General features: G+C 33.6%; 86 protein-coding genes and 1 pseudogene (2 of these 87 running past the window's edge). 54 read left to right on the forward strand and 33 right to left on the reverse strand.

The genetic code is table 11. The annotated features are described in order from the left end of the window. On the forward strand, positions 1–68 hold the final stretch of the coding sequence (locus tag NNL09_RS08640; protein WP_196910932.1) for a hypothetical protein. It extends 595 nt beyond the left edge of the window; only the last 68 of its 663 coding nucleotides appear in the window; its start codon lies beyond the left edge, outside the window; its stop codon occupies positions 66–68. Positions 69–203: 135 nt separating this feature from the next. Here the strand turns inward: NNL09_RS08640 and NNL09_RS08645 are convergent, their stop codons facing one another. Then, positions 204–575 carry a hypothetical protein gene (locus NNL09_RS08645; protein WP_196910931.1) on the reverse strand — a complete coding sequence of 124 codons (372 nt, stop codon included), beginning with the start codon at positions 573–575 and terminating at the stop codon, positions 204–206. Between the two features lie 15 nt (positions 576–590). Further along, positions 591–1,559 carry a tryptophan--tRNA ligase gene (gene trpS / locus NNL09_RS08650; RefSeq protein WP_025665270.1) on the reverse strand — a complete coding sequence of 323 codons (969 nt, stop codon included), beginning with the start codon at positions 1,557–1,559 and terminating at the stop codon, positions 591–593. Between the two features lie 213 nt (positions 1,560–1,772). Here trpS and NNL09_RS08655 point away from each other — a divergent pair, with 213 nt between their 5' ends. From NNL09_RS08655 to NNL09_RS08665, 3 genes are read left to right on the forward strand one after another with little or no spacing between them, the layout of a single operon-like run. Beyond that, positions 1,773–2,525, forward strand: a complete 753-nt coding sequence (locus NNL09_RS08655; RefSeq protein ID WP_196910930.1) for a 1-acyl-sn-glycerol-3-phosphate acyltransferase — start codon at positions 1,773–1,775, stop codon at positions 2,523–2,525. Between the two features lie 30 nt (positions 2,526–2,555). Continuing rightward, a complete protein-coding gene (locus tag NNL09_RS08660) occupies positions 2,556–3,368 on the forward strand; it encodes a helix-turn-helix domain-containing protein (protein ID WP_196910929.1) in 813 nt (270 codons plus the stop codon). Positions 3,369–3,419: 51 nt separating this feature from the next. Continuing rightward, positions 3,420–3,899, forward strand: coding sequence for a DUF6265 family protein (locus NNL09_RS08665; protein ID WP_196910928.1), 480 nt, complete (start codon positions 3,420–3,422; stop codon positions 3,897–3,899). A gap of 156 nt (positions 3,900–4,055) precedes the next feature. On the opposite strand, the gene NNL09_RS08670 is transcribed toward NNL09_RS08665, so the two are convergent. The 5 genes from NNL09_RS08670 to NNL09_RS08690 form a co-directional block, all read right to left on the reverse strand. After that, positions 4,056–5,660, reverse strand: coding sequence for an outer membrane beta-barrel protein (locus NNL09_RS08670; RefSeq protein ID WP_196910927.1), 1,605 nt, complete (start codon positions 5,658–5,660; stop codon positions 4,056–4,058). Continuing rightward, positions 5,657–6,208: an RNA polymerase sigma factor gene (locus tag NNL09_RS08675; protein WP_196910926.1), complete on the reverse strand. Its 552-nt coding sequence runs from the start codon at positions 6,206–6,208 to the stop codon at positions 5,657–5,659. Before NNL09_RS08675 ends, NNL09_RS08670 begins: the two co-directional genes overlap by 4 nt. A gap of 52 nt (positions 6,209–6,260) precedes the next feature. Continuing rightward, positions 6,261–6,677: a lipoprotein gene (locus NNL09_RS08680; RefSeq protein WP_196910925.1), complete on the reverse strand. Its 417-nt coding sequence runs from the start codon at positions 6,675–6,677 to the stop codon at positions 6,261–6,263. 127 nt (positions 6,678–6,804) lie between these two features. Beyond that, on the reverse strand, positions 6,805–7,812 hold the full coding sequence (gene recA, locus NNL09_RS08685) for a recombinase RecA (RefSeq protein WP_025665263.1): 1,008 nt from the start codon (positions 7,810–7,812) through the stop codon (positions 6,805–6,807). A gap of 449 nt (positions 7,813–8,261) precedes the next feature. Continuing rightward, a complete protein-coding gene (locus tag NNL09_RS08690; protein WP_160170081.1) occupies positions 8,262–8,426 on the reverse strand; it encodes a hypothetical protein in 165 nt (54 codons plus the stop codon). Positions 8,427–8,711: 285 nt separating this feature from the next. Here NNL09_RS08690 and NNL09_RS08695 point away from each other — a divergent pair, with 285 nt between their 5' ends. The 8 genes from NNL09_RS08695 to NNL09_RS08730 all read left to right on the forward strand — a co-directional run bounded on the left by NNL09_RS08695 (position 8,712) and on the right by NNL09_RS08730 (position 16,788). Continuing rightward, the gene (locus NNL09_RS08695; RefSeq protein WP_025665262.1) at positions 8,712–9,743 is read left to right on the forward strand and encodes a rhodanese-related sulfurtransferase; all 1,032 of its coding nucleotides are present in this window, start codon (positions 8,712–8,714) and stop codon (positions 9,741–9,743) included. Between the two features lie 161 nt (positions 9,744–9,904). Next, positions 9,905–11,173, forward strand: coding sequence for a regulatory iron-sulfur-containing complex subunit RicT (locus tag NNL09_RS08700; RefSeq protein ID WP_196910924.1), 1,269 nt, complete (start codon positions 9,905–9,907; stop codon positions 11,171–11,173). Next, positions 11,160–11,651: a gliding motility lipoprotein GldH gene (locus NNL09_RS08705; protein WP_025665260.1), complete on the forward strand. Its 492-nt coding sequence runs from the start codon at positions 11,160–11,162 to the stop codon at positions 11,649–11,651. The genes NNL09_RS08700 and NNL09_RS08705 overlap by 14 nt, the downstream gene beginning before the upstream one ends. Positions 11,652–11,805: 154 nt before the next feature. After that, complete coding sequence (locus NNL09_RS08710; RefSeq protein ID WP_025665259.1) at positions 11,806–14,136, forward strand: penicillin-binding protein 1A; 2,331 nt, start codon at positions 11,806–11,808, stop codon at positions 14,134–14,136. Positions 14,137–14,238: 102 nt separating this feature from the next. After that, positions 14,239–14,946 carry a CoA transferase subunit A gene (locus NNL09_RS08715; RefSeq protein WP_025665258.1) on the forward strand — a complete coding sequence of 236 codons (708 nt, stop codon included), beginning with the start codon at positions 14,239–14,241 and terminating at the stop codon, positions 14,944–14,946. Positions 14,947–15,049: 103 nt separating this feature from the next. Continuing rightward, positions 15,050–15,691: a peroxiredoxin gene (locus NNL09_RS08720; protein WP_025665257.1), complete on the forward strand. Its 642-nt coding sequence runs from the start codon at positions 15,050–15,052 to the stop codon at positions 15,689–15,691. Positions 15,692–15,790: 99 nt separating this feature from the next. Then, positions 15,791–16,129 carry a hypothetical protein gene (locus NNL09_RS08725; RefSeq protein ID WP_025665256.1) on the forward strand — a complete coding sequence of 113 codons (339 nt, stop codon included), beginning with the start codon at positions 15,791–15,793 and terminating at the stop codon, positions 16,127–16,129. 2 nt (positions 16,130–16,131) lie between these two features. Next, entirely contained in the window at positions 16,132–16,788 is a 657-nt protein-coding gene (locus NNL09_RS08730) for a CoA transferase subunit B (RefSeq protein ID WP_025665255.1), read from the forward strand. 585 nt (positions 16,789–17,373) lie between these two features. Here the strand turns inward: NNL09_RS08730 and NNL09_RS08735 are convergent. Further along, positions 17,374–19,065, reverse strand: a complete 1,692-nt coding sequence (locus NNL09_RS08735; protein WP_196910923.1) for an ABC transporter ATP-binding protein — start codon at positions 19,063–19,065, stop codon at positions 17,374–17,376. A 103-nt stretch (positions 19,066–19,168) separates the two neighbouring features. Between NNL09_RS08735 and NNL09_RS08740 the strand changes: the two genes are divergently transcribed. Then, a complete protein-coding gene (locus NNL09_RS08740) occupies positions 19,169–20,626 on the forward strand; it encodes an ATP-binding protein (protein WP_025665253.1) in 1,458 nt (485 codons plus the stop codon). Positions 20,627–20,766: 140 nt separating this feature from the next. Further along, positions 20,767–21,546, forward strand: a complete 780-nt coding sequence (locus tag NNL09_RS08745; protein WP_196910922.1) for an enoyl-CoA hydratase/isomerase family protein — start codon at positions 20,767–20,769, stop codon at positions 21,544–21,546. Between the two features lie 78 nt (positions 21,547–21,624). On the opposite strand, the gene nadD is transcribed toward NNL09_RS08745, so the two are convergent. From nadD to NNL09_RS08760, 3 genes are read right to left on the reverse strand one after another with little or no spacing between them, the layout of a single operon-like run. Beyond that, positions 21,625–22,206: a nicotinate (nicotinamide) nucleotide adenylyltransferase gene (nadD, locus tag NNL09_RS08750; protein ID WP_196910921.1), complete on the reverse strand. Its 582-nt coding sequence runs from the start codon at positions 22,204–22,206 to the stop codon at positions 21,625–21,627. Positions 22,207–22,260: 54 nt separating this feature from the next. Continuing rightward, complete coding sequence (gene gmk, locus NNL09_RS08755; protein WP_196910920.1) at positions 22,261–22,833, reverse strand: guanylate kinase; 573 nt, start codon at positions 22,831–22,833, stop codon at positions 22,261–22,263. Beyond that, the gene (locus NNL09_RS08760) at positions 22,834–23,691 is read right to left on the reverse strand and encodes a YicC/YloC family endoribonuclease (protein WP_196910919.1); all 858 of its coding nucleotides are present in this window, start codon (positions 23,689–23,691) and stop codon (positions 22,834–22,836) included. 229 nt (positions 23,692–23,920) lie between these two features. Between NNL09_RS08760 and NNL09_RS08765 the strand changes: the two genes are divergently transcribed. Beyond that, on the forward strand, positions 23,921–24,709 hold the full coding sequence (locus tag NNL09_RS08765) for a hypothetical protein (RefSeq protein WP_196910918.1): 789 nt from the start codon (positions 23,921–23,923) through the stop codon (positions 24,707–24,709). Positions 24,710–24,805: 96 nt separating this feature from the next. Here NNL09_RS08765 and NNL09_RS08770 read toward each other — a convergent pair whose 3' ends face one another. The 3 genes from NNL09_RS08770 to NNL09_RS08780 are packed head-to-tail and all read right to left on the reverse strand — an operon-like array spanning position 24,806 to position 29,023. Continuing rightward, the gene (locus tag NNL09_RS08770) at positions 24,806–25,351 is read right to left on the reverse strand and encodes a GNAT family N-acetyltransferase (protein ID WP_196910917.1); all 546 of its coding nucleotides are present in this window, start codon (positions 25,349–25,351) and stop codon (positions 24,806–24,808) included. Between the two features lie 6 nt (positions 25,352–25,357). Continuing rightward, on the reverse strand, positions 25,358–25,909 hold the full coding sequence (locus NNL09_RS08775) for a CopD family protein (RefSeq protein WP_196910916.1): 552 nt from the start codon (positions 25,907–25,909) through the stop codon (positions 25,358–25,360). Next, a complete protein-coding gene (locus NNL09_RS08780) occupies positions 25,910–29,023 on the reverse strand; it encodes a glycosyl hydrolase (protein ID WP_196910915.1) in 3,114 nt (1,037 codons plus the stop codon). Between the two features lie 156 nt (positions 29,024–29,179). On the opposite strand from NNL09_RS08780, the gene NNL09_RS08785 reads away from it, so the two are divergent. The 3 genes from NNL09_RS08785 (at position 29,180) to NNL09_RS08795 (ending at position 31,891) form a co-directional block, all read left to right on the forward strand. Further along, the gene (locus tag NNL09_RS08785; RefSeq protein ID WP_196910914.1) at positions 29,180–30,193 is read left to right on the forward strand and encodes an AraC family transcriptional regulator; all 1,014 of its coding nucleotides are present in this window, start codon (positions 29,180–29,182) and stop codon (positions 30,191–30,193) included. Positions 30,194–30,282: 89 nt separating this feature from the next. After that, positions 30,283–31,443 carry a PQQ-dependent sugar dehydrogenase gene (locus NNL09_RS08790; protein ID WP_196910913.1) on the forward strand — a complete coding sequence of 387 codons (1,161 nt, stop codon included), beginning with the start codon at positions 30,283–30,285 and terminating at the stop codon, positions 31,441–31,443. Between the two features lie 25 nt (positions 31,444–31,468). Then, a complete protein-coding gene (locus tag NNL09_RS08795; RefSeq protein ID WP_025665242.1) occupies positions 31,469–31,891 on the forward strand; it encodes a nuclear transport factor 2 family protein in 423 nt (140 codons plus the stop codon). A gap of 6 nt (positions 31,892–31,897) precedes the next feature. On the opposite strand, the gene NNL09_RS08800 is transcribed toward NNL09_RS08795, so the two are convergent. Both NNL09_RS08800 and hemH read right to left on the reverse strand, forming a co-directional pair. Further along, on the reverse strand, positions 31,898–33,286 hold the full coding sequence (locus NNL09_RS08800; protein ID WP_025665241.1) for an MATE family efflux transporter: 1,389 nt from the start codon (positions 33,284–33,286) through the stop codon (positions 31,898–31,900). Next, positions 33,286–34,323, reverse strand: a complete 1,038-nt coding sequence (hemH, locus tag NNL09_RS08805) for a ferrochelatase (RefSeq protein WP_196910912.1) — start codon at positions 34,321–34,323, stop codon at positions 33,286–33,288. The genes NNL09_RS08800 and hemH overlap by 1 nt, the downstream gene beginning before the upstream one ends. Positions 34,324–34,524: 201 nt before the next feature. Between hemH and NNL09_RS08810 the strand changes: the two genes are divergently transcribed. Continuing rightward, complete coding sequence (locus tag NNL09_RS08810; protein ID WP_025665239.1) at positions 34,525–34,704, forward strand: hypothetical protein; 180 nt, start codon at positions 34,525–34,527, stop codon at positions 34,702–34,704. A 7-nt stretch (positions 34,705–34,711) separates the two neighbouring features. Here NNL09_RS08810 and NNL09_RS08815 read toward each other — a convergent pair whose 3' ends face one another. Beyond that, positions 34,712–35,602, reverse strand: coding sequence for an AraC family transcriptional regulator (locus NNL09_RS08815; protein ID WP_025665238.1), 891 nt, complete (start codon positions 35,600–35,602; stop codon positions 34,712–34,714). Positions 35,603–35,810: 208 nt separating this feature from the next. Here NNL09_RS08815 and hemA point away from each other — a divergent pair, with 208 nt between their 5' ends. From hemA to NNL09_RS08860, 9 genes are all read left to right on the forward strand, one after another. Continuing rightward, positions 35,811–37,061, forward strand: a complete 1,251-nt coding sequence (gene hemA / locus NNL09_RS08820; RefSeq protein ID WP_025665237.1) for a glutamyl-tRNA reductase — start codon at positions 35,811–35,813, stop codon at positions 37,059–37,061. A gap of 2 nt (positions 37,062–37,063) precedes the next feature. Beyond that, a complete protein-coding gene (gene hemC / locus NNL09_RS08825) occupies positions 37,064–37,975 on the forward strand; it encodes a hydroxymethylbilane synthase (RefSeq protein WP_196910911.1) in 912 nt (303 codons plus the stop codon). 1 nt (position 37,976) lies between these two features. Next, entirely contained in the window at positions 37,977–38,636 is a 660-nt protein-coding gene (locus NNL09_RS08830; protein WP_196910910.1) for a uroporphyrinogen-III synthase, read from the forward strand. Between the two features lie 42 nt (positions 38,637–38,678). Beyond that, entirely contained in the window at positions 38,679–39,710 is a 1,032-nt protein-coding gene (gene hemE / locus NNL09_RS08835; protein WP_196910909.1) for a uroporphyrinogen decarboxylase, read from the forward strand. A 2-nt stretch (positions 39,711–39,712) separates the two neighbouring features. After that, positions 39,713–40,210 (forward strand): hypothetical protein, encoded by a 498-nt coding sequence (locus NNL09_RS08840; protein ID WP_196910908.1) that lies wholly within the window; start codon positions 39,713–39,715, stop codon positions 40,208–40,210. A gap of 85 nt (positions 40,211–40,295) precedes the next feature. Further along, entirely contained in the window at positions 40,296–41,084 is a 789-nt protein-coding gene (locus tag NNL09_RS08845) for an EI24 domain-containing protein (RefSeq protein WP_025665232.1), read from the forward strand. Positions 41,085–41,141: 57 nt separating this feature from the next. Beyond that, a complete protein-coding gene (gene hemF, locus NNL09_RS08850; RefSeq protein WP_196910907.1) occupies positions 41,142–42,044 on the forward strand; it encodes an oxygen-dependent coproporphyrinogen oxidase in 903 nt (300 codons plus the stop codon). Positions 42,045–42,351: 307 nt separating this feature from the next. Continuing rightward, complete coding sequence (locus NNL09_RS08855; RefSeq protein ID WP_025665230.1) at positions 42,352–42,954, forward strand: hypothetical protein; 603 nt, start codon at positions 42,352–42,354, stop codon at positions 42,952–42,954. A gap of 46 nt (positions 42,955–43,000) precedes the next feature. After that, on the forward strand, positions 43,001–43,408 hold the full coding sequence (locus NNL09_RS08860; protein ID WP_025665229.1) for a hypothetical protein: 408 nt from the start codon (positions 43,001–43,003) through the stop codon (positions 43,406–43,408). A 6-nt stretch (positions 43,409–43,414) separates the two neighbouring features. Here NNL09_RS08860 and NNL09_RS08865 read toward each other — a convergent pair whose 3' ends face one another. Together NNL09_RS08865 and NNL09_RS08870 are read right to left on the reverse strand one after the other, a co-directional pair. Next, a complete protein-coding gene (locus NNL09_RS08865; RefSeq protein WP_025665228.1) occupies positions 43,415–44,767 on the reverse strand; it encodes a PAS domain-containing sensor histidine kinase in 1,353 nt (450 codons plus the stop codon). Beyond that, a complete protein-coding gene (locus tag NNL09_RS08870; protein ID WP_025665227.1) occupies positions 44,767–46,131 on the reverse strand; it encodes a sigma-54 dependent transcriptional regulator in 1,365 nt (454 codons plus the stop codon). Before NNL09_RS08870 ends, NNL09_RS08865 begins: the two co-directional genes overlap by 1 nt. Positions 46,132–46,404: 273 nt before the next feature. On the opposite strand from NNL09_RS08870, the gene NNL09_RS08875 reads away from it, so the two are divergent. The 16 genes from NNL09_RS08875 (at position 46,405) to NNL09_RS08950 (ending at position 78,413) form a co-directional block, all read left to right on the forward strand. Further along, positions 46,405–47,709, forward strand: coding sequence for a TolC family protein (locus tag NNL09_RS08875; RefSeq protein ID WP_231389208.1), 1,305 nt, complete (start codon positions 46,405–46,407; stop codon positions 47,707–47,709). A gap of 1 nt (position 47,710) precedes the next feature. After that, complete coding sequence (locus NNL09_RS08880; RefSeq protein ID WP_025665225.1) at positions 47,711–48,961, forward strand: efflux RND transporter periplasmic adaptor subunit; 1,251 nt, start codon at positions 47,711–47,713, stop codon at positions 48,959–48,961. Between the two features lie 31 nt (positions 48,962–48,992). Continuing rightward, positions 48,993–49,688 carry an ABC transporter ATP-binding protein gene (locus NNL09_RS08885; protein ID WP_025665224.1) on the forward strand — a complete coding sequence of 232 codons (696 nt, stop codon included), beginning with the start codon at positions 48,993–48,995 and terminating at the stop codon, positions 49,686–49,688. Positions 49,689–49,718: 30 nt separating this feature from the next. Next, a complete protein-coding gene (locus tag NNL09_RS08890; RefSeq protein ID WP_035095984.1) occupies positions 49,719–50,468 on the forward strand; it encodes a head GIN domain-containing protein in 750 nt (249 codons plus the stop codon). A 41-nt stretch (positions 50,469–50,509) separates the two neighbouring features. Beyond that, positions 50,510–52,894 carry an ABC transporter permease gene (locus tag NNL09_RS08895; RefSeq protein WP_196910905.1) on the forward strand — a complete coding sequence of 795 codons (2,385 nt, stop codon included), beginning with the start codon at positions 50,510–50,512 and terminating at the stop codon, positions 52,892–52,894. A 60-nt stretch (positions 52,895–52,954) separates the two neighbouring features. Further along, a complete protein-coding gene (locus tag NNL09_RS08900; protein ID WP_196910904.1) occupies positions 52,955–55,357 on the forward strand; it encodes an ABC transporter permease in 2,403 nt (800 codons plus the stop codon). A gap of 23 nt (positions 55,358–55,380) precedes the next feature. Then, on the forward strand, positions 55,381–57,816 hold the full coding sequence (locus NNL09_RS08905; protein WP_196910903.1) for an ABC transporter permease: 2,436 nt from the start codon (positions 55,381–55,383) through the stop codon (positions 57,814–57,816). A 23-nt stretch (positions 57,817–57,839) separates the two neighbouring features. Then, the gene (locus NNL09_RS08910) at positions 57,840–60,269 is read left to right on the forward strand and encodes an ABC transporter permease (protein WP_196910902.1); all 2,430 of its coding nucleotides are present in this window, start codon (positions 57,840–57,842) and stop codon (positions 60,267–60,269) included. Between the two features lie 49 nt (positions 60,270–60,318). Further along, a complete protein-coding gene (locus tag NNL09_RS08915) occupies positions 60,319–62,697 on the forward strand; it encodes an ABC transporter permease (protein ID WP_196910901.1) in 2,379 nt (792 codons plus the stop codon). A 23-nt stretch (positions 62,698–62,720) separates the two neighbouring features. Further along, entirely contained in the window at positions 62,721–65,150 is a 2,430-nt protein-coding gene (locus NNL09_RS08920; RefSeq protein WP_196910900.1) for an ABC transporter permease, read from the forward strand. A gap of 60 nt (positions 65,151–65,210) precedes the next feature. Further along, on the forward strand, positions 65,211–67,631 hold the full coding sequence (locus NNL09_RS08925; RefSeq protein ID WP_196910899.1) for an ABC transporter permease: 2,421 nt from the start codon (positions 65,211–65,213) through the stop codon (positions 67,629–67,631). A gap of 34 nt (positions 67,632–67,665) precedes the next feature. Beyond that, positions 67,666–70,092 carry an ABC transporter permease gene (locus NNL09_RS08930; protein WP_196910898.1) on the forward strand — a complete coding sequence of 809 codons (2,427 nt, stop codon included), beginning with the start codon at positions 67,666–67,668 and terminating at the stop codon, positions 70,090–70,092. A gap of 55 nt (positions 70,093–70,147) precedes the next feature. Next, positions 70,148–72,553, forward strand: coding sequence for an ABC transporter permease (locus tag NNL09_RS08935; RefSeq protein WP_196910897.1), 2,406 nt, complete (start codon positions 70,148–70,150; stop codon positions 72,551–72,553). 73 nt (positions 72,554–72,626) lie between these two features. Continuing rightward, positions 72,627–74,951 carry an ABC transporter permease gene (locus tag NNL09_RS08940; protein ID WP_196910896.1) on the forward strand — a complete coding sequence of 775 codons (2,325 nt, stop codon included), beginning with the start codon at positions 72,627–72,629 and terminating at the stop codon, positions 74,949–74,951. Positions 74,952–74,982: 31 nt separating this feature from the next. Further along, on the forward strand, positions 74,983–77,490 hold the full coding sequence (locus NNL09_RS08945; RefSeq protein WP_196910895.1) for an ABC transporter permease: 2,508 nt from the start codon (positions 74,983–74,985) through the stop codon (positions 77,488–77,490). Between the two features lie 260 nt (positions 77,491–77,750). After that, the gene (locus NNL09_RS08950) at positions 77,751–78,413 is read left to right on the forward strand and encodes an ABC transporter ATP-binding protein (protein WP_196910894.1); all 663 of its coding nucleotides are present in this window, start codon (positions 77,751–77,753) and stop codon (positions 78,411–78,413) included. 107 nt (positions 78,414–78,520) lie between these two features. Here the strand turns inward: NNL09_RS08950 and NNL09_RS08955 are convergent, their stop codons facing one another. From NNL09_RS08955 to NNL09_RS08965, 3 genes are all read right to left on the reverse strand, one after another. Continuing rightward, the gene (locus NNL09_RS08955) at positions 78,521–80,050 is read right to left on the reverse strand and encodes a carboxypeptidase-like regulatory domain-containing protein (RefSeq protein WP_025665210.1); all 1,530 of its coding nucleotides are present in this window, start codon (positions 80,048–80,050) and stop codon (positions 78,521–78,523) included. Between the two features lie 504 nt (positions 80,051–80,554). Next, entirely contained in the window at positions 80,555–84,157 is a 3,603-nt protein-coding gene (locus tag NNL09_RS08960) for a M1 family aminopeptidase (protein WP_025665209.1), read from the reverse strand. Next, positions 84,154–85,038: an ABC transporter ATP-binding protein gene (locus tag NNL09_RS08965; RefSeq protein WP_196910893.1), complete on the reverse strand. Its 885-nt coding sequence runs from the start codon at positions 85,036–85,038 to the stop codon at positions 84,154–84,156. Before NNL09_RS08965 ends, NNL09_RS08960 begins: the two co-directional genes overlap by 4 nt. Positions 85,039–85,340: 302 nt before the next feature. On the opposite strand from NNL09_RS08965, the gene hemB reads away from it, so the two are divergent. From hemB to NNL09_RS09005, 8 genes are all read left to right on the forward strand, one after another. Then, the gene (hemB, locus tag NNL09_RS08970) at positions 85,341–86,315 is read left to right on the forward strand and encodes a porphobilinogen synthase (protein WP_025665207.1); all 975 of its coding nucleotides are present in this window, start codon (positions 85,341–85,343) and stop codon (positions 86,313–86,315) included. 140 nt (positions 86,316–86,455) lie between these two features. Continuing rightward, on the forward strand, positions 86,456–86,842 hold the full coding sequence (locus NNL09_RS08975) for a TerB family tellurite resistance protein (protein WP_025665206.1): 387 nt from the start codon (positions 86,456–86,458) through the stop codon (positions 86,840–86,842). A gap of 75 nt (positions 86,843–86,917) precedes the next feature. After that, positions 86,918–87,319, forward strand: coding sequence for a c-type cytochrome (locus tag NNL09_RS08980; protein ID WP_196910892.1), 402 nt, complete (start codon positions 86,918–86,920; stop codon positions 87,317–87,319). Next, entirely contained in the window at positions 87,316–87,834 is a 519-nt protein-coding gene (locus NNL09_RS08985) for a DinB family protein (protein ID WP_231389207.1), read from the forward strand. Before NNL09_RS08980 ends, NNL09_RS08985 begins: the two co-directional genes overlap by 4 nt. A gap of 155 nt (positions 87,835–87,989) precedes the next feature. Beyond that, the gene (locus tag NNL09_RS08990) at positions 87,990–89,075 is read left to right on the forward strand and encodes a CNNM domain-containing protein (protein ID WP_025665203.1); all 1,086 of its coding nucleotides are present in this window, start codon (positions 87,990–87,992) and stop codon (positions 89,073–89,075) included. Beyond that, positions 89,075–89,551: a methylated-DNA--[protein]-cysteine S-methyltransferase gene (locus NNL09_RS08995; protein WP_025665202.1), complete on the forward strand. Its 477-nt coding sequence runs from the start codon at positions 89,075–89,077 to the stop codon at positions 89,549–89,551. Before NNL09_RS08990 ends, NNL09_RS08995 begins: the two co-directional genes overlap by 1 nt. Positions 89,552–89,768: 217 nt before the next feature. Next, positions 89,769–90,935: a serine hydrolase gene (locus tag NNL09_RS09000; RefSeq protein ID WP_196910891.1), complete on the forward strand. Its 1,167-nt coding sequence runs from the start codon at positions 89,769–89,771 to the stop codon at positions 90,933–90,935. After that, positions 90,925–91,638: a 3'-5' exonuclease gene (locus tag NNL09_RS09005; protein WP_196910890.1), complete on the forward strand. Its 714-nt coding sequence runs from the start codon at positions 90,925–90,927 to the stop codon at positions 91,636–91,638. Before NNL09_RS09000 ends, NNL09_RS09005 begins: the two co-directional genes overlap by 11 nt. 440 nt (positions 91,639–92,078) lie before the next feature. On the opposite strand, the gene NNL09_RS09010 is transcribed toward NNL09_RS09005, so the two are convergent. The 8 genes and pseudogenes from NNL09_RS09010 to NNL09_RS09045 all read right to left on the reverse strand — a co-directional run bounded on the left by NNL09_RS09010 (position 92,079) and on the right by NNL09_RS09045 (position 109,479). After that, on the reverse strand, positions 92,079–95,285 hold the full coding sequence (locus tag NNL09_RS09010; protein ID WP_254514227.1) for a M14 family zinc carboxypeptidase: 3,207 nt from the start codon (positions 95,283–95,285) through the stop codon (positions 92,079–92,081). A 113-nt stretch (positions 95,286–95,398) separates the two neighbouring features. Next, positions 95,399–95,629 (reverse strand): hypothetical protein, encoded by a 231-nt coding sequence (locus NNL09_RS09015; RefSeq protein WP_196912065.1) that lies wholly within the window; start codon positions 95,627–95,629, stop codon positions 95,399–95,401. A 366-nt stretch (positions 95,630–95,995) separates the two neighbouring features. Beyond that, on the reverse strand, positions 95,996–97,255 hold the full coding sequence (locus NNL09_RS09020) for a GEVED domain-containing protein (protein WP_231389300.1): 1,260 nt from the start codon (positions 97,253–97,255) through the stop codon (positions 95,996–95,998). After that, positions 97,250–98,890: pseudogene (locus NNL09_RS09025) on the reverse strand (M4 family metallopeptidase); the annotation flags it as partial. The gene NNL09_RS09020 and the pseudogene NNL09_RS09025, both read right to left, overlap by 6 nt. Before the next feature lie 703 nt (positions 98,891–99,593). After that, positions 99,594–102,896 (reverse strand): GEVED domain-containing protein, encoded by a 3,303-nt coding sequence (locus NNL09_RS09030; RefSeq protein ID WP_254514228.1) that lies wholly within the window; start codon positions 102,894–102,896, stop codon positions 99,594–99,596. A 456-nt stretch (positions 102,897–103,352) separates the two neighbouring features. Then, on the reverse strand, positions 103,353–107,078 hold the full coding sequence (locus tag NNL09_RS09035; RefSeq protein WP_254514229.1) for a GEVED domain-containing protein: 3,726 nt from the start codon (positions 107,076–107,078) through the stop codon (positions 103,353–103,355). A 434-nt stretch (positions 107,079–107,512) separates the two neighbouring features. Continuing rightward, on the reverse strand, positions 107,513–108,478 hold the full coding sequence (locus NNL09_RS09040; RefSeq protein ID WP_025665907.1) for a YheT family hydrolase: 966 nt from the start codon (positions 108,476–108,478) through the stop codon (positions 107,513–107,515). Then, a complete protein-coding gene (locus NNL09_RS09045; protein WP_025665906.1) occupies positions 108,478–109,479 on the reverse strand; it encodes a bestrophin family protein in 1,002 nt (333 codons plus the stop codon). The genes NNL09_RS09040 and NNL09_RS09045 overlap by 1 nt, the downstream gene beginning before the upstream one ends. 187 nt (positions 109,480–109,666) lie before the next feature. On the opposite strand from NNL09_RS09045, the gene NNL09_RS09050 reads away from it, so the two are divergent. Further along, positions 109,667–110,149: a thioesterase family protein gene (locus NNL09_RS09050; RefSeq protein ID WP_025665905.1), complete on the forward strand. Its 483-nt coding sequence runs from the start codon at positions 109,667–109,669 to the stop codon at positions 110,147–110,149. A 117-nt stretch (positions 110,150–110,266) separates the two neighbouring features. Here the strand turns inward: NNL09_RS09050 and NNL09_RS09055 are convergent, their stop codons facing one another. From NNL09_RS09055 to NNL09_RS09065, 3 genes are all read right to left on the reverse strand, one after another. Then, positions 110,267–113,323 carry a S8 family serine peptidase gene (locus tag NNL09_RS09055; RefSeq protein ID WP_196911513.1) on the reverse strand — a complete coding sequence of 1,019 codons (3,057 nt, stop codon included), beginning with the start codon at positions 113,321–113,323 and terminating at the stop codon, positions 110,267–110,269. Between the two features lie 150 nt (positions 113,324–113,473). Continuing rightward, positions 113,474–114,370, reverse strand: a complete 897-nt coding sequence (locus NNL09_RS09060; protein ID WP_196911514.1) for a DMT family transporter — start codon at positions 114,368–114,370, stop codon at positions 113,474–113,476. Further along, positions 114,363–114,716 carry an arsenate reductase family protein gene (locus NNL09_RS09065; RefSeq protein ID WP_196911515.1) on the reverse strand — a complete coding sequence of 118 codons (354 nt, stop codon included), beginning with the start codon at positions 114,714–114,716 and terminating at the stop codon, positions 114,363–114,365. Before NNL09_RS09065 ends, NNL09_RS09060 begins: the two co-directional genes overlap by 8 nt. 203 nt (positions 114,717–114,919) lie before the next feature. Here NNL09_RS09065 and NNL09_RS09070 point away from each other — a divergent pair, with 203 nt between their 5' ends. Then, positions 114,920–115,343 carry the 5' portion of a DinB family protein gene (locus NNL09_RS09070; protein WP_025665901.1) on the forward strand. The gene runs 32 nt beyond the window's last position, so only the first 424 of its 456 coding nucleotides appear in the window; it begins with the start codon at positions 114,920–114,922; its stop codon lies off the right edge, out of view.

Genomic DNA, 115,343 nt, shown 5'->3' on the forward strand with positions numbered 1-115,343 from the left:
AAGGAAAATACCCTGTTATTTTTAATAAAAAGAATAAGACATATAATGTAATCCTAAAGGTAAAATGATCAACTTATTTTAACAGATCATATAATCTCCATTATATGATTGTCAAGTCAGGTTTGTCGAAGTTAGTACTCCCAACGCTTCTTTGATGGGCCTGAATTGATTTTTTATCATATGAAATAATAAGGTAAAAGTGATTATCTTTTTTTGAAATATGCCTTTCTAATGAGTAAACCGTAGATTAACAATGGAATTAATAAACAAATCACAACAGAAGAAGTCTTGTAATTACTACCGATATTATTGAAAAGATTTAAAAAATCAACAGAACTATTAAATGACCAATTGGCAAAATTCTCAAAATCAGGAATCGTTATTAGTATAATGAGAACAATTGCGAAAAATCCAATTTTGAAATAGTTTTTTTCTGTGATCTTATCTAATAAAAACATCCAGGTAAAAGGAATTAAGAAAAACCAAATAATGATATTGATCTCCTTGTAAGAAAAACCAGTAAGCTTTTCAAGAAATTTTAAAAAGTCATACGTAATTTCGAATAGAAATTCCATGATAACTTCTTACATCTAGTATCCAACCTTTTCTCTAACTCTTGCTAGTACAGTATCGGCAATAGCAGTAGCTTTTTGAGCTCCAATTGCAAGGGCTTCGTCTATTTCATTAAGATTATCCATATAATAGGCATAGCGCTCACGTTCAGAAGCAAATTTTTCAATCAATAATTCATAAAAAGCTTGCTTTGCATGTCCATATCCGTAGTTTCCTCCCTGATAATTCTTACGCATTTCTTCTTGTTGTTCTACAGTAGCGATAAGCTTATATAGAGCAAATAAATTACAGGTATCAGGATCTTTTGGTTCTTCTAGCGGAGTACTATCGGTCTCGATAGACATAATCTGTTTACGTAGTTTCTTATCTGGTAAAAACAGGTTAATGATATTTCCTTTTGATTTACTCATCTTGCTACCATCTGTTCCTGGCACATACATAGTTTCTTTTTGTACCTGGGCTTCGGGTATTACAAACATTTCACCCATTTGGTTGTGCATTCGCGAAGCTACATCACGAGTCATTTCAAGATGTTGTAGTTGATCTTTTCCTACAGGTATAATTTCTGCATCATAGAGTAGGATATCCGCAGCCATTAGCATAGGGTATGTAAACAATCCAGCATTTACATCCTCTAGACGATCCGCTTTATCCTTAAATGAATGTGCAAGTGTTAGTCGCTGATAAGGAAAAAAGCAGCTTAGATACCAAGATAATTCTGTCACCTGTGGGATATCACTCTGCCGATAAAAAACAGTTTTTTCTATATCCAGGCCACAAGCCAACCAGGCAGCAGCAGTAGAGTAGGTGTTCTCTCGTAATGTCTTGGCATCCTTGATTTGTGTAAGCGAGTGCATATTGGCAATAAATAAAAACGAATCGTTTTCTGGCTCATTGGCCATTTGGATTGCCGGAATGATAGCTCCTAAGAGGTTTCCTAAATGCGGAGTGCCTGTACTCTGTATTCCTGTTAGAATTCTGGACATGGTGATATATTATCTTTTATTACGGTTTTAAGTTTTAAACCCTGGTTAAGTACCTTATTAATTTCTAAAATTTAATGAAGTATTTAGTTTACAGATTTTAGTGTCATAAACGAGATTCTGCCTACTTATACTTCGAGTATATAACTATACTATTTTCGGCAAAGGTAATTTTTTTGTTCACATAGCTCAAACCAATTGTGTATTTTTGGGGAGATGCATATACTAAGAAACATACTTATCCTGCTATGGCGTATCTGGTTTTATATCGTTATGGGTATTCCTATACTTATTATGTTTCCTGTGTTATTAGTGCTTTCGTCGAGAGAAGAATGGTATTCGCAATTTTTTGTAGTTGCTAGGTTATGGGCAAAAATTGTGTTGTACGGATCAGGTTTTTTACCCAAAGTTGTCAAAGAAGCAGAACCAGATCGTAAAAAAAGTTACATGTTTGTTGCTAATCATACTTCGATGACCGACATTATGTTAATGCTATATGCTATAAAAAATCCTTTTGTATTTGTAGGGAAAAAAGAACTGGCAAAAATCCCGATCTTTGGATTTTTCTATAAACGCACCTGTATATTAGTAGATCGAAATAGCCAACGAAGCAGGAAAGAAGTATTTGATCGTGCACAGGCAAGGTTACATGATGGTACAAGTATTTGTATTTTTCCAGAAGGAGGGGTTCCCGATGATGAATCTGTGATTTTGGATGAATTTAAAGATGGAGCCTTCAGATTAGCAATAGATCACCAAATTCCTATAGTACCATTAGCGTTTCTAGATAATAAAAAGCGATTTTCATATACTTTTTTTAGCGGAAGCCCCGGAATTATGAGAGCTCGTGTTCTTAAAGAGGTTCCTACCCAAGGATTAACACAAGATCATAAAAAAGAGTTGAAAGAAAACACAAGAGATCTTATTTTAAAGACATTAGAAGTCGACCTTGAAAATAAAACCTCCTAGTCGAAGCTATCTAATTGTTTAGTAGCAATTATGGATAAAATCTACACCCTAAAGAAAGCATCGCCAAAACTATTAAGGATTATAAAAAGTTTTTGGCTTGTTGATTATCAGGAAGATATAGCTTTGAAGAAAGAAAAGATAATTCCTGACGGCTACCCTGAACTTATTTTTCATCTGGGGGATCCTTATAAAATAAATATAAACGGAGTATGGCAGCAACAAAGCCAATATTTAATTGCAGGCCAAATCAAAAATTGTTTTTTTCTTGAAAATACAGGAAAATCAAAAATGTTTGCGATCAAGTTTCAACCTTGGGCGCTCACTGAATTATTTGATATCAAAATGAAAACGCTAACAGATAAGGTAATTGAGATTCCTCAAAAACTTTTAGTAACACTACAACCGATTAAAGAAGTAGCTATGAGTTCTCTTTCTTTTGATGAAAAAATAAAACACATCGAAAATTGGTTCCTAAAGTTTATTTCTAGACAAAATATAAAACGGTTTAATGGTAGAAATGCTGTAGAACTGATTATTAAAAACAAAGGAAGACTTAGTCTAAAAGAGATTCAAAATAAAGTTGGGATTAGTGAAAGAAGTTTAGAACGTTATTTTGAGATGTATATAGGTTTATCTCCAAAGTTTTATATCAGGATTATCAGGTTTTCATATATTTTTCAATTGACTCAGAAAGGTTGTATAGATTGGGCAGAAGTAGCTTTCCTATCTGGGTTTTATGATCAATCTCATTTTATTAAAAATTTTAAAGAGTTTACAGGAGAAGAACCAAATAAATACAAGTTTTCTGAAAAAAATATGGCAAATTTATTTTTGAAAAAATAAAATGTCGGTTTTTTACAATCGTTATGAATTTTTAGAAACTACTTTTAAAAAATGGAAAACATAAAATTAAAAGTAATGAGGGTGGTAAAGCTAAGTGTCGTTTTGATGATATTGATCTTTCATAATGCTCATGGCCAAAAAGTTAATTTACATAAAGTTGATTTCTTAATAGGAACCTGGAAAATGGAAGGAAAAGAAAACTATGAAATTTGGAAAAAAACTGACAATCAATTAGTAGGAGAAGCATTTAAAATCTCAAACAAACAAAAACATATTTCTGAAAAATTAGAAATAAAACTGGTGGATGCTCATATAGTTTACATTGCAACTGTTTTGAATCAAAATGAAGGAAAAGGGATTTCTTTTACATTAAAACAACCAGAAGAGAACTTATTTTCTTTCGAGAATATGAAGCATGATTTTCCGAAAAAAATTAGATATAAAACCCTTAATAAAAATGAACTATTCGTATCAGTTTTAGGAAATGATGACAAGGGGTTTTCTTATAAATTAATTAGGCAGGTTGATTAATATTAAAGTAAGCAAAAAACGTTTTATGAGATAAATCCATTGAATTAAATGATGCATTATTAAAAAATAGAAAGCCGTTTCTCCCCAGAAACGGCTTTGTTCATCATTGCTTTTAAAGCAATAACTACCTAACCAACTAAAAAATCTTTATAGTTCTTAAAATTTGATACTTACTCCAGTGTATACCCCAAAATAGTATGGTTTAAAATTATTGGCATTATCATTAAAGGCATTAAACTGATATTTAAAAATAGGCTCAAGATTAATCTCAAATTGATCTGATATTTTATAATCGACACCCACCCCTATATTACCACTAAAACTTACATCGTTAAGATTGTTGGCCTCTCCTATAGGAGTTTCAAAATCACCAGCCTCTATAGAAATTTCGTTGTCCTGTAAGAATAATGTACTTATACCTCCAATCATATTTACTCCAATTTTTTTATCAACCAAAGCATATTTCATTTCAACAGGGACTTCTAGATAGGCAATACTTTGGTTAAGTAATCCTACATTTTGTTTTTGTTCTATCGCATTTCTATTAAGATCCGAAAATTCAGATCCGAGATCTGTGTTTCTTACGTTTCCGATGTCAGAAATCAAAATTGCTCCAGCGGTAGAATTATAGCTTACATTTTCTAGGTTTTGCCCAACTGCCGATGGAGAAAAACCAACACCTTCGGTATTATAACTAAGATCTACTTTGTTTACTCCAGAACGCACACTAAATCTTTTGTTTATGGCATAAGAAACATGCACACCATAACTCATATTTACTTGTCCGTTTTTATTATTATCTGCAAATTGAGCATCGATCGAAGATCCGCTTCCGATAGAACTATAATATACAGGCGCAACATTAGGCGCAACATTCCATTTTTTGGTAGATGTGGATTCTTCAGCTATTTCTTCTTCCTCGTCTTTATTTATAACATCAAAGATAGATTTCTTACCATTGTCATTTGTGTTCTCAACATCTTCTTCGGGAGTTTTGTTTTTTATATCATTATCAACGCTCTTTTCTGCCAAACTTTGAGTGTTTGTGTTACTTTTCTCATTAGGTGCTGTAAAAAGAGGATGTTCTTTTTCTGAAATAGACTTTTTATCCTGTTGATTAGCAATAGTAGTTTTTTCGATTGTGTTCTCTTGTGTAACAATAGGGTCTTCTTTTTGCTTAGAAGAGATTTGTGCTGTATTGTTATTATTTGTTGCAGGATGACTCACTATTGGATTCTTAGTGGCAGAATGGAAGGTAGGGTCCAATTCATCACCATTTTTGGGTTGAGAAGGTACTTGCTCCAGAGTTTTAGCAACCGCATTTTCTTTTGTAGCAGATGGCTCAAAATAATTATGTTGACCAGCATCATTGTCTTGATCAAGATTAGTATTTTCTGTTTTTTGATTAGCGGGATTGGTTTCTTTTTCTTCTGAAGTGACTATAACATCTTCTATAAGAGGTTTGACCTGCTTGTTAGGTGTCGTTTTTGTATGTTCAATTATGTTTTGAGTATCAGAATCGGTGATGGTATCATTTTGTTGTAGATCATTAGTATTAAACGGTAGGGAGCTTATGCCAAATATAAGTGCAATTAATGCTGCAACACCCGCAACTCTATACCAAAATGGTATCAGAAAAATTCTTTTTTTGTTTTTATTTTGGCGTGCCTTTATTTTTTCCCAAACTATTTCATCGGGAATGACTTCAAAATCCTTGAATTTTTCCTGAAATAAACGATCTATATTTTTTTTATCACTCATCTTCGTTCTTCAATTGGTCGAACATAAAGCTCTTGGTTGGTTTGTAATTTTTCTTTTAAAATATTTCTTGCTCTCGCCAGATTAGATTTAGAAGTTCCTACAGATATCTCTAACATCTCTGCAACTTCTTTGTGAGAATAACCGTCTAACACATAAAGATTAAATACTAATCGATATCGATCGGGTAGTTGCTGTATAATCTTTAAAAGATAATCCAGCGAGATCTCTTCTTCATCTACTTCAACTTCAACTTCTTCAATCTGTTCTTCATTAATGATATCAAAAACTTTTTGTTTTCGATATTTCTGTAATGCTGTATTAATAGTTACTCGTTTTATCCACCCTTCAAAAGAGCCTTGGTTTTTATATTGACCGATTTTATCAAAAATGGTTATAAAAGCATCTTGCAGGGTGTCTTCTGCACTCGAAGCATCACTAGAATATTTTAAGCAAATCGAAAACAATTTACTGCTGTATAATCTATACAATTGTTCTTGCGCCTGAGCATTTTTTTTCTTACATCTTTTTATGAGTTGGTCTAAACCCACTAACAACTATTTTTAGTTTACCCATTTTTATGCATTAGAAAATGGGTATAATTTATAATACAGGTACTTCTACAGTTAAAAATTGATTATCTCCATTTTCGTCTCTTCCTTGCCAGAATCTAAAGATGTAAGAATCTTCATTTCCTACCAAAAAATCAAAAGACACTTCGACTAGATCTGTTGTTTCTAAATCGTTACAATTACCTCTATTAACTACCAAATTAACTACAGATACCGTTCGTTCATTTCCTAGTCTGTCATAATCAAATCCTGCAAAAGAATGACAATCAGTTGGTCTGTAGTAAGATACAGTAATTGTGTATATTTCTTCTCGATTAAACTGATCGGGCAGTGAAACTTCCTGTACAGTAGCTAATTCATAAAAGAAACTTGTTCCATTGTCGTCATCAGAACATCCAGTTAAGATAACTACAAGAAAAAATGTTAAAACTATTTTTATCCTTCTCATTTTCTTGGGGTTTTGAGAGATCGTATAACCTATCCATTAGGTAGATGCTCTAATGTAGATAAGGTTGCTTTTAAGGTATAAAAAAATCCCGAAGCTTCGGGATTTTAGTATTTTTATTAAGAAAGTTTTATTCTTTTGCAATTTTTATGGCTTCCTTGATTTTTTGTTCAAGTTCTTCCATAAGCTCTGGATTATCATTAAGTAAAGATTTCACTGCATCTCGTCCTTGTCCTAATTTGGTGTCTTGATAGCTAAACCAGGAACCACTTTTCTTGATAATCTCGTAGTCTACACCAATATCAATAATTTCTCCATTTTTAGAAATACCCTCTCCATACATGATATCAAATTCTGCAGTTCTAAAAGGCGGTGCTACTTTGTTTTTTACTACTTTAACCCGTGTTTTGTTTCCTTGTACTTCACTATTACTATTTTTGATTTGTGTAGAACGACGAATATCTAAACGTACCGAAGCATAAAATTTTAGAGCGTTACCACCAGTCGTCGTTTCAGGATTTCCAAACATTACTCCGATTTTTTCACGAAGCTGATTAATAAAAATTACGGTACAATTGGTTTTGCTAATTGAACTGGTTAATTTTCGAAGTGCCTGAGACATTAATCGTGCATGAAGTCCCATTTTAGAATCTCCCATTTCACCTTCAATTTCACTTTTAGGAGTAAGTGCTGCCACAGAATCAATAACGATAATATCGATAGCTCCAGACCTGATCAGGTTATCAGCAATTTCTAAAGCCTGTTCCCCATGATCTGGTTGAGAAATAATTAAATTATCTATATCAACACCTAATTTTTCTGCATAAAAACGATCAAAAGCATGCTCTGCATCAATAAATGCTGCAATACCTCCAGCCTTTTGTGCCTGTGCAATGGCATGTAAAGTAAGTGTTGTTTTACCAGAAGATTCTGGTCCGTAGATTTCAACGACTCTTCCTCTAGGATACCCACCAACACCTAATGCAAGGTCTAAACCAAGAGAGCCTGTAGGGATTACGTCTACTTCTTGTACAGAACTGTCACTCATCTTCATTACAGTTCCTTTTCCGTAGGCTTTATCTAATTTATCAAGGGTAAGTTTTAATGCTTTTAATTTTGCGTCTTTCTCTGTACTCATTTGTTGTTCAAATATATCGGGATTTGACATTGGTAATAAACTTTTTGCTAAAGTACTATTTCTTTTTGTAGTTGGGATATGGATTCTAAAATCGTTATTAACAACAATTACCTGTATTTTATCTTAAGATTTGGAGTTTTTAAACCTGTACTAGACATCGATTACATTTTTTTTCAAGAGTATAGCGCAACCCTTTTGTTTTTATAGCATCTACATAAAAAGCAAACATGAACAAAAGCAGAAGGAAAGAGAGAGATGAAATTTCTTAAAAAGGTCGTAAGACATAATCTTGATGGCTGCACAATTACTAAAATCAGTAATTGTATAGTAGAAGGTGGCTAGCTTCGTTATTATATTTTTTAATCGTTAAATTATTTAATAACGAATTAGCCCAAAAAAAATGCCTTGGAATAAGTTTCAAGGCATTTTTTATATTCAGAAATTAGAATTTATTGATTTGCATTATCTGAATTATCTGTGTCTCTAGGTTTGCATAATGGAATTGCAGAATAATCGTCACAATTACCGCTTCCCGTAATATACCCACCACTAATGATTTGTTGTTGTCTTTTGTTAAGCACTTTTGCGCCCATTAGGTTTTTTAAGCTTTTCATTATAATTTCTTTTAAAGAATTTATGTTCCCTGAACATTTAATGACACTCAAGGTTTGTGTCAATCTTTCGCGAAAAGATGAATTACTTCAGATAAAAGTATAGGTTGCGAGTTCCATTTTTCAGGACTGAGATTTTTTTAACAAAAAAATAAGATTAGAGTTTAACCATTCATAAACTCAAATAAGCAGTTTTTGGATATTACTTTATGATTTGTATTTTTGCCAAAAAATTTCTTTTACCCCATATATATATTGTTTGGGGCTAACTTAAAACGTAAGTATAGCATGCAACTGTACAACAAATTAAGTGCAAAAGAAAGAGCAGCTCTTATCGATGAAGCCGGTACAGACCGACTTACGCTATCTTTCTACGCATATGCACATATTGGTAATCCACAAATTTTTAGAAATCATCTTTTTATTCATTGGAACGAACTCGAGGTTTTGGGTCGTATTTATGTGGCCAAAGAAGGTATAAATGGGCAATTATCTGTCCCGGCACCTAATTTTGAGGCTTTTAAAAAACACCTGGATAGTATTTCTTTTCTAGAAAATGTACGCCTCAATATCGCAAGAGAGCAAGACGCAAAATCCTTTTTGAAGCTAAAAGTAAAAGTTCGTAAAAAGATTGTAGCCGATGGATTAAATGATAACACATTTGATGTTACCAACAAAGGAGTACATGTTGATGCTTCTGCATTTAATGAACTTATCGAAGATCCTGATACGGTACTGGTCGATATGCGTAATCATTACGAAAGTGAAATAGGCCATTTTAAAGGAGCTGTTACACCAGATGTAGATACGTTTAGAGACTCTTTGGATATCATCGAAGAAGATCTTAAAGATCATAAAGAAGATAAAAAACTTGTAATGTATTGCACCGGAGGTATACGCTGTGAGAAAGCCAGTGCATATTATAAGCATAAAGGATTTAAAAATGTATTTCAATTAGAAGGAGGTATTATAGAATATGCAAGACAAGTCGAAGCTCAGGGTTTAGAAAATAAATTTTTGGGTAAAAACTTTGTATTTGATCATAGAAGAGCAGAGCGTATTTCTGAAGATGTAATAGCTAGTTGTCATCAATGTGGTGCCCCGTGTGATACCCATGTGAATTGCGAAAATGAAGCATGTCATCTATTGTTTATACAATGTGAAAATTGCGCGGCAGAGCTAGAAAACTGTTGTTCGAAAGAATGTATGGAAGTTAATAGACTATCATTTGAAGAACAAAAAGCACTGCGAAAAGGAAAAGGAAATAGTAATAAAATCTTTAAAAAAGGTCGTTCTGAAGCATTAAAATATAAAAAGTAACACCTAAAAAGGTGAAGATACTATAGCAGATAGTTTTTTTTATCCTCATTTCATAGTATCTTTAACGATTGATACGTTAGAAATGATATATTTCTAACTTTAGTAAGAACCATATTTGTTGCGATTATGATCGCAGACAAATTTCAATATAGATAAAAAATATGGGGTGTAACAGTTGTTCCTCCGCAAAAGACGGGCAACCCAAGGGTTGTAAGAATAATGGTACCTGTGGTACAGATGGTTGCAATAAATTAACAGTTTTCGATTGGTTATCCAATATGTCACTTCCTAGTGGATCTTCACCTTTTTCTTATGTTGAAATACGATTTAAGAATGGTAGAAAAAACTTCTTTAAAAATACAGAAAATCTTTCTTTAAGCATTGGGGATATTGTTGCAACAGAGTCCTCTCCTGGTCATGATGTAGGAATTGTTACTCTTACTGGAGAGTTAGTTCGTATCCAGATGAAAAAAAAGAAAGTAGAACTTGATAGTGAAGACATAAAAAAAGTATATCGAAAAGCATCTCAAAAAGATATTGATATATGGCAGAAAGCTCGCGACAGAGAAGAAGCTATGAAGGTTCGTGCTCGTGAAATCGCAATTAGATTAGAGCTGCAAATGAAAATTTCTGATATCGAATTTCAGGGAGATGGATCTAAAGCTACTTTTTATTACACAGCAGAAGAGCGAGTGGATTTTAGGCAATTAATAAAAGAATTTGCACACGAGTTTAATACTCGTATAGAAATGCGACAAGTAGGTTTTAGGCAAGAAGCCGCACGACTAGGAGGTATTGGGTCCTGTGGGCGGGAACTATGTTGTTCTACCTGGCTTACCGATTTTAGATCGGTAAATACTAGTGCAGCTAGGTATCAACAATTATCTTTAAATCCGCAAAAACTAGCTGGTCAATGCGGAAAACTAAAATGTTGTCTTAATTATGAATTAGATGCATATATTGATGCACTTAATAATTTTCCTAAAACAGATATAAAGCTTCGAACAGATAAAGGGACTGCTGTGTGTCAAAAAATAGATATTTTTAAAGGATTATTGTGGTATGCCTATGAAGGCGAATGGATGAATTGGCACAGAATATCTACCGAAGATGTTAATGAAATTATTGCGGCAAATAAGAACAATGAAAAAGTAGCAAGCTTAGAAGATTTTGCTTCAGAATTAATAGAAGATACTAAAACAGATTTTGAGAACGTTGTAGGACAAGATAGCTTAACGCGATTTGATCAGCCCAAACGTAGTAAAAGAAGAAATCGTAACAAAAGAAAAAATAAAAACAAGAGATCTTCAGAGAAACAAGTGGCAGTTTCAAACAAATCAAAAGAAGGGAATTCTGATAAAACAAATAAATCAAATAATCGAGGTAATAAAAAACGTAGGTCTCGTAATAGGAATAATGATAAAACTTAGGTTTTTTTTAATAGTATGTATTGTAATTGGTATGATCTCCTGCGATGATAAACAGGTTTTCGATACTTATCATACAGTAGCTAATGCATGGGAAATGGATGAGAAAGTGAGTTTTACACTTCCAGAACTCGACACAACACAATCCTATAATTTATTTATAAATATTCGTAACAATAATGAATATAAATACAGCAATTTGTTTTTAATTAGTGAAATGAAATTTCCAAATGGTAAAATACTCACCGATACATTAGAGTATCGTCTTGCAGCTCCTGATGGGAAATGGCTAGGAACAGGTTTTTCTGATCTTAAAGAAAATAAATTGTGGTATAAAGAAAATGTAAGTTTTAAAGAAAAAGGAAATTATAAGATAACTATAGAGCATGCCATGAGAAAGAATGGTGATGTAAATGGGATATCGTCATTAGAAGGAATTACAGATATAGGATTTAGAATAGAAAATGCTCAAAATCCTTAATAAATTATAAAAGATAGAATCTATCTTCTATCATAGATAGACAAAAAAATATCGTTAAAATACTTTTAGAGAAAGACCAGATAAGGAGGACATCAACAAAAAAGGGAAAAAACCTCTTCTGATCTTTTAAAAAATAGATTTAAATAGCTGAGATATGGCAAAGGCAAAACCCAAATCAACAAAAAAAAGAGCAAAAACTCCTGCGAGTAATACCATAAAATACATAAAAGCATTTTGGATACTATTTGGATCAGGATTGTTTTTAATAGCCTTACTCTTTCTCCTGGCTAGTTGGGGAGTTTATGGAGAAATGCCTAAATTTGAAGAATTAGAAAACCCACAGAATGACTTGGCAACCCAGATTATCTCTTCAGATGGGGTGCAAATAGGAACCTTTTTTAAAGAAAACCGTACTCCTGTAAATTACGAAGATCTACCACAACATTTGGTTGATGCCTTGGTGGCAACAGAAGATGCAAGATATTATGATCACTCCGGAATAGATGCCAGAGGAACATTAAGAGCATTTGTTTTTTTAGGAACCAAGGGTGGAGCAAGTACAATATCACAACAGCTGGCAAAGCAATTATTTACTGGAGGATCAAAGAATAAGATCGAGCGATATTTGCAAAAAATACAGGAATGGGTAATTGCAACTCGTTTAGAAAGACAATATACCAAGAAAGAAATTGTAACGATGTATCTTAATAAATATGATTTTCTTAATCAGGCAATTGGGATAAGTTCTGCATCGAGAATTTATTTCGGAAAAAATCCTAAAGACCTTAATGTAGAAGAAGCAGCTGTATTGGTAGGGATGTTAAAAAATTCATCACTATATAATCCGCTTCGTAGACCAGAAATGGTAAAAACAAGAAGAGATGTGGTTCTAAATCAGATGGAGAAATATGAGTACATTACAGAAAAACAAAGAGATAGTTTAAAACAGTTACCACTTAAACTGGATTACTCTCCAGAAGGCCATAATGATGGGACTGCAACTTACTTTAGAGAATATGTAAGAAGTTGGATGTCAAAATGGGTAAAAGAGAACCCTAAAGGGGAAAATGCTGAGGGCGATCCCGAATATTTTGATATCTATAGAGACGGATTACGAATTAATGTAACTATAGATTCTCGTATGCAAAAATATGCCGAGGAAGCGGTGCAAGAACATATGGCGAATCTTCAGAAAGAATTTGATAAACAAGAAAAGGATAATAAAACCACCCCTTTTAGAGATTTAACAGAAGTTGAAGTAGAAAGAATACTGAATCGAAGTATTAAATCATCTGCCAGATGGAAAAAGATGCTTAGTCAGGGCAAAAGTGAAAAAGAAATAAGAAAATCTTTTGATGAAAAGGCAGAGATGAGCATATTTAGTTGGAAAGGAGCAATAGATACAATAATGACTCCTAAAGATTCTATCTTATATTATAAAAAGTTTTTACGCTCGGGACTAATGTCTATGGAACCACAAACAGGGCATGTCAAAGCTTGGGTCGGAGGAGTTAACTATAAGCATTTTCAATATGATCATGTATATCAGGGAGCACGACAAGTAGGATCTACGTTTAAACCTTTTGTGTATGCAACTGCAATCGATCAACTTAAACTTTCGCCTTGTGATACCATACCAAAATCGCAAATAACAATTCCTCCAGGTTCTCATGGTGTCATTGATAAGGGATGGACACCAAAAAATAGTGATGCCGACTATACAGGGTATATGAGTCTTAAAGAAGCGTTAGCCAAATCGGTGAATACTGTTTCTGCACGTTTAATGGATAGAATCGGGCCAGAGCCTATTGTTCGTCTTGCAAAGAAAATGGGAGTAGAATCAGATATTCTTGAAGTAGCTTCTATAGCATTAGGATCTGTAGATTTGAAATTGTCAGAAATGGTAGGAGCATATAGTACATTTGCTAATCAGGGGATATATACCAAACCGGTAACCATTACTAGTATTGAAGATAAAAATGGAACTGTTTTATATCAATTTGTTCCCGAAACACGTGATGTGATTAGTAAAGAAGCGGCCTATGTTACCATTAATTTAATGGAGGGTGTTACTCAATCTGGTTCTGGAGTACGCTTACGTACAGGACCTTCATCTAGATATGATATAAAAAATGTAGTTACTGGTCACCCATATAAATTTACAAACCCTATAGCGGGTAAAACAGGAACAACACAAAATCAAAGTGATGGTTGGTTTATGGGCATTGTTCCTAACCTTTGTACAGGAGTTTGGGTCGGAGGAGATGATAGAGCTACACATTTTAGAACAACTACCTTTGGGCAGGGAGCTACAATGGCATTGCCGGTCTGGGCGTTATTCATGAAAAAATGCTATGGAGATAAAACATTAAAAATTTCTACAAAAGCTTTTCCTAAACCAGAAAACTTAACTATCGAAGTAGATTGTAAAGCTTTTAAGAGGAATAATGTACAAGGCGAGAACATAGAAGAATTTAGTCTTTAAAAGAGCTTTGTCTGTTAATTAAAAAAATCTTAAAACTATCTAATTTCAAAAGATGAGATACTGTTTTTTTTAGTACTTTTAGTCTGCTAAAATTAGAACACTATGATTCGTAAAACGGTATCCAATGTTACCGAAGCTTTGGTTGGTATCAAAGATGATATGACCTTTATGCTTGGAGGGTTTGGCCTATGCGGTATTCCTGAAAATACTATTACAGAGCTTGTAAAATCAAATGTCAAAGGTCTTACCTGTATATCCAATAATGCAGGGGTTGATGATTTTGGATTGGGGCTTCTACTTCAAAAGAAACAAATCAAAAAAATGATCTCTTCTTATGTAGGAGAAAATGATGAATTCGAGCGTCAGATGCTTAGTGGCGAATTGGATGTAGAACTTATCCCACAAGGAACGTTGGCAGAAAGATGTCGTGCAGCTCAGGGAGGTTTTCCTGCAATTTATACCCCAGCAGGTTACGGCACCGAAGTAGCCGAAGGAAAAGAAACTCGAGAGTTTAATGGCAAAATGTATGTGTTAGAACACGCATTTAAAGCCGATTTTGCATTTGTAAAAGCCTGGAAAGGCGATGAAGCTGGGAATTTGATCTTTAAAGGAACGGCAAGAAACTTTAATCCTTGTATGTGCGGTGCTGCAAAAATAACAGTGGCCGAGGTAGAAGAATTAGTTCCCGCAGGAACCTTAAATCCAGACCATATACATATTCCAGGTATATTCGTTCAACGAATTTTTCAAGGACAAGATTATGAAAAAAGAATCGAGCAACGTACCGTTCGTAAAAAAGAAGAAGTTTAATCTTTTTTGATAGATGTAAAATTATTTTTATCGTCTATTGAAAAAAGAGTAACCACTTCAAAATAATAGTATTTGTTTTTAAAACCTTAAACACACACAAATCATGGCTGCATTACGATTAGGAGATGAAGCACCAAACTTCATTGCGCAAACTACAGAAGGAGAAATAGATTTTCATAATTGGTTGGGAGAAGATTGGGGAATTCTATTTTCGCATCCGGCGGATTATACTCCTGTTTGTACTACAGAATTAGGTACAGTATCAAAATACACAAATGAATTTAATAAACGCAATGTAAAAGTTGCTGCATTGAGTGTAGATGGCTTAGAATCTCATCATGGGTGGATTAAAGATATTAATGAAACACAAGACACAACAGTTAATTTTCCTATCATCGCCGATGAGGATAGAAAAGTATCAGAATTATATGATATGATTCATCCTAATGCAGATAGTCAACTAACAGTACGTTCTGTTTTTGTAATAGCACCAGATAAAAAGATCAAACTTACAATAACATATCCAGCTTCTACCGGAAGAAATTTTGATGAGTTATTACGCGTTATTGATTCGCTTCAGTTAACGGCATATCATAAAGTAGCTACACCAGCAAATTGGAATCCTGGAGAAGATTGCGTTATTGTGCCCTCTGTACTTAATGAAGAAATAGCCGAATTATTCCCCAAAGGGCATAAAGAGATAAAACCTTATTTAAGGATGACGCCTCAGCCCAATTTAAATTAGTAAGTATGAAATAAGCCATAACAATTAGGTTGATACCCAACCGAAATGATTCTATGGCGATTCCATCTGACCATTAAAAAACAATAAATATATAAACAGATGAAATTAGAATTTACATGCTCTCAATGTAAGATTCAAAATAAATTTAAACCAGTAACAGCAACCAGAGGTGAATTACAAATGAAAATTGGTGATGAAGTACAGGTTACATGCAAGTATTGTAATAAAGAAGATAAAAAACATATTAATAGAATAGATGCGGTTGTTGATAATAGAAAAATACTCTTTGCACTTATAATAAGTGGAGTAGTAGCTATTGTTCTTTTAAGTTTTTATGGTCTTATGGCTTTGGCTGTGATCTCTATACCATTATTAATATGGATTCAGGAAAGTAAGTCAACCAATCATTTTAATTCATATAAGATTAGAAGAAAATAATTATGTTAGATAAAAACGGAATTGCGAAGCGTATTGCTAAAGAACTACAGGACGGATATTTTGTAAACCTGGGAATAGGTATACCTACATTGGTTGCCAATTATATCCCTCAAGGTATAGAAGTAGAGTTTCAAAGTGAAAACGGAGTCCTAGGAATGGGACCTTTTCCTTTTGAAGGAGAAGAAGATGCCGATATTATAAATGCGGGAAAACAAACTATTACTACAATGCCGGGAGCATCATTTTTTGATTCTGCAATGAGTTTTGGGATGATTCGAGGACAACACGTTGATTTAACAATTTTAGGAGCGATGGAAGTTTCTGAAGAAGGAGATATAGCAAACTGGAAGATCCCAGGTAAAATGGTAAAAGGAATGGGAGGAGCAATGGATCTAGTAGCAAGTGCAGAGAATATTATTGTGGCCATGATGCATACCAATAAAGCAGGGGCGTCTAAATTGCTAAAAAAATGTTCACTTCCGCTTACAGGAGTTAGTTGTGTAAAAAAAATAGTTACAAACCTGGCTTTTCTAGAAATCACCGATAAAGGTTTTAAACTTTTAGAAAGAGCCCCTGGAGTATCTGTAGAAGAAATTAAGAATGCCACAGAAGGAAACCTCATAATTGAAGGGGATATTCCTGAAATGATATTAGATTGATTTAAATCTAATTCTAGGAATATGGTAACGAATAATAATTAAGTCTCTACGAATAATAAATTAATAAAAGAGTCGTTTAGGTATAACAGGATCCTATTATCTTGTTTTTGAAAGAAAAATACTACACTTTCAAGTGGATTCGTGTACCCTTAAACCTTTGCTTTAAGCCTTAAAAACTAACAATACGCATTTAAATGTTAAAATTTAGTGTATTTTATCGATTTTTTTGTGTATTTAAACGTTATTGTTGAAAATATTTTGCATATTAGTGTCCCGATAAAAAATAATGCCCCCTATAAACATTATTTTTTATAAGGATTAAAAAAATTATTAACCCACACAAGTTTCCCCTATTATGAAAAAACGTATAAATCGTCTACAGAAATCGATCAAACCTACAATGGAATTGATTTCAAACTGTGTTTATGTGGCGAAAAAAGTATTTTTGTTGATGTGATTTTTTGTTGTTAATTAATCGCAACCTCCCCAAGTCGCGATGAATGAAACCTGTTAGCCTGTATAAGTTTAACAGGTTTTTTTTATATACGGCGTTTCGTTTCTTGAATAATTGTGGGGACTCACGCCTTATTTTCCCTGCGGGATCGCATGTATTAGTTTTTTGGTATAGTCTCTTTTTGGGTTTTCATAAATCAAATCCGCATCTCCTTGTTCCTCTATTTTACCTTTATTCATGACCAATAACTGATCAGACATATATTTTACTACAGCCAGATCATGTGATATGAAGATGTAGGTAAAACCAAAATTACTTTTTAACTCATTTAGTAAGTTAAGTACTTGTGCTTGTACAGAGATATCTAACGCGCTTACAGACTCATCGCAGATAATAAGTTTTGGCTGTAAAGCTATTGTACGCGCAATACCGATGCGTTGTCGTTGTCCACCACTAAACTCATGCGGGTAACGATTAAAATGTTCCTCGGTTAAGCTTACTCGTTCTAGCAATTCTATTACTTTTTGCTTTCGTTCTTTGTCATTGTCGTATAAATTATGTGCCTGCATAGGTTCCATAATTGCTTTTCCAACAGTTAATCTTGGATTGAGCGATGCAAAAGGATCTTGAAATATTAACTGAATTTCTTTTCGAAGACTTCGTATCTCAGAAGATGATAATTGTGTGATATCTTGCCCTTTGTATATAACCTGACCTCTATTGGCTTTATCTAATTGTAAAATGGTATTTCCTAAAGTGGATTTACCACAACCAGATTCTCCTACGAGTCCCAAAGTCTCACCTTCATAGAGCTTAAAACTCACATCATCTACAGCTTTAAATTCTGCTTTTCCAAATAAACCAACCTTAGAAAAATAACTTTTTTCTACATTTATAACTTCTAGTAGAGGTGGTTGACTATACAAGTTTTGATGATGCTGTTGTCGCTGTTCTTTAGTAATGATTTCCTTTTTTTGACCTGTATCCTCAAAAAAGTCCGCAATAGTTGGTAGTTTTTGATATCTAACATTCATTGGGGGCCTTGCATTAATTAATGCTTTGGTGTATTCTTTTTGAGGAGTGTGAAAAATAGTATCGGTTGTTCCGTATTCTATCATCTTTCCTTGATACATAACCAAAACATGATCTGCAACTTCTGAAACTAATGAGAGATCATGAGAAATAAATAAAATACTCATTTTATATTCTTCCTGCAGGCTTTTTAATAAGCCGATAATTTCTTTTTGTACTGTTACATCAAGTGCCGTTGTAGGTTCATCTGCAATAAGAAGCTTTGGTTTACAAGCAATAGCCATAGCAATCATGATGCGTTGTTTTTGACCTCCGCTTAATTGATGAGGATATGATTTGTATGCCCGATCAGGTTCGGGAAGTTTTACTTTTTCGAATAAAGAAAGTACTTCTGTTTTTATTTCTGTTTTAGACAGTGATGTGTGCTGAAATAAGATTTCTGCAACTTGCTTTCCGCATTTCATAGAAGGGTTTAAAGAACTCATAGGTTCTTGAAAAATCATAGCGATCTCATTACCACGAATCGCCCTATATTCTTTTTCATTAAAACTTAATAAAGAGATACCATCATAGATAATATTCCCTTTAGTGATTTTAGAAATTTTATTAGGTAGTAGCCCCAGGATGGCTAATGAAGCTACAGATTTTCCGCTTCCAGATTCACCTACAACTCCTAATATTTCATTTTTATGAATGTCGAAAGAGATGTCGTAGAGTACTTGATTTTCTTTTTCTTCAGATAAAAAAGAGACACAAAGATTTTGTACAGAAAGCAGTGTAGTATTATCCATAACTTAAACGTTAGGTAAATTTAGGAAATTCAACGCTTTCACAGATTTCTTTTTGCAACTATTTTGGTGTGATATTTGTTATCTTTACCTGTCAAAATATATTATGAGGCTACTAAAACTTTCTCTTCGTACACGAATTTTTATTTCCATGACTATCTTGGTATTACTAGCTTCAATTTTGATTGCTGCCGTTACGATCTATCAATATAAAGAAGAGGCAGAAGAATATCATCAGGGACGATTAGAAAGAAAAGAAGAACGAATTCAGATTACAATTAATAATGTATTAAAAAGGACAACTTATCCTGTAAATAAGGAAAATATAGCATTAATTTTTAGAGAAAAAGATCGTATTTATCAAATTTCTGAAGAACATTCTATGCCTATTAATATTTATGGGCTTACGGGAAAATTATTGGTTAAATCAGAAGGTGGATTTGCAAAAGATACTACCGATATCCAAATCAACCCTATTATTTTAGATACATTGGCTTCGCTTTATAATAAGAAGTATTTGGTAAAATCTGAAAAAAATGGAGAACGATTTTTAACATCCTATACCTATATTACAGATGTTAAATCAAAACCTTTAGGGATTCTACATTTACCATATCTTGAAGATGATGATTTAATCACAAGAGAATTGTTAGAGTTTTTGCAACGTCTGGGGCAGGTGTATTTACTAATGCTTTTAGTGGCAATTGTTCTGGCTTATTTTTTGTCAAAGTACATTACGAGATCCTTAAAGACAATTTCCGAAACTATAGACCAGACCCGATTAGATAAGCGAAATAAACGAATAGATATTGGTGATGCAAGTGAAGAAATTTATTCACTGGTAAATGCCTATAATAGTATGATCGATGAACTTGAACAAAGTGCTGCAATGCTTGCCAAAAGCGAGAGAGAAGCAGCATGGAGAGAAATGGCAAAACAGGTAGCGCACGAAATTAAAAATCCTTTAACACCAATGCGATTAACAGTGCAGAGTTTTCAACGTAAATTTGATCCCAATGATCCTAAAATTCAACAAAAAGTTCAGGAATATAGCGATACTTTGATCCAGCAGATCGATACGATGAGTTCTATCGCTTCTGCATTTTCTAATTTTGCACAGATGCCTGCACAAAAAAGTGAGACCCTAGATGTGGTAAAGATCATAGGGCTGGCATTGGATATTTTTAACGAAGACTATATTATTTTTCCTTCAGAAAAAGAAAAAATCATTGCTAAGTTTGATAGAACACAATTGATAAGAGTAGTCACCAATTTAGTAAAAAACGGTATACAGGCAATTCCCGAGGATCGTATCCCCAAAATTATTGTGGATGTATTCTCAGAGAATGGAGAAGTTCTTATTACAGTCGCTGATAATGGAATTGGGATAACCGAAGAAAATACGAAGAAGGTTTTCGAACCTAAATTCACAACCAAAACCAGCGGTATGGGACTTGGATTAGGAATGGTGAAAAATATTGTGGAAACCTATAATGGAAGTATTACCTTTACATCAAAAGAAGGAAAAGGCACTGTTTTTAAAGTTAGATTTCCAAAAGAATAATACCTTACTTCGATGATTTCTAATACAAATGTTATCATCTACTGATACAGAAGATTTTGGAATATGGATGTATTTTTGCCTGTATTTTGAAAGAGATTTATAAAACAATAAACAACATATAATAAACAACATAAATTACAATGTATAATAATATTCTAACATCTCAGGATCACGGGGTTACTAAGATTACGATCAATCGTCCATCAAAATTAAATGCTCTTAATAAAGAAACTATTCAGGAATTGCATGCAGCTTTTAGAGTTGCCAATCTCGATACAGATACTAAAGTTATTATCATTACCGGAAGTGGTGAAAAAGCATTTGTTGCAGGTGCAGATATTAGTGAATTTGCAGATTTTTCGGTATCAGAAGGAGGGAACCTGGCCACAAAAGGACAAGAGCTACTTTTTGATTTTGTTGCCAATCTTTCTACACCAGTAATTGCTGCTGTAAATGGATTTGCACTGGGTGGTGGTTTAGAATTAGCTATGGCGGCGCACTTTAGAATTGCTAGTGATAATGCAAAAATGGGATTACCAGAAGTTTCTTTAGGAGTAATACCTGGTTATGGTGGCACACAGCGTTTGCCACAGTTAGTTGGTAAAGGCAGAGCTATGGAGATGATAATGACTGCAGGAATGATCGATGCTAATCATGCATTGCAATACGGGTTGGTAAATTATGTAACCGCTCTGGATGAATTAATACCATTAGCAGAAAAGTTAGCAGGAAAAATTATGAGAAACTCATCTGTAGCAATTGGTGCAGCCATTAAAGCTATAAATTCTGGGTATGAAGATGGTGTAAATGGATATGAAACAGAGATTCAACAATTCGGAAACTGTTTTGGTACCGAAGATTTTAAAGAAGGAACTACAGCGTTTTTAGAGAAACGTAGAGCTGATTTCCCAGGAAAATAAATTAGATGAATAAAAAGGATAAAGACTTCATAAGTATATAATCATGAGGTCTTTTTTTTACCTAATTAATATATTCTCCTACCTGTAGAAATTCATCTCATCAATATATTCCCATACAGGATGTGGAAGTAAAGGTCTTACATTTTTATTTGTAGAAATAGCTTTTCGAATAAATGTCGAGGAGATTTCCATAATAGGAGCATCAATTCGATGTATTTTGGGATGATCTGTAAATTGAGATGCTACAATTCCTTCAGCAATTCTTGGATATACATAGATGTTATGGTTTTCGAGAATAACTTCATGATTTTTCCATTTATGAAAACTCTTTAGGTTATCCTCTCCCATAATAAGATGAAATTGATCCTTCGGGTATTTTTCCTGTAAGTGTGCAAGTGTATGCACGGTATAATTAGGTTGTGGTAGTTTAAATTCTACATCACTAGGTTTTAATTTTGTATACGATTGTGTTGCTCGATATACCATCTCATAGCGATGATGATTATCTAGTAGCGAACTTTTCTTCTTATGAGGATTATGAGGAGTTACCACCATCCATAACTCATCAAGATCAGAGAACTCAGCCATATGATTGGCGATTGCTAAATGACCGATGTGAATGGGATTAAACGTCCCAAAATACAATCCGATTTTTTTCATAGAAAACAATCATTTTTTTATTCCTGTAAAACAAGAACTCCTACGTCTGGAAACCTATTTGAAAAGAAACTTTTTAACCAGTTGATATACTTCGTTTTTAGCTTTTTCTAGATCATCATTCGTTATGATAGCGTCAAACTGAGGAGCAGTAGCCATTTCGGTAGAGGCTTTGGCAACTCTCATATTGATTTTATCTTCGGATTCAGTTTTACGTTTCTTCAAACGAATTTTGAGTTCTTCAATACTAGGTGGTTTTACAAAAATTGCCAACGTACGATCTGGATATATCCTTTTAATATCTAAACCACCCACAACATCGATATCAAAAATCACATGTTTGCCGTTATCCCAAAGCCGTTGTACTTCGGTTTTTAATGTTCCATAAAAATTATCCCGATATACCTCTTCCCATTCTAGAAATTCTTCGGCTTTAATCTTGTCTTTAAACTCTCTTAATGATAAAAAGTAATAATCTTTTCCATGAACTTCTCCTCCGCGAGGCTGTCGAGAAGCTGCAGAAATAGAAAATCCGAGATTTAATTCTTCTTGATTAAGCAAGTATTTAACTAAAGTAGTTTTTCCACTTCCAGAAGGTGCCGAAAGTACAATAAGTTTACCTTGGTTCATTTACAACACGTTTAGTAATTGTTCTTTAATTTTTTCGAGTTCATCTTTCATCTGAACTACTAGTTGTTGCATAGGAGCATAATTAGATTTACTGCCAATAGTATTAATTTCACGACCTATTTCCTGAGTGATAAAACCAAGCTTCTTTCCATTAGAATCCGAAGAATCTAACGTAGTAGTAAAATACTCTAAATGATTTGCCAATCGAACTTTTTCTTCTGTAATATCAAATTTCTCAAGATAATAAATCAACTCCTGTTCAAAACGATTTTGATCGACCTCTTCTTTTAAATCAGATACAGCTTTGTGTAGTCGTTCTCTAACCGCTTCCATACGTTCGGGATCCATTTGTATAACTCTATCAAGAAGTTCGCTTATATTTTTAACACGAATATTGAAATCTTTTTCTAATGCTTTTCCTTCATCGATTCTATAATTCTCTATCGCTGTTAACGCTTTGGTAAGCTCATCTTTTATCGCATTAAATTCTTGCTCATCGATTTGTTCACGTTCTGTTTTTAAAGCATCAGGCATACGAACGGCCATTTTTAATAACTCTATAGTGTCACCTTCGTGTACATTTGATAATTGTCTAATGTATTCTTTTACAATAGCTTCATTAACCTTGTTTGATGTTTCTTCTCCTGTTGCTTCAACATATAATCCAAAATCAACCTTACCTCTTGCTAGTTTTTTTGCAATAGTATTTCGCATTTCAAGCTCCTTTTCGCGGTATTGTGAAGGGATTCTTGCATTAAGATCTAAGTTTTTACTATTAAGTGATTTAACCTCAATCGTTATTTTTTTTGTAGGTAGCTGAAGGATAGACTTCCCGAAGCCTGTCATAGATTTGATCATAGAATTATGCTAAAAGTTGCACGAAGATAATGAAAAGTCTTAACAACGGCATCTTAACTCATAAAACCAAATTTGATAATCCATGACCGTTGTCTTTATTTTTTTGATTAGCTAAAAACGAAGTGTTTAAAAATATACAAATAACACAAAAAAGTTAAATATGTAACAATTTATTTGTTTTATAATTAGTGTTTTAATAGTTTTAGGGTTCAACTTAAATATACTCATTATGAAAACTATTAAATTAGCTATGCTGGTAGTTATTGCTATCGGTATGACAAAATGTTCCAGTGACGTTGAAAATGATATTCAACAAGACACTACAATTACACAAGAGGATATATCTCCCGAAATTTTATCAAAATTACAGCGTATGGGGTTTGACACGGATAAAACATCCGTTGCATCCGCTAAAGGAGGATATATTGTAGACGGAGATATTTTTATCACCGAAGAAACATTGAAAGAAAATAACTTTCAAAAACAAGCTTTTTATACCATTGTTGATTGCAACAGGGCAGGTAATATTCGTATTCAGAATGCTTTAGGTAATAATGCCGCCGGAAGAGGATTTCAAAGAGGTATTGACTTATGGAATAGAGTTAATAGAACAACTTTACGTTTGATACCTGTAAATAACAATCCCGATATTTTGGTTCGTTTGTCGAATCCTGGTGAAATAGGAGGCTGGGGTCTTGGAGAATTCCCTACTAATGGAGTAGAAGGAGGTTTGATTATATTAAATCTTAATGAACCTAGTATAGATGGGGATGCGGTAACGGCTAGAGAATGGGGGAACATATTAGCTCATGAAATTGGGCATAATATTGGGTTTCTTCATGCAGAGCAAGGATTTTTTGGTACGCAAATACCAGGAACACCTAATGTAGATCCTAATTCGATTATGACTTCTGGATCAAACCCGAATGTGGTATTTAATGCCAATAATGTTTCGAATTTTGACATAAGAGCTGTAAGACGAATGTACAGCAATAGAAATAACAGATTGTGTAACTAATCGAATACACTAATAAATTAAGAGACTGTCTGAAAAAAATATTTTGGACAGTCTTTTTATTTTTGTGTTACTACCAAACTTCGAGAAAAAGTAATCTCAAAGATTAATAATCATCGTGATTTTATCTATATATTTTTCCTCTTCTAGAAAAAAATTCTCAATATTTCCGGATTCCTTGAATCCCATTTTTTTATATAAACTAATACCAGGAAGATTGGTGGCATAAACTTCTAACCATAGTACTTTTAATATTTCATTTTCTTTTGACCATTCTAATACATTTTGAATCAAAAGAGTACCTATGCCCTGGTTTTGCCATTGGGTATGAATTCCCATTCCAATCATGGCAGTGTGTTGCATTTTTTTACGCCAACTACCTGTAAGGTCTATGTTTCCAATAATATCACCGTCACTTTCGGCCACTAATAATAAACTATTGGATTGTTGATGAAGGTTTTGAATAAGCTCACTTTCTTCTTTTATCGTATTAGAGTATTCGTAATCAAACAAAGGAATAGTACTAGTGTTTTTAAGATACTCTAGTTTTAATGCTAATAATTGCTTGGCATCTGCCGAGGTTGCTTCTCTAATTAAAAGAGGTTTTCCTAATTTGGTATGATATGTTTTCGAGATAAAGTTCAATCGATATTATGCGTCAGGATTCCTATCCCGAATTCTTTTATAAAGTTTAATGCCCATCATAAGTATAATTGCAAGTGATAGTATGCCTACAACTCCATATATCCAGTTCACTGCATCTCGAACGATAACCAGAAAAATGACCGAAAAGAGAATAATTGTTGAACCTTCATTCCACATTCGCATTTGCCCAGATGACCATTTTACTATATCAAGCTGCAGTTGTTTATAGATATGATGGCACTTAAGATGATACATAATAAGTAAAACTACAAATCCAAGCTTAACATGCATCCAAGGTTGTTGTAGCCAAGCAGGCATTAAAATAAGTAACCAAATTGCAAATAAAGTTGCTAATATAGCAGAAGGCCAGGTGATAATAAACCAAAGACGTTTAGCCATTAATTTAAGTTGTTTGCCTAGTATGTCTCGATCAGGTAGAGGCTTTTGAGAAGCTTCTATTTGATAGATAAATAGTCGGGGAATATAAAATAACCCGGCAAACCATGTGATCACAAAGATCAGGTGCAGGGATTTTATATAATTATAATATTCGAGCATTTATTTTTCTACAAAAAGATAATTAAGCTGCAAGGTATTGAACTCTGTATTAAAACGTTTAATTTCTTCGGTAATTAATTTGTCAAAATTGGCTAATTGATCATTGATCTTTTTAGTAAGTTCATTTTTTACAGCAATATCTTGTTCTGTAGGACCAAAATCTCCCATCCCTACCAGAGAATTTAGGTGCCCTAGTTTATTGGTAAGTTTAATAGGAAAGTTTAAAGGATCCTGGTTACTTTTGTTTTTGGTTTGATATAATGCTTTTTCGATCTCGCCAAATTGTTTTTGCAAGTCTGAAGCTTTTTTAACCAGATCTTTAGTTGCAGAGTTGTCTTTGTACTGTGTTGAAAATGCTTTAAGTTGAGCATTAATTTTTCTGATTTTCTTTATGGATTTATGCGCTCTGTCGACTGTTTTATTAATACTGGTAATAAAATCAAATTGTGATTTCATTTGTTGTGGTGATGCTTCTGTCCTGGGATCGGAAACAATAATAAAAGGTTGTTTAGATACTTCTTTTCCATTTACTGCAAGGCTTACATTATAGTTGCCAGGGACAGCTTTTGGACCATTAAGATTTGCCCACCAGAGAATCATACCATCTAATTTTTCTGCTCCATCACCTCTCATATTCCAAGTAAATAGTTGTGCTCCTTTTTTCTCTATTTTTAATTGATCTTTTTTCTCTTTTGCTTTGGTACTAAATGATTTTAGGGTATCATTTTTAGTATTAAAATAGGTTAAAGAAACTGTATCTTTTGCTGTATCATAATTTTTGAGATAGAAATATGTCATAACACCAGCGGGATGATTAGTTCCTGCTGTCTTAGAATCTTTAACACTTCCTCCACCCATACGATACGAATTCTTAGGTTTATATAGAATATGATTTTGAGTTTTCATAGTATTGTTTAACTGATGTAAGACTGTTAAATCATCAATTATCCAGAGACTTCTTCCTTGCGTAGCAACAATCAAATTATTATCCTTAATGGTTAGATCTGTAATAGGTACAATAGGTAAATTCAATTGAAAAGATTCCCAGTTTGCTCCATCATTAAAAGAGATATACATACCTGTTTCTGTGCCTGCATATAATAATCCTTTTTGATTGAGATCCTCACGAAGCACCCGTGTAAAATGTTCGTTTTTGATTCCGTTTGTAATTTTTGTCCATGATTTACCATAATCGGTAGTCTTATATAGATAAGGAGCAAAATCCCCTGATTTATATTTCGTACCGGCGATATAACATGTACCTTCTGCAAAAGCACTGGGTTCGATACTATTGATCATCATCCATTCTGGCATGCCTTTTGGCGTTACATTGTTCCAGGATTTTCCTCCATCCTGACTTACATGCACAAGACCATCATCACTTCCTACCCAAAGTAAACCTTCTTTGACAGGACTTTCTGCTGCTGCGAAAATAGTACAATAATATTCTACAGATGTGTTATCTTGTGTAATAGGACCTCCAGAAGATTTTTGTTTATCAGGGTCATTTCTGGTTAAATCGGGACTAATCACTTCCCAACTTTGTCCTTCATTTTCGGTGACATGAACATGATTAGAGAATGTATATAGTCTGTTTGGATTATGTTTAGAGAATAGTATTGGGAAATTCCATTGAAAACGATATTTCATATCCTCTGCTCCATGGCCCATAGGATTATCTGGCCATACACTAATAGAGCGTACGGTTTCTGTTTTATGATTTACCCGGGTAAGAAAGCCATCATAACTTCCTCCGTAAACAATATCGTTATCTTTAGGATCGACAGCAATATGGGCAGATTCCCCTCCGGCAGTACTTTCCCAATCATTTTCAGAAATACTCCATCCTGTACTTCTATGATTGATACGTATAGTAGAATTATCTTGCTGAGCTGCATAGATTCTATAAGGAAAGCTATTATCGGTAGTCACTCTGTAAAACTGTGAAGTGGGTTGATTGTGGTACGTACTCCAGGTTTCGCCACCATCGTATGTAACTTGTGCACCACCATCATCGCCAATTACCATACGTTTTGGATTTTCTGGAGCAATCCATAGATCGTGATGATCCCCATGCGGAGCACGATAACTGCTAAAATTTTTACCCCCGTCTTTACTTTTATGATAAGATACATTAACGACATAGACAACATCGATATCTTGAGGATCGGCATAAATACGACTATAATACCATGCACGTTGACGTAAGCTTCTGCTGCTGTTTAATTGGCTCCAGGTGTCTCCTCCATCATCGCTGCGATATACCCCGCCTTTTTCTTTATTTTCTACAATAGCCCACACCCGTTCACTATTTACAGGAGAAACAGTTACTCCCATTATTCCTAAAGTATCTTTGGCGAATCCTTTGTGTTGCGAAATCTCATTCCATGTTTGTCCACTATCTGTACTTTTCCAAAGAGCAGAACCTTTTCCTCCAGAACTAAGGCTATATGGTGTTCTTCTTGCATTCCATGTTGAAGCATACAAAATTCGAGGATTATTAGGGTCTAAAGTTAGATCTACTGCTCCAGCATCCTGATTTGCAAACAGTACTTTATTCCATGTTGTTCCTCCATCAATACTTTTATATACACCACGATCTTGAGTAGGTTTATATATATTACCCAATACTGCAGCATATACAATATCAGGATTAGTAGGGTGAATAGTTATTCTCGGGATATGTCTGCTTTTAGGAAGACCAGCTTGTATCCACGTTTTACCAGCATCAACACTTTTCCAGATACCATAACCCGAAGATACATTTCCTCGCAATGTTTTTTCTCCACCACCGACATAGATTACATTAGGATCACTTTTAGATATGGCAATAGCACCAATTGATCCTCCAAAGAAACCATCAGAGATATTTTTCCAGGTACGTCCTCCGTCTGTAGTTTTCCATACTCCGCCACCAGTAGCTCCAAAATAAAATAGATTAGGTTTTCCCGGTACTCCGGTTACCGCAGCACTTCGACCGCCACGAAACGGTCCAATAAGTCTATATTCTAGAGCGTCATAAAGTTCCTGATTATATGTTTGAGAGTTGGATGTGAAAATAGTTGAGAAAGCAAAAAAGAGTGTAAGAATTAGGCTACCGAATTGTGAATGCATAGTTAGTTGAGATTTAATTTAAAAGCCTTGCGTTTTCAGAGAAATTACAGATAAAATAGATTTGATGGGATACTAAAGTCAGGAATTAAAAATTATTCCAAAAGATTTTCACGTAATTTTAACCTTAGCTATTGAGATCATTTCTAATTTTGAAGCATGGTTATAGAAGGTTTTATACTTGTCTTAAGTTGTTTGGGAGTTATCCAGGCTCTTTTCTTATGTTTTTATCTTTTTACGCTTAAAAAAGGAAATAGAAAAGCGAATATATTTTTGGCTTTGGTGCTCTTAGGATTAACAATACGAATAGGGAAATCTGTTTTTCATAATTATATAGATGTTGATCCCAGATTAAGGAATCTAGCGATTTCGACTATATTGGCAGTAGGTCCTTTTCTTTGGTTTTATGGAAAAGCTCTTTTTGAGAAACAACAAACATTTTCGAACCAACACTACATTCATTTACTGCCTTTTGGATTATTTGTTTTGTGTAGTCCTTTTATTCCTAATAATGGGGATGTGCTCTCATTTGTTGCATATTCTTTAGTTCTCCTTCATTTTGGTATCTATCTATTCATTTGCTGGAAAACTATTTTAAAAATCACAAACGGCGCAAATCCTCAACTTTTAAAATGGTATAGAAATATTGTGGTTGGAGTTAGCTTGATTTGGGCACTGTATGTAGGTATTTTCCTAAGGCTTATTCCATTTTATATTTTAGGTGCTATTTCTTTTTCATTTTTAATATATATGTTTTCTTACTTGCTTTTAAAAAGACATGTTTTTGCTTTAGAAAAATATAGCAACTCTAAAATTGATCGAGAAACCTCTAAAGAATTACTTCATCGGGTAAAGGAACTATTTGAGAATGAGAAGATTTATTTAGATAGTAGTATTTCGTTAAAGACTATAGCAGAAAAATTATCAGTTCCCTCTAGAGAACTATCTCAGGTGATTAATGAGAATGAGCAAAAGAATTTCTCTGAGTTTGTAAATCATTTTCGAATAACAAAAGCCAAAAAATTGCTGGTAGATTCTGAGTATGCATTAGAAAAAATTGCAACCATAGCTTATGATTGCGGTTTTGGTAATGTTACATCTTTTAATCTTGCTTTTAAGGCTGAAACTAAGCTTACACCTTCACAGTATAGAACTCAATATAGTGCTGCTTAATTGATTTTTCGTTTTAAAGATCGTGTTTTTTAAAGGATTTTGATCTAGTCTTTTGGATTTTGCGTTCAGAAAAATTTAAAATGACATCAATGAATAAATCAATATTCTTACTGTTTTTGATTGTGATAGCTTGCACTAAAATTGAAAAACCTTCAGAAGTTTTACAAACAAAAACACATCCAACAAAAGAAATCATAATAGATAGCCTTAAGCATCCCTGGAGTATAGCTTTTTTATCAGAAGATGAAGTTCTGATATCTGAAAAGGATGGAGATTTGGTTAAAGTAAACCTTATTTCAAAAGAAAAAAGAAGTATTAAAGGGTTTCCACGTGACCTTACTGATAGTATTAGAGTCATTACAGGAGGCGATAATTCTGGTATTTTTGAAGTATTGTTGGATCCCGATTTCAACAACAATAAATACGTATATCTTTCGTATGCTGCAAAAAGAAAAGGAGAAGGAAGTGCCACAAAAGTAGTGCGTGCAGTACTAAAAAATGATTCCTTAGTTACTATAAAAACATTGCTCGAAGCGGGGCCTTTTACAAGAGAATATTTTCATTATGGAGGAGGGATGACTTTTGGACCTGATGGTAAATTATACATTACCATGGGGGAACGGTTATATAAAGAAATTGATGAACCCGAAATGCCTATTGCTCAAGATATAACCGATAAACGAGGGAAAATCTATCGAATAAACCCTGATGGAAGTATACCTGATGATAACCCTGATTTTGGTACAACCGCGGTTCCTGGAGTTTATGCAATCGGAATTAGAGCTGCACAAGGGATAACAACACATCCAGAAACGGGTGAGATATGGTTTAGCGAGCATGGCACCCGACAAGGGGACGAGATTAATATGCTAAAACCTGGAGCTAATTATGGCTGGCCTATTATAACTACAGGAGGCTATCGAAGTAAAGAGTATTATCCTCCTAAAATTGAAGGAGCTGTATTTACTGATCCCATTTGGTATTGGCAGCATACTGTTGCACCTACTGGACTCCTATTTTATACAGGTGATGAATTTCCCGAATGGAAAAATGATTTACTGGTTCCTGGGTTGAGTAGAGGAAGTATGTGGAGATTTAGAATTGAAAATAAAACTATAAAAAGTACCGAAGAATTATTTACTAACGATAGAATACGATCCAGAAAAATAGCGCAAAGCCCAGAAGGAAAACTCTATTTGCTAACCGATGAATCTAATGGAAAAATCTTAAGAATAAAAAATAATCAATAACCTTAATATAAATAAACAAAAACACATGAAAACCTATTTTTGGATAACCCTATTTTTAGTTAGTTGTAACATCTCCATTGCACAATCAGAAGATGATAATATACGCTCTTCGATTAATAAATATCTGAAGGGAACCTCATACAGCCAACCAGAAGTGATTAAAGAAGCTTTTTATGATGAAGCGAATTTGTTTCTTACTCATAAAGAGAAAAAATTATGGATTGTACCCATTAAAGAATATGCTTCATGGTTTGAAAAAAGGGAGCAAGGAAAATTTAATGGCAGAACAGGTAAAATATTATCTGTAGACAGAGAAAATGATATTGCTATGGCAAAAGCTGAAATTTTAATAGAAGGTAAAGATGTACGATATATCGATATTTTTCTTCTGAAAAAGATTGATGGAGAGTGGAAAATTATTAGCAAAGCTGCTACAACCAAAAAGTAAAAATAACTAATTACTTTTTGTAATAAGTTTAGTTCTCACTTCCCGGTTCAGGAAATACCCAGTAACAATGGTTGCTAATATGTCTGCAATCGGGAAAGAAATCCAAACTCCTAATTCACCATAAAACTTAGGAAGAATCAAAATCAAAGGAATAAAAAAGAACCCTTGTCTTGATAAGGTAAGTAATAAAGCAGGAATTGCTTTTCCTACAGCCTGAAAATAGGCTGCTCCTATAAGCTGAAGCGCAATAATAGGAGTAGCTGCAAACACCCATCGCATAGGTTCTGCAGTATGAGATAATACATATTGATTTAGAGCTAATTCTTTGGGAGCTAGATTAGGGTTGTTACTCAGAAATAAAGTTGTTATTTCTGCCGGGAAAATCATTAACCCAATAAAAACTAATGATGCCAAAATCGCAGCATATTTGATTGCGGTATTAATAGATTCTCTAACACGAGGATAATGTTGCGCACCATAATTATATCCAGCAATGGGTAAAAACCCTTGTGTAACTCCAAATACAGGAAACAAAGCAAACATTAGCATTCGACCAATAATAGCATATACAGCTACCAGGCCTTCTTGCCCGAGGTCAAATAAAATATTGTTCATTAATAAATAGGTAATGCTTACTACGGCTTGCCTGGCCAGGGTTACTCCACCAAGTGAAGCAATTTCTGAAACGATCTCTTTTTGTAGACCAAGATGACGAAGACTAATCTTTAATTCAGAGTTTTTAGAACTGAAAAACCAAAAAATATATAAAAAACAAGCAAGATACGAGCCTGTTGTCGCCCATGCAGCACCGTGCATTCCCATATCCATTACGTTAATAAAAAGATAGTCCATAAACAGATTACCAACTGTAGGGATGATCATAGCCGTCATAGCAAATTTTGGCTTTCCTTCTGCTCTGATCACCGTATTACCCATCATAGCAAAACCTAGGATGGGTACACCATATAAAATAATAGTGTAGTAGATTTTTGCGGGTTCAAAAATATCTCCTTTACCACCAAATTTTGGAATAATATCATCGACAAAAACCAAACCTAAGACAACCAAAGAAACCATAAAAAGCAGGGAAAGAGTAATCTGGTTTCCAAAGGTTTTGAGCGCTTTTTCTTTATTATTAGCGCCTAATGCTCTAGAAATTATACTAGAACCTCCTACACCTATAGACATCCCTAATGCAGCAATAAAAAAGGATACGGGAAGTACTACATTAATAGCTGCAATGGCGATAGAACCGATCCAGTTACCAACAAAGATCGAATCTATTAGAATATTAAGTGACATCACCAATATCCCAATAGATGCTGGGACTGCTTGTTTTATTAGTAATTTCCCAATAGGCTCTATCCCCAGAGCTTCAGAAGTTATTTTTGCCATTATACCGTTTGGGTTTTAACAGTAACCCATTCATTTACCCAATTTGCAAGTAGATCTGCCCAATCATCACGATCATTAAGACAAGGAATGGTTGTGAATTCTTTGCCCCCAACTTCGTGAAAAATTTCTTCCCCTTCCATGGCTATTTCTTCTAAAGTTTCCAGACAATCTGATACAAATGCAGGAGTTACGATAGCCATTTTTTTTATTCCTTCTTTTCCCATACGTTCTATAGTACGATCGGTATAAGGCTTTAACCATGGATCAAAGCCTAAGCGGGATTGATAGGAAGTAGAGTAAGTTCCATTTTTAAGCCCAAGTTTTTTTGCTACTTGTACAGTTGTCATTTCACATTGATGACGATAGCAAAACTTATGTTGTTCTGATCCTTTTTTAAAGCAACATTTGCCATCCATTTTGCAATTTCCATTGCTAATGTCACTTTTTCTAATATGCCTCTCGGGTACTCCATGGTAACTAAATAAAAGATGTTCATATTCAACACCTTCTAGTTTTTCGGTTATACTTTTTGAAAGGACATTAATATATTCGGGTTTATTATAAAAAGCAGGAACATCAACAAGTTTCATATTTGGGAAATGTTCTTTTTGCAATTTTTCGGCAAGAACTAAAATAGTTTCGGTAGTTGCCATAGCAAATTGAGGGTAAAGCGGAATAATCATGACCTCATTTACACCTTTGTCGTGTAATCCCTGTAATCCCTTTTTGATATTCATCGAACCATAGCGCATTGCTAAAGCAATAGGGATTGAAGTACGATCTACTACTTTTTTTTGTAATCTTTCTGATAGTACAATTAGGGGAGAACCTTCATCCCACCAGATTTTTTTATAAGCTTCTGCCGATTTTTTCGGCCGGGTATTTAAGATAATCCCTTTTACCAGTAATGTTCGCGCCCATAACGGAACATCGATTACTCTGGGGTCCATCAAAAATTCACCAAGATATTTTTTTACATCCTTTGGATCAGTACTATCTGGTGATCCAAGATTAACAAGGAGAACTCCTTTACTCATAATTTTCTTTTTGCACACACAAAAATACAAACTATAAAGAGTAATGATGCTAAAAGTGATAAGACTTTTTGATAGTGGTATTGTAGAATTAGTGCATAATCCTATTAAAAACCAAACAGAACTTAAAATACGTTAAATTCTGGCAAACCGAAAGTTGGGTAGTTTTATTTTAGTATTTTTAGGTGATTAAAAAAAGCAAAGATGAAACGTATAATTGTAGATGTCGAAAAAGATAAACTACCCTTTATTCTGGAGTTGTTAGAACAGTTTGATTTTGTATCTGTTTTGGCAGATGCTTCTGATGAGGATCAAGGAATGTATGATTCGATAGTATCCTTACAAAAAGGAGTAGGTATTCCTAGAGGGGAATCATTCGATTAAATGAGTTTTAGTTTAAGCTCATCACATATTTTTTTGGAGTAGTTCCAAATTTCTTTTTAAATGCAGCTATAAAATGGCTAGCAGTGCTATATCCAACTTTTAAACCTACTTCATTTACATTATGACTTCCTGAAGCTAATAGTTGTCGGGCTACCTCCATTTTGTAATCAAACAAGAATGTATATACCGGTTCACCATAAATTTGTTTAAATCCGTCTTTAAGTTTTTTAAGAGGCAATCCAATCTCATTAGATAGCTCCTGAAGTGTAGGAGGTTCTGCCATACGGGCGATAATAATTTCTTTAGCTTTTCGAATTTTTAATACATTTTCTTCATCTACCAAAAACGGACATTGCTCTACATCTGCGTCCCCAGGTCTATTAAAATAGAGACTTAATAATTCATATGCTTTTCCTTTAAAGTATAACAGTTTAATCGATTGATGAAGGTTGTAGTTCATAATTTGATTTAGTACCACAGCCATTGAAGGAGAAATTTTGGCATCGGTATAATATTTTTTATCACGGTTTCCTTCTCCGAGAAAAGGAATATAATCCGCTTCTTTAGAAAATAAAGAGTGAAACTTTTTTATAGAAATAAGGATAGTGATCAACCAGGAATCCTTTTTCATTTCGAGATTCATTGGAAGATCGCGTTGTGGATTATAGAGAAGAAGCGAATTTTCTTCAGAAAGGTTTATAGCATAGCTTCCGTTATTAAAGTTAAATTTAATCCCCCCCTTAATACAGAAATGAAACTGGATAAGACTACTGTCGATATCTCTTACAACTCGTTGATTTTCATTGGTTTCGTTTTGAAATTTTAGGATATGAAAACCATCTTCGATTTGGGTTTCTTCTAGAATCCCTGGAGCGTTATTTTTTAGTTCAATTTCCATAGTTGTAAAATTTTATTTATTTAGAATGAGTCTAAACTGTCGATGTAAGAATCTCTGGCACCTATACAAAAATAAGGGTTTTTACCCATTTTTTTACAAAAAATATCTTAAACAACGTTTTTCGACACTTAAAATTCTTCTGGCGTTATTTTTTCTGATATATCTAAAATACTTTTGTTATGGAATATAATATAATAGAATTGACTGCATGGAGTCTCACTCAAGAGCAAAAGGAACAAATTTTTACACTATTGGACTTAGTTATAAAAAAGCTGATGCAGAGATCAGAGGTCATTTTAGTGTAAACGAAGAAGCCAAAGAAGGAATACTACAACAGGCAAAAAAAGAAGGCATTGAAGCCTTACTAGTTACTTCTACCTGTAATCGAACCGAATTACATGGTTTTGCTCAACATCCATTTCAATTAATCAAATTACTTTGCGAGCATACTCACGGAACCATAGAAGAATTCGAAAAAGTAGCATATGTACATAAAAATAGTAAAGCAGTATCACATTTATTTAAAGTAGGTACAGGTTTGGATAGTCAGATATTAGGGGATTTTGAAATTATAAGTCAACTAAAACAAAGTTTTAAAGCTTCCAAAAAAGCAGAAGTTACCAACCCTTTTTTAGAAAGACTTATAAATGCGGTAATCCAGGCAAGCAAACGTATCAAGAATGAGACTGAGATTTCTTCTGGAGCAACTTCAGTTTCTTTTGCATCGGTTCAATACATTCTTAGGAATGTAGAACATATTTCGGATAAAAAAATTGTGCTTTTCGGAACTGGTAAAATAGGTAGAAACACCTGTGAAAATTTAATAAAACATACCAAGAACGATCATATAACACTAATTAACCGAACAAAAGATAAAGCAGAAAGAGTAGCAGGAAAATTTAATCTTATTGTAAAAGATTATGCTAACATTCAGTCAGAAATAACAAATACAGATATCCTTATTGTGGCTACGGGAGCGCAGAATCCTACTATTTCTAAACAACTAATTCATTCGCAAAAGCCATTATTGATTTTAGATCTGTCTATTCCAAAAAATGTATCAGATGATGTAGTTGAGTTACCCAATGTAACTTTGGTACACCTGGATCATTTGTCAAAAATGACAGATGATACATTACAAAGAAGAAAACAATACATCCCGCAAGCCGAGATTATTATAGAAGAAGTAAAAACAGAATTTGATAGTTGGTTAGAAACCAGAAAATTTGCTCCCACTATTAAGGCACTTAAAAATAAATTATCTACATTAAAAGATGCAGAAATTAATCTACAACGAAAAAAGTATGCAGATTTTGATGAAGAACAGGCAGATATTATTAGTAGCCGAATCATTCAGAAAATCACGAATCATTTTGCCAATCATCTTAAAGATGATAACACCTCGGCAGATGAAAGCATAGAATTGATTCAGAAAGTATTTCAATTACAAAACAAATAGCTTTGGCAAAAACGATTCGCATAGGTACCAGAGATAGTGAATTAGCACTTTGGCAAGCAAATACCGTACAAAAAAAATTAGAAGAACTAGGATATAAAACTCACTTGATCCCAGTTAAATCAACTGGGGATATTATATTGGATAAACCATTGTATGAGTTAGGGATTACCGGGATTTTTACTAAAACATTGGATATAGCGATGTTACAAGGCGATATTGATATTGCAGTGCATTCGATGAAGGATGTTCCGACAATTCTACCAAAAGGAATTATAGAAGCAGCCATTTTAAAACGCGCTAATGTAAATGATATTCTGGTTCATAAAGGGTTGGATTTTTTAGAAAATGAAGGAACAATTGCTACCGGAAGTCTTCGAAGAAAAGCACAATGGTTACATAAATACCCAACGCATACAGTAGTTGATCTGCGAGGTAATGTAAATACACGTATGCAAAAACTAACCGAGAATGATTGGAATGGTGCCATATTTGCAGCTGCCGGATTAGAACGCATTGATCTAAAACCTGATAATTATATTGATCTGGATTGGATGATTCCTGCACCAGCACAAGGAGCAATGTTAGTTGTTGCAAAAGAAGAAGATGAGTATTGCAGAAAGGCATTATCAAATTTAAATGATAGCCCATCTGAAATATGTGTACATATCGAACGCGAGTTTTTACGAGAATTAGAAGGAGGTTGTACAGCACCAATAGGAGCACTAGCAGAAATTAAAGAAGATATTATCTACTTTACCGGAGCTTTGTTTAGTCTTGACGGAAATGATAAGATTGAAGTCAATAAAGAAATAAAAATAGGTAATGTAGAAAACCTGGGAACGATATGTGCTCAGGAAATATTGAATAACGGAGGACATGAATTGATGAAAGAGATAAAAGCAGAAATCGGATAGATTGGATACTTCACCAACAATACTCTCAACCAAAAAACTTTCTACAGCTCAAAAAGAGTTGTTGCTAAATACTGGTCTTGGATTTGTCGAGTATGAAGCCATAACTATTGAACTTTTAGAAATTACAAATAAGCATACAATCCAGAATGCAATTTTTACAAGCAAGAACGCTGTGAAAGCAATTAAAAACTCTGGAATGATCATTTCAAACTGTTTTTGTGTAGGAGATAATACTAAAAAGCTTTTAGAGGAAAATGACTTCAATGTGGTAGAAACTGCTCAAAATGCATCAGATTTAGCTAAAATCATTATAAAAAAATACAAAAACCACTCTTTTTTGTTTTTTTGCGGAAACTTAAGAAGAGATGAATTACCAGATCTTTTGAAACAAAATAATGTTGAGTTAAAAGAGCAGATTGTATATAAAACACAGTTAAAATCGAATAAATTTATCCGTTCGTTTGATGGAATATTGTTTTTTAGTCCATCCGGAATTCAAAGCTATACTTCAGAAAATAAAATAGGAGAAAGTATTTCGTTTTGTATAGGAAGCACAACTGCTTCTGAAGCTAAAAAACATACAAATAATATTATTGTTGCAAATAAACCTACGGTAGAAAACGTAATTGTTCAAGCCGTAAAACATTTTACTAAAAAATAAATAATAAAGCAATTTTTGCAAAGTCGAAAATTCACAATAGCTATGACACAACTTAAAAACGACTTATTTCTTAGAGCATTAAAAGGGGAAACTGTAGAACGCCCACCAGTATGGATGATGCGTCAGGCAGGGCGATACTTACCAGAATTTCGTGCACTAAAAGCAAAATATGATTTTTTTACACGTTGTAGAACACCAGAATTGGCTGCAGAGATAACCGTACAGCCTATAGATATCATTGGTCCCGATGCAGCAATTTTGTTTAGTGATATTTTGGTGATCCCACAGGCTATGAATATCGAGGTCGAAATGAAAGACGGAATTGGTCCCTGGCTTCCTAATCCAATTCGATCTTTGGCAGATGTAGAACAAGTAATTGTTCCAGATGTCTACGAAGAATTAGGATATGTAATAGATGCGATAAAACTAACCAAAGAACGTTTGGATAATCGTGTTCCTTTAATTGGTTTTGCCGGTTCACCATGGACAATTTTATGTTATGCTGTACAGGGGCAAGGATCTAAAAACTTTGATAAGGCCAAAGAATTGTGTTTTACACAACCAGAAGCAGCACACCAATTATTGCAAAAGATTACCGATACTACTATTGCTTATCTTAAAGCAAAAGTTGCAGCAGGAGTTAATGCAGTTCAGGTATTTGATAGCTGGGGAGGGATGTTATCACCAGTAGATTACCAGGAATTCTCATGGAAATATATCCAGCAAATTGTAGATGCATTAAAAGAAGAAACCGAAGTGATCGTTTTCGGAAAAGGATGCTGGTTTGCATTACAAGAAATGGCACAATCGGGAGCTGCTGCTCTTGGAGTAGATTGGACATGTTCTGCGCGTAATGCTCGTTATCTTACCGGAGGAAATATAACACTACAAGGTAATTTTGATCCTTCGAGATTATTATCTCCACCAGCAGAAATCAAAAAAATGGTTAAACAAATGATAGACGCTTTTGGTAAAGATCGTTATATCGCTAATTTAGGACATGGGATTTTACCTAATATTCCTGTAGAGAATGCTCAAGCCTTTGTAGATGCAGTAAAAGAATATCAAGCATAAGAATGAGTATAGGGAATCTGTTAAAACGATTAAGTTTTAGGCAAATCCTTAAGGTAGCAGGGGTAATGCTTCAGAATCCTTTACTAGTCTATCCAACATTAAAAGCTACAAGGAGAACCATGATCATTTGTGATTTGCATTATGGAAAAGCACATCATAAAAACGGAAAAGCTAATGCTTTTCGACATGCGTTATGGAATATATTGATTTGTCAAACTACTTTTAGAATAACCAAAAACAAAGAAAAATCTGTAAACTGGGCACAAAAAATAACCGATTTACATGAAAAACTAGCTCCAAATAAACCATTAGAAACTGCAATGGATTTACATAACAACGAAATTGGCAGAAAATATTTTTTGGAACTAACTACTTCTTTTGAAGAAGAAATAATCACTTTTTTAAAGGATAATACTCAAAAAGCTAAGAAAGTAATAGATATTAAAGAAATACTGGATCATAAAGATAAATTGGTTTATCTTTTGGAAATCGATACTTGATCATGAAATATTTCCAAAATTGAAACAAAAATGATAAAAAGACTACTTATATAAGAGAGTAAATCAATCAAAAAAACAGTGACCAATGCTTAAAAATATCATTAACGGGATCAAAGCTTATTTCGGAACCTTTAAACTTATTTCAAAACTAGGATTATGGAAATTTTTTGCGATTCCTATTTTGATAAGCGTAATCACAGGATTATCTTTTGTAGCATTAGTATATTTCTTTTCAGATAACCTGGGAGCTTTAATTTCTCGGATTTGGGTTTGGGAATGGGGATCAGAAACATTTGCGACCATTAGCACATATATCGGGGGGTTATTAATCCTAGTAATAGGATTAATACTATATAAACACATTGTAATGGCATTGTCTGCTCCATTTATGAGTCCGGTTTCAGAAAAAGTAGAAACACATCTTCTGGGAGAAACAAATCATTCGCACCGTAATACATCATTTAGTCAACAATTATCTAGAGGTATCCGTATTAACATACGAAATCTATTTAGAGAATTATTATTTATGATTCCGCTAATTATTTTAAGTTTTATTCCGGTTATTGGTATTGTAGCAACAATATTAATTTTTCTGATACAAGCATATTATGTAGGTTTTGGTAATATGGACTATACTATGGAACGTCATTTTAATTATAAAGAAAGTATCCAGTTTGTAAGAAAAAATAGAGGGACTGCTATTGGTAATGGAGTTGTATTTGTATTGATGCTCTTTATACCTGTTATAGGATTTGTTATCACACTACCTATATCTGTAGTTGCAGCCTCTACAGAAACGGTAAAAATTTTGAAAGAAAAAGGATTAATTGAACTAAAAAGCACATCTGAGGAGATTTCCAAAATTGAAGCATAATACCATAGCTAAATTCAATTGGATTTTTAAGATCTGATAAAAAATTATATAATTATAATGAAAGATAAGTTTTATCAATACATACAAGACTTACAAGATACCATAACCTCAAAACTGGAAGAAATAGATGGTAAAGCTAAATTCGAGGAAGATCTATGGGAGCGTTCTGAAGGAGGTGGAGGAAGAACCCGTGTAATCGAAAATGGAAATGTATTCGAAAAAGGAGGTGTGAATATTTCTGGAGTTCATGGGGCACTTCCCAAAGCTATGCAAAGCTATTTTAAAGTAGGCGAGGTTGACTTTTTTGCCTGTGGTTTGTCATTAGTACTACATCCCAAAAATCCAATGGTACCAACGGTACATGCGAATTGGCGTTATTTTGAAATGTATGATAAAAACGGAACAATTGTAGATAGCTGGTTTGGAGGAGGCCAAGATTTAACACCGTACTATTTGTTTGATGAGGATGCAAGGCATTTTCACCAGGTATGTAAAGATTCTTGTGATAAACATGACCCAGATTTTTATATTACCTACAAAAAGAAATGTGACGAGTATTTCTATAATGCACATCGAGGAGAAGGCCGTGGAGTAGGAGGTTTATTTTTTGATTATTGTAAAGCAAATGATGCGATGTCGATGCCAAACTGGTATGATTTTGTAACCGAAGTAGGGAATAGTTTTTTAGAAGCGTATACTCCGATTGTAGAAAAAAGAAAAGAGCTTCCATATACAGAAACACATAGAGATTGGCAGGAAATTCGACGTGGACGTTATGTAGAATTTAATCTGGTACATGATAAAGGAACTCTATTTGGGCTAAAAACTAATGGAAGAATAGAAAGTATTTTAATGAGTCTTCCTCCTCATGTACAATGGCGATATGATTACCACCCAGAAACGGGTAGTGAAGAAGCGCGATTAGTAGAAGTACTAACAAACCCTGTAGATTGGATATAATACCTTTATAACTTGAGTTTACTGTAGTAAAAGCATTTTTTCTTGGTCAATAAGAGAAAGAAGATGTTAATTTTAATGTAGAAAATTTTATTTCCAATTTAGACTATAGAGTATGATAATTGGCCGTTTTATCACATGGTGTAATGCCATATAATACTTACTTAAAACTTAAAATAGAGAGTAAAAACCGGTTAAAGTGTTTAAAAATTCGGCTGAATGACAATTATGTGGTTTTTTTTTATTAACTTGCAAAACAATCATTTAGGGCTTATCTATATAATGTTATATTAATTAACACAAATGCCTTATGAAAAAAATTCTACTATTGCTAATCGTAATCCTTATTGTAGGATGCGAATTTTTACCCAAAGAATCTAAGTTTTCTAAGTTTTCGAAAAACACAATCGAATTTAGAAACAATACTATTGTGCTTACCAGTGCCTATTCTAAAACATCTCCCGAAGAATTTAAAAGCAGATTAGATTCATTAGAAAATAAACCAAAATTTAAAAAGGTTGCTTTACATGAATTAAAAAAAATAGAAGATAAAAAAGTAGATTTCGAACTATTCGTAGATGAAAATAATGTAGAAAACTATGTATTTATCTATACTTGTGATTTCTATCAGTTTGATGAGCATAGAGCCGCTAGAGTTGTTGCCGCACTTAATGATCAATTGCAAGATGAATCTAATATTCAGGAAGTAAAATATAAAAGAATTCATGGTCGTTTTTTCTTTACTCCAACATCAAAAGTAGTTAAGCTTAAATATTTAAAAGCTTATAAAAAAGATAGAAAATTCCAGACAGAATATATTGTTGCTTCAAAATCCGGAGGAATTGGATTGTTGATTAGTAACCTGGAGGATATTGATTTTGAAAGTTCTATAAAGCGATTTGCTTCAAAATAAGATAAGGAGATAGTAATATATCTTTTATCTTGCTTCTTTTCTAAAGATGATACATAGAATAAAGATAGTTTTTGTTATTATTTTCATTGTGAGTTGTGCTCGTAGTGTAGAGCCAACGGTAGAAAATATTAATAAAATATTTACGTCTAAAGATTTTACTTTTGAGTTTAACAGCCATACTGGCGATAAAAAATCTCTTAGTTTTAGGAATGATTATCTAGTTTATAAAAGCGATAAACCTACATATCGCAGAGAGATAAGTTACGATGAGGTACTTTTGATTAATGACTTTATTCAAAAGATTGTTAATCGTCATTCTAAAATATTAGACCCCGAGACCACCTCACATTATATTATAAAAAACACAGCGTATAAAGTAGTAATCATACCAGATCAGGAAGATTACTACTTTGATGCTTTACTTAAAACATTAAAACTTGATACCGTAAAATAAATAATATTACTCAAAAAGTAATGAAAAAGATGTCTCCTTATTAGGTATAGAATGAACCGTTAGACTACCTCCATGCAGATGCATAATTTGTTTAGAAAGACTTAAGCCTATACCTGTACCTTCGTTTTTTGTGGTATAAAAAGGTATAAATATCTGGCTCATGATATCGGGATGTATGCCCGGACCATTGTCTTTAACTGTTATATATTTTTTTCCTTCAGTAGTAATTCCAACAATAAACATTAGAGTTGCTTTTTCGGTATCTTTTAAAGCTTGAATTGCATTTTTACAAAGGTTTAGCAATATCTGAGTAATTAGCTTTTCGTCTGCATAAATTTCGAGATCTTCTGTATTGTTAAGAATATCAAAAGAAATGACATTAAAATCAATCTCCTGGCTCATCAAAACTTTTACCTTCTCTAATAATTCATCTACTTTAATTATTTTCTTATCGGGTACAGGTACATTTAAGAAACTACGATACGACTGTACAAAACTCATTAAATCATTTCCTTGATTTTTGATTACTTCTAGTCCTTTTGCAGTATTATGAATTTTATTTTCATCAATTGCTGTAACCGGTATGATCCCGCTTTTATCCTTATAATATCCCAAAATAGATTCTGATATTGAAGTAATGGGAGTAACAGAGTTCATAATTTCGTGAGTCAAAACTCTAATGAGTTTTATCCACGAATCTGTTTCTTTTTCGTCTAATTCGTTATGGATATCTTGTATGGTTATTAATCTTAAAACTTCGTTATTTAATACTATTTCTGAAGATTTAATAGACAACTGTATCGTCTCTCGCTCGTTGGTAAGTTGAAAGAGTTTTCGTTCGAATGGTTTAATATTATTAAATAAGTCATACAATTTTTTATCAACCTGCACTAGCTGTTTTATATGGTTTAGAGGAGTATAATTTAGTAATTTTTCGACTTTAGGATTGTTAAAAAGAATATGCCCTTTATGATTAAAAGTCAAAATACCAATTTCTGCTTGCTTTAGTATTTCTTGGTAATACTGTTCCTGTGTCTGGTTTTTTAAGTGTACTTTTCGAATTACATCATTAAGACTATTAAGGCTCTGATTTAATTCGTTAAATGATTTTGGGCCTCCTTTTTCGGGAAATCGAAGTGTGAAATCTTCATTTTTAATTGAATTAAAAAAGTAGGCAATCTTTCTATTATTATGGTTTAGATATTTGATTAAAAATATCGTTTGTAATGAAAGTAATAATAGAACAAAAAAAGACAAAATATACAATTCTTTAAAAAACGCAAAGGCTAATATCAGTGCAGTTAAGGAAAGCATTACTACTCTTAGGATTAATTTTGTATAGAGATTTTGGCTTACCATTAGTTTTCTGATTTTTTTATTTTGTTATATAAAGTCTGTCTCGAAATACCAAGTTGATTTGCAGCAGCACTATAGTTTCCATTATGTTTGTCAAGTGCTTTGGCAATCATGAGTCGTTCCATTTCATCAAGAGTCTCAGGACCTTTGTCCAAAGAAATCCCCGGGCTGTTACTCAATAAAAAATCTGTTGGTTTCAATACATTTCCTTCACATAAAATTACTGCTCTCTCTATTGTGTGTTGTAACTCTCTTACATTTCCTGGCCAACGATATCCCATTAATTTTTCTTCGGCAGCAGTATTTATTCGAAGCGACGGTTTGCCATATTTTGTCGCGAATTTTTTTAAATAAAAATCTGCAAGTATCAGGATATCGTTATCTCGTTCTCGCAATGGAGGTACTTCAATATGAATCGTATTTATTCTATATAATAAATCTTCGCGAAAAATACCTTCATCTACCATTTGATTAAGGTTGCAATTAGTGGCACAAACCAGGCGTATGTTTACGGGAATAGGTTTATTAGAACCAACCCTTACAACTGTTCTGTTTTGTATTGCAGATAATAGTTTGGCTTGTGTTTGTAGTGATAAGTTTCCGATTTCATCAAGAAACAAAGAACCGTTGTTTGCTGCTTCAAACTTTCCTGCGCGATCTTCTTTGGCATCTGTAAAAGCTCCTTTGGTATGACCAAAAAGTTCACTTTCAAATAATGTTTCTGATATTGAGCCCATATCTACTCCAATAAAAACTTCGTTTTTTCGGGGAGACATTCTATGTAATTCTCTGGCAATTAGTTCTTTTCCTGTTCCGTTTTCACCTGTGATTAAAACGTTAACATCTGTTTTTGCCACTTTTCTAACTAGGTTTAAGACAGCAGTTAGTGCTTTAGAGTTACCAATAATATAGTTGCTGTCTTGATTGATAACCTGTTTTAGGTGGTTTTCTTTCTGCTTTAGTTCTTGTACTTCTTTTCTGGATTTACGAAGTAGAAAAGCAGACTTTATTGTAGCCAATAGCTTTTCATTATTCCAGGGTTTTAATATAAAATCGGTAGCTCCTTCTTTTAACGCTTTTACAGCAAGATCGACAGCACCATAAGCCGTCATCATAATTACCGAAGTATGAGGAGCTTTTTTCTTTATTTCTCTAAGCCAGAATAAACCTTCATTTCCTGTATTGACACCGGCAGAAAAATTCATATCTAATGCCACAATATCATAATCACTTAGATTGTGTAATGAGGAAATTTGATTGGGATTAGAAATTGTTTTAATGTGTTTGTACTCAAACTGCAATAAAATTTCTAATGCGCTTAAAACACTCTTATTATCATCAATGATTAAAATTTTTCCATCCTGCATTATTTATTATTTAAGTTATCATAGTAAAACTACAAATTTGAGACAGTACTCCTATAGAGGTGTAAAATTATTTGACACTATTTGTATAATAATTTTACATTTTAAAAATTCAATATAGATGTTTTTTGTATTAATACGCTGATATGTAGTGATTTGTGTTTTTGGCACGGCATTAGGTTATGGTTTGGCATCAAAACGTTATTTAAGTGTTTATAAATGATAAAATCTAAAAACAAAATCTTATATTTTCTCTTGATCTTGATATCAAATACGATGTATTCTCAAGAATCATGGTCATTAGATGATTGTGTAACCTATGCTATAGGTCATAATCTACAGCTCAAGGATTTTAAATACAATCAGGATGCTAACAAGGAAACATATCGGCAATCGGTAAGAAATTTATTGCCAAGTATCAATGCATTTTCAGATTATAATATTCGATATGGAAGATCGGTAGATCCCAATAATAACAATATTGTAAACACTGATTTTTTCTCTAATAATTATAGATTGAATGCAGAAATTGATTTGTTTAGAGGTTTTCAAAAAATAAACACAATCAAAGCTTCAAAATTTTTGAATAAAGCAGCAAATGAAGAAGTGCTGCATCAAAAATATCTACTGGCATTTAGAGTAATGTCTGCTTTTTATGATATTCAGTTTATGGAAGGACTTTTAACCATTTCTAAAGAACAAGAAGAAGTATCCACTACTAATTATACACTTGTAAAAAGACAAGTAGAACTTGGTCAAAAAGCAAAAGCTGATTTGTACGAAGCAGAATCTGCATTATTAGCCGATCAATTATTGGTTACTCAAAATGAGAATAATGTAGCAGCTGCAAAACTTAAACTTATACAAGAAATGAACTTAGAAGATGTTACTACTATTTCTATTCAATCTTCTCTTATAGAAGCCGATGATAATGTGGATGTTTTTAAAGCAAATAGAGATTCTATTTACAGTAAAGCGAGAACTTTTGTTCCTATCATAAAAGCACAAGAGTTAAAAGCAAAAGCAGCCAAAAAGCAATTAGCCATAGCCAGAGGGGGCTTGTACCCCTCTCTGTCTTTTTTTGCAGGTTATCAAACAGGATTTTATGAAACCAATGTTAATGACAATACAGGAAGAGTTATTTCTTTTAAAAATCAGATTAAAGATAATGTCTCAAAATATGTTGGAGTTTCGCTTAACATTCCTATCAGTAATGGATGGTCAAATCGGTCACGTGTAAAACAGCAAAAGGTAGAAATGATGAGAGCAGACAATAATTTTGATATTCAAAAACAAGAACTGTTTAAACTAATACAACAACTTGTTCAGGAAGGAGATGCACTACGTTTTGAATATCAACAGAGTTCGCAAAAAATGAACGCACAGGTATTAACTTTTAAGATAGCTCAAAAGAGATATGAAAAAGGATTGATAAGCGCTATAGAACTCAACCAATCTAAAAACTTATTAGCGAACTCACAAAATGAAAACCTACAGGTACAATTACGTTTAAAAGTAAACGAAAGCACATTGGATTTTTATAATGGATTACCTGTTTTTAATATAAATAGAGCACAATAAAATGGATATAAAAATTGAAAAGAAAAAAGGATTAAGACCTAAACATTATGGATACATTGCTATAGGTATAGTATTGTTTTTTGTAGGTTGGAAAATGGTATTCGGAAACTCGGCAGCTACATTTAGAACAGAAAAAGAAAAATTGTCGATAGCAGAAGTTTCTTTTGGGAAATTTGATGATTATATTACCATTAATGGTGCGGTAGCTCCAATAAGTACAATTTATATGGATGCTTATGAAGGAGGTAGAGTAACAGAAAAGCTTATCGAAGAAGGAGCGATGGTAAAAAAAGGAGATATTATATTAAAGTTAGAAAACAGTGCTCTTTATGAACAGATTTTGGCTAGTGAAAGTAATTTAGCATTAAAACAGAATGACCTTCGTTCTACAAAGTTGACTTTTGATTCTAGACAAGTAGAAGGCCAAAAAGACCTGGTAAGCTCAGAATATGAATTACAAAAATTGAAGCGAAATTATGAACAGAGTAAGGCTTTGTTTGATGATGAATTGATTTCTCGGGAAGAATATCTAATTTCAAAAGAAAACTATGAGCTATCCAAAAAACGATATGAAATAATTAAAATTCAAACAGAACAAGATAAATCTCTTCGAGCTACTTCTTTATCAGGGTTAGATACCGATCTGGAGCGTATGCAAAAAACACTTTCTATGGTATATGAACGTTTGGATCATCTAAATGTAAGAGCTCCTGCAGATGGTCAATTAGGGTTTTTAGATGCAGAAATAGGTCAAAATATAAGACAGGGACAACGTATAGGGCAGATAAATGTATTAACAGATTATAAAATAGAAGCAACAATAGACGAGCATTATATAGATAGAGTAAAAAGAGATTTAACCGCAGTGTTAGATCGTAATGGTAAAGAATATCAACTTCGTCTTCGTAAAGTATATCCCGAGGTACGCAACGGGAAATTTAAAGTAGACCTGGTCTTTGCAGATCAAAAACCCGAAACTATACGAACTGGACAGAGCTATAATATAAAACTGCAACTAGGAGCATCAAATGATGCACTTTTACTACCTCGAGGAAGTTTTTTTCAGAGTACCGGAGGGCAATGGATTTTTGTTGTGGATGCTTCGGGCGAAGTAGCATGGAAAAGAGCCATACGTATAGGGAAACAAAACTCGAGATATTATGAATTACTCGAAGGACTAGAAGCAGGAGAAAAAGTAATTACTTCAAACTATGATAGTTTTGGAGACGCCGAAAAAATAATTTTAAAATAAATAGCATTTAGAAAATAAAATCAATCAAAAAATGATACAGATAGAGAACATAAAAAAGAGTTTTAGAACCGAGGAAGTCGAAACTCTGGCATTAAATAATGTAAATCTAAAAGTTGAAGCAGGAGAATTTGTAGCCATAATGGGACCATCAGGTTGCGGGAAATCTACTTTACTTAACATCATTGGTATGTTGGATAACCCTAATGAAGGGTATTATCACTTTAATGGTGAGGAAGTAGGTGGATTGAAAGAAAATCAACGTACCAAAATTAGAAAAGGAAACCTTGGATTTGTATTTCAGAGCTTTAATTTGATTGATGAACTTACCGTTTTTGAAAACGTAGAGCTCCCTTTGATTTATCTTAACATGAAAAAGAGCGAACGAGAGCAAAAAGTAAAACAGGTACTAGAGCGAATGAAAATTGCGCATCGCGAAAAACATTTCCCTCAGCAATTATCAGGAGGGCAGCAGCAACGAGTTGCTATAGCCAGAGCCGTAGTAACTAATGCCAAGCTTATTTTGGCCGATGAACCTACAGGAAATCTTGATTCTAAAAATGGTATCGAGGTTATGAATTTGCTTACCGAACTTAATCAGGAAGGAACTACCATTGTTATGGTAACGCACTCAGACAGAGATTCGCATTATGCGCATAGAGTTATTAATCTGTTTGATGGACAAATTGTAACCGAAAGCCAAAACAAACCTTTTAAGGTTAATGGGTAACTCATTAAATAAACCATTAAAACCAAAGTCATGATAAAATATTTATACCACATAGCAATCGCAATATTACTTTTTTGTATCAATCTATGCCAGGCTCAATCAGAAGCAATAGCTGTACAACATTTTGATAAAGTAATTATAAGTCCGCATATCCAGGTGACTTTTATTGAAGGTGAAAAAGAAAGTGTTATGATCGAAAACACACGGGTACCACAGGAAAAAATTAATATCGAGGTAGCTGGAAATACACTTCGTATGTATTTGGATGGAGCCAAAACAACAACCAAAACAGTGAAAACAAACGAAAATGGTTGGGAAAGAAAGAAACCTATCTATAAGGGAACCATGGTAACTGCTGTCATAACATATACCCAACTCAGAGAACTTTCAATAAGAGGAGAAGAAATAATTGAATGTAAAAGCCCAATAAAAAGAGATGACTTCAGATTAAAAATCTATGGAGAATCTAAAATGACGATGAATTCATTAAAAGTAAACTCATTACGTGTTTCTATTTACGGAGAAAGTTACCTGGAAATTAAAGAAGGTAGTGTAAACGATCAAAAATATACAGTGTATGGAGAAGGAAAAGTGAACACTTTAGGGATGATTAACGAAAATACTAAGATCACAGCATATGGCGAAAGTAATTTTAGAGTAAGAGTCTCAGATCATTTAAAAGTTACTGCATACGGAGAGGCAACTGTGGCTTATAATGGGAACCCTTCTATAAATAAAGGAATAATTTTAGGTGAAGCAACGATTCATAAAATAAATTGAACATCAGATCAATCAAAACCTGACATCAAAAAACGACAGTTATGCTAAAAAATCACTTAAAAATAGCCTGGAGAAACCTTAAAAAGCGAAAAATCTTTGCTAGTATCAATATTTTGGGATTATCCCTTGGTTTTAGCTGTGTTATTTTGATTTTTCTATTTGTAAATTATCATTTGCAGTTTGATAATTTTCACAAAAATTCAGATCGAATTTACAGAATAGTAACTGAAGAACATCGAGATGATGTTGATTATGAATCAAGTGTACCACCAGGATTTGCAAAGGGTTTTAAAGCCGATTATGACTATGCTGATAAAGTTGCAAATATTTATACCAGAGAAGATTGGCAGATTAACGGTACAGCTAATAAAAAATCATTACGGTTTCGAGAAAATGTTGTTTTCGCAGAACCTGATTTTTTTGAGATTTTAAATTTTCCATTACTTGAAAAACTCGGAGATCAGACCTTGAATCAACCAAATACAGCATACATTACAGAAAGCTTTTCAAAAAAAATGTTTGGCGATGAAAATGCACTGGGAAAAACATTAGTAGTAAAAAATAAAGAAACTATTCAGGTCATAGGTATACTTAAAAATTTACCAAAAAATACGGTGATTCAGGGAGAAATATTCCTCTCGTATAAAACACTAAAACACTATGATAATTTTATTTATAGTGAATCCTGGGGAGGAATTAGTGGTAGCCTGATGTGTTTTGCTTTACTTCATCCAAACCAGAATATAGCCCAGATCGAAAAAAGCTTAATTCAACTGGTCACAAAACATCGCCCAACAAGCAAAAATGTACATCGCTATAAGCTTCAATCACTAGATAATATTCATTTTGATAATAGATATGGAGGTGTTAATGTAAGTCTACTCTGGACTTTTGCATTAATAGGATTTTTTATTATTACAATAGCATGTATTAACTTTATTAATATTTCTGCAGCTCAGGCATTTACTCGTTCTAAGGAAATAGGAATTAGAAAAGTACTAGGAAGTTTTAAGCAACATCTTTTTTGGCAATTCATTTCAGAAACATTTATTATCAGTCTGTTTGCGCTCATAGTTAGCTTAGCGATTGCGATAGCAGTGTTACCATCTTTTAATGAGCTTTTTATGCTTAACCTTTCTATAACATCATTACTCGATATTAAGGTTATTGGTTTTGTGTTAGTACTACTGATTTTTGTCTCTCTTTTTGCAGGAAGCTACCCAGGTATTTTACTGGCACGTATTCTACCAACATTAGCACTTAAAGGAAAACTGACTCAAAAAGATACTGGAGGTAAACTGACTCGTAAAGTTTTGGTAACCATGCAATTTTCGATTTCTATAGTATTAATTGTGTCAACTATTATTATAGGAAAGCAGATTAGCTACGCCATCAATGCAGATTTAGGTTTTGATAAAGACGCTATTGTTATGGTAGATATCCCAGAAAAGATAGAAACTATCAAATTAGAAGGTTTGATGGAACGTATTGGAAAAATCTCTGGGGTTAAAGGTAGCACTGCGTGTTTAACAAGCCCGGGAGGAACAGATAGTAATTGGACTACAGGTATTCGATACAACAACAGAGCAGAGTATGAAGAATTTTATATTTCTGCAAAACTGGCTGATGAAAATTATATAAACACTTTTGGCCTTAAATTGGTAAGAGGTCGCAATTTTTATGTTCATGATTCTATTACTGAGGTAGTAGTAAATGAAATGGTTGCGCAAAAATTAGGTCTTGCGTCATCAGAAGAACTTATCGGTAAACAGGTCGAACTTAATGGAGGAAATATTAAAGCTACGATAGTTGGAGTGCTAGCGAATTTTCATGATCAAAACTTTCATAAAGATATTAGTCCAGTTTTTATAGCTCCCCAATCAAATGCTTTTAACGAAATAGCAATTAAAATTGACAGCCAAAATACAGATGTATTATTGGCCGAGATAGAACAGCGTTGGAAAGAAATATTTCCTAAATATATATATGAATTTAGTTTTTTGGATGAGCATGTAGCTCGGCAATATGAAAATGAACAACGCTTTTTACTAATGTCAAAATTATTTTCAGGATTAGCTATCTTTATTAGTTGCCTGGGACTTTATGGGTTGATTTCTTTTTTCGTAGCTCAAAGAAGGAAAGAAATTGGAATTAGAAAAGTCTTGGGAGGTAAAGTTGGAGACATTTTATTATTGTTCACACAGGACTTCTTAAAACTAATTTTTATTGCAGGCATAGTAGCATCACCGCTAGCTTGGTATGTTATGAATAATTGGCTTGAAAATTATAAATATAGAATAACAATTGATTGGTGGGTTTTTGCACTGGCCATAGGAGCAATTGCTACAATTACTATGGTTACTATTAGCTATCAAGCCATAAAAGCTGCTACTGTTAATCCTATAAAAAGTTTACGAATAGAATAAACAATTAATAACCTGTTTGGTTTTTTGTACCTGACAGTTTTTGAAAATAGATGATATATTATGTTAAAGAATTATTTAAAAATTGCTTGGAGAAACCTATTAAAAAACAAGGGATATTCTGCTATAAATATTGGAGGTCTCGCTATAGGAATGACTTGCTTTTTGCTTATAACGTTGTTTATAAGGAACGAACTTTCCTATGATAGCTATCATGAAAATGCAGATAATATATATAGAGTAGTTCACCATAGTAGTAAAGATAATATAGAAGATAGGTGGATATGGGGGAATGCACCAGTTGGGCCAGCATTAAAAAATGATTTTTCAGAAGTTGTTGAAAAAGTTCAATTTTCAGGAAGGTCTGATGTTTTATTAAATTATAACGAACGTTCTTTTCAAGAAGCTAACTGTTTTTATGTAGATCCAACAGTATTTGATGTATTTAGTTGGCCTTTAGTTTCAGGAAACCCAGAGACAGCTTTAAAGGCACCACATTCTATAGTGTTAACCGAAAGTATAGCAAAAAAATACTTTGGTAATGAGGATCCGATGGGTAAAAGCATTAATGGCTTTGGTGGTAGAGCTAGTGATGGTATCTACACAGTTACTGGTATAATGAAAGATGTGCCTTCCAATTCACATTTTTCTTTTGATATACTCATGTCTATGAGTTCTTTTCATCAAACTAGACCCGATGTTTTTGATGCTTGGGGATATGTAGATTTTTACACCTATTTTTTGGTAGCTGATAATTTTGATCAAGCAGCGTTTCAAGCCAAGATACCTGGCTTTTTGAAAAAAAACAGACCTTCTGAACAAGCCGAATATTACTATAACATTTCATTCGAACCCTTAAAAGATACATATTTAAATTCTGAAGCTGCTCGTCAACCAGGGATAACAGGTAATTTATCAAATATTTACATTTTTGTGATTATTGGATTTTTCATACTTATAATTGCTTGTATTAATTTTATGAACCTTGCTACCGCCCGTTCGCTAGAACGCGCAAAAGAAGTTGGAGTAAGAAAAGTAATAGGAGCAGATAAAAAAAGCTTGATTTATCAGTTTTTAGGAGAGTCATTGCTTATGGTTTTTTTATCTGCAATAATTGGTTTGGTATTGGTTATTATATGTCTTCCATGGATGAATACTATAACAGGAAAGCAATTTTTAGTCAACGAAATTTTTAATGGTATTACACTTTCACTGTATTTTGGAACGGCATTGGTTACAGGAATATTAGCAGGAAGTTACCCCGCTTTTATATTATCTAATTTTAAACCATCAAGTGTACTTAAAGGGGTTTTTAGAACTTCAAAAAAAGGAGTTAACCTAAGAAAAGGGCTTGTAGTATTTCAATTTAGCCTTTCTATTGCTTTAATAGCTAGTACCGTAATAGTATATTCTCAATTGGATTATATGCTAAATAAGAATCTGGGTTTTGATAGAGAGCAACAGTTAGTTATTGATTTCAATTGGGATGGTCAAGTACGTGATAACATAGAAACCATTAAAAGTGAATTTTTAAATCATCCAGATATTAGTTCAGTTTCGGCTTCAAGAACAGTCCCTGGAGGTCATTTCCCAGCAGCAGGAACCGATATAGAAACAAAAGAGGGTCCAATGAAATCTTTTAGCCCTTTTTTATATGAAGTTGATGTTGATTTTATACCTCATTATGATATTGAAGTAGTTGCCGGTAGAGCTTATTCTAGAGACTTCGCAACAGATACTGTTTCTTCTATGATTATTAATGAAGCAGCAGCTAAAAGTTTTGGATATGCAGATCCATTAGAAATTATAGGAAAACGTTTTGAACAATGGGGTAAAGAAGGTACAATCATAGGGGTAGTAAAAGATTTTAATTATTTATCCTTACACCAAGAAGTAGCCCCCTTAGCATTACGATTAGAACCCGGTAGTAGTAGGTATTTTTCTTTACAAATAAAATCTCAAAATCTTCAGGCAACTATTAAAGATATAGAAGATAAATGGTCTGCCTTAGTTCCTCATCGTCCGTTCTTATATAGTTTTTTAGATGACTCTTTTAATGCACAGTATGAAGCTGATTTTAAGTTTAAGAAACTATTTACCATGTTTTCATTTCTAGCTATTCTAATAGCTTGTTTAGGATTATTAGGCTTAGCCATTTATAGTGCTATGCAAAGAACTAAAGAAATAGGCGTTCGAAAAGTATTAGGTGCAGAAGTTACAAGTATAGTAACGCTTTTATCTAAAGACTTTATCAAATTGGTAGGTATTGCAATTGTTATTGCTACACCTTTTTCCTGGTATGCGATGAATAAATGGCTTAATGTGTATGCTTATAGAGTTGAAGTAAATTGGTGGGTTTTTGCCTTAGCAGGATTTCTGGCTTTAACAATAGCATTACTAACAGTTAGTTTTCACGCTATTAAAGCAGCTAGAACAAACCCAATCAAAAGCTTGAGAACAGAATAAATCATCATCAAAAAACGACAGTTATGCTAAAAAATCATTTAAAAATAGCCTGGAGAAGTCTTAAAAAGCAACCCTTTTTTACTTTCCTAAATACATTTGGTCTTGCTATTGGTATGGTAGGAGGACTATTGATTTCATTGTATATCTACGATGAATTGAGTTTTGATAAAATGTTTGCAGATGCTGATCGTATCTATAGGATAAATGTAGATGTAAAATTTGGAGGAAATGCCGAAGAATATGCCGAAGTATCGGCTCCTATGGCCGAAGCCATGAAAAGAGATTATCCACAGATAGAACTGGCCACACGATTTAGGAATCTGGGGAGTGTGTTTATCAGAAAAAGTGATACCGAGTTAAATATAAAAGAAGTAGGAGCTACTTATGTAGATACCACTTTTTTCGAAATGTTCGGCCTTGATTTGTTGATAGGAAATCCGAAGACAGCTCTAAAAGAACCTAATACTTTGATCCTAACCAAAACTGCTGCAGAAAAACATTTTGGGATGAACCAGGCTTTGGGACAAAATATGATATTAGATAATAGCAATACATATACAGTGGTGGGTGTGATAGATGATATGCCAGAGAACTCTTTCATTAGAAACCATACTATTTTTATTGCGATGGCCGGAAATGAAGATGCTACCTCTACCGAATGGGGAAACCATAATTATCCAACTTTTATTAAGTTGAAACCGGGCGCAGATATCAAAGATTTTGATACTTTTTTAGAATCTGCATTAAGAGACTATGTAATTCCCGGAGTACAAAAATATGCGCCAGGGATAACAGAAGAGCAATTTTTGGCTTCAGGAAATTATCTTAATTTTAGCACCATAGCCTTAACAGATATTCATCTACATTCTAGTAGATATCCAGAATTAAGTGCTAATGGCGATATTCAAAACGTTTATATTCTTTCTTTTATCGCATTATTTTTGATTATTCTGGCAAGTGTTAATTTCATGAATCTATCTACTGCTCATTCCCTTAAGAGAGCAAAAGAGGTAGGAGTTCGTAAAACATTAGGTTCTAATAAATCAGAGCTTATCAGACAGTTTTTGGTAGAATCTGGAGTGATTTCTTTTATGTCATTAGTATTAGCCATTACAATGGCTTCAATTTCGGTTCCTTTTTTTAATGAGCTTGCAGGAAAAGAGATTTCTATACCATTTGCCAACCCATTTTTCTGGATGATTTTGTTGGCTTCAGTAATAATATTAAGCCTTTTTTCAGGGAGTTATCCAGCATTCTTTATGTCAAAATTTAAACCTATCCAGGCATTAAAAGGTATAACCGAAAATGGTATAGGAGGAGGAAAAATCAGAAATTCTCTGGTTGTTTTTCAGTTTGCCATTTCTGTGTTTTTGATTATAAGTACTCTGGTTGTTTTTCAACAATTACAATTTATCCAAAATAAGGATTTAGGATTTACAAAAGATCAGGTTTTAATTATAGATGATGTATATGCTGCGGAAAACAAAATAGCTTCTTTTAAAGAAGAAGTACAGCAATTAAGTCAGGTAAAAAGTACATCGGTAAGTGGTTTTTTACCAACACCATCATTTCGAAGCAATAGTACATTTTATAGAGAAGGGCTCAAAGATGATCATGAAAAAGCAATCAATATGAATGATTGGAATGTTGATTTTGATTATGTATCAACTCTAAACTTAGAAATTATTGCAGGACGAGACTTTAATCGACAATTTAGTACAGATTCTACTGCGATGATTCTTAATGAATCGGCTGTAGCTGTTTTAGGAGTTACACCAGAAGAAGCACTTGGGATGCGATTATCATCGGATTATGAAGAAGATGAAGTTATATTTAGAACCGTAGTAGGAGTAGTTAAGGATTTTCATTATGAATCTTTAAGAAGAGATATTGATGCGTTGAGCCTTTCGCTGAATAATAGTCCTGGATCAATGGCAGTAAAACTTAATGCAGGAGATTTCTCTAATACCATAGCGCAAATTGAAACTATCTGGAACAAAATATCTCCAGGTCAGCCTTTTGATTATTATTTCATGGATGAATCTTTCAATACGACTTATCAGGCAGAACAACGATTGGGTAGGATCTTTATCATATTTACCATTCTATCCATCCTAATTGCTTGCCTTGGGCTATTTGGTCTGGCTGCATTTAATGCAGAAAAACGAACCAAAGAGATTGGGGTTAGAAAAGTGATGGGGGCTAGTGTAAGTCAGATTACGTATAGACTTACTATTGATTTTCTTAAACTTGTTGGAATAGCAATATTGGTATCACTACCGTTAGGATGGTTTGCTATGAGTAAGTGGCTAGAAGATTTTTCATACCGAATAGAGATTAGTGGGTGGGTATTAGTCATGGCGGCTTTTCTCGCTGTTGGGATTTCGATATTGACTGTAAGCTATCAAAGTATTAAAGCAGCAATTGCAAATCCAGTAAAAAGCTTGCGTACAGAATAAATCATCATCAAAAAACGATAGTTATGCTAAAAAATCACTTAAAAATAGCCTGGAGAAGTCTTACAAAAAATAAACTTCAGACAAGTATAAACCTACTAGGCCTTACTGTAGGTACCGTTTGCTGTCTAAGTATCATAGTATATGTATTTGCTCAATTGGGTTATGATACACATCATGAAAATGCCGAATCTCTTTATAGAATAAGAACTGTAATTACGGGTAATGGTAATGGTGGTGCAGATTTTAATGCAGCTACAAGTTCTCCTCCTATAGCTTTTGCTTTAAAGGAAGATTTTCCAGAAGTACAAGAAGCTTGTCGTATTGTATATTTTGGTGAAGGTAATGATGCGTTATTGCGAGTTCAGGATAGTAAAAAAAGCTATTATGAATCTCGTGGGTATTTGGCAGATCCAACGTTTTTTAATCTATTCAGTTATTCTTTTAAAGAAGGTAACGCTACTGGTGCACTAGTAAATCCTAATACTGTTGTCCTTTCTGCTACATTAGCTAAAAAATTATTTGGTGCTGAGCAAGCGTTACACAAAAATTTGGTTTTAGGCAGTGGTGAGGATGAATCAATTTTGACCATTACAGGGGTTTTTGAAGATAACATCACAAAATCTCATCTTAATCCAAATTATATTTTAAGTATGAATTCTCCTGGGTTGGGAGAGTTTGTAAGAAATGAACAAAACTTTGCAACTCAGAATTTTGTACATAGTTATGTAAAATTGTTGCCTGGGTCTAATGAGAAGCAACTGCAAGCAAAATTACCTGCATTTTTGCAAAATCGTGGAGCACAAAATTTGGCAGCGGTAGGCTTTGATAAAGCGTTATTATTACAAAAAGTTAAAGACATTCACCTTTACTCTAAGGGAATTTCTAATCAGATTGATACCGTCTCGAATATTCAATATTTATACTTACTACTTATTCTTGCTCTATTTATCCAGATAGTAGCATGTATTAACTTTATTAATCTAAGTACGGCACGGGCAAATAAACGTGCCAAAGAAATTGGAGTAAGAAAAGCGGTAGGTGCAAATAGAGGATCCTTAATACGTCAATTTTTAGGAGAATCAATAGTACTATCTCTATTTGCTTTAGTGATAAGTATTCCTATAACAGCCTTAGTATTACCTTTTGTTAATATACTTACCAAGGGAAACATACACTACACTGCTTTGTTTGATTTGAAAATTTTAATGCCTTTACTGGCATTAAGCATATTTAGTGGGTTATTTGCCGGAGCATATCCAGCTTTGATTCTATCGGCCATTAAACCAGTTAAGGTACTTAAAGGCACCATTAATGTATCAACAGGTAGCGGGAACTTCCGTAAGGCATTAGTTGTCTTTCAATTTATTGTATCAATTGCCTTGATAGCTGCAGTAATAATAGTGAATAAGCAAGTAGAGTATTCACAAACTAAAGATATGGGGTTTGACAAAGAAAACCTTATTGCAATTCGTTTAGGAACTGATGAGGCGATAGGAAAATTTGATGCACTGCGATCTCAAATATCAACAGTATCAGGAGTTACCGATGTTGCGGGGAGTAATCACTATCCATCAGAATATATAATGAACGATTTGGGATTGCACCTTCCAGGAGAAAATCCTGCAAATCAAACATTGGTTAAATACAATGGCGTTAGTGATAATTATTTTAAAACCGTAGGAACACCTCTGCTTGTTGGTCGTGATTTACGGGCTAATGATAGTACTCAGGTTATCGTTAATAAAGCTACAATTGATGCCTTTGATATCGATATCGATAACGCATTAACTTCTAAATTGATACAAACATATGAAGGAGAAACTTCTGTGTTTGAAATTGTAGGAGTTGTAGCCGATTATCATTTTGCCTCTCTAAAAGAATCAATAGCTCCGATCTTACTTTTCAATGATAGTGAACCAGGATGGCTTATCGTTAAAACAGAAACTACAGATTTTAAAACCTTGTTAGCTAATCTAGATCGTAGCTGGACATCGATAAATCCTAGTACACCCTTTGTGTACACCTTTGTTGATAAGGAAGTCGGAAAATTATTTGTTGAAGAAAAACGGCTAAGTCAAATATCAATTGTATTTACCTGTTTGGCTATTTTAATCAGTTGTTTAGGTTTATTTGGACTGATTTCCTTTATGGCAGAGCAGAAGAAAAAAGAAATAGGAATTCGAAAAGTATTAGGTGCGAGCGTAGGGAATGTGATTAATATGCTTACTAAAGATTTTGTACAACTGGTACTTATAGCATTACTCATAGCTACTCCTCTTGCATATTATTATATGGAAGACTGGTTACAAGGTTTTGCATATAGAATTTCGATTAGTTGGTGGATTTTTGCCTTAGCAGGTGCTATTACTATGGGTATTACAATATTAACTGTCTGTGTACAGGCATTTAAAGCAGCAACTGCCAATCCGGTAAAAAGCTTGCGAACAGAATAAATCATCATCTAGTGCTAAAGGTGCTAATCAATATCAAAAAACAACAGTTATGTTTAAAAACTATATCAAAATCGCTTGGCGAAACCTAAAAAGAAACAAAGGGTATTCGGTGGTAAATATTGGTGGACTCACCATAGGTTTATCGGCGGTGATTTTTATGCTTTTTTATATAAATCATGAGAATAGTTATGATGTATTTCATACCGATTATGATAGACTTTTTAGAATAGAAAGAACATATGTAAGTAGTATTCAAAGTGATATTTGGGATAGTACACCTTATATATTATCAGATGAATTGCAAAGCTCTATTCCTGAAATTACTAATGCTACCAGTATAAGAATTACTGCAAACTACCTGGGCGTTAATGATGCAATGTATCACGAAAAGAATGGATTGTTTGCAGATAATGAATTTTTAAAACTATTTACTTTAAAATTTGTAGAAGGTGACCAGAACAGCTCTTTAGAAAACCCAATGAACATAGTACTTTCAGAATCATTAGCCAAAAAACTCTCCCCAGAAAGTAATATTATCGGAAAAACAATACGTATCGATAAAAAACATGACTGTGTAGTTACTGGTGTATTTGCTGATTATCCCGATAATTCTCATTTAAAGATTGATTACCTACTATCTTTTAGCTCATATGAAACCATTACAAGAAATACACTCGATGCGGGGTGGGGTGCAAATAATGCATCTACTTATGTTCAGCTAAGGAATAATGCAGAAATCGGCAAGGTATCGGAAAAAATAAGAAGGTTTTTAACAAATCATCTTAAGCTGGAAGATGGAATTCAAGAACTACTTAGTCTTAGACCTATTAGAGACATTTATATGAAAACGTCTAAGGTAAGAGGAGGAGGAGGAAATAGGAGTGAGATTACTACACTGTATCTTTTTCTTGCAGTTGTAATTTTTACTGCTTTAATCAGCTTGTTAAATTATATAAATTCATCCACTGCCCAGGTTATGAAGAGAGAATTAGAAATAGGAATCAAAAAGGTTATGGGCAGTACAAAGAGCCATTTAAGATATCAGTTTATTACCGAGTCATTGGTTATGGTATCTATTTCTTTTATTATTGCTATAGGTTTGGTGCTATTGTTTCTTCCACTGTTTAATAAGATTGTCGGAAAGAATTTATCTATTGTTTTTAGTCAGGATTGGCCATTTTTTGTATATGCTATGCTTGGCTCACTTCTGGCAGGTATTTTGGCTGGTTTATATCCTGTTTTCTTTCTTACATCCTTAAAGATTTCTTCTTTTCTTCAAGGTAATTCGTCTATTAAACGCCGTGCTGGTTTAAGAAAAGCTCTGGTTGTTTTTCAATTAGTATTAGTGATACCACTGGTATTTATTTCAATACTTATTATAGAGCAGTTTAAATATATAGAACAACGAGATATTGGATTTGTAAAAGAAGATTTATTAGTATCATTTATAGATGTTACCAATAAAGAAGACAGAGAGGTACTTAAAACAATAGGAGAACGATTATTACAAGACCCAAATATTCTTAATTATTCTATATCAGATTCGGGTCCATTTGGTGGCGGAAGGCAACAAAGTATGGATTGGGAGGATAATGAAACTAATGAAAAGGCTGTGATTAGGTCACACAGTGTAGATTACGATTTTTTGAAAACCTACCAAATGAAGCTAATAGAAGGAAGAGATTTTTCTCAAGATTATGCTACAGATATCCAAAGTGCATGTGTCATAAACCAAACTGCATTAGAATTGTTTGGCTGGAATAATGCCCTGGGTAAGAAAATCGATAATGGTCGTTTAAAAGTGATTGGTGTAGTAAAAGATTTTAATGATTATACTGCATTCAAGAAAATTCCACCTATGATTCTTTTTATGGATCAAGACTCGGGTAGTTCGTATGTAACCATAAAAGTAGCTTCAAATAAAAGGGCAGAAGCCCAAACATTGGTCAATACACTTTTTAACAATAATTTTCCAGAAAACCCCATTGAGTTCAGCTTTTTGGATGACAATCTTGACAGCAGTTATTTGAACTCATTAAAAGGTACAATCAATATTTTCATTTTTTTCTCGGTGTTAGCTATACTATTGGCAGTACTTGGGTTATATAGTCTGGTATCCTTTTCGTTAAAAACTCAACAAAAAATGATAGCAATACGAAAAGTACTGGGAGCCAATGCGAAAAGTATTTTTCTAATACTACTTAGAGAGTACATGATATTATTCTGTATTGCCGCAACATTAGGGCTTATTACGGTTTATTTCATAGCAAATAAAATAATACATGTTTTTGCATATCATGAAGGTGTCAAATTCGTCTATCTAATTATGGCAGGATTACTAGCCTTATTTGTAGTGCTTTTTTCGGTGAGCAGCAAAATAGTTTCTGCTGTATTACAGAATCCCATAAAAAGCTTACGAAAAGAATAAATCATCATTTAAAAACAACAGTTATGTTAAAAAATCATTTAAAAATAGCCTGGAGAAGTATCTTAAAAGACAAGATGTTTACGTTCATCAAAATAGGAGGTTTTGCTGTTGGGATAATGGCGTGTGTATTGATCGCACTTTTTATCAAAGATGAATTGAGCTATGACAAGCATTATGTTTCTGAAAAACAAATTTTCCGGGTGTATACAGAAGTAATACATAAGGGTGAACTTATTAAATGGACCCATTATCCTGCACCTTTTGCTAAAGCACTAAAAAAGGACTTTCCTGAAATAGAAAAGTCAGGGAGGTTTCTTACAAGCGAACTTTTTGGTACCGGAAACAAAGAGCTTCGAATAGAAGGAGAAACAGAAAACATTTTTGAAAATGGATTTATTTTTGCCGATCAGGAGTTATTAGAAATCTTAGAAATACCACTTGCACAAGGAAGTACCAAGAGTGCTTTATCCCAACCAGGAACTATAGTAATCTCTCAAGCAAAAGCTGATAAATATTTCCCTAACGGAGATGCTATTGGCAAAACATTGATTTTAGATAATAATACAGAGAAACCTTATAAAATCACTGGTGTAATGAAAGATTCACCAGAAAACACCCATTTTAAGTACAACTTTCTGATGACAATGGTGGGCAGGGATTTTTATCCTTATGAAAAACATAATTGGGGTGCGCAGAATTATCACACTTATGTTTTGGTGAATGATAATACCAATATACAAGAATTAGAACAAAAAATGTTCTCTATTGTTGAAGATTATATGATTCCTACAGCTAGAGAATCTAACAGGTTTGATAAAATTGATTTTCTAAAAAGCTATCAATTCAAGCTACAACCTGTGAGTGATATCCATCTAAAATCAACAGATATTAGTGATGGGCTAAAACATGGTGATATTCGTTTTGTATGGTTGTTTGGTGCCATTGCAATATTTATTCTGCTATTGGCATGTATTAACTTTATCAACCTATCTACAGCCAAATCAGCAAATCGTGCCAAAGAAGTAGGGCTGCGAAAAACGGTAGGAGCTTTTAGGAGAAATTTAATTTCTCAGTTCATCACCGAGTCAGTCTTGTTTAGTATCATTTCATTTGTTTTGGGAGTATTACTGGCATGGGTATTACTGCCGTATTTTAATACGATTGCCTCAAAAACTTTGATTGTACCATGGGGTCAATGGTGGTTTTTATCCGTATTACTGTTTTCGGCATTATGCATTGGGATTTTGGCCGGATTATATCCTGCTTTTTACCTCTCTGCTTTTAGACCAGTAAATGTATTGAAAGGAAGTTTAAGTACAGGTAGTAAAAGTGGTAAACTAAGAAGTAGCCTGGTTATTTTTCAATTTACTACATCCATTGTTCTTATCATCGGCACATTAATCATATACCAACAGATGAATTATATTATGAACAAAAAACTGGGTTATGATAAAGAACAAGTTCTGGTTATTCAAGGCACAGAAAGTTTGGAAAATAAGACACAAAACTTTAAGGATCAACTCTTAAAATTACCCGAAGTAAAACAAGTTTCTGTTAGTGATTATTTACCTATCGAAGGAACAAAAAGAAACGGAAATACTTTTAAAGAAAAAGGAAAAGAAAATGATGGTGTAGCTGTTCCTGCACAAAGATGGGAAGTAGATCACGACTACATTAATACCTTGGGTATACGTATAAAAAAAGGACGAGATTTTTCAAGAGAATTAGCTTCAGACTCTACCGACGCTATGGTCATTAATGAGGTCATGGCTAAGAGTTTTGGTTTTGAGAATCCTTTAGGAAAAAAAATAACTAATGGAAGACACTCCTGGACCATAATTGGTGTAGTAGAAGATTTTCATTTCGAAACCTTAAAAAATGACATTGAGCCATTGGCAATGGCAGTAAATAATAGTCCAGGGATGATTTCTGTACGTTTAAGAACAGATCATATAAATGAAGTATTAAAATCAATTGCTACAATTTGGGATACAAATGTTCCTAACCAATCCTTTAGATATAGCTTTCTAGACCAGGATTTTTCTAAAATGCACGAAGATGTACAACGTATAGGCAAGATATTTGTCAGTTTTGCTTTGTTTGCAATCCTTGTGGCGTGTCTTGGTTTATTTGCTCTTTCTGCTTTTATGGTAGAGCAACGTAAAAAGGAAATTAGCATCCGCCTGGTTTTAGGAGCCCCTTTTAAGAGTATATATAAATTATTGACATTAGATTTTTTAAAACTGATTATAATTTCAATAAGTATTGCCATTCCTATTGGTTGGTATTTGATGAGCCGATGGCTAGAAGATTTTGCATATCGTATTAACATGGGTTGGGGAATATTTTTGATAGCAGGAACCCTGGCAATAGTAGTAGCTATTTTAACCATAAGCTACCAATCTATCGGAGCAGTATTTATTAAACCTTTAAAAAGTTTACGAACAGAATAATAAAAACATCACAGACCTCACAGGTTTTTAAAACCTGTGAGGCTTAAATATCACGATATTATGCGCACCTTATATTTTAAAATAGCAATTAGATATCTTTTAAAGAACAAACTCTATTCTTTTATTAATATTTTGGGATTAGCCATAGGAGTTGCTTCTTTTATTTTGATCATGGTTTATGTGAATTACGAACGTAGCTATGATACTTTTGAGGGATCAGAGAATGTATACCGTGTGTATATGGATGCTCTTAAAGGTGATGTTTTTGAAGTATCTGATGCACAAACTGCTAATCTTATTGGCCCTACATTAAAACGAGAATTTCCTGAAGTGATAGAGCAGGTACGTCTCTACCGTTTTGATAAAGTGACTTTTAAATATGAAGAAAAAATCATTGAAGAATCCAAAGGTGCCATGGCAGATGAAACCTACTTTGAAATATTTAATTACCCACTTTTAAAAGGAGATAAACAAAATGTATTAAAAGAACCTAATACCATTGTACTTACAGAGTCTTTTGCTAAAAAAATATTTGGAACACAAAACCCTATAAAAAATACATTATCAGGTTTTTATGCAGGTGAAGAAGTGCTATTAACGGTAACTGGGGTCTTAAAAGATATTCCCGAGAATACCCATATGAAAACCAATTTCCTGATTTCTTTAAATACTTATGCAACCTGGTTTGCATCAGATGTAGAAAAAGAATTAAACTGGGGACATTGTAATTTTTATACGTATTTAAAAATTGATAAAAATGCTGATAAAGCCCTTCTGAAAAGTAAAGTGATTGCTAGTGATTTTGAAGATGATGAAGATGAAAGGTATAATATAGAACCTCTAGAAGATATTCACCTATATTCTAATAAACCTTATGAAGCTGAAGCCAATGGAAGTATCAGCAGAGTAAAATTCTTAACAGCAATCGCTTTTATAGTATTGTTATTATCATGGCTTAACTATATTAACTTATCTACAACCAAATCATTAGAGCGTGCCAAAGAAGTAGGTGTTCGTAAAGTGGCTGGGGCACAACGCTTACAACTTATCTTACAATCGTTAACAGAATCTGTTGTTCTAAATGGTATTGCTATTGTGATCGCCATTTTACTTACTATAAGTATGCTTTCGTTATATAATAATATTACAGGAAAAGAACTGGTAATACAGACTTCAACTATTACTCAGTTATTACCTATCATTGGTTTTATTGTAATAGGGGTAGTTCTGGCAGGGCTATATCCAGCTATTTTATTAAGCGGATATTCACCTTCAAAAGCATTAAAAGGAAAAATACGCACTTCTGCCAGTGGATTAAACATTAGAAAAGGATTGATTGTTTTGCAATTTCTAGCCACTATCGTTTTGCTTATTGGTACGTTAGTTATTACTAAACAAATAGATTTTATGCAAAAGCAACCGATTGGTGCAGAATTAAATCAAACTATTTCTTTTCATGGTGAATTTTTAAACAATATGACAGATTCTCTGGCTAGAAGAAAATGTAAAATTCTTGAAACAGAGCTACAAAAATTTCCTTTTGTATACGGTACAGCAAGAACTCAAACCTATCCTGGGGATGGTTATGATAATTTATCATCATTCATAGGAATGAAATACCCCAACGGAACAGAGGATAGCAAAAAAATATTTTATAATTATACAGCAGATAGTAATTATCTTGATGTATTAGATATTCAATTTCTTGCCGGAAATAACTTTATAAACAATCCCAAAGGAAATAGCAATACGGTTATAATTAATGAAGCTTGTATGCGCGAAATGGAAATTTTTAATCCAGATGATGCAATCAATAAAACGGTAAGCTTTTTTGGAAGAGAATGGGTAATTTCTGGGGTTATTGAAAATTACCATCATTTTGGATTAAAAAAAGGAGTACATCCTATGATTATTTTACACGGTAATAGCAGTAATAATTTATTAGTAAAATTTGATGACACTGTTGCTTCTACTTTGGGATACAATAAAGCGATTACCCAGATAGAAGAAAAATGGAAACAAATACTACCACAACGTACTTTTGGCTATACATTTTTAGATAAAAAGTTTGAAGCACAATATAATGATGATAAAGAGTTTAGTGCTGCTTTCAGGATGTTTACGCTTCTGGCAATATTTATCGCAGCATTAGGCTTGTTTGGGTTAACATCGTATACCTGCGTACAACGTAAAAAAGAAATAGGGATCAGAAAAGTAAATGGAGCAAGTATTTTTAAGATCCTGAAATTATTAAACATTGATTTTATCAAATGGGTTGGGATTGCATTTATAATTGCGATTCCTGTGGCCTGGTATACGATGAATTCGTGGTTAGAAAACTTTGCATTAAAAACAAATCTTAGCTGGTGGATATTTGTACTTGCAGGTATAATGGCACTTGGTATTACATTGCTTACGGTAAGTTGGCAGAGTTTTATGGCAGCCAACGGAAACCCCGTTGATGTGCTAAGAGATGAATAATATGTGATTTTAAATCAATTAAGAAACAACCATTATGTTAAAAAACCATATCAAAGTAGCCTGGAGAACCCTTTTGAAACACAAAGGTTTGTTTACCATTAATATTCTGGGTCTTGCCATAGGGATTGCTACTGCTCTTGTTATATTTCTTTTTGTGGTAGACGAATTAAGTTATGATCGCCACTATAAAAAAGCAGATCAAATTGTTAGAGTAGTGCTAAAAGGAAAGATGAATGGCGAACTAATAAAAGAAGCTGTTACACCAGGCCCTGTTGCATATACATTACAAGAAGAGTTTCCAGAGGTTTTACAGGCAACTCGTATTAAATCAAGCGGAACACCCCAAATCACCTATAAAAACAACACATTTAGAGATCAAAAGTTTGCATATGTAGACCCTAATTTTTTTCAGGTATTTACGTTGCCACTCATTAAAGGAGATCTTGTAACAGCATTACAAGAACCTAATACTGTCGTTATTACTCAAAAATTAGCATCAAAGTATTTTGGAAATGAAAACCCTCTGGGAAAAGTTTTGGAGTTTAAAGAATGGAATCAACGCTATACGGTTACAGGAGTAATTAACGATGTGCCTGCAAATTCTCACTTTCATTTTGATGCTTTTGGGTCTATGGAAGGATTTGCAGCTGCAAAAGAACACAAATGGATAGAATCTGGTTACCATAGTTATCTTGTTCTTGATAAGCGTATAGATTATAAAAATGTAGAAGAAAAACTACCAAAAATTGTGCGTAAGTATATGGGGCCGCAGATAAAAAAATCTATGGGGATGACTTTTGAAGAGTTTAATGGAAAAGGAAATGACATTGGATTATTCCTACAACCTTTGACCGATATTCATCTTCACTCAGATTTTGCAGATGCTACCAATCTAGAGCCTGGTGGTGATATAAAAACTGTATACATTTTTGGAGCAATAGCCATATTTATCTTAATTATTGCCTGTATCAATTTTATGAACCTTTCTACAGCAGCAGCATCAAAAAGGGCTAAAGAAGTAGGAGTAAAAAAGGTATTGGGATCACCAAAAAGTCAATTAATTAAACAATTTTTGATAGAATCTTTTATTGCAACTATGGTAGCTATGGTTTTGGCTTTAATTCTGGTTATGATTTCATTACCATTGTTTAATGACCTGTCTGCAAAAGCATTAGATATAACTTATATTCTTCGTCCTCAGGTACTAATGTATTTATTAATATTAGGAATCATTATTAGTTTTTTGGCCGGAGGTTACCCTGCTTTTTTTCTTTCATCATTTGCCCCCATCACTGCACTTAAAAACAAATTTACCAACACAGGTAATAGTAAAGGATTAAGAAGTGGATTGGTGATTTTTCAATTTGCGATATCGGTAGGTCTTATTCTGGCAACTATAGTAGTAGATCAACAGATGTCTTTCATTCAAAATAAAGATATAGGTTATGAAAAAGATCAAATACTGGTATTAAGGGATTCATGGATGTTAAAGAACAATGAAGAAGTTTTTAAAGAACAGTTATTTAAAGACCCAAGAGTATCCAACATTACAATGTCTGGCCATATTCCTGCAGGACCATCTTATAATCATATGTCGAGTATTTATCCAGATCAGGATTCTGATGCTATTAGAAGAACCGTTGTATACAATATTGATGAACACTATATCCCAACGATGGGAATGGAATTGATTGCAGGAAGAAATTTTACCATAGGCGAAGGATCAGAGACCACAAATTTGATTATTAACGAAACATCTGCCAGGATTTTAGGATTTACCGATAATGCAATTGGTCAGGCAGTAACAATGTCTATAGATAATGAAGGAGGTACAAGACAATATTCTGTGATCGGAGTGGTAAAAGATTTTCATTTCAAATCATTACATCAAACTATAGATCCTCTAATAATGATTAATGAACCAAGTTCGGGGCTTATTGTAAGAGCAAAAACTTCTGACATGAAAGGGTTAATTGCCACAGCAGAAAATATATGGAACGACTTTAAAGTAAATGAACCCTTTAACTATGCCTTGCTCGATGAGTTGTACAATCAAACCTATCTGAAAGAGCAAAAAATGGGAACTATCCTTAGAATATTTGCTTTGCTCACCATTTTTGTGGCATGCCTGGGATTATTTGGCCTGGTAACTTTTACAGCAGAGCAACGATTTAAGGAAATAGGAATTCGTAAAGTATTAGGATCTACAATACCTCAAATTATCACTATGCTCTCATTTGATTTTATGAAACTGGTATGTATTTCTTTTTTGATAGCATTTCCTCTTGGATTTTATCTCATGAATACATGGCTTCAAGATTTTGCTTACCGTATACAAATACAGTGGTGGGTATTTATTCTGGCCGGTTGTATAACTCTATTAGTTGCATTTATGACTATAGGTTGGAAAAGTTTCAGAGCAGCGTCAATGAACCCTATAAAAAGCTTAAGAACAGAATGATTTAAGTCCTTATGGGTCTTTAAAAACTAGTAGGGATAATATAAAAAGTAAAATCATGATTAGAAACTATATCAAAATTACGTGGAGAAATCTAAAAAGAAACGGATGGTTTTCTTTCATAAATATTGGTGGACTAGCTTTAGGAATGACAGTCGTTATTATAATTGGTTTATGGGTATTGGATGATTTTACTTTTAATCAGTATCATAAAAATTATGATCGGATAGGACAGATTTATCATAACACGACGAATTTTGAAACTAATGAAATTAATACTGATCCTTCTGTGTTATATACATTTGGGAGTGTCTTAAAAGAAAAATACCCAGAATATTTCAAATACGTTTTAAGGTCAGATTGGGTCAAAGATCATACCCTTTCTAACGACGGAAAAATTTCTACAAAAACAGGAACATTTATTGAGAGTGGCGCTATAGAAATGTTTTCATTACAGATGATAAAGGGAACGAATGCTAGCTTGGATGAATTGAATGCCATTGTTTTGTCAGAATCTGCTGCATTAGCCATTTTTGGTCAAGAAAATCCTATAGGAAAAAGTATAAAGATTAATAATGAGATGGATGCTGTTGTTAAAGGTGTCTTTGAAGATTTACCAAAAAACACAAGATTTCGTCATGTACAATTTTTTGCAAATTGGAATTTGTTTGAAGCAAATGATAAATTATTTGAATGGGTAAAAGATGTATGGGATGGTTGGTATTTTAATATGTATGTAGAATTAAAGCCAGGTGTTGATATTGAAGAAGTAAATAAAAGCTTACAGAATTTTTATATCCAATATGGGCCGCATGATTTAGTAGATAGTTATAAAGAATCTAACCTTTATCCATTTGTATACCCAATGAATAAATGGCATTTGTATTCAGAATTTGAGCAAGGTATACCTGCAAAAGGGCGTATTACTTTTGTCTGGCTTTTTATTTATATCGCAATATTTGTCTTATTACTTGCCTGTATTAACTTTATAAGCCTTAGTACAGCTCGTTCAGATAAGAGAGCTAAAGAAGTAGGCGTACGAAAAACAATGGGATCCAAGAAAAACCAGCTTGTCTATCAATTTTTGATTGAGTCCCTTATAGTATCTTTTATTGCACTATTATTTGCGTTAATATTGATATCGGTTTCGTTACCATGGTTCAATGAGCTTTCTCAAAAAGACATGAGTATACCTTGGGGTAATGCACTGTTTTGGAGTGTCGTATTGTTTTTTACAGTGTTTACAGGTCTTTTTTCTGGAATCTACCCAGCTTTTATTCTTTCTTCTTTTAACCCTATAAAAGTAATCAAGGGAACCTTTAGAATAGGTAAGTATGCAGAAACTCCTAGAAAAGTTTTGGTAATATTCCAGTTCAGTATATCGATTATGCTTGCTGTAGGTACTTTTATTGTATTTGAACAGATCCAGTTTACCAAAGACAGGCCTATTGGGTATGATGGGAATGATCTTATATACTTAAATATGAACAATCCTGATTATTTTGGAAAATATAATTTACTTCGTGATGAGTTAAAAAATGCTGGAGTAGTTGAAGAAATCGCTCAATCTTTTTCTCCTCAGACTGCTATATATAATAGAGGCGGAGGGTTTAATTGGCCGGGCAAAGATCCAGAAATGGAAGACGAGTTTGGCCTTATGGCCATAACCCATGATTATGGAAAAACCGTAGGATGGAAGTTAATAGAAGGAAGGGATTTCTCTAGAGAAATGCCTACTGATTCGTCAGCCCTTATTGTTAATGAAGCAGCTGTAAAATATATGAAATTGAAGAAGCCCGTAGGAACCTATATTACCTATGGGAAAAGTGAACCTCTAAAAATCATAGCAGTTGCCAAAAATATGGTTATGGAATCACCTTATAAACCCACTAGTCCTGCTATTTATTACATTAGTTATAGCAATGTCAATTTTATGCATATAAAATTAAAATCTGATATTGATATAAATACTGCTATTACTGAGATTAAAAGAGTGTTTGCAAAAGTAATCCCTTCTGCAAATTTTGATTACCGTTTTGTGAATCAAGATTATAACCTCAAGTTTAGATCTGAACAACGTTTAGGAAACCTGGCTAGTGTTTTTACACTATTGGCTATTTTAATAAGTTGCCTTGGTTTATTTGGTTTAACTTCTTTTGCTGTAGAAAGACGTACTAAGCAAATAGGTATTCGCAGAGTATTAGGTGCTTCTAAATTTAATATTTGGAAAACCCTATCTAGCGGATCAATAGTACTTGTTTTACTTTCCTGTTTGATAGGAATCCCTATTATCCATCATTTCATGGAACAATGGTTGCAAAATTATAACTATAGAATGGAAATTTCATGGTGGATTTATGGTGTTGCTATTATTGGAGCATTACTATTAACCTTATTAACAGTAAGTTTTCAAATTATTAAAGCAGCATCAATTAATCCAATAAAAAGTTTAAGAACAGAATAAATAAAAAGCTACTATGTTAAGACATAACCTTATACTCTTTCTTAGAAATATCAAAAAATATAAAAGTACTTTTTTGATTAACATCATAGGATTGTCTTCAGGATTGGCTTGTGTATTTTTGATTGCACTTTGGGTGTTAGATGAGGTTCAAGTAGATAGATTTCATGAAAATGATGAGTATCTGTATCAGGTTTGGAATAAGTTTGAAAGCCAAGAAGGTCCTAGAGTTCTTAATTGGACTCCAAGTATTTTGGCAGAAACAATGGCTGATAAATTACCCGAGGTAAAATATGCAGTATCTCAAACAATACCTGCACAATTTGCTAAAGTACCACTTCATGTAAATAACAAAGTTATAAAGACTGATGGTGTATTTGCAGGCAAAGACTACTTCAATATATTTTCCTATCCTTTGATAGAAGGAGATAAAGATCAGGTACTTGAAGGGATGAATTCGATTGTGATTTCAGAATCTCTGGCGAATCAACTTTTTGGTTCACTAAATGGAGTTGTGGGAAAAGTAATCGAATGGGATGCAATGGGCATGTTAGAAAAACATCAAGTGAGCGGTGTTTTTAAAGATATCCCTGCTAATTCAACAACTCAGTTCGATTTTATATTACCCTTAGCTACATATAAAAAAGGAATTATACATAATGGCGGAAAAAATGATTGGGTTAATAATAATCCGATAACGTATATTTTATTAAATGAAGAAACAAATGTAGAAGAATTTGCTGCTAAAATAGAAAACTTCTCGAAGCTACAGGACGAAGATGTTACAGCAGACCTTATAATGACCAAATATTCATCTAATTATCTCTACGGTAATTTTGAAAATGGACAGCAAGTTTCTGGACGGATGAATTATGTATACCTGTTTTCATGTATTGCATTATTTATTTTGATCATAGCCTGTATCAATTTTATGAATCTTTCTACGGCAAATGCATCAAGGCGTTTAAAAGAAATAGGAGTTAAAAGGGCATTAGGCTCCAAAAGAACTACACTTATCACACAGTATTTTGGAGAATCAGTGATGACTGCGTTTATTTCTTTATTGTTGGCACTTTTAATAGTATTTCTTTTTATCCCACAATTTAATATAATTACAGGTAAAGTACTATCCTTAAGTTTTGACCCTTTGATTTTTGGTTTATTCTTATTGATTGCTCTTTTTACAGGAATATTGGCAGGAAGTTATCCTGCATTACACCTTTCACGTTTTAAACCAGTAGCTATTTTAAGAGGTCAATTAAAAAATTCATGGGGAGAAATTTGGGTTAGAAAAGGTTTAGTGATATTTCAATTTTCATTATCGATTATTTTAATTATAGCAGTCCTATTAGTTTCTCAACAAGTGGTTTATGTACAATCCAAAAACCTAGGAATGGATAAGGATAACGTTGTTTATTTTAAGCAAGAAGGCCATTTAAGACAAAATGCAGAGGCTTTTTTAAAAGAATTAAAAGAGGTCCCAAACGTAGTCAATGCTGCCATGACTAGTCAAAATATCATAGGAACAAATATTAATACAACCGGAGGATTAGTTTGGACAGGGAATGAAGAAGAGCGTCGATCTCGTTTTAAAGAACTTCGTATTGGTCATGATTTTATAGAGACAATGGATATGAAACTTAAAGAAGGAAGATCATTTTCTAGACAGTTTCTCGCAGACAGTGCTGCAATAGTATTTAACGAAACTGCCATAAAGATGATGGGTATCAAAAATCCAATTGGAAAAACGGTACGCTACGGATCAACACAATATAGTATTATTGGAATCTTAAATGATTTTCACTTTCAATCTTTTCGAGAAGTTGTACGTCCTATGTTTTTTAGATTAAATAATAATAGATCCAATTTAGAATTTGTAGTTCGAATTGCTGGTGGAACAGAAAAAGAAACCTTAGCTAAACTTAAAGATTCTTATGCTAAGTTTAATCCTGGATATGTATTTGAATATAATTTTTTAGATACAGATTTTCAAGCGCAATATGCAGCAGAACAACGGGTAGCTTCCTTATCAAAATATTTTGCTGGTTTAGCCATTTTAATCTCCTGTTTAGGTCTGTTTGGTTTGGCTAGGTATATGACAGAGCGAAGACGAAAAGAGATTAGTGTTAGAAAAGTATTAGGACAAAGCGCTTCCCAGATTACTATGATGTTATCTATGGAGTTTACAAAGTTAGTTTTGATAGCAATAGGTATTGCAGTCCCAGTAGCATATCTACTGGGGAGTAATTGGCTTTCAGGTTTTGCATATAGAATTCCTTTAAAAGGATGGTATTTTATAGGTGCTGGTTGTATGGCTTTATTTGTTGCCTTGCTTACTGTTGGATCACAAGCAATAGGTGCGGCAAATAAAAACCCTGTAAATGGATTAAAAGAAGAATAAGGAGAATCACAATATCAAAAAACAAAAAGTTATGTTTAAAAATTATATCAAAATAGCATGGAGAAATGCTCTTCGACAAAAACAATTTACTATTCTCAATATACTTGGGCTTAGTATTGGGATAGGAACATGCTTTATTATTGGATTATATATCCATAGTGAAATGACTTATGATACTTTTCATGACAAGGCAGATCGTATTTATAGAGTTAATCAGCCTAATATTTGGGACGATTGGAATGAAATAGCCTCTAATACAGGACCTAATGTAGCTATTGCATTACGAGAAGATGCCCCAGAGTTTGAAGAAGTAACAAGACTTTTAAGGACCGGTACACAGATTGTAAAATCTAATTATAACGAAGAGGCAAGTTTATATAGCGAAGAGCAATATTTTGCTGTCGAAGAAAACTTTTTTGATGTGTTTTCTTTTAAATTTTTACAAGGCGATTCTAATACAGCACTTAGTGAACCTATGAGTATGGTGATGACAAAAAAAACGGCAGAACGTTATTTTGGTACAGAAAACCCAATAGGAAAAACAGTAGAAGTAAAAGATTATGATAACTCATGGAAAACCTATACAGTAAAAGGAGTACTTGCCGATGTTCCTTATAAATCACATATTCAATTTGATATGTTGGTTTCCTTAAAAAGTTATTCTGAAATGATGCAAAGAAACGGTTGGAAATGGATTTGGACAGCATTTTCGACCTATGGATTAGTGAAAGAAGGAACCGATATAGCAGCATTTACCAAAAAAATTCAGGCTATTCCCCCAAAATGGGCGCCACCTACAACAGAACGTATTTTTAATCAAACATTTAAAGAATTTACAGCAGGACATGATTGGACACTATACCTGCAACCTCTTAGAGAAATATACTTATCTGAAGCTCCTGCCATTCACTCCTTTGGACCAACTGGAAATCCAATGTTTGTTAAAATATTCGGAGCAATAGGTGTACTGGTACTTATATTATCCAGTATCAATTTCATGAACCTCTCTACCGCAAGATCATCAAAGAGAGCAAAAGAAATAGGAGTGAGGAAAGTTTTGGGATCCAAACGAAAAGCATTAATCAAACAGTTCGTTATAGAATCTACACTCTTTGTTTTGATAGGGACTGTTTTTGCCTTGATATTCGTACAACTTTCTTTGGGCATATTTAGTACAATTGCAGATGTAAAGCTCGAACTGATTCCATATTTAGGAAACCCAATATTTCTAGCAATTGTGCTATTGTTTGTATTAGGATTAGGTTTAATTTCTGGAAGCTACCCTGCGTTTTACCTTTCAATGTTTCAACCTATAGAAACCCTTAAGGGAAAAATAAGCACAAAATTTAAAGGAAAAGGAATTAGAAATGGATTAGTTGTCTTTCAGTTTACTATTTCTATTGCTCTGGTAATTTGTACCTTATTTGTACAAAAGCAATTGGTATATACTTCTTCGTTAGATCTAGGATTCGAAAAAGATAATATTCTACAAATTCATAATATCGAGCAAATCGGTTTTGATACTGAAGCACTTAAGACAAAACTTTCGTCAAATCCTGCTTTCTCAAAAGTTGGAAAATCATTTGGGCTACCACCAAATATATGGTCTGGAGATCGATACAAAACACTGGGTGCTAATGACCAGGTGGTTCAACTTAGAAATGTAAGAACAGAAGAAGATTATCTTGATGTATTGGGAGTAGAATTTGTTGCCGGAAGAAATTTTGATTCGTCAAGACCCAATGATAAATATAAAGTGATATTAAATGAAAAAGCAGTTAAAACCCTGGGGTGGGGTAATCAAGAATCTTATAATGCAGATTCTCCTATAGGAAAAATACTGGCTTTAGCCTCTGGAAGTGAAGATGAATTTGAAGTGATGGGCGTAGTTAAAGATTTTAATATTAATAGCGTACAACAAGAAATAGCACCATTGGTCATCATTCATCATCAAAATGATAAGGTTTGGGATTATGGTGCAGGTTTATCTTATTATTCGATGAAACTTAATCCTGCAGTGGTTAAAAACCCTGGTGAACTTCAAACATTGATTGATAGAGTTAAAAATGATATTGCACAAATAGATCCTTCGGTTCCGTTTGAATATAGTTTTATGGATCAGGATTTTGAAAACACTTTTGTGTCAGAACAAAGAATGGGAGTAATACTTAGTATATTTACCATTATGGCTTTGCTTATAGCATGTCTTGGGTTGTTTGGCCTGGCTGCTTTTACGGCAGAGCAACGTATCAAAGAATTAAGTATTAGAAAAGTACTGGGTGCCAAGGTATCAGAATTAGCTTTTTTGTTCTCTTCAGAATTTACAAAACTGGTTCTTATTTCTATTATTCTTGCTTCACCTATCGCATACTTTTTGGTAGATGAGTGGCTTAAAGATTTTGCGTATAGAACCCCAATAGATAGTTGGGTGTTTATAGTAGCAGCGATAAGCGCATTTGTAATTACATTAGTAACAGTAAGTTTTCAAACCATTAAAGCAGCATCAACAAATCCTGTAAAAAATTTAAGGGCAGAATAAAATTATTTCAAACCTCACAGGTCTTTGAGACCTGTGAGGTCTGGAGCAAGGACTATTTTAAAAATTAAAAATTAAAACTATTTCAAACCTGGGTATCTAAAAAGAACAATAAAACATGATAGACAGCGCAAAGTATTCTAACGCCTGATTCTTAAAAAACACAGATTACTTTGTACTTTGTAGAAACGAAAAGCAGGACTTTTTAGATATCCTATTTTAAATCCAGATTAAAATATCATAAACAACTAAAAAAATAAAACATGTTATTACAACTAAAAAATATATCAAAGTGGGTACACTCAGGAGGACAAAAGGTGTTCTTACTAAAAGACATTAATTTTTGGGTGAACGAAGGAGATTTTATCTCAATTATGGGGCCTTCTGGTTCAGGAAAATCTACTTTGCTCAATATCATCGGGATGCTTGATGATTTTAATGAAGGAGAATATACATTTCTGGAAGAAAAAGTACATTCACTTAAAGAAAAACACCGCGCGAATCTATATAAGCAATATATAGGATTTGTATTTCAGGCCTATCATCTGATCGATGAATTAACGGTAAAAGAAAACCTTGAGATGCCATTATTATATAAAAAACACAGTGCTTCAGAAAGAAAATCTTTGGTGGCAGATATGTTGGATCGCTTTAATATTGTGGGAAAGAAAGATCTTTTTCCATCTCAGTTAAGTGGAGGACAACAACAATTGGTAGGTGTTGCCAGAGCACTTATTGCTAGTCCAAAACTAATCCTTGCCGATGAACCTACCGGGAATCTTAATTCTAAGCAAGGAGAAGAAATCATGGAAATTTTTACGCAATTAAATAAAGATGGGGTGACGATTATACAGGTAACTCACTCAGAAAAAAATATGGCATATGGTTCTCGAGTCATCAATTTATTAGATGGTAAAATTGAGTAAATATTTTATTTTGATCAGACTTCACAGATCTCTAAGACCTGTGAGGTTTGTAATTTTAACGGGGTAAGTCTAAAGGGCTAGAATGACATACAATATTATATGATATATTATTCTTGTCCTGCTTCTGTATCGGCATCAGGAGCAACTGTAAATTGTTTTATAGCAGAATTTGGTTCTATGATGTTGTATCCTTTCCAGAATTCTGGATTGTACCTGGATAGGTATTGTGGTTTAATACCCTTGTTTTCGGTGCTGGCCTTGTAATCAGCTTCGGATAATGGGCTAGAGTCAAAAACAACAATCTCGAACTTACTTACATTTGCCATGATCACATCGAGTGCTAGAGACAGCTCATTTTGTTTACGTCTTCCTTTTACATGTTTATTTTTCTCGATCACTTTTAGAGGACGGTCAAAACCAAAACGATTTCCTCTACGCATTTCAAGATATTTCAGGTCGTATTTGTTGTTTTGTCCTTTAGAAAAAATCACTTTATTACGATATAAATTATCCTGAAACATAACTCCCAGAAGTTTAAAACTTTTAAGATTTTTTACATTTTCATAATCGGCTCTAACAATAGCAAAATCTTCAGTGTTAACATATAATGTACCTTTAAAATCTGCTCTCCATTTTGGTGAAAAATTAATAATATATACACTATTATCATCCATATAGGTGTAATCGATAAGTTCAAAATTATATCTGCCTGATTTGTTTAAAAAATTAGACATCACATCTTCGTTAAAGAAAAGGCTCGACATCAAACTTTCTAATCCAGATTTTCGATGTGTTAAAAATTCACTCTTGTCGTCTTTTTTCTTTTGATTATCTATTTCATCTTTAACAACCGACGCTTCTTCGGTATTTTCTAGCAAAGAATCTACCTGTACCTTGGTGCCAAACAGACCAGATTTTATTTTAAGGTAAGAATTGGGTTTTACATTTTTCTTAAATATAGTTTCCATACGTTCGGCTACAGCTTCCATAGACACTCTATTATTTTTATCATAGAGTTCTGCGGCCTTTATAATATGAAGTTTCCTCTTATCGAAATTGCCATACAGATCGCATAAAATTTCGGTGTAATATTCTGCTCTTTTGGGAAGAATAGAGGTTACACTATCGATCAATTTTTTATTAAGCTCTTTGATCGTAGATTTTTTAAATTTGACATCGAACTTTTTTACGGTATTAAACTCGGATTCTCTAAAAAACAATCGTCTTTTAGATAACCCAAAATTATAATTTTGATCTACTCGTTCTTTAACATTATCAATAATTTCGTCTACGGTTAGATTTTTATTTGAAATAAAAACACCTTTTAACTCTATTGCTTTAGGTTGAATATAAATGATACTATCGGTTACATTCTTTACCGATACACCTACTTTTTCATACCCCATAGAGGAAATATAAATAGAGTCAATTTTGGCAAGATCACCATTTAGATTTAGGCTAAATCTTCCTTCTTCGTTAGTGATCACTCCTTGATTTTCTGATAGTTGTATGGTGGCATAGGGGATGGGCTCGTTAGTTTTTTTGTCCACTACCTTAGAAGTAATGGTTTGAGCGGTTACCATAGTACCTATGGATAAGAATAAAAGTAAAGCTGCTACTACCTGATTATAGTTCATAATTTGATATTTAGATCAATAAAGTTCCTATATATAAGACGCTATGTTGGTGTATAAAGTTGCCTGATACATCCAACAAAAGGAAGACTGAAACAAGAACCATTTGTTACAAAGGAATTTACAAATTAAAAAAATCACAATCAAGATACTAGTATCTTGATTGTGATTTTTTTAAGTATTGAAATATACTCTTAAGTGGAGATATTTGTTGCATTGCCCTAAAAGCCTGTATAGTAAGGGTTATATTAATCATCTTTAGATCCTGAATACTATATTTCTTAAAAAAATGATAAGCTTAATTTGCATAATTTACGGTTTTACCGTAAATTTATGATGTCAAAATTGTAAAGTCAAAGGGAGGACTTGGAGTAAACACAAAAATGATGCAGTATTTACTGCATCATTTTTTTTATTTAAAAATATAGCAAGAGGTGCCTCAAATAAAAAATCACGATCAAGACAGCGCTTCCAGATCGTGATTTTAAATGAGCAGATAGATAAAGATTACTCTTCTTCTATCGGCCTTAAGTTATCTCCAGAATTTCTGTCGATTAATTTATTATAAGGGTCAATACCTGCTTTTACCGGTTTTTTATCGGTAACAATAGTAAACGTATTTTCGCCGGGTCGCAACCATTTTCTTTCTAAATAATACGGGGTTTTAAGAGGTATTTCCTGTTCGTCAATACTATCTTCGCCAAATAATCCAACCTCGATATAATTAGTGGTGTCATCGGTACGTTCTTCTTTGCCCGTATCATCATAATAGATTTTTTTTGAATCTACTGTAAAAGTGGTTTCATACGTGCCGTTATCCAGTGCTTTGGTCTTAGCGCTAGTAACACGATTTTCATAAAGTACTATTTTTGTAAACCCATCTTCTACAGCGTATTTTAAAGAATCTGGAGCTATTTTATAAATGGCATCATATAGATTTTCTGAAGTAGGATAAACTCCTTTTTTATATTCTCTATACTCATTAAGAAAACCTTTAAGAGCTTCATTCACGTTGTCTTCACCAAGAAGATCCTGAAGCTCGTACATCACCATAGATCCTTTTTCATACCAGATATGTGGCCCCGTTTCTACATTTATTAGAGATCGTTCTGGTTTAAAACTAAAAGCTCTACTTTGTAAATACCGATCTAAAGAATATTTAAGAAAGTTTTTGATTCCGTTTTCACCATATTCATGTTTCATAGTCATAAGCGAGGAATATTCTGCCAAAGTCTCAGAAATAATATTGGCACCAGATGTTTTACTGGGAGTAACGAGGTGACCCCACCATTGGTGTGCTACCTCGTGAGTGGTAACTCTAAATGCATAGTTAAAATCTTCGGCCTTATCAAAATTAGCAGCAAACCCAAAATCTTCAGAATAAGGAATAGTAGTTACAAAAGATTGTGCAAAAGTCGAATGCGCAGGAAATTCTACTATTCTGATCACCGAGTTGGGATATTCATAAAAATTAGTTGAGCAGTAGTCTAAAGCTACCTTAACCCCTTTGATAAAATGCTCCAGATTGCGTTTGTGTTTTGGAGAGTGGTAAATCTCGATATTTACTTTTTTTCCACTTGGTGCAGTCCAACTGGATTTTTCTACATCATATCTCGCAGATACTACATTAAAAAACAGATCGGTCTTTGACTCTAAAGCATAATGATAATAGGCTCTGTTGTTTTCCTGCCATTGTCTTACCAATTTACCAGGAGCGAGAGCAGTCTGATTTGCAGACGTACTAAGTATCGCCTCAAAATTAATGTAATTGGCATCTTCATTAAACAGATTTTTCTTTAATGCCAGACTGTCCGTTCGAGGAGGGTATAGATAATCGAGTTTTTTTAACCCATGTTTTACACGCACTCCATTTTCGACCAGGTTTCGTTCGTAATGAAACCTGGGGAATATAATATTATTAAGAAAAGACCCATTATACAATACTTCGGATTCTAAATGATTGGAGAAGCCTTTGGTTTCTGAAAACACTTCTATGGTAAGATCAGCTTTCTCATTAGGCTGCATTGCTTTAGGAAGCTTATAAAAGTACATTCTGTATACAGAATCTGTAACTACTGGTGTAAGGGGACTACCATTATAAATCACTTTTTGTAAATTGGTATGTGCACCAGGGTATTGTACTTCGAGTAATAAGGTGTCTATAGGAGTATCATAATTGTTTATGATTTTAAAGTCTCCTTTTGCTTTTATATTACGTTTTTCTGGAAAAATATCGATATATGCTTTTAGATCGGTTACTTGTGGATGAGCCTGACCAATATATTTTGCATATTTTTTTTCTGCATCGGCATCTATTTTTTCAGAATGGTTCCCGTCGACCATCGTATTAAGTATTTTAAGATTATAATAGCTGTAGCCGGCAACAGATATAAAGGCTAATACGATAACTGTAAATACTCCTATGGTTTTGGGAGTGAATCTTTGTTTTGCCAATGATAACCGTTCTTTGGCAGTAGCAAAAAAACCACGGGTCCAAAATACTTTTCCTATGATCATTAAAATAGCAGTACATAAGATCCAGTAGGTATTTAACCAGGTTATTCCTGTAAGATAATGACCAAAACCATTAAGATCGCTTAAAAAAACAGGTGTAGTGCCAGTAAACATATACATTGGATTCGTACTTTTAAAAGCAAGTGCCACCAGAAGTGGTAATCCAAAATAAATTAAGATAACGATAAAATGCCCCAGAAACTTATTATTCACTAGTACATGAACAAAGAAAGAGAGTAGTATAGTCATTAAAAAACCAGGAAATACCAGAGCAAAATTATAGATAAAATACATGCCCAGGTCATATTGAAAATATCCATTAAAGGTTTGGAACAAAATACCAATGATAATGTTTGCAATGGTAAGAACAAGAGCTATCCCAATAAGCGATATTATTTTTGAAAAATATAAACTAGAATCACTAATAGGTAAGGCATCATAAAAAACAAAGGTTTTATTTTTTCTTGTCCTGTGCACAGCTTCACCAGAATAGATCACTAATATTATAATAGAAAAGAAAGAAATAACTCCATTAATATAAGTTACCACATATCGGGTTAATGGTAAATTAGGAGTGCCATATTTTTCATTAAGATTATAAATACTGAATATAGAAAAGATAATTCCTATAATGAGCAGTATGATAAAAATTGGGCTTTTAAAAATAGATAGAAATTCAATTTTACTAAGAGAAAAAAGATTATTCCATTCTGTTTTTTTAGTAAAAGTTTGTTTTACCGAAGCAATTAATGAAGGTGTATACTCACTGTTCTCTGTTTTACTACTTTTTTTACCAGAAAGTAAAAATTTCTTATAGTCAAATCTAAAAAGGGTAATAAGAAAGAATAGTAAGCCTATGGCTAACCAGAACATTCTATTTAATAAAAAGCTACCATATATTGGTAGTTGGTTTGTATTCAGTTCATTAATTGACCAGTATTTCTTAACAAAAGTAAAAGCTCTGTTTCCAAAAGGATCTAGATAAGGAGTTAACCATTGGTTGTCGAGACTGGATACAAAATCTCCCGAAATACTATATAACAAAAACAAGCAAATTCCGCCTAGATAGATAATAGGCATTTTCTTAAAAAAGGCCATTAAGCAAAAAAACAAAGAGCCAATTACTAATGCATTGATCTGTAATAAGAATATGAAAGGTAAAAGATATGACGACAGGTTAAAATCGGTATAATTTCCGTAATCGGCACGTGCCAGATACTCACCGAAGCCAAACCCTATCATAGTGCCTAATACAATAGATAGATTGAGTAAAGTAACCATAGCATAGCTGCCTAAAAACCGACCTAATACATATGATTTTTGAGTAATCGGAAACGTAAAATACGTTTGTGCTGTTTTGTGATCTTTATCTCTAAAAATGGGAACCCCCATAATCGCAGCATAAAAGAAAATACAGATAACCGATATAGGCCCAATGATTTCTGCTATCGTATTGGGACTATTGACAAATTGAGCAGTTACCGATTTTTCGAAAACAGACATTAAAACAGCTATCGTAAATCCCAGAGCAACATATATCCAGGTGGCAGGTCGTTTTAAACGATACTTTAATTCGAATAAGAATATTTCTATCATATCATTGCCTCCTGTTCTTTTCTGTTAATACAGTAGAAATAGAAATCTTCTAAGTCATTATTTACCGCTTCAAATCCTTCTCCCGGATTAGCATCACTATATACGTTTACATAAAATTGCCCGCCTCTTAGGTAATTCGATAGCACAGTAAATTCGTTTTCAAAAACTTCTAATTCAGATTTGTCGATATGTTTTCTATATACTTTTCCATTTAGAGTGTCAGACAATGTTTGAGGATTACCTTGTACCAGGATTTTACCTTCATTAAATACAGCCATGTTTTGACATAGATTGGTGACATCGTCTACAATATGCGTACTTAAAATAACAACAGCATTCTCACCTAACTCACTTAATAGGTTATGAAAACGGTTACGTTCCAGGGGATCCAGTCCCGCTGTAGGTTCATCAACAATAATTAGTTTAGGATTCCCTAAAAGGGCTTGAGCTATACCAAAACGCTGTCTCATTCCTCCCGAAAAATCACCCAAATTGCGATTTCTAAACTTATATAGATTTACTTTGTTTAATAAATCTGCAACATAACCTTTACGTTCCTGGCTATTGGTAATACCTTTTACTTTTGCGATATGATTAAGCATCATTTCTGCAGAAACCTTTGGGTATACTCCAAAATCCTGAGGTAGATATCCTAATACTTTTCTTAATTCCCCCGGTTGTTTAAAAACATCAATTCCATCAAAATCAATCGTTCCCGAATCTGCTAGTTGTAATGTTGCAATGGTCCTCATCAATGTTGATTTTCCTGCGCCATTGGGACCTAATAGGCCAAACATTCCCTTCGCCAAAGTGAGATTAACATCATTTAATGCTTGTGTCCCATTGGGATACGTTTTATTAAGATTCTTTATGGTAAGCATATTTACAAATTTGCCAGTTAAATTATTAAACTCTTTCTGTCCTGTTCTATTTATTGCAAATTTATCACTTTGCTACTTAATTATTTTATAGCCTCTTTATTAGGGTGTTATGGTTATTCTGCTTAATAACAAAGAAAAAAAGCCAGGATGAATTCATTTCAATATTAGTAATCTTTGTTAAGATTTTGTTACATGATTTGATATATTTTTAAGTAAAATTACCTTTAGGTACCTAATTATTAATGATCGGTTAGTAATAGATATATGAGTATCTTTACGAGATTAAATTTTTACAATTAAGAATGCAACAAATTCGAAGAAACAGAAGACTAAGAACAAATGATGCTATTCGTTCTTTGGTAAGAGAAAACATAATAACTCCCCATGATTTTTTGGTTCCCCTTTTTATTGTGGAAGGAAAAGGTGTAAAAGAAGAAATATCTTCTATGCCTGATTACTATAGATATAGTTTAGATTTACTAGGTAACGAAGTTAAAGAGCTATGGTCGTTGGGATTAAAATCGGTACTACTTTTTGTAAAAGTACCCGATCATCTTAAAGATAATAAAGGTACAGAAGCATTAAATTCTGATGGATTGATGCAACGCGCAATAAAAACTGTTAAAGAAGCTGTTCCCGAAATGTTAGTGATGACCGATGTAGCGTTAGATCCGTATTCATCATATGGCCATGATGGTATTGTAGAAGATGGCCAGATTATTAATGATGAAACCTGTAAAATTCTGGCAGAAATGTCATTATCACATGCGCAGGCAGGGGCTGATTTTGTAGCGCCTAGTGATATGATGGATGGTCGAATTTTAAGTATGCGGGAACTGCTCGAAAAAGAAAACTATAAAAATACTGGTATCATGAGCTATAGTGCCAAGTATGCTTCTGCTTTTTATGGGCCCTTTAGAGATGCTTTGGATTCTGCTCCAGGATTTGGAGATAAAAAAACATACCAGATGGACTTTGCTAATCGTGATGAAGCAATTAAAGAAACGCTCATAGATATCGAAGAAGGAGCAGATATAGTAATGGTAAAACCTGGATTGTGTTATCTTGATATCGTAAGAGATATTAGAGATGCGGTAGATGTGCCTGTTGCCGTATACCAGGTAAGTGGTGAGTATGCGATGATAAAAGCAGCTGCAGAAAAAGGATGGTTAGATCATGATGCTGTAATGTTAGAGCAAATAATGGCTTTTAAAAGAGCAGGAGCACAAATTATTGCAAGCTATTTTGCTAAAGATGTGGTTAAGCTTTTGAGTTAATTTTGTAACCTGACTAAGATCTGCAATGATAAAAAGACAATAATTAAATTGATATAAGTATCTTTTAATTAAGAAAGTTTATGTATTAGTGACGCTAAAAATCTTAGTTTAACAATAGAATTTAATAAAATCATAAGTTTATGGTCAGCAGAGATAGGATATATCAGACATTTGGAGAGTTACTATATGTAATTGCAATGAGTGATGGGGTGATACAAAAAAAAGAGGTCGAAACACTTGAAGATATTTTAAAAGGACATCCCAAAGCAAAAGAAATCAAGTGGTCTTTTGATTATGAAAACGAAAATCAAAATGATGTCGAAACCTTATATAAAAAGATTATCGAAGTGTTTTCTGATAACGGTCCTGATCAAGAATATGAATTTATGATGTATGCATTAGCCAAAATTGCAGATGCTAGTGAAGGGATGAATCCTAAGGAAGAAAAAATGATTACCAATTTCTCTAGGGATTTGCTAGAACGTTTTAAAAAAGATATCGAAAAAATCAAAGAAAAATATAAATAGTCTCTGGTTAGAAAGAAACTAATCTAATAATGATATATTTCCAATTAGAGACTAATAATACTATTCATTATTTATATGCAAAAAATAGTTTTATTCCTTATGGCAACAGTTTTGTTGTGTGCAAGCTGCCAATCTGAAAAAAAGGAAAACTCTAACATTAATATAGGAACCAAGAAAGAAAAACTCTCTCCATATGATTTAGGGAAAAAGATATTTAACGGTAAAGGAAAATGTTATACTTGCCATAAAATTGATAAAAAATCTATCGGCCCTGGAGTTATTGAGATTATGAAGGTTTACAAAGATCAAAATAAAGACCTGATTTCATTTTTGAAACAAGAAGCAGATCCTATTGTAGATCCAGAAACCTTTACTGTAATGAAAACCAATTTTGCGATTATCAAAACATTTACAGAAGAAGAGCTTAAAGCTGTAGAAGTGTATATGACCGAAGTAAAGACCAGTAAAGCAGAATGATATACAGACTCTTAGTACTTATTTTTTTGATTTCGGGTACAATTATGGCGCAGCAAGACACCCCAAAAAATGCTTTTCTCGAGAAATGGAAAAACTCTAAAGATTATCTTTTAAAAATTGCAGAGCAGATGCCAGAAGATAAATTTGGATTTAAACCTACAGAACGAGAAATGAGTTTTAAGGAACAATTATTTCACATTCGTGGAAATATGCTCTGGTTAGGAACGACATATTTTTCTTCAAAAGAATTTGATCGAGAAAAACTAAAAGAAAACCTTCCCGAAACCAAAACCGAAATCATCACTTTGCTTACTAAAGCATTTGATAAAGTAGATACGTATATTAAGGAAACCGATGAAGAGGACTTGAAGTTTGAGGTTGATTTTTTTGCAGGGCGAAAATCAAAACTTCAAATTCTTAATTTATTACAAGACCATGTTACCCATCACCGTGGGCAACTTATTGTTTACCTCAATTTAAACAATATTGAACCACCTCGATATGTAGGGTGGTAATTATTTAACACTATGATCTACATCAAAATCCATATTGCATAAGTGTCTTTTTAGATTACTGTTAATATTTCGGTGTATAAAGCAATATTTATGTAGTAGTTTTAATTAAAAAAAACATTTCAAATTCCGTACTTTAGTACCATACTTAAAATACAATGACTCTATTAATTATTTACGCCGTACTTTCTATTTTCTTTTCGTTTTTATGTTCGATACTAGAAGCAGTTTTGCTTAGTGTGACTCCAACTTTTATCAATGTCAAGAAAAAAGAGGGCAAAGCATATGCAACCACATTAGAAAACTTAAAAAAAGATGTAGACCAACCTCTGATTGCAATCCTTACATTAAATACAATTGCTCACACTGTAGGTGCAATTCTGGTGGGTGTGCAAGCAGAGCAATTACCGTATAAACTTGAAATCCTTGGTGTTAATATGGTGGGTATTGTATCTACAATTATGACGCTGTTAATTCTCGTATTGTCAGAAATTATTCCCAAAACAATTGGAGCAACCTTTTGGAAACAATTGGCAAATTTTACATCCAAAGCACTTGTGATTTTAATAGCACCTTTAAAATATACAGGTATCCTATGGATATTACGCCTTACAACCAAATTGATAGGAGGCAAAGGTCATCATGGATCTGTGTTGAGTAGAGAGGATTTTTCTGCGATGGCAGATATTGCTCATGAGGAGGGCGTTTTTGAAGAGTCTGAATCTAAGGTGATTAAAAACTTATTATCTTTCAAAGAAGTTTTTACTAAAGACGTGATGACTCCCAGAACAGTAATGAAAATCGCTTCAGAAGATACAACACTTGAAGAGTTTTTTAATGAAAATCAAAATCTTCGTTTTTCTAGAATACCTGTCTATAAAGAGAATGCAGACAATATAACCGGTCAGGTATTAAAGGATGATATTTTTAAAGAAATGGCAAATCAGAATGGGCATAAAAAGATTGGAGAAATAAAAAGGCCTATACTTTTTACGACAAGAAATTTGCCAATACCTGATTTGTTTAATGAACTGATTCAAACCAAAAACCATTTAGCTTTGGTAGTTGATGAGTATGGTTCTATAAGTGGACTGGTAACTATGGAAGATGTTATAGAGACATTATTAGGTCTGGAGATAGTAGATGAAAGTGATACCGAAACTGATATGCAAATTCTAGCTCGAAAAAATTGGGAAAATCGCGCAAGGCGACTTGGGATTTTGGATGACAAAAAAGAAGAATAATGGATGAGGTATATGTAGAAACCCCTTTAGGGATCGCCACTATATCAGGAGATGAAGATGGTATTGCAAGCGTTTCTGTTACTAAAGAGGCTACTAATACTCCTTCAAAAACTATTCCTTTACATTTACAAAATGCAGTCTTACAACTCAAAGAATATTTTGATGGTCAGCGTACCGATTTTGAGCTTACTTTGAACCCGTCAGGAACTGATTTTCAGAAAAAAGTTTGGGCCGAATTACTCAAAATTCCTTTTGGAAAAACCGTATCCTATCTTGATATTGCCAAGAAGCTTGGAGATCCAAAAACAATACGAGCTGCAGCAAGTGCCAACGGTAAAAACCCATTGTGGATCATTGTACCTTGCCATCGGGTTATTGGTAGCGATGGATCACTTACCGGATATGCAGGCGGATTATGGCGAAAAAAATGGTTGCTCGATCATGAAAACCCAGTAAAACAACAATCATTATTTTAATTTCATAAAAATTGCTTAGTTATCTATTTTAAAATTTCCAGTTTCAAAAAATGAAACTGAGATATCTTATTATTGTTTTTTTATCATAATAGTGATGATAAGTATAGGAGTTATCAAATTTTAAAACCCTTTATTTATCTGTAATTAATTTTCATACATTAGCTAAACAAGTTATTTGTTTGTAATACTATTATATTAACTCAAAACTTACATAGAAATGGTAAAACGGATACTCAAATTTTTCTTTAAAAGTTTACTTATTATTATTGTACTCTGTGTAGCACTACTGTATATTTTTGATTATGATTATATCCTAAAAGGAGTTAGAGTGGTTTATATGACGGGCCATACCACTGCATATATCGATGATTATTCGTATTTTGATAATCGTACAATAGAAAAAGGAAATGCCACCCTTGCCTGGGCTACTCATCCAGAATATAATAAAACGCAAAGCACAGATAGGCTTAATGCTATTAATAAAGAACTAGGTACTGTTGCCTTTATGATTATTAAGAATGATAGTATTTGGTACGAAAACTATGCTGAAGGATTTGGGATCGATTCTAAAACCAATTCTTTTTCTATGGCAAAAAGTATGGTAACTGGTATGCTGGGAAAAGCAATTATGGATGGTTATATTAAAAACCTTGATCAGCCAGTTGGAGATTTTCTTCCTGAGTTTTCGCAAGGTCTTGCGGCAAAAACTACTGTAGGAGACCTTTCTTCTATGTCTTCTGGTTTAAACTGGACCGAACATTATACCAGTCCGTTTTCTATTACAGCCAGGGCTTATTATGATCCCAATATCAGAGATGTAATGTTAGGACTTGATGTTGTCGAGGAGCCAGGGCAAAGGTTTGAATACTTAAGCGGAAATACTCAATTATTAGGGATGGTTATTGAAAAAGCTACCGGTAAAAAGTTAGCAACCTATTTAAGTGATAGTTTTTGGAAACCTTTGGGGATGGAACATGAAGCCATATGGCAATTGGATAGTGAAGATAGTGGTATGGAAAAAGCATATTGTTGTATCGCAAGTAATGCCAGGGACTTTGCTCGTTTTGGAATGTTGTTTAAAAACAAAGGAATGTTTGCAGGCGAACAAATACTACCCGCAGAGTTTACAGAATTAGCAACAAAACCAAGATTTGAAGATGGGCAAATGTATGGATATGGCTTTTGGTTGTCGGATCATCTGGATAAGAAAATTTTTGCTATGCGAGGTATTTTAGGGCAATATGTAATTTGTATCCCAGAGGATAATATTATGATTGTACGATTAGGGCATAATCGCGGTCAGTTTGTACCCGGAGAATCATTTACAGAGGATTTCTTTGTCTTCATTGAAGAAGCTTATAAAATGCTTAAAAATGCTTCATAAACTTAATCTAGAACATATCTTGTTTCTGGATATAGAAACTGTTCCCGAACATGAACATTTTGAAAACCTTAGTGAAGAAACAAAATATCTGTGGGCCGATAAAACCAAATATCAACGTAAAGAAGAATTCTCTCCCGAAGAGTTTTATGAAAGAGCAGGAATATGGGCCGAATTTGGTAAAATAGTATGTATATCTGTTGGATATTTTACATTCAAAGGTGAAACGAGATCCTTTAGGACCAAATCCTTTTATGGAGAAGAAAAACAGTTACTGGTAGATTTTAAAAACTTAATCGAAACCCATTTTGGAAGACCACATCATTTGCTTTGTGCCCATAATGGAAAAGAGTTTGATTTTCCTTATATCGCCCGTAGAATGATTATTCATAATATAGGATTGCCTCATAAATTGAATTTATTTGGTAAAAAACCCTGGGAAGTACCTCATTTAGATACTTTGGATTTATGGAAATTTGGAGACTATAAACACTATACGTCTCTAAAACTACTTACCAATATTTTAGGCATTCCATCGCCAAAAGATGATATTGATGGAAGCCAGGTACGACAAGTTTTTTATGAAGAACAGGATATTGATCGTATCATCATTTATTGTGAGAAAGATACAATTGCTGTTGCCCAGATCTTACTTCGGTTGCGACAAGAAGAATTATTAGATGAAGATGAGGTTATATCTGTATGATTTCGACAAAAACTTAGCCTTTTGATCAATTTGTTTTCTGATATGGAAAAGAAAGGAAACGAGTCCTTTCTTGTTCCATAATACTACTAATTTTGACGAAACGTTTACAAAGTCGAGCCGAACAGGAGTAACAACTCATTTATTTTAATCAGGGTTTGAATTTTTAATCTTTCTGAAGCCTACAGAATCACTTTTAAAACATAAAAAAGCAACATATCTTTTATGTTATTGTTCTCTCTAATTATGACGTGGTGAAAAGAGTGTTTACGAAGTATATATCTAAGATACAGATTCTATTAATATGTGCAAACCTTTTTTGAGATAAAATTTTTCTTATGTTATTTTTAAGTCATATAATTGATCATATAGATGGCACTCCTGAATAGTAAACAAAAAACCACCTTGTAAAAGGTGGTTTTGTACAATGTATTTGATTTTATCTATTTTAAAATAAGCTTTTTGGTTATGGTTTTAGTATCTGATTTAACCGATACAAAATACATTCCAGATGGTAAATTATTCAATTCTATTTTGTCTGCAGACATTTTACCGCGTCTTACTGTTTGACCTGCCTTGTTGACGATTCTGTATGTAGACCCATTAAAATTATTCATTTTGATTATAATGAAATCTTTTGCAGGAATTGGATGAATAACAATGTCAGAGCTTTCTAAATCTGTTTTCACATCTCTATTAAAGTTATGCATTGCAGCATTTCCTACACAGAAGTTTTTAGTATCTTCAGAAGTAAATGATCCACCAGAAGCTAGCACAGCACCAGACGCACTATTGGTTAATTCATAAGAACCATTACCATAACTACAGCAGATACCATCACCATATGAATCTTTAAATACTAAAGTATAACACCCTGCATCCAGAGTTTTAGTTATATTAAGGGTAGAGCCATCAGGTTGAGATGGATATGTTCCTCCAGAATGTACTACCTGGTTGTTCGCATCTTTGATTTCCCAGCTGGTTTCTTCAGGATAGTTATCAAAAGTAATACGCAGTTTTACATCATAGGTAGAAGATGCTCCTGCAGTAGTTACATTTAAAGTGTTACTTGCTGCGGATTCGTTTCCAGCCGCATCTTTAGCTTTTACCGTAAACTGGTATGCAGTGTTAGCGGTTAATCCGGTAATATTTCTTGTTGTTGCAGTTACCGATCCAAGATTAGTTGATCCTTGATATACATCATATCCAGTCACTCCTACATTATCAGTAGCAGCATTCCATGATAGGGTAAGAGTTGTTTGAGCAACATTAGAGGCAGCTAATCCTGCTGGAGCAGAAGGAGCTTGAGTATCTGCACCGGATCCACTTATAGCCACGGTGTAATCTTCTACTTCACCATAAGAGAAAGATTCACAGGGAGTTGGTATTCCATTGTATTTCATAGATACTCTCATTCTAGTGTTTCCATCTTTCGCTGTTGCAGGTACAGTAAAGTTACCACTTACCGGAGTTGTTTGTGAAGCAGCATTCGTCCATACTTGTTCTCCTGTATCGGCAAAATCTCCATCTTGATTATAATCAATCCATACAGAGTATCCTTCATTGTATTTAGTTCCGGTCCATGTAGGAGTAATGGTAATGGTGTTTGCATTACCTTTAGACAGGTTAGTAGATTCAGCAGTAAAATCGCTGTATCCACCACTTGCTCCTGTCGATGTTTTATCGATGGTTCCTAATTTTACATTACTGATGTATTCATCATTTACACTTTGACCATTAGAGCCACAGTAGTTAAGTTGTACATCTGTAGTTGTAAAATTAATAGAGCTACTATAATTAGAAGTAGTTCCATCGGCACACTTACTTCTTACCTGTACTTCATAGGCAGTAGAAGGGTTTAATCCAGAAATCACTTTAGAAGTTCCGTTTTCGGCAGAAGTTGTCCAGTTTGTTGTTCCAGTTTGTCTGTATCTTAGATCATAGGTTGCACTGGCTACAGCAGTCCATCCTATAGTAGCAGTGTTTGATCCCACAGCCGAAGAAGATACTCCTGTAGGTACAGTTGCTGTACAAGTAGTAGAACCACCATTATACGTTATCGTGACATCTGTAGTGTACTCCCAGGTACCATTATTTATAGTAAGTGTTATAGGAATTTGAGTTCCTGTTGGAGTGGTTGATTTTAACTGAAAATCAATAGCTCCAGTATCGGTTCCTAAAAGTTCGATACTACCATATTGCTTTGGTTGTCCTAAAGAACTTATATGTGAAGAATTAGAGGATAAACTAACTGTCCAGTTGGCTTGTTTAAGACTAAAACGTTTAATAGAATAAGCAACCGTTCCTGATGTATTTGTAATTGTTTGATTTGCATTATCAGGTGTTACTTTTGCATATTTGGCTGCCATTCTCATTATCTTAATGTTAAAAGGATATACCTCATTACATAAAGGAATAATTCTACTGGAAGCTGGCCAGAATCCATCGTTTGAGGATCCTACTTCGGGAGTCATAGCAAAAACCTTGGGTTTAGAACTTTGTTCTCCATACATCCAATCATCAGAACTTCCTCCCGCTGTGTATCCTACTGTTTGATTAGGAGTACCATATGTATATGAGTTTTCTTCTGTCATGTATGTACATATTTTTACAAATGTACTTTGGTCAGGAGTAAATGTATTCGCCTTATATCCCCATGGATGAATCAACAGATTACTAAACGAGTGATAATTAAGCGCAGCTACAAAATTATGCTGATTTGTAAAATCTCTCATTGCCTGAGTTTCAGGTTCAGAAAATTTAGAAGTACCGTGATACGAATCACTGCTGGGAGTAGAAGAAGATCCTCCGGGAGCTGCCCATTGGTAACCATAGTTACGATTTAAATCAACACCATAAGATCCCCCGTTGTTTCGCCTGTTTTTTCTCCAATACCCTCCTCCGTTTGGGTTGGTTTGCTGATTATGGATGTATCCATCAGGATTAATAATAGGGATAAAATATAATTCGGTATTGTCTACTAATATTTTGATTTCCGGATCAGAATTATAATTCTCTAACAGGTACCACATATAAAAAAGATTTTGTGAGAGCCCTACTGGTTCTCTGGCATGATGTATAGAAGTATATAGCATTTCATCTTCGTTTTCATCGGTATCTGCATTGTCACTTATTTTAACCATATAGATTGATCTACCTTGTATTGTTGTACCAATAGATGATTTGGCTGTGATGAGCTGAGGGTACAATTGTCGCATTTTATCTAAAGCGGCTATAGCCTCATCATGCGTATGAAAACCTCCCATACTTCCCAATGCAAAATTACTAGGAGAGGGCACCTGTTGCTGAATATTATTTTTCGCCTTACGTGCATTACTTCTATCCGTTCTTTTATTTATCCGGGGAATTCTTTTAGAGAGATTACGAATTTTGATTTTGTATTTAACGTTATTTTTCCTTAATAATTTAAGATCGCTATGTGAAATTTCTGCAGTAATTTTACCATTCTCATAATGAAAATGATCGGCTTCGAGTCCTTTTGCCTGTAGCATTTCTAGTTGCTCTTTGTTTGTGTCAAAAACAACTCGATAATATTTCTCTTGTGCCTGTAACATATACATGTTACATAGAAAAAAGATAGTGTATATCCATGGGATATAGGATTTTAAAGAATTAGTGTTTGTTTTCATTGTTTGTGTGTTTAAGAGTTAGTTTTTATTACTTTCTATGAAGAATATAGAATGAATGGTGAAACATTCTTCATATGTATTTATCGAGAGTGTAGAAAAAATGTAATTAATTCTTAGGAACAGGTAGAAAGATTTCCAATACCAGGATACGTGTTACCAATATATACAGTAGGATAGTCTTGAGGGATTTCTTGATAATTTTTAGTGACTAGAGAACTGTTAGAACTAAGAATTAGTTTTTTTCTTGATAGTTTACCTTTTTTCTTTTTTTCTTGTAGTGTTAGATGAGAAAAAGTTAAACGAAATGCCAGTTGAGGGAAAGCATTTTTGTTATAATCTTTCATTATGACGAAGTTTGAGTTTTGTGTATGGTTAATATACTATAAATATAATTTTAATAAATCAGATATACCCAACAATTATTATATATTTTATGTTGTAAGTGTTTGTTTTTGAGAAGTTAAATGTAATGATGATACAATTCTTTTACCTTTTCTTTTTTTATTGAACTTAAAGAAAAAATGAATTATTGTTATAAAATAACTATTACGTTGTTTGTGAAGAATACGTATCCTAGGAAATAATTTAACTAGACTCTGTTTACTTTTTCCAGACGATCATTGATACGTCATTAGCTAATGAATACCTTTTTGATACAGGTAAAAATTCCCCTTAAAACATCTCGTTTTAAGAGGAATTTAGATAAGATTTTATTGTTTAACGAATTGTGCAGTTTTGTCACCAACTTTTACAAAATAAGACCCTGATTTTAATTCCTGAACATTAATTATGTTTATAAATGTTCCTTGATCAACAGTTTGCCCTAGTATATTAAATATCACATACTTTTTACTGTTAAGGTTGTGGGTATCGATATTAATAATAGTACCACTTACAGGATTTGGATATGTTTTTAATTGTGTATTAAAAGGTGGAGCGGTATGAGTTACAGAGAATGCCGAGGCAAAAAATGCACCACATGCCCCAAGGTTATTCCATCCAAAGGTAGTACGTTCATAGAGATATCCTTGGTAAGTGACACGATCACCAACCTGATAATTTACCGAACCATTATATGGGGCTACTCCTGCACAGGGGTCAGAACTTCCTCCTGTTGTAGTCACATTAACCGTATTACTAGAACCAGAAACATTTCCGGCAGCATCTTTAGCTTTTACACTAAACTGATATGCAGTGTTTGCTGTTAATCCAGTGATGTTAGTAGATGTCGAATTGGCACTTCCTAATAGAGTAGATCCTTGATATACATCATATCCAGTCACTCCTACATTATCAGTGGCGGCATTCCATGATAGTGTAAGTGTGGTTTGTGCAACATTAGAAGCTGTTAATCCAGAAGGAGCAGAGGGAGCTTGAGTATCACCACCAGTAGATCCACCACTAATAGTAACAGTATAATCTTCTACCTCACCATAATCAAAGGATTCACAAGAACTAGGAACAGTATTGTATCTCATAGAAACCCTCATTCTAGTGTTTCCATCTTTTGCGGCTGAGGGTACCGTAAAATTACCACTTACCGGGGTTGTTTGAGAAGCGGCATTAGTCCATACTTGTTCTCCTGCATCGGCAAAATCCCCATCCTGGTTATAATCAATCCATACAGAGTATGCTTCATTGTATTGAGTTCCGGTCCATGTAGGAGTTATAGTTATTGTATTAGAATTTCCCTTAGACAATGAGGTTGATTCTGCAGTAAAATCACTATACCCACCACTTCCTGCGGTAGACGTTTTATTGATACTTCCTAATTTCACATTACTGATATATTCATCAGAAGTACTTTGACCATTAGATGCGCAGTATGTTACTGTTGTAGAGCAAGGTTCGCATGAACCTCCACAATCTACACCAGTTTCATCACCATTCTGTACTCCATCGGTACATGTTGGTGTACCACCACAATTAGCAGTTCCTGAAAATTGTTGACCAACCCCTACTGCATGCATTGCATTAGTAGCAGCTTTTACTTCACAAGATGAAGCTCCGTATAAATCTGTTGCCGCGTTGATCACTGCTGTTCTTGCTGCAGCATAGTTAGAGTTTTGAGATAAATAATTAGTCAAAGCACGAAATGCAATTTGTCCTGCTTTTTCTATACCAATAGCTTCTACAGTATATGAATTTCCGTTATCATTGCTTCCTTGACCGCCTTGAGAAAGAAGGTAAAACTAATGATTTAATACCCCCGAATTGGTGTGTACACCACAGAAGTCATTTTGACCGGTTGGAGTTCCACAATTTGGCTCTTTCCAGTTTGTTCCTCCGTAAGTATCAGGTTGATTATATTGTTTAGGATTGGATAAAGATCGTTTTAAAGCAATTTTATCTCCCAATGTCCATGTATCTTGATTTATAGTATTGAATGCAAAATATTCTACATAAGCTCCGAAGATATCACTAAAGGCTTCGTTTAATGCTCCAGATTCTCTCTGATATCTTAACTGAGCGGATGTTCCTGTTACTCCATGTGCAATTTCGTGACCTACTACATCTAAGGGAGTAAAAGGAGTTCCTCCTCTGGTGTTGTTACCGAAAAAGGTCCAGGTTCCTGCCCAAAAAGCATTGTTATCTCCTTGTTGTCCTGATCCGTTTACATATAAATTTATATTAGTACCATTTCCATCATAACTAGATCTATTAAATACACTACTAAACATATCCCAGGTTTTTTCCATACCCCAGTAAGCAGCCATATAGTATTTATCATTTCCACTAAAATTGAAAGTGGTGGATGAACTTGTAACTAAAGATGCATTAGTTGGTTCAACTTGATAATTTACATTTGCTCCATTCATATTTCTCATGGCAACACTTCTATTTCCAGTTTGCCTGGTAACGTACCCAGATCCGCCTTGAGTTACAGTTATATTTTGTTGCCCATGATACCCTGTATCTGTTGTACCATCTACCGAGTGAATTTTTTGAGATGAAAATAGTATAGATCCATCACTAGCATCAACATAAACATCAGAGCGCTGTAGAGGAGCGGCTGCATACATATCAAATTTGTAAGCAAGTTTAAGTTTGTCGGCATTAAGCTCATTATTATTTGTGAAATAGACAAGCTCTCCACCATCACTTACTTTTTCTCCCATAAAATGTCTTTCTCCATTTTTTTGAGCATTTCCTATTTCCCAGGCATATTTTTTAGCCTTTATTACGGTTTTTGCTTTTTCTAAAGCTTGAGCAGAAGTCAAAGTACTTTTTTTAGTATACAATGAAGCCGGCACTGTAGAAAACCATTCTCCATTAGCAGTGATTACTTTACCATCCTTAACATGAATTAGGTACATAGAATTATCTACAGGAATCCCATTAATGGTTTGTTGCAGACGATAATGAGTAAAACCTAATTTATCTTGATTTTTTTCTGTAATTAGGATTCCTTGATGAGGAGGGATATTAAAGAACTGTTTCATAAAATTTTCTGGAGTAGAAAAAGCTATAGGTTCTTGATCAAATTTAATTGCTCGGGGAATCATTCCTTGTTCCCCTTTTTGTAATACTTCATATTTTTCCTGCCCATATGAGGAAAAAATAAGTATAAACATTAATACTAATACATTGAAATTTTTTTTCATAAGTTGATTTGTGTGTTAGATTTATAATTTCGAAAACTACTTAAAAAGGTGTCGCAAATCAATTTATATACGTCCAGAAACATGTTTTAAGATGACTCAAAACATGTTTCTGGATTTTTTTATTATTGATAATGAGATGGTTAGTTTTTATTGAAAGGAAAACAGGAATTGCTTAGTATTGTGTATTAAAGGTCGAAATAAGTCTTGGTTGGTATTTTTTAATAAAAAAACCCTCTCCATAAAAGGAGAGGGAGTTCAGTAATTATACTTCTATTGTGTCCCCCAACACATTCGAATTATATCGGTACAAGACGGATCAATCCGACGATTTCCCTGAATATAATTACTAGTGAACAGATAAAAAATCTCTGCTAAATTATACTTTAGAGTATAGTCTAAATATTAAAAATGATGTGTAAAAATGAGTGTGAAGTTATTTTGAGGGGCGAATATATAGATTAATCTTAATAAAACATGTTTTTTTATATTAAATTACTGTGTACGCATAGTATTATTGTGGTTTTCTTATAAAAGAAAAACATATGATTGAGCATTCTCTATTTTGAATTCGTTGCCTTAAAAACTACTATATAGATAGTAAGTGAATATGTTTTATTTAAATATATAAATTTACTTATTACTGAAAATAGAAAACCCCCGAAACAAACTGTTTCGAGGGTTTTAAAAAAATACTGAATGTATATTATTGCTTGATAATAAACTTCTTGGTTAATGTTTTATCATTTGATATAACAGAAAAGAAATACATCCCATCTGGTAAACCACTTAATTCTACCTTGTTTTCAGATACTTTACCATTTCTTACCATTTGTCCAATATGATTAATGATTCTATAGTTTGAATCCTTAGCATTGTTCATTCGAATTGTGATAAAGTTTTTTGCAGGAACAGGCGAAATCACAAATTCAGAATTTTTCAAATCTGTTGTTGCAATATCATTACTGTTGATATTATTTAATTGCGCATTTCCTACACAGAAGTTTTTAGTATCTTCAGAAGTAAATGATCCACCAGAAGCTAGCACAGCACCAGACGCACTATTGGTTAATTCATAAGAACCATTACCATAACTACAGCAGATACCATCACCATATGAATCTTTAAATACTAAAGTATAACACCCTGCATCCAGAGTTTTAGTTATATTAAGGGTAGAGCCATCAGGTTGAGATGGATATGTTCCTCCAGAATGTACTACCTGGTTGTTCGCATCTTTGATTTCCCAGCTGGTTTCTTCAGGATAGTTATCAAAAGTAATACGCAGTTTTACATCATAGGTAGAAGATGCTCCTGCAGTAGTTACATTTAAAGTGTTACTTGCTGCGGATTCGTTTCCAGCCGCATCTTTAGCTTTTACCGTAAACTGGTATGCAGTGTTAGCGGTTAATCCGGTAATATTTCTTGTTGTTGCAGTTACCGATCCAAGATTAGTTGATCCTTGATATACATCATATCCAGTCACTCCTACATTATCAGTAGCAGCATTCCATGATAGGGTAAGAGTTGTTTGAGCAACATTAGAGGCAGCTAATCCTGCTGGAGCAGAAGGAGCTTGAGTATCTGCACCGGATCCACTTATAGCCACGGTGTAATCTTCTACTTCACCATAAGAGAAAGATTCACAGGGAGTTGGTATTCCATTGTATTTCATAGATACTCTCATTCTAGTGTTTCCATCTTTCGCTGTTGCAGGTACAGTAAAGTTACCACTTACCGGAGTTGTTTGTGAAGCAGCATTCGTCCATACTTGTTCTCCTGTATCGGCAAAATCTCCATCTTGATTATAATCAATCCATACAGAGTATCCTTCATTGTATTTAGTTCCGGTCCATGTAGGAGTAATGGTAATGGTGTTTGCATTACCTTTAGACAGGTTAGTAGATTCAGCAGTAAAATCGCTGTATCCACCACTTGCTCCTGTCGATGTTTTATCGATGGTTCCTAATTTTACATTACTGATGTATTCATCATTTACACTTTGACCATTAGAGTCACAGTAGTTAAGTTGTACATCTGTAGTTGTAAAATTAATAGAGCTACTATAATTAGAAGTAGTTCCATCGGCACACTTACTTCTTACCTGTACTTCATAGGCAGTAGAAGGGTTTAATCCAGAAATCACTTTAGAAGTTCCGTTTTCGGCAGAAGTTGTCCAGTTTGTTGTTCCAGTTTGTCTGTATCTTAGATCATAGGTTGCACTGGCTACAGCAGTCCATCCTATAGTAGCAGTGTTTGATCCCACAGCCGAAGAAGATACTCCTGTAGGTACTGAAGCAGTACAAGGCGTAGTAGTTCCTGTTAATCCAGTAACAATAAGAGAGAAATTTTGACTCCCTCCTGTTAATGTTCCTTTATGAGTAACCGTAATAGTATATGTTCCAGAAGCATTAGCTATATCTACTCTTTCAAACGGATCCACAGTGTTGTCTCCAGTACCATTTGTAGTAATACTGGTAAGCTTGTACGGACTAGATGTAGTAGAACCTTTTGTAACTCTAATATCTAAGTCATTTACTAATACAGCTGTATTAGAATTTGTCGCAGTTACGGCAGTTCCTGCTCTATCTGTCCAGGAAATAGAAGCCATTAAAGGACTTGTACCATCTGAGTCAACAGTTACGGTATACGTTTGGCCGCTTGTAAGTGTTAGTTCTTCTATTTTTGAAGCAGTTCCTTTATTGGTAATAGCTTCGGCAGCAACTTTGGCATTTAATAACCCCCATCCGTGAACTGCGTCAGGTCCAGAAGGGCCAACATCATCAGCAGTATGAAGCGCTAATCCTTTTAAGGTTGCAGCTTTCATAAAGTTTCCATTATTACTATTGTAGTATTGTTGTAATAGTAAAAGCGTACCGGTTACATTAGGTGCAGCCATTGAAGTACCAGAGATACTGTTGTAGGCAGTATCACTATTATCGTAAGTAGAATATACACCAGTACCATTACCGGTAATGTCTGGTTTAATTCTATAATCATCGGTAGGACCTTCACTACTTTGAGAATTGATGGTCATACTATTAAGGGTACCATCATTATTTACATTGGCATCTTGACCATTAGCAACTACAAGATTATTTTTTGAAGTAGAATGCCCTGTTAGTTTATCATAAGAAGAATTTCCATCAAGTGGTTGAGCGTTTGAATTGTTATCAAGTCCATCATTTCCTGCAGCTACTACCATAAGATAGAATGGTGCGTTAAACATGATTTCATCCCATTTTCTGGATTCATCTATATAAGCTCCAAAATACTGATCAGGAACTGCACTGGCTCTAAAACCATAAGAATGATTAGATAATAACATTCCATTTGCAGCAGCTGTTGTTGCTTCTGAATCGTCATTATTCCAATCATGTGTTTTAGCTTTTGCTTGAGAAGCCATTCCTTTTGCATTGGCCTGTACTCCAGAGGCAACTATTGTTCCCGTAACATGCTGGGCATGAAAACTATTGCCATTAAGTGTTGTAACACCATCATTAATAGCAACCCTGTTATTTCCTCCTGCACCATCAAATTCCTGGTGAGTAGGTCTTGTCGCTCCACCATCCCAGACATAAGCAGTCATATTTTGTCCATCTAGATTTAGGCCTAAAGAACCTCCTGAGTTTAAATGATTTGCTCGTGTAGACTTTGCAGCATCTACATTAAATGTAGTATAATAGATAGGAGTACCATCTTTTGCTAATCTTTGTAGTTCAGAAAAGCTTCCATCGGCATTTGTCATTTTGACTTGCCATCCATTTCTTTTGGCAGCCGCTATAGCTTCTTTCTTTTGTAATGCAGCTTTACTTGCTAATTCAGTCTGTAGTTGATTTAATTTTACCAGATTACTTTGTTGAGCGATCTTTGCCTTTTGTGAAGGATTCTGAGCGAAAAGTCCACCAGATAAAAATATCATTGAAGAAATAATAATGATATTTAATTTTGGTGACACTTGCCCATTAAAGCCCCTCAACGAAATAAGGCTTTTGTAGCTTTTTTTCATTGTTATTGAGTTTGAGTTAGTGTTATGTTTGTTTTTTTGAAGAATTCAAATAAAACATTCGAATTTCTTAAATTATTCGCAATAAAAAAAAGTTTTTCGATGAAGAGAAAGAAAATTGCTTTATAAAACATTAAGACCATTGTAATGCAACCGTGTTGCAAGAAAAATCTTTCTTTTAGTGTCTACTTAACTTATTGTGGTTATCTCACTTTATTTTTATTTAGTAGTTTATGCAACTTTTATTATTTCAAAACGAAATGCACAACGGGTTTATAAAATATGTTTTTATATTAAATTGGTATATGTGCATAGTATTGTAATGTTTTTCTTAGAAAAGAAAAGTGTATGATTCAGTATTTTTTATTTTGAATTCGTTGTCTTAAAAGCCACTATTACTGTAAATAGAAAACCCCAAAACAAACTGTTTCGGGGTTTTTTAAAAATACTGAATGTATATTATTGCTTAATGATAAACTTCTTAGTTAGTGTTTTATCATATGATAAAACCGAAAAGAAATACATCCCATCTGGTAAACCACTTAATTCTACCTTGTTTTTAGATACTTTACCATTTCTTACCACCTGACCAATATGATTAATGATTCTATAGTTTACATCCTTAACATTATTCATTCGAATCATGATAAAGTCTTTTGCAGGAACAGGAGAAATTACAAATTCAGAATTTTTCAAATCTACTGTTGTTATGTCATTACTGTTGATATTATTTAATTGCGTATTAAAAGGTGGAGCGGTAGGGTTTATAGAGAGTGCCGTGGCAAATGCACCACATGCCCCAAGATTATTCCATCCAGAATTAGTACGTTCATAAAGATATCCTTGATAAGTTACACGATCACCAACCTGATAATTTACCGAACTATTATATGGAGCCACACCTGCACAAGGATCAGAATTTCCTCCTGTTGTAGTCACATTAACTGTATTACTAGAACCAGAAACATTACCGGCAGCATCTTTAGCTTTTACCGTAAACTGGTATGCAGTGTTAGCGGTTAATCCGGTAATATTTCTTGTTGTTGCGGTTACCGATCCAAGATTAGTTGATCCTTGATATACATCATATCCAGTCACTCCTACATTATCAGTAGCAGCATTCCATGATAGGGTAAGAGTTGTTTGGGCAACATTAGAAGCTGCTAATCCTGCTGGAGCAGAAGGAGCTTGAGTATCGCCACTGGTTGATCCACCACCTATAGCCACGGTGTAATCTTCTACTTCACCATAAGAGAAAGATTCACAAGGAGTTGGTATTCCATTGTATTTCATAGATACTCTCATTCTAGTGTTTCCATCTTTCGCTGTTGCAGGTACAGTAAAGTTACCACTTACCGGAGTTGTTTGTGAAGCAGCATTCGTCCATACTTGTTCTCCTGTATCGGCAAAATCTCCATCTTGATTATAATCAATCCATACAGAGTATCCTTCATTGTATTTAGTTCCGGTCCATGTAGGAGTAATGGTAATGGTGTTGGTATTACCTTTAGACAGGTTAGTAGATTCAGCAGTAAAATCGCTGTATCCACCACTTGCTCCTGTCGATGTTTTATCGATGGTTCCTAATTTTACATTACTGATGTATTCATCATTTACACTTTGACCATTAGAGTCACAGTAGTTTGTAGGATTACTGCCATCGGTAGTTGTGGCTGTTACGGTATTACTAAAATCAGATTGGTTTTCAGCAGCATCTTTAGCTTTTATTTTGAAAGAATATGCTGTATTTGCTGTTAACCCTGTAGCCTGATATGTAGTCGTAGCTACTGTACCAATAATAGTATTGCCTTGATATACATCATACCCGGTAACTCCAACATTATCTGTAGAAGCAACCCAAGAAAGATCAATTGTATTTTGTGTTACATTGGATGCTGTTAAATTTGAAGGAGTAGAAGGGGTTTGAGTATCTGCAGTTGATGATCCTACAAGAGGGACTTTCCAAACACCTCTTCCATAAGTACCTGCTAATAATACTTGATCTGTATAATTAACTTCCAAATCTCGTACAGAAACATTGGGTAAATTTTGAGAATAATTTTCCCAATTGTTATTTCCTTGCTTATAATACACTCCTAAATAAGTACCTACATAAATAGTTTCGGTACCTTTTTGGTGTCGGACAACGTTTTTAGCCTCACTTGGCAAATTACCCGATATGTTAGAAAAACTTGATCCCTGATCAGTAGATTTAAAAACTCCGTTAGAAAGCCCTGATGAAGAATAACCATTGGTAGATATATAAATGATATTAGTATTATCATTATGTACTTCTATAGAAGTAATATTTGTAGTAGAAGTATGTATTTTTGTCCAGTTTACTCCTTTGTCAATACTTTTATATAAATTATTTTCACGAGAAACATAAATATTGTTTGCATTAGACGGGTCTACTTCGATATGATCCAGATTACCACCAAAATTGAAGGTAGTAAGTTTTTGAAAAGAATTATTATTTAGTTTATAAACGCTAGAATATCCTGCATAAACATTTCCATCTTTATCAGAAACCAGAGGAGTAACCCAATTTCCTCTTTCAGGCCCACGAGTTACATGAGTTTGTGTTGTTCCTCTATCGGTAGTTTTATAAAGAGATCCTCCACCTTGTATAAATCCATAATATGTATTGGGATCTGTACCACTTACTGCACAATCCATCCCATCGGCACCAAAATAATTGTTCCAAGTGTTTCCGTTACGTGCATATCCTCCATTATCCTGAAGTCCTCCTACAATATTATTAGAGCTACTATTTGCTGCTACTGATATTCTGTAAAACTGACCTATCTGTAATCCTTTGGTTAAATCTGTAAAGCTCCCACCATTATTTTCTGATAAGTATACTCCCCCATCACTACCACACATTAACTTTCCGTCATAATAACGTAAAAAGTGAATGTCTGCATGGGTGTATGTGGCTTGTTGAGGGTTTGCCCAATCATTGATTACCGAGAAGTTATTTCCTCCATCTGTAGATTTCCATATATTAAAGCATCCTACAAAAACAGTATTGGCATTTGTATCCGAAACGGCTAGTGCTAAATCATACCAAGCTTGACTTGATTCTAGGATATTAGTAGTTTCTTGGGTTTTTGTAAAGCTGTTTCCACTATCGGTTGAGCGGTATAAACCTTGAAAAGCATAATTAGCATTTTTGGTTTTGGCACTTAAAACATACACGTAGTTAGGATTGGCAGGAGTAACTTCGATGACAAATCTTCCCGAACTTGATGGTAGTCCACTTTGTATTTTTGTAAAGCTGGTTCCCCCATTTGTTGATTTATAAAAAGAATCTTTTGTAGCTGCATAAATTACATTAGAATCGCCTGGTTTCAGTTTAATATCCTTTACGTCTTCATTCAATGTTTTAGTCCATGCAACTCCTGCGTTGGTAGTTTTGTAAACTCCCTGACTAGTTGCTACCCATAATGTATTCGAGTTATTGGGGTCGATATAAATATCATTACTTGTAGTTTGTGAATTTGAAAACTCTAAGCCTGTTTTTGCCCAGGTATTTCCTCCATCAGTAGATTTAAGAACCCCAATGCTATATGAATCATTGGCATCATCATCTCCGGTAGAAATATAAATAATATTCGAATTATTAGGATCAATAGCTATACCAGAAACACCAATTTGAGGAAGGTTATCTGATAAAGAGGTCCAATTTGCACCTTTGTCTGTAGATTTCCATATTCCTCCTGCCGGAGCTCCAATATAAAATATATTAGGATTATTTGGATCTATAATAGCAACATTTACACGTCCTTGTCCTGGAGACCATGAACCCGTAACTTCATGATTAAATGGTCCCATAGGGACCCAGTTTGCGGCTGCATTTGCAGAAGAAGTCATACTGTTCTTTTCTTCCCAGGCTCTCCATAAGTGCTCGGGAGTCGGTATGGTACCATCTGGTAATAAAGAATTCTTCCAATATTCCTGCCATCTCTTAAAAGGCTTATATCCACTACCTTTTTTCTTATGATTTTTGTCTGTCCAATAAGTGTTAAATGCGTTGGTAATCTTTTGAAATTTTACAGGAGTGTTGACCCCTGAAGAATTCTTGCTTTGATTTAAATCCTCCATCCAGGGGGCGCTTGAATTATATTGGGAATGCCCAATATAGCAAATGAGTGCGGCTAAAATGATAAATGGTTTTTTCATTTTTTGTGTTTGAGTTTATGTTAAAAAAATTGGTTTATTAAACTTAATGAACTAGAAGTTCATAGATCCATAAGGGTAATTAATCATTACCACTCTATAAATATTATTATAGAATAATAGAAAGTTTTTTATAAGGTTAATTAGTTTTTCGGTATTCTTTGAAGTAGAGAAAAACTAGTAGTATACTAAGATTATAAATTTTTAAATCTTATTTGCTAATACTGGGAGGAGGTAGGTTTTTGATTTGGTATCATTTTTTGTTGAGTTTAAGTTAGTTAAATTTCCTTCAAAAATGGAAGAATCATGATCAAAGCTCATCAAATCTTTTTGATAAAAAAAAGTTTTTCGATGAAGAGAAATAAAATTACTGTATAAAACATTAAGGTTATTATAATGCAACTATGTTGCAAGAAAAACCTTTCTTTTATTCAATGTTAATTTAGTTGATCAAAAAAATTCAATGTTCGCAATTCATTATAATACACTTTATTAGGAAGATAAAAACCTACATGACCACCATATTCTGGGGTTTCAAGAAATAAATTAGGGTTTTCTTCAGCTTCATCAAAAGGATAGCAAAGATCTCCCAGGAAAGAATCATTTTTGGCATTGAGGATTAATGTAGGTGTTTGTATATTTTTCAGAAATTGTTTAGAACTACATTTAGAATAATAATCCATTGCATTTTCATACCCATGAGCTCTACTGGTATATAATTCATCAATATCCATAAGAGATGTACAGGCTTTAATATCGGATATACTTAGGATATCAGAAAATTGTACTTGTCGATCATATAGTTTGGCTTTGAGGTGATTGATAAACCGTTGTTGATAGATATAATTTTTTGGTTTATTTATTTCTGATAGCGAATCATAAAGGTCACAAGGAACCGAAATAGCTGCCGCGGTTTTTATCTCTGAAGCTAAAGAGCGACCTTCTCCCAGGTATTTTAGCATAATATTACCTCCTAAACTAAATCCGCATATCGATATATTAGTATAGGTATGTGACATAAGAATATGCTTAATAATACGATCCAAATCTTCACTGGATCCGGCATTATAGGATCTATAAAGACGATTTACTTCTCCACTACAATTTCTAAGATTTATTGCTACAGAATCCCAGCCATTATGATTTAGGTGTCTTGCTAACCCCAGTATATATTGGCGTTGTCCATTACCCTCTAATCCATGAATAATGACTGTTAGTTTTTTTGAGTTTGGTATTGTGCTGTAACTCCAGTCAAGATCGATAAAATCCCCATCATCAAGCTCTACACGTTCTCTTTTTTGTGATACTCCTTTTACTTTGCGTAACAGATTAGGATATATAGTAGAGATATAATCATTTCTGAAGAAAAAAGGAGGGGTATACTTAGATTCAAGTAATGGCATTAGTATAATATGTTATCCTTTGGTTGTTCTTTTTCTGGAAGATTTTTTTCATCAAGCATATCACGCAGGTCAATTTCAATAGTTTTGCATAATGCAGTCATTGGCACATCATTAATTCTTCCTTCAAAAGGATCTTCACTATTGCTTCCAATTTTTTCCATAGTAAAGAAAACCCAACTTATTAAAATAGAAAGTGGTATCATTAAAAAGATAAACCATTGCTCTATACCATTTGTCATTTCATTTAGTTTGTTTTCAAAAACATTAAGTAACCCAAAAGGTAGTAATAGAATAAATATCCAGGTAAACAACGTACTAAAATAGGCGTATTGTCTCGGGAAGGGAGTATTTTTTATACGTTCACATTTACCTTGAAGATTGTATAGCTCTTCTAGAATATTATGTAAAAGCTGCTTGTCAAACTCTGTAATTTTACCTTGATCCAGAAGTTGTTTAATATGAAGTCCTTGATTTTTAACTAAATGAGTAGAAGGATTCTTCCTTTTTAGTAAATCCTGATATTCCTGATCAGATACAAAAATTTTTGAAGCGTCACATGCAGGCTTTTGTTCTCCGTGTTTTTTAAAAAGGCTTTCAACGGCTATGTTCTCTTTTAAACTAAAAGAAGTTGGTTGTCTGAGTTGAATTCTTAAAGCATTAATCCAAGCTATATGTCTATAAATCAAAATTTCCTTAGTTTTTTGATCATCATGTACTAGGCATAATATCTGATTGGCCCAGGTTCGAGAATAGTTTACGATACCACCCCAAATTTTACGAGCCTCCCAAAACCGATCATAACTTTGGCTGTTTTTAAAACCGATATAGAATGCTACCGCTATACCAATTACAGTGAGAGGTTGAAAAGGGATATCAATAAATTTCCAATCTAAAAAATGATACAATGAAAAAATAACTGTAGTGTATATAGTAAAGAAAATGATGTTTTTCCAAGCATAGCGAAGGATAAGCCCCCAACCAATGTTTCGTTTAATATACATGATGAGTTTTTTTTAAAGTAAAAAGACGATATAGGTTTTCAAAATCTGTTTCATTAAAATCCTGAAAATAGTATACGGTCCGGATATTTTTTGTTTTATGTGTGTTATCAAATATACATATTTAATAACACTCTGTTATGCGCGCATAATAAGTTATTTTGTATTTTTGCCACTCAAAAAGAGTGATATGTATTTAAAAGATTTTGAAATTAGATGGAATGATATTGATGCAAATCGTCATTTGGCGAATAAAGCATATATAGAATTTGCAGCACATACCCGAATGTCTTTTTTAACAGAGAAGGGTTTTGATCAACGTCTTTTAGGTAAGTTTAATATTGGTCCTGTCGTATTTTACGAGCATATTTATTACTTTAAAGAGGTATTTTATGGTAGACCGGTAAAAGTTTCTTTAGAAATTTCGGGATTAAGTGAAGATGGAAAATTTTTTGAGTTTAGACATAAATACTATGACTATAAAGGGCGAAATTTTGCACAATGTGAAATGATGGGTGCATGGATGGATTTAAATACTCGAAAGTTAATTGCACTTCCAAAAGAAATACACCAACTATTAGATACGGTAGAACGACCAGAAGATTTTAAGGTACTTACCAAAGAGGATACAAGAAAATTTGCTAAAACTCCGATAGATTTAGAACAAGCTTAAGAAATTACTTTTTTGTATAATATCCCTGAAAATCATATCTAAACAAAAATCAAGTTCTAAAAAGAAATAGACCCGAAGATTTTATGTCTTCGGGTCTGTTTTTCTGAGTTCTTTTTTCTATTCTTTAATAAACTGCTTTGTTATTTGTTGTTTGTTAGTAGTAGTTAGTCTAAGAACATACATGCCAGGGCTTAAATGATTTACATCAATATCTCTGTTTTTCAATGTTCCTTTGTCTACTTCTTGACCTAAAATTGTAAATATGCGATAAGAAGAATATTCATTATATGTACTTATCGAAAGTGTATTTTTGGCAGGGTTAGGATAAATTTTAGTATCTGTTATCTCTTCATTAACAATTGTTTCTTCTGAGGTCCACCAATATTCTGGAGCTCCTACACAGAAACTTTTAGTATCTCTAATTCCAAAGGATCCACCAGATGCAAGAATAGCCCCTCCAACATCATTTTGAAGCGTATATGAGCCGTTACCTTCTGAGCAACACATACCATTTCTACCTTCATCATATAAAATAATGGTGTAACAACCGGCCGATAACCATAGATCAATGTTTGCTGTTGACCCAGCAACCCAGGATTCGTAAGGTCCTCCAGAAGCAACAATTTCATTAGTAGTATTTTTTTGAATTGCCCAACTCGTTTCTTCTGGGTGATCGTCAAATGTAAGCGTTAATGTTGCAAAAGATGCCCCCAGTTTTGTATCTGTAGTTAATTTTATGGCATCTATTGCAATATCGCTTAACCAATTATTCCCGGTAATACCATTAAATCGTAATCTAATACTTTTTCCTATATAGTCAGATAAATCAACCGTTGCCAATTTCCAGCGGCCTCCTTGATTCCCCGATTTGTTCCAAAGGCTAGTCCAGGTGGTTCCGTCATCTAAGCTTATTTCGAAGTGAAGGGTTCCCATGGCTTGTGCTCCCCACATATGATATTTAAAGCTAAACTGAGCTTCAATTTTTTGAGATAAATCTATACAAGGAGAATTAAGAATGGCTCTTTTTTGAGCATAATTAGGATCAGAAGCTTCCATGTATAGATAATATTTACCTTGACCAGGTCCTCTTGGTCCTGTGTTGTTAGAAGGGGTTCCTCCTGTATTTATAGACCAATCAAAGTCATCATCTCCATCTTGTGTCCATAACCCTAAAGTATTTTCAAAATTCTCTATATATGGATAAGAGGTTATACCATCAGAACAACCTGTGTATACAAGTGCTGTTGTAAAGATTTTTTGAGTACTAAAATCCGAAGTTGTACCATCACTACAAATACTTTTTATCTGTACTTTATATTTTGTGTTTGGAGATAAATCTGATAATATTGTTGAAATATCTGATGTGCTGGTTTGTATCCAGTTAGAATTTCCTACAGCTTTATATCGTATTTCATAAGTTGCACCCCCAACAGTATTCCATGAAACTTTTGCTTGAGAATCTTCAATTTCAGAAAAAGTTATACCTGTAGGTGTTTCTGCGGTACATTCCAGATTATCAGGTGTAATTCCGGTAACTATAAGTGAAAAGTTTTGAGCACCATTGGTTAAATTTCCCTTATGAGTTACTGTTATAGTATATGTATCTAGTGGGTTGTTGATTTTGATTTTCTCGAAAGGATCAACAGTATTATCACCTCTTCCACTTTTCTTAACCGATATAAGCTTGAATGGCCTAAATGTTTTTTCTTCTTTGGTAATTCTAATATCCAGATCATTTACTAATGCAGGAGTAGGGTCATTTATAATTTTACTAGGTTTACCAGCTGGATCGGTCCATGAGATTGAAGCCATTAAAGGAACAGATCCGTCTGCTTCTACAGTAATTGTATATGATTCTCCATCATTTAACGATAACTCATGGATTAATGTCTTATTACCATTATAAGTTATGGTTTCGGCAGCAGATTTTGCATTTAATAGCCCCCACCCATGTATTGCATCTGGTCCTGGAGGTCTGATGTCGTCTGCTGTATGTAATGCTAATCCTTTTAGGGTAGCGGCTTTCATAAATGTGCCATTAACATTATTATAATGTTCTTGCAATAATAATAATGACCCAGCAACATTTGGAGAGGCCATAGAAGTACCTGTTAGGTGACTATAGGCAGAATTTTTACTCGATGATGTCGAATAGACACTGGTTCCGTTACCTGTAATATCCGGTTTTATACGTAAGTCATCTGTTGGCCCTTCACTACTAGAAACATGGATAAGAGTAGAAACAAAATTTCCGTAAGAATCTATTCTAGCATCATCAGCATTGGCGACCACAATATTATTTTTGGCAGTAGCATGTCCGGTAAGCTTATCGTATTTTCTTTTTCCTTGTAAGGGTTTACTATTAGCAGTATCATCCCTTCCATCATTACCTGCAGCAACTACCATAAGGTAATACGGTGCATTGTACATGATTTGATCCCAATCTTTAGAGTTTTCTATATATCCTCCAAAAAAATAGGTAGGTACTAAAACTTGTCCCAGGGATCCTCTAATTCGATATCCATAAGAGTGATTGGATATCAACATTCCTTTTGATGCCGCCTTTATGGCTTCTGCTTTATCTTTATTCCAATCATATCCTATAGCTTTGGCTTGAGGTGCCATTCCTTTTGCATTTGGTTTAAATCCAGAAGCCATGATTGTTCCAGTAACATGAGCAGAATGGTAATGTAGCTCTTTCGTATTGTCGCCAACAGAAAATCGATTTTCTCCACCAGGGCCATCATATTCCTGATGTGCTTTTCTGGCTACTTTTGCATCCCATACATGTGCTGTCATATTTTGACCATTAAGATCTAAACCTAAAGATCCGCCAGTATTTAAATGATCGGCTCGGGTTGATCTTGCAGCGCTAATATTATAAGTAGTGTAGTAAATAGGGTTACCATTAGGAGCAATTTTCTGTAACTCTATATATTTACCTTCTGGTAAGTTGAGTTCTGTTTCCCATCCTTTTTCTTTGGCTTTTTGTTTGGCCAACTCTTTTTCTGAAATTGCTTTCTTTTCAAATTGATTTTCTAATTCGATTAGTTTTTGCTGTCGATACTGTTTTGTGATTAGTTTTTGCTGTGTCTTGGTTTGTCCAAAAGTGATAGTACCAGTAAATAATAGAAACAGGATAGATATCCTGAACTGAGATTTTAACCTTTTCATTTTTTTGGTTTTAAGATGGTTATTAGTCTTGTGTAATGTGTTAATAAAAGACAAAAAAGAAGAATGTATAGACAATCTTTTTAAGGTTATTTTAAATCGAATAAAAGAACAGAGAAAATTTGCTAAAACTCCAGTAGATTTAGAATAGGTTTAAGAGATTACCTTTTTAGGAGGTTTGGTAACCAGATATACGCCTAGAAAAACCAATAGTGCAGATATTATTTTAACTGTATTTAGCGTATCTGCACCCATTAGCATGGCAAAACTAATCGCTAATAGGGGTTGTAAATAAATGAATGCCGCAATTGTAGAAGCTCTTAAATGTCTTAGGGCAAATATATTTAACAAATAGGTAAGAAATGTAGTTGCTACGACGACGAAAATCATTTTCCAGATTACTTCATAAGGTAATGAACTCCATGTTACTTCACTAAATTCTGAAATGGTAAGCGGAAAATTAATAATAACGCCTAGTAAGAAAAACCATTTCATTAAAGTAATAGAATGATACTTGGCTGTCAAGGGTTTTACCAATACCAAATAGATAGCATATGAAGCCGCATTGATAATAAATAAAGCATTTCCTAATGGGATGTTTGGGGCATCCTGACGTATTTCGGAACCAAAAAGGATAAGACCCAGCGCTCCCGAAAAACCTAGAAAAATACCAATAGTTCTTAAAATAGTAATTTTTTCTTTTATAAAAAAAGCAGATAAAATAAACACCAAAATAGGAGAAATGGTGATCATTACAGAACTGTTGATAGGTGTTGATAATTGCAATCCTTTAAAAAACATAAGCATGTTGATTGCCATTCCAAATACAGTACAAGCAACTACCCTTGGCCAATCATTGCGTTCTATTTTTTGTTTTGGCGCCCATATAGATGCAAGCCAAAATAATAGTGCAGCACCAACTACACGTAATAAAATAAAGCCAAATGGTTTGATATAGGTAGGCATAACACCTTTGGCCACAGTATGGTTTATGCCATATATCAAACTGGCACCAAATGCAGCCAATAATGCAGCAGTTCTTTTATCCATTAATGGCAATACTGGCCTGTTCGACCACTTTTTTGCTGTTTCCGACAAAGATTTTATCATCAACAATGATTACCGGTCGTTTTAAAAAGGTATAATGTTCTAAAATTAATTTTTTATAATCCTCTTCAGATAAATTCTGATTTTTAAGATCCCGCTCTTTGTATAACCGTGCTCTTTTACTAAATATAGCTTCATAGCTTCCAGACAATTCATACATTTCTTCAATTTGATCTGCGGTAATGGTCTCATTTTTAATGTCTTGCAAAATGAAATCTGAAGATGGATTTAACTCATTTAAAATGCGTCTGCAAGTATCGCAAGTAGACAAATGATATATTTTTTTCACAGTTGATTATTTTAAGTGTCAAAATCATCACAAAGGAAATTCATTTCACAATTAAAACTTATATTTTTGGCTAAAAATTATGAAATGAATCACAACGATCATGTTGTTATTAAATAATATGATCATTGGCAAATTCTATACTCGTGCTGAACACAGTGAAAGTATGACTTTTTGAAAAACAATAAAATAAACAGATAAACACCATGCAAGATCCAATAACAATTACTCGTGTCAATCGAAAAATGTTAGAAAAAATGTTAGATAGTTATTCTTTAGACCAATTAAATGAAGTACCCGAAGGATTTAAAAACAACTTGATCTGGAACATTGCACACGTGGTGGTAACCCAACAACTATTAGTGTATAAATTGAGCGGATTACCAATGATGATTGACAACGAAATGGTAGATCTGTATCGAAAAGGAACAAAGACAGAACGGCCAGCTACCGCAGAAGAAGTGTCAGAAATAAAGAAGCTTTTATTTACAACATTAGATAAAACAGAAAAGGATCTAAGTAATGATATATTTAAAAGTTATAATGACTATGAGACTAGTACTGGATTTGTATTAAAATCTGTTGAAGATGCAATGAATTTTAATAACTATCATGAAGGGATTCATTTAG

The sequence above is a fragment of the Aquimarina sp. EL_43 genome (assembly GCF_943422735.1).
GTDB classification, from domain to species: Bacteria; Bacteroidota; Bacteroidia; order Flavobacteriales; family Flavobacteriaceae; genus Aquimarina; species Aquimarina megaterium.

Bases quoted from the DNA above. Each gene is read 5' to 3' on its own strand.
- NNL09_RS08645 (WP_196910931.1), bottom strand. From the start codon at position 575: ATGGAATTTCTATTCGAAATTACGTATGACTTTTTAAAATTTCTTGAA.
- trpS (WP_025665270.1), bottom strand. From the start codon at position 1,559: ATGTCCAGAATTCTAACAGGAATACAGAGTACAGGCACTCCGCATTTA.
- NNL09_RS08655 (WP_196910930.1), top strand. From the start codon at position 1,773: ATGCATATACTAAGAAACATACTTATCCTGCTATGGCGTATCTGGTTT.
- NNL09_RS08660 (WP_196910929.1), top strand. From the start codon at position 2,556: ATGGATAAAATCTACACCCTAAAGAAAGCATCGCCAAAACTATTAAGG.
- NNL09_RS08665 (WP_196910928.1), top strand. From the start codon at position 3,420: ATGGAAAACATAAAATTAAAAGTAATGAGGGTGGTAAAGCTAAGTGTC.
- NNL09_RS08670 (WP_196910927.1), bottom strand. From the start codon at position 5,660: ATGAGTGATAAAAAAAATATAGATCGTTTATTTCAGGAAAAATTCAAG.
- NNL09_RS08680 (WP_196910925.1), bottom strand. From the start codon at position 6,677: ATGAGAAGGATAAAAATAGTTTTAACATTTTTTCTTGTAGTTATCTTA.
- recA (WP_025665263.1), bottom strand. From the start codon at position 7,812: ATGAGTACAGAGAAAGACGCAAAATTAAAAGCATTAAAACTTACCCTT.
- NNL09_RS08690 (WP_160170081.1), bottom strand. From the start codon at position 8,426: ATGAAAAGCTTAAAAAACCTAATGGGCGCAAAAGTGCTTAACAAAAGA.
- NNL09_RS08695 (WP_025665262.1), top strand. From the start codon at position 8,712: ATGCAACTGTACAACAAATTAAGTGCAAAAGAAAGAGCAGCTCTTATC.
- NNL09_RS08700 (WP_196910924.1), top strand. From the start codon at position 9,905: ATGGGGTGTAACAGTTGTTCCTCCGCAAAAGACGGGCAACCCAAGGGT.
- NNL09_RS08705 (WP_025665260.1), top strand. From the start codon at position 11,160: ATGATAAAACTTAGGTTTTTTTTAATAGTATGTATTGTAATTGGTATG.
- NNL09_RS08710 (WP_025665259.1), top strand. From the start codon at position 11,806: ATGGCAAAGGCAAAACCCAAATCAACAAAAAAAAGAGCAAAAACTCCT.
- NNL09_RS08715 (WP_025665258.1), top strand. From the start codon at position 14,239: ATGATTCGTAAAACGGTATCCAATGTTACCGAAGCTTTGGTTGGTATC.
- NNL09_RS08720 (WP_025665257.1), top strand. From the start codon at position 15,050: ATGGCTGCATTACGATTAGGAGATGAAGCACCAAACTTCATTGCGCAA.
- NNL09_RS08725 (WP_025665256.1), top strand. From the start codon at position 15,791: ATGAAATTAGAATTTACATGCTCTCAATGTAAGATTCAAAATAAATTT.
- NNL09_RS08730 (WP_025665255.1), top strand. From the start codon at position 16,132: ATGTTAGATAAAAACGGAATTGCGAAGCGTATTGCTAAAGAACTACAG.
- NNL09_RS08735 (WP_196910923.1), bottom strand. From the start codon at position 19,065: ATGGATAATACTACACTGCTTTCTGTACAAAATCTTTGTGTCTCTTTT.
- NNL09_RS08740 (WP_025665253.1), top strand. From the start codon at position 19,169: ATGAGGCTACTAAAACTTTCTCTTCGTACACGAATTTTTATTTCCATG.
- NNL09_RS08745 (WP_196910922.1), top strand. From the start codon at position 20,767: ATGTATAATAATATTCTAACATCTCAGGATCACGGGGTTACTAAGATT.
- nadD (WP_196910921.1), bottom strand. From the start codon at position 22,206: ATGAAAAAAATCGGATTGTATTTTGGGACGTTTAATCCCATTCACATC.
- gmk (WP_196910920.1), bottom strand. From the start codon at position 22,833: ATGAACCAAGGTAAACTTATTGTACTTTCGGCACCTTCTGGAAGTGGA.
- NNL09_RS08760 (WP_196910919.1), bottom strand. From the start codon at position 23,691: ATGATCAAATCTATGACAGGCTTCGGGAAGTCTATCCTTCAGCTACCT.
- NNL09_RS08765 (WP_196910918.1), top strand. From the start codon at position 23,921: ATGAAAACTATTAAATTAGCTATGCTGGTAGTTATTGCTATCGGTATG.
- NNL09_RS08775 (WP_196910916.1), bottom strand. From the start codon at position 25,909: ATGCTCGAATATTATAATTATATAAAATCCCTGCACCTGATCTTTGTG.
- NNL09_RS08780 (WP_196910915.1), bottom strand. From the start codon at position 29,023: ATGCATTCACAATTCGGTAGCCTAATTCTTACACTCTTTTTTGCTTTC.
- NNL09_RS08785 (WP_196910914.1), top strand. From the start codon at position 29,180: ATGGTTATAGAAGGTTTTATACTTGTCTTAAGTTGTTTGGGAGTTATC.
- NNL09_RS08790 (WP_196910913.1), top strand. From the start codon at position 30,283: ATGAATAAATCAATATTCTTACTGTTTTTGATTGTGATAGCTTGCACT.
- NNL09_RS08795 (WP_025665242.1), top strand. From the start codon at position 31,469: ATGAAAACCTATTTTTGGATAACCCTATTTTTAGTTAGTTGTAACATC.
- NNL09_RS08800 (WP_025665241.1), bottom strand. From the start codon at position 33,286: ATGGCAAAAATAACTTCTGAAGCTCTGGGGATAGAGCCTATTGGGAAA.
- hemH (WP_196910912.1), bottom strand. From the start codon at position 34,323: ATGAGTAAAGGAGTTCTCCTTGTTAATCTTGGATCACCAGATAGTACT.
- NNL09_RS08810 (WP_025665239.1), top strand. From the start codon at position 34,525: ATGAAACGTATAATTGTAGATGTCGAAAAAGATAAACTACCCTTTATT.
- NNL09_RS08815 (WP_025665238.1), bottom strand. From the start codon at position 35,602: ATGGAAATTGAACTAAAAAATAACGCTCCAGGGATTCTAGAAGAAACC.
- hemA (WP_025665237.1), top strand. From the start codon at position 35,811: ATGGAGTCTCACTCAAGAGCAAAAGGAACAAATTTTTACACTATTGGA.
- hemE (WP_196910909.1), top strand. From the start codon at position 38,679: ATGACACAACTTAAAAACGACTTATTTCTTAGAGCATTAAAAGGGGAA.
- NNL09_RS08840 (WP_196910908.1), top strand. From the start codon at position 39,713: ATGAGTATAGGGAATCTGTTAAAACGATTAAGTTTTAGGCAAATCCTT.
- NNL09_RS08845 (WP_025665232.1), top strand. From the start codon at position 40,296: ATGCTTAAAAATATCATTAACGGGATCAAAGCTTATTTCGGAACCTTT.
- hemF (WP_196910907.1), top strand. From the start codon at position 41,142: ATGAAAGATAAGTTTTATCAATACATACAAGACTTACAAGATACCATA.
- NNL09_RS08855 (WP_025665230.1), top strand. From the start codon at position 42,352: ATGAAAAAAATTCTACTATTGCTAATCGTAATCCTTATTGTAGGATGC.
- NNL09_RS08860 (WP_025665229.1), top strand. From the start codon at position 43,001: ATGATACATAGAATAAAGATAGTTTTTGTTATTATTTTCATTGTGAGT.
- NNL09_RS08865 (WP_025665228.1), bottom strand. From the start codon at position 44,767: ATGGTAAGCCAAAATCTCTATACAAAATTAATCCTAAGAGTAGTAATG.
- NNL09_RS08870 (WP_025665227.1), bottom strand. From the start codon at position 46,131: ATGCAGGATGGAAAAATTTTAATCATTGATGATAATAAGAGTGTTTTA.
- NNL09_RS08875 (WP_231389208.1), top strand. From the start codon at position 46,405: ATGTATTCTCAAGAATCATGGTCATTAGATGATTGTGTAACCTATGCT.
- NNL09_RS08880 (WP_025665225.1), top strand. From the start codon at position 47,711: ATGGATATAAAAATTGAAAAGAAAAAAGGATTAAGACCTAAACATTAT.
- NNL09_RS08885 (WP_025665224.1), top strand. From the start codon at position 48,993: ATGATACAGATAGAGAACATAAAAAAGAGTTTTAGAACCGAGGAAGTC.
- NNL09_RS08890 (WP_035095984.1), top strand. From the start codon at position 49,719: ATGATAAAATATTTATACCACATAGCAATCGCAATATTACTTTTTTGT.
- NNL09_RS08895 (WP_196910905.1), top strand. From the start codon at position 50,510: ATGCTAAAAAATCACTTAAAAATAGCCTGGAGAAACCTTAAAAAGCGA.
- NNL09_RS08900 (WP_196910904.1), top strand. From the start codon at position 52,955: ATGTTAAAGAATTATTTAAAAATTGCTTGGAGAAACCTATTAAAAAAC.
- NNL09_RS08905 (WP_196910903.1), top strand. From the start codon at position 55,381: ATGCTAAAAAATCATTTAAAAATAGCCTGGAGAAGTCTTAAAAAGCAA.
- NNL09_RS08910 (WP_196910902.1), top strand. From the start codon at position 57,840: ATGCTAAAAAATCACTTAAAAATAGCCTGGAGAAGTCTTACAAAAAAT.
- NNL09_RS08915 (WP_196910901.1), top strand. From the start codon at position 60,319: ATGTTTAAAAACTATATCAAAATCGCTTGGCGAAACCTAAAAAGAAAC.
- NNL09_RS08920 (WP_196910900.1), top strand. From the start codon at position 62,721: ATGTTAAAAAATCATTTAAAAATAGCCTGGAGAAGTATCTTAAAAGAC.
- NNL09_RS08925 (WP_196910899.1), top strand. From the start codon at position 65,211: ATGCGCACCTTATATTTTAAAATAGCAATTAGATATCTTTTAAAGAAC.
- NNL09_RS08930 (WP_196910898.1), top strand. From the start codon at position 67,666: ATGTTAAAAAACCATATCAAAGTAGCCTGGAGAACCCTTTTGAAACAC.
- NNL09_RS08935 (WP_196910897.1), top strand. From the start codon at position 70,148: ATGATTAGAAACTATATCAAAATTACGTGGAGAAATCTAAAAAGAAAC.
- NNL09_RS08945 (WP_196910895.1), top strand. From the start codon at position 74,983: ATGTTTAAAAATTATATCAAAATAGCATGGAGAAATGCTCTTCGACAA.
- NNL09_RS08950 (WP_196910894.1), top strand. From the start codon at position 77,751: ATGTTATTACAACTAAAAAATATATCAAAGTGGGTACACTCAGGAGGA.
- NNL09_RS08955 (WP_025665210.1), bottom strand. From the start codon at position 80,050: ATGAACTATAATCAGGTAGTAGCAGCTTTACTTTTATTCTTATCCATA.
- NNL09_RS08960 (WP_025665209.1), bottom strand. From the start codon at position 84,157: ATGATAGAAATATTCTTATTCGAATTAAAGTATCGTTTAAAACGACCT.
- NNL09_RS08965 (WP_196910893.1), bottom strand. From the start codon at position 85,038: ATGCTTACCATAAAGAATCTTAATAAAACGTATCCCAATGGGACACAA.
- hemB (WP_025665207.1), top strand. From the start codon at position 85,341: ATGCAACAAATTCGAAGAAACAGAAGACTAAGAACAAATGATGCTATT.
- NNL09_RS08975 (WP_025665206.1), top strand. From the start codon at position 86,456: ATGGTCAGCAGAGATAGGATATATCAGACATTTGGAGAGTTACTATAT.
- NNL09_RS08980 (WP_196910892.1), top strand. From the start codon at position 86,918: ATGCAAAAAATAGTTTTATTCCTTATGGCAACAGTTTTGTTGTGTGCA.
- NNL09_RS08985 (WP_231389207.1), top strand. From the start codon at position 87,316: ATGATATACAGACTCTTAGTACTTATTTTTTTGATTTCGGGTACAATT.
- NNL09_RS08990 (WP_025665203.1), top strand. From the start codon at position 87,990: ATGACTCTATTAATTATTTACGCCGTACTTTCTATTTTCTTTTCGTTT.
- NNL09_RS08995 (WP_025665202.1), top strand. From the start codon at position 89,075: ATGGATGAGGTATATGTAGAAACCCCTTTAGGGATCGCCACTATATCA.
- NNL09_RS09000 (WP_196910891.1), top strand. From the start codon at position 89,769: ATGGTAAAACGGATACTCAAATTTTTCTTTAAAAGTTTACTTATTATT.
- NNL09_RS09005 (WP_196910890.1), top strand. From the start codon at position 90,925: ATGCTTCATAAACTTAATCTAGAACATATCTTGTTTCTGGATATAGAA.
- NNL09_RS09010 (WP_254514227.1), bottom strand. From the start codon at position 95,285: ATGAAAACAAACACTAATTCTTTAAAATCCTATATCCCATGGATATAC.
- NNL09_RS09015 (WP_196912065.1), bottom strand. From the start codon at position 95,629: ATGAAAGATTATAACAAAAATGCTTTCCCTCAACTGGCATTTCGTTTA.
- NNL09_RS09020 (WP_231389300.1), bottom strand. From the start codon at position 97,255: ATGCATGCAGTAGGGGTTGGTCAACAATTTTCAGGAACTGCTAATTGT.
- NNL09_RS09030 (WP_254514228.1), bottom strand. From the start codon at position 102,896: ATGAAAAAAAGCTACAAAAGCCTTATTTCGTTGAGGGGCTTTAATGGG.
- NNL09_RS09035 (WP_254514229.1), bottom strand. From the start codon at position 107,078: ATGAAAAAACCATTTATCATTTTAGCCGCACTCATTTGCTATATTGGG.
- NNL09_RS09040 (WP_025665907.1), bottom strand. From the start codon at position 108,478: ATGCCATTACTTGAATCTAAGTATACCCCTCCTTTTTTCTTCAGAAAT.
- NNL09_RS09045 (WP_025665906.1), bottom strand. From the start codon at position 109,479: ATGTATATTAAACGAAACATTGGTTGGGGGCTTATCCTTCGCTATGCT.
- NNL09_RS09050 (WP_025665905.1), top strand. From the start codon at position 109,667: ATGTATTTAAAAGATTTTGAAATTAGATGGAATGATATTGATGCAAAT.
- NNL09_RS09055 (WP_196911513.1), bottom strand. From the start codon at position 113,323: ATGAAAAGGTTAAAATCTCAGTTCAGGATATCTATCCTGTTTCTATTA.
- NNL09_RS09060 (WP_196911514.1), bottom strand. From the start codon at position 114,370: ATGGATAAAAGAACTGCTGCATTATTGGCTGCATTTGGTGCCAGTTTG.